Source organism: Streptomyces sp. NPDC001832, from assembly GCF_040297265.1.
Classification (GTDB): Bacteria; Actinomycetota; Actinomycetes; order Streptomycetales; family Streptomycetaceae; genus Streptomyces.
On sequence record NZ_JBEOYU010000014.1, the window covers coordinates 1 to 114190 of the forward strand.

Annotated in this window: 97 protein-coding genes, 1 tRNA gene and 7 pseudogenes; 61 read left to right on the forward strand and 44 right to left on the reverse strand. The window is 69.1% G+C overall.

Features of this window, described 5'->3' with window-relative positions; genetic code table 11:
• Positions 1-925, forward strand: a 925-nt coding sequence (locus tag ABT115_RS13855; protein WP_351788238.1) for an IS200/IS605 family accessory protein TnpB-related protein, incomplete at its 5' end; no start/stop codon positions are given.
• Here ABT115_RS13855 and ABT115_RS13860 read toward each other — a convergent pair.
• The 3 genes from ABT115_RS13860 to ligD form a co-directional block, all read right to left on the reverse strand.
• Positions 922-1257, reverse strand: coding sequence for a zinc ribbon domain-containing protein (locus tag ABT115_RS13860; RefSeq protein WP_351788240.1), 336 nt, complete (start codon positions 1255-1257; stop codon positions 922-924). The genes ABT115_RS13855 and ABT115_RS13860 overlap by 4 nt on opposite strands.
• Complete coding sequence (locus ABT115_RS13865) at positions 1254-3428, reverse strand: HEAT repeat domain-containing protein (protein WP_351788243.1); 2175 nt, start codon at positions 3426-3428, stop codon at positions 1254-1256. Before ABT115_RS13865 ends, ABT115_RS13860 begins: the two co-directional genes overlap by 4 nt.
• A 233-nt stretch (positions 3429-3661) precedes the next feature.
• Positions 3662-4561 (reverse strand): non-homologous end-joining DNA ligase, encoded by a 900-nt coding sequence (gene ligD / locus ABT115_RS13870; protein WP_351788245.1) that lies wholly within the window; start codon positions 4559-4561, stop codon positions 3662-3664.
• Between the two features lie 61 nt (positions 4562-4622).
• On the opposite strand from ligD, the gene ku reads away from it, so the two are divergent.
• Positions 4623-5687: a non-homologous end joining protein Ku gene (ku, locus tag ABT115_RS13875; protein WP_351788248.1), complete on the forward strand. Its 1065-nt coding sequence runs from the start codon at positions 4623-4625 to the stop codon at positions 5685-5687.
• A 173-nt stretch (positions 5688-5860) separates the two neighbouring features.
• Here the strand turns inward: ku and ABT115_RS13880 are convergent, their stop codons facing one another.
• Positions 5861-6061: a superinfection immunity protein gene (locus ABT115_RS13880; RefSeq protein WP_351788250.1), complete on the reverse strand. Its 201-nt coding sequence runs from the start codon at positions 6059-6061 to the stop codon at positions 5861-5863.
• Between the two features lie 192 nt (positions 6062-6253).
• Here ABT115_RS13880 and ABT115_RS13885 point away from each other — a divergent pair, with 192 nt between their 5' ends.
• A complete protein-coding gene (locus tag ABT115_RS13885) occupies positions 6254-6631 on the forward strand; it encodes a hypothetical protein (RefSeq protein ID WP_351788253.1) in 378 nt (125 codons plus the stop codon).
• Between the two features lie 16 nt (positions 6632-6647).
• Here the strand turns inward: ABT115_RS13885 and ABT115_RS13890 are convergent, their stop codons facing one another.
• Positions 6648-7103, reverse strand: coding sequence for a MarR family winged helix-turn-helix transcriptional regulator (locus ABT115_RS13890; protein ID WP_351788255.1), 456 nt, complete (start codon positions 7101-7103; stop codon positions 6648-6650).
• 159 nt (positions 7104-7262) lie between these two features.
• Here ABT115_RS13890 and ABT115_RS13895 point away from each other — a divergent pair, with 159 nt between their 5' ends.
• Positions 7263-8711, forward strand: coding sequence for an MFS transporter (locus tag ABT115_RS13895; RefSeq protein WP_351788258.1), 1449 nt, complete (start codon positions 7263-7265; stop codon positions 8709-8711).
• Between the two features lie 186 nt (positions 8712-8897).
• Here the strand turns inward: ABT115_RS13895 and ABT115_RS13900 are convergent, their stop codons facing one another.
• The 4 genes from ABT115_RS13900 to ABT115_RS13915 form a co-directional block, all read right to left on the reverse strand.
• A complete protein-coding gene (locus ABT115_RS13900) occupies positions 8898-9689 on the reverse strand; it encodes an ABC transporter permease (RefSeq protein WP_351788261.1) in 792 nt (263 codons plus the stop codon).
• Complete coding sequence (locus ABT115_RS13905; protein ID WP_351788263.1) at positions 9686-10735, reverse strand: ATP-binding cassette domain-containing protein; 1050 nt, start codon at positions 10733-10735, stop codon at positions 9686-9688. The genes ABT115_RS13900 and ABT115_RS13905 overlap by 4 nt, the downstream gene beginning before the upstream one ends.
• A gap of 60 nt (positions 10736-10795) precedes the next feature.
• Positions 10796-11638, reverse strand: a complete 843-nt coding sequence (locus tag ABT115_RS13910) for a DUF4097 family beta strand repeat-containing protein (protein ID WP_351788265.1) — start codon at positions 11636-11638, stop codon at positions 10796-10798.
• Positions 11639-11741: 103 nt separating this feature from the next.
• Positions 11742-12260: a toxin-antitoxin system HicB family antitoxin gene (locus tag ABT115_RS13915; protein WP_351788267.1), complete on the reverse strand. Its 519-nt coding sequence runs from the start codon at positions 12258-12260 to the stop codon at positions 11742-11744.
• 386 nt (positions 12261-12646) lie between these two features.
• On the opposite strand from ABT115_RS13915, the gene ABT115_RS13920 reads away from it, so the two are divergent.
• From ABT115_RS13920 to ABT115_RS13930, 3 genes are all read left to right on the forward strand, one after another.
• The gene (locus tag ABT115_RS13920; RefSeq protein ID WP_351788270.1) at positions 12647-13324 is read left to right on the forward strand and encodes a DUF429 domain-containing protein; all 678 of its coding nucleotides are present in this window, start codon (positions 12647-12649) and stop codon (positions 13322-13324) included.
• Positions 13325-13511: 187 nt separating this feature from the next.
• Complete coding sequence (locus ABT115_RS13925; protein WP_351788273.1) at positions 13512-13889, forward strand: plasmid mobilization protein; 378 nt, start codon at positions 13512-13514, stop codon at positions 13887-13889.
• Positions 13837-14322, forward strand: coding sequence for a PIN domain-containing protein (locus ABT115_RS13930; protein WP_351788276.1), 486 nt, complete (start codon positions 13837-13839; stop codon positions 14320-14322). Before ABT115_RS13925 ends, ABT115_RS13930 begins: the two co-directional genes overlap by 53 nt.
• 162 nt (positions 14323-14484) lie before the next feature.
• Here the strand turns inward: ABT115_RS13930 and ABT115_RS13935 are convergent, their stop codons facing one another.
• The 5 genes and pseudogenes from ABT115_RS13935 to ABT115_RS13955 all read right to left on the reverse strand — a co-directional run bounded on the left by ABT115_RS13935 (position 14485) and on the right by ABT115_RS13955 (position 18128).
• Positions 14485-14955 carry a GNAT family N-acetyltransferase gene (locus ABT115_RS13935; RefSeq protein WP_351788279.1) on the reverse strand — a complete coding sequence of 157 codons (471 nt, stop codon included), beginning with the start codon at positions 14953-14955 and terminating at the stop codon, positions 14485-14487.
• 533 nt (positions 14956-15488) lie between these two features.
• A pseudogene (locus ABT115_RS13940) lies at positions 15489-16010 on the reverse strand (IS701 family transposase); the annotation flags it as partial.
• Between the two features lie 208 nt (positions 16011-16218).
• On the reverse strand, positions 16219-17349 hold the full coding sequence (locus ABT115_RS13945; RefSeq protein WP_351788282.1) for a hypothetical protein: 1131 nt from the start codon (positions 17347-17349) through the stop codon (positions 16219-16221).
• Between the two features lie 105 nt (positions 17350-17454).
• The gene (locus ABT115_RS13950; protein ID WP_351788284.1) at positions 17455-17868 is read right to left on the reverse strand and encodes a PIN domain-containing protein; all 414 of its coding nucleotides are present in this window, start codon (positions 17866-17868) and stop codon (positions 17455-17457) included.
• A complete protein-coding gene (locus ABT115_RS13955) occupies positions 17865-18128 on the reverse strand; it encodes a CopG family transcriptional regulator (RefSeq protein ID WP_351788286.1) in 264 nt (87 codons plus the stop codon). The genes ABT115_RS13950 and ABT115_RS13955 overlap by 4 nt, the downstream gene beginning before the upstream one ends.
• Before the next feature lie 194 nt (positions 18129-18322).
• Here ABT115_RS13955 and ABT115_RS13960 point away from each other — a divergent pair, with 194 nt between their 5' ends.
• The 5 genes from ABT115_RS13960 to ABT115_RS13980 all read left to right on the forward strand — a co-directional run bounded on the left by ABT115_RS13960 (position 18323) and on the right by ABT115_RS13980 (position 28293).
• Positions 18323-19663, forward strand: coding sequence for a DUF2254 domain-containing protein (locus ABT115_RS13960; RefSeq protein ID WP_351788289.1), 1341 nt, complete (start codon positions 18323-18325; stop codon positions 19661-19663).
• A 264-nt stretch (positions 19664-19927) separates the two neighbouring features.
• On the forward strand, positions 19928-21451 hold the full coding sequence (locus ABT115_RS13965) for a TIGR02677 family protein (RefSeq protein WP_351788292.1): 1524 nt from the start codon (positions 19928-19930) through the stop codon (positions 21449-21451).
• On the forward strand, positions 21448-22914 hold the full coding sequence (locus tag ABT115_RS13970) for a TIGR02678 family protein (RefSeq protein ID WP_351788295.1): 1467 nt from the start codon (positions 21448-21450) through the stop codon (positions 22912-22914). Before ABT115_RS13965 ends, ABT115_RS13970 begins: the two co-directional genes overlap by 4 nt.
• Entirely contained in the window at positions 22911-27062 is a 4152-nt protein-coding gene (locus ABT115_RS13975) for a TIGR02680 family protein (RefSeq protein WP_351788297.1), read from the forward strand. The genes ABT115_RS13970 and ABT115_RS13975 overlap by 4 nt, the downstream gene beginning before the upstream one ends.
• On the forward strand, positions 27052-28293 hold the full coding sequence (locus ABT115_RS13980; protein WP_351788300.1) for a TIGR02679 family protein: 1242 nt from the start codon (positions 27052-27054) through the stop codon (positions 28291-28293). The genes ABT115_RS13975 and ABT115_RS13980 overlap by 11 nt, the downstream gene beginning before the upstream one ends.
• 92 nt (positions 28294-28385) lie before the next feature.
• On the opposite strand, the gene ABT115_RS13985 is transcribed toward ABT115_RS13980, so the two are convergent.
• The 3 genes and pseudogenes from ABT115_RS13985 to ABT115_RS13995 form a co-directional block, all read right to left on the reverse strand.
• Complete coding sequence (locus ABT115_RS13985) at positions 28386-29516, reverse strand: hypothetical protein (RefSeq protein WP_351788303.1); 1131 nt, start codon at positions 29514-29516, stop codon at positions 28386-28388.
• Positions 29517-30114: 598 nt separating this feature from the next.
• On the reverse strand, positions 30115-30339 hold the full coding sequence (locus ABT115_RS13990) for a DUF397 domain-containing protein (protein WP_351788306.1): 225 nt from the start codon (positions 30337-30339) through the stop codon (positions 30115-30117).
• 4 nt (positions 30340-30343) lie between these two features.
• Positions 30344-30604, reverse strand: a pseudogene (locus ABT115_RS13995) (Scr1 family TA system antitoxin-like transcriptional regulator); the annotation flags it as partial.
• A gap of 1052 nt (positions 30605-31656) precedes the next feature.
• On the opposite strand from ABT115_RS13995, the gene ABT115_RS14000 reads away from it, so the two are divergent.
• From ABT115_RS14000 to ABT115_RS14020, 5 genes are all read left to right on the forward strand, one after another.
• Positions 31657-31881 carry a hypothetical protein gene (locus ABT115_RS14000; RefSeq protein ID WP_351788309.1) on the forward strand — a complete coding sequence of 75 codons (225 nt, stop codon included), beginning with the start codon at positions 31657-31659 and terminating at the stop codon, positions 31879-31881.
• Between the two features lie 17 nt (positions 31882-31898).
• On the forward strand, positions 31899-32039 hold the full coding sequence (locus tag ABT115_RS14005; protein ID WP_351788311.1) for a hypothetical protein: 141 nt from the start codon (positions 31899-31901) through the stop codon (positions 32037-32039).
• Between the two features lie 167 nt (positions 32040-32206).
• Positions 32207-32674, forward strand: coding sequence for a hypothetical protein (locus ABT115_RS14010; RefSeq protein ID WP_351788560.1), 468 nt, complete (start codon positions 32207-32209; stop codon positions 32672-32674).
• An 8-nt stretch (positions 32675-32682) separates the two neighbouring features.
• Complete coding sequence (locus tag ABT115_RS14015; RefSeq protein ID WP_351788314.1) at positions 32683-34191, forward strand: hypothetical protein; 1509 nt, start codon at positions 32683-32685, stop codon at positions 34189-34191.
• Entirely contained in the window at positions 34188-34916 is a 729-nt protein-coding gene (locus ABT115_RS14020) for a hypothetical protein (RefSeq protein ID WP_351788317.1), read from the forward strand. The genes ABT115_RS14015 and ABT115_RS14020 overlap by 4 nt, the downstream gene beginning before the upstream one ends.
• A 436-nt stretch (positions 34917-35352) precedes the next feature.
• On the opposite strand, the pseudogene ABT115_RS14025 reads toward ABT115_RS14020, so the two are convergent.
• Positions 35353-35451: pseudogene (locus tag ABT115_RS14025) on the reverse strand (transposase); the annotation flags it as partial.
• A gap of 151 nt (positions 35452-35602) precedes the next feature.
• On the opposite strand from ABT115_RS14025, the gene ABT115_RS14030 reads away from it, so the two are divergent.
• Positions 35603-37774, forward strand: coding sequence for an AIPR family protein (locus ABT115_RS14030; RefSeq protein WP_351788319.1), 2172 nt, complete (start codon positions 35603-35605; stop codon positions 37772-37774).
• Between the two features lie 26 nt (positions 37775-37800).
• Here ABT115_RS14030 and ABT115_RS14035 read toward each other — a convergent pair whose 3' ends face one another.
• Entirely contained in the window at positions 37801-38253 is a 453-nt protein-coding gene (locus ABT115_RS14035; RefSeq protein ID WP_351788322.1) for an ATP-binding protein, read from the reverse strand.
• A gap of 169 nt (positions 38254-38422) precedes the next feature.
• On the opposite strand from ABT115_RS14035, the gene ABT115_RS14040 reads away from it, so the two are divergent.
• Entirely contained in the window at positions 38423-39310 is an 888-nt protein-coding gene (locus tag ABT115_RS14040; protein ID WP_351788325.1) for a helix-turn-helix domain-containing protein, read from the forward strand.
• Entirely contained in the window at positions 39300-39494 is a 195-nt protein-coding gene (locus ABT115_RS14045; protein WP_266748565.1) for a DUF397 domain-containing protein, read from the forward strand. Before ABT115_RS14040 ends, ABT115_RS14045 begins: the two co-directional genes overlap by 11 nt.
• A gap of 86 nt (positions 39495-39580) precedes the next feature.
• On the opposite strand, the gene ABT115_RS14050 is transcribed toward ABT115_RS14045, so the two are convergent.
• The 5 genes from ABT115_RS14050 to ABT115_RS14070 all read right to left on the reverse strand — a co-directional run bounded on the left by ABT115_RS14050 (position 39581) and on the right by ABT115_RS14070 (position 48457).
• Positions 39581-41086: an HsdM family class I SAM-dependent methyltransferase gene (locus tag ABT115_RS14050; RefSeq protein ID WP_351788329.1), complete on the reverse strand. Its 1506-nt coding sequence runs from the start codon at positions 41084-41086 to the stop codon at positions 39581-39583.
• A gap of 161 nt (positions 41087-41247) precedes the next feature.
• Complete coding sequence (locus ABT115_RS14055) at positions 41248-42858, reverse strand: class I SAM-dependent DNA methyltransferase (protein WP_351788332.1); 1611 nt, start codon at positions 42856-42858, stop codon at positions 41248-41250.
• Positions 42855-44372 (reverse strand): restriction endonuclease subunit S, encoded by a 1518-nt coding sequence (locus tag ABT115_RS14060; protein WP_351788335.1) that lies wholly within the window; start codon positions 44370-44372, stop codon positions 42855-42857. Before ABT115_RS14060 ends, ABT115_RS14055 begins: the two co-directional genes overlap by 4 nt.
• Positions 44369-48049: a DEAD/DEAH box helicase family protein gene (locus ABT115_RS14065; protein WP_351788338.1), complete on the reverse strand. Its 3681-nt coding sequence runs from the start codon at positions 48047-48049 to the stop codon at positions 44369-44371. The genes ABT115_RS14060 and ABT115_RS14065 overlap by 4 nt, the downstream gene beginning before the upstream one ends.
• A gap of 336 nt (positions 48050-48385) precedes the next feature.
• Positions 48386-48457: transfer RNA gene (locus ABT115_RS14070), tRNA-Arg, on the reverse strand.
• A gap of 239 nt (positions 48458-48696) precedes the next feature.
• Between ABT115_RS14070 and ABT115_RS14075 the strand changes: the two genes are divergently transcribed.
• From ABT115_RS14075 to ABT115_RS14195, 25 genes are all read left to right on the forward strand, one after another.
• Positions 48697-49110, forward strand: a complete 414-nt coding sequence (locus ABT115_RS14075) for a response regulator (RefSeq protein WP_351788341.1) — start codon at positions 48697-48699, stop codon at positions 49108-49110.
• A gap of 55 nt (positions 49111-49165) precedes the next feature.
• The gene (gene nrtL, locus ABT115_RS14080) at positions 49166-50161 is read left to right on the forward strand and encodes an ArgS-related anticodon-binding protein NrtL (RefSeq protein ID WP_351788344.1); all 996 of its coding nucleotides are present in this window, start codon (positions 49166-49168) and stop codon (positions 50159-50161) included.
• A 26-nt stretch (positions 50162-50187) separates the two neighbouring features.
• On the forward strand, positions 50188-51579 hold the full coding sequence (gene lysA / locus ABT115_RS14085; RefSeq protein ID WP_351788347.1) for a diaminopimelate decarboxylase: 1392 nt from the start codon (positions 50188-50190) through the stop codon (positions 51577-51579).
• Positions 51580-51674: 95 nt separating this feature from the next.
• On the forward strand, positions 51675-53030 hold the full coding sequence (locus ABT115_RS14090; RefSeq protein ID WP_351788350.1) for a homoserine dehydrogenase: 1356 nt from the start codon (positions 51675-51677) through the stop codon (positions 53028-53030).
• Positions 53031-53036: 6 nt separating this feature from the next.
• On the forward strand, positions 53037-54107 hold the full coding sequence (gene thrC, locus ABT115_RS14095; RefSeq protein ID WP_351788353.1) for a threonine synthase: 1071 nt from the start codon (positions 53037-53039) through the stop codon (positions 54105-54107).
• 278 nt (positions 54108-54385) lie between these two features.
• Positions 54386-55303, forward strand: coding sequence for a homoserine kinase (gene thrB / locus ABT115_RS14100; RefSeq protein WP_351788356.1), 918 nt, complete (start codon positions 54386-54388; stop codon positions 55301-55303).
• Between the two features lie 382 nt (positions 55304-55685).
• Positions 55686-57692 (forward strand): transcription termination factor Rho, encoded by a 2007-nt coding sequence (gene rho / locus ABT115_RS14105; protein WP_351788359.1) that lies wholly within the window; start codon positions 55686-55688, stop codon positions 57690-57692.
• Between the two features lie 388 nt (positions 57693-58080).
• Positions 58081-59205: an LCP family protein gene (locus ABT115_RS14110; protein WP_351788362.1), complete on the forward strand. Its 1125-nt coding sequence runs from the start codon at positions 58081-58083 to the stop codon at positions 59203-59205.
• A gap of 142 nt (positions 59206-59347) precedes the next feature.
• Positions 59348-59572, forward strand: a complete 225-nt coding sequence (gene rpmE / locus ABT115_RS14115; protein WP_019764351.1) for a 50S ribosomal protein L31 — start codon at positions 59348-59350, stop codon at positions 59570-59572.
• 208 nt (positions 59573-59780) lie between these two features.
• On the forward strand, positions 59781-60857 hold the full coding sequence (prfA, locus tag ABT115_RS14120; RefSeq protein WP_351788365.1) for a peptide chain release factor 1: 1077 nt from the start codon (positions 59781-59783) through the stop codon (positions 60855-60857).
• Between the two features lie 43 nt (positions 60858-60900).
• On the forward strand, positions 60901-61746 hold the full coding sequence (gene prmC, locus ABT115_RS14125) for a peptide chain release factor N(5)-glutamine methyltransferase (protein WP_351788368.1): 846 nt from the start codon (positions 60901-60903) through the stop codon (positions 61744-61746).
• A gap of 64 nt (positions 61747-61810) precedes the next feature.
• Entirely contained in the window at positions 61811-62458 is a 648-nt protein-coding gene (locus ABT115_RS14130) for an L-threonylcarbamoyladenylate synthase (RefSeq protein WP_351788370.1), read from the forward strand.
• The gene (locus ABT115_RS14135; protein ID WP_351788373.1) at positions 62455-63096 is read left to right on the forward strand and encodes an arsenate reductase/protein-tyrosine-phosphatase family protein; all 642 of its coding nucleotides are present in this window, start codon (positions 62455-62457) and stop codon (positions 63094-63096) included. The genes ABT115_RS14130 and ABT115_RS14135 overlap by 4 nt, the downstream gene beginning before the upstream one ends.
• 157 nt (positions 63097-63253) lie before the next feature.
• A complete protein-coding gene (glyA, locus tag ABT115_RS14140) occupies positions 63254-64519 on the forward strand; it encodes a serine hydroxymethyltransferase (protein ID WP_351788376.1) in 1266 nt (421 codons plus the stop codon).
• A 90-nt stretch (positions 64520-64609) separates the two neighbouring features.
• Positions 64610-65995 carry an MraY family glycosyltransferase gene (locus ABT115_RS14145; RefSeq protein WP_351788379.1) on the forward strand — a complete coding sequence of 462 codons (1386 nt, stop codon included), beginning with the start codon at positions 64610-64612 and terminating at the stop codon, positions 65993-65995.
• A 260-nt stretch (positions 65996-66255) separates the two neighbouring features.
• Positions 66256-66693 carry a Cg1360 family ATP-synthase-associated protein gene (locus ABT115_RS14150; RefSeq protein ID WP_351788382.1) on the forward strand — a complete coding sequence of 146 codons (438 nt, stop codon included), beginning with the start codon at positions 66256-66258 and terminating at the stop codon, positions 66691-66693.
• 210 nt (positions 66694-66903) lie between these two features.
• Positions 66904-67740: a F0F1 ATP synthase subunit A gene (gene atpB, locus ABT115_RS14155; RefSeq protein ID WP_351788563.1), complete on the forward strand. Its 837-nt coding sequence runs from the start codon at positions 66904-66906 to the stop codon at positions 67738-67740.
• Between the two features lie 68 nt (positions 67741-67808).
• Positions 67809-68060: an ATP synthase subunit C-like protein gene (locus ABT115_RS14160; RefSeq protein WP_037689279.1), complete on the forward strand. Its 252-nt coding sequence runs from the start codon at positions 67809-67811 to the stop codon at positions 68058-68060.
• A gap of 37 nt (positions 68061-68097) precedes the next feature.
• Positions 68098-68643, forward strand: coding sequence for a F0F1 ATP synthase subunit B (locus ABT115_RS14165; protein WP_351788384.1), 546 nt, complete (start codon positions 68098-68100; stop codon positions 68641-68643).
• A complete protein-coding gene (locus tag ABT115_RS14170) occupies positions 68640-69455 on the forward strand; it encodes a F0F1 ATP synthase subunit delta (RefSeq protein ID WP_351788387.1) in 816 nt (271 codons plus the stop codon). Before ABT115_RS14165 ends, ABT115_RS14170 begins: the two co-directional genes overlap by 4 nt.
• Before the next feature lie 133 nt (positions 69456-69588).
• Positions 69589-71160 carry a F0F1 ATP synthase subunit alpha gene (gene atpA, locus ABT115_RS14175; protein WP_351788390.1) on the forward strand — a complete coding sequence of 524 codons (1572 nt, stop codon included), beginning with the start codon at positions 69589-69591 and terminating at the stop codon, positions 71158-71160.
• A gap of 3 nt (positions 71161-71163) precedes the next feature.
• A complete protein-coding gene (locus ABT115_RS14180) occupies positions 71164-72078 on the forward strand; it encodes a F0F1 ATP synthase subunit gamma (RefSeq protein WP_351788392.1) in 915 nt (304 codons plus the stop codon).
• Entirely contained in the window at positions 72078-73520 is a 1443-nt protein-coding gene (gene atpD / locus ABT115_RS14185) for a F0F1 ATP synthase subunit beta (RefSeq protein ID WP_351788395.1), read from the forward strand. Before ABT115_RS14180 ends, atpD begins: the two co-directional genes overlap by 1 nt.
• Before the next feature lie 110 nt (positions 73521-73630).
• Entirely contained in the window at positions 73631-74005 is a 375-nt protein-coding gene (locus ABT115_RS14190; protein WP_351788398.1) for a F0F1 ATP synthase subunit epsilon, read from the forward strand.
• A 135-nt stretch (positions 74006-74140) separates the two neighbouring features.
• Complete coding sequence (locus ABT115_RS14195) at positions 74141-74587, forward strand: DUF2550 domain-containing protein (RefSeq protein WP_351788565.1); 447 nt, start codon at positions 74141-74143, stop codon at positions 74585-74587.
• 116 nt (positions 74588-74703) lie between these two features.
• Here the strand turns inward: ABT115_RS14195 and ABT115_RS14200 are convergent, their stop codons facing one another.
• The 3 genes from ABT115_RS14200 to ABT115_RS14210 all read right to left on the reverse strand — a co-directional run bounded on the left by ABT115_RS14200 (position 74704) and on the right by ABT115_RS14210 (position 78636).
• Complete coding sequence (locus ABT115_RS14200) at positions 74704-76578, reverse strand: glycosyl hydrolase family 18 protein (protein ID WP_351788402.1); 1875 nt, start codon at positions 76576-76578, stop codon at positions 74704-74706.
• Positions 76579-76792: 214 nt separating this feature from the next.
• Positions 76793-77443: a response regulator gene (locus ABT115_RS14205; protein ID WP_351788405.1), complete on the reverse strand. Its 651-nt coding sequence runs from the start codon at positions 77441-77443 to the stop codon at positions 76793-76795.
• Complete coding sequence (locus tag ABT115_RS14210) at positions 77440-78636, reverse strand: sensor histidine kinase (RefSeq protein ID WP_351788568.1); 1197 nt, start codon at positions 78634-78636, stop codon at positions 77440-77442. Before ABT115_RS14210 ends, ABT115_RS14205 begins: the two co-directional genes overlap by 4 nt.
• Before the next feature lie 151 nt (positions 78637-78787).
• Between ABT115_RS14210 and ABT115_RS14215 the strand changes: the two genes are divergently transcribed.
• Complete coding sequence (locus tag ABT115_RS14215) at positions 78788-79330, forward strand: hypothetical protein (RefSeq protein ID WP_351788408.1); 543 nt, start codon at positions 78788-78790, stop codon at positions 79328-79330.
• A 60-nt stretch (positions 79331-79390) separates the two neighbouring features.
• Here the strand turns inward: ABT115_RS14215 and ABT115_RS14220 are convergent, their stop codons facing one another.
• Complete coding sequence (locus tag ABT115_RS14220; protein ID WP_351788411.1) at positions 79391-79963, reverse strand: cob(I)yrinic acid a,c-diamide adenosyltransferase; 573 nt, start codon at positions 79961-79963, stop codon at positions 79391-79393.
• A 260-nt stretch (positions 79964-80223) separates the two neighbouring features.
• A complete protein-coding gene (locus ABT115_RS14225; RefSeq protein WP_351788414.1) occupies positions 80224-82164 on the reverse strand; it encodes an AfsR/SARP family transcriptional regulator in 1941 nt (646 codons plus the stop codon).
• 112 nt (positions 82165-82276) lie between these two features.
• Here ABT115_RS14225 and ABT115_RS14230 point away from each other — a divergent pair, with 112 nt between their 5' ends.
• Positions 82277-83155, forward strand: coding sequence for an alpha/beta fold hydrolase (locus ABT115_RS14230; protein WP_351788417.1), 879 nt, complete (start codon positions 82277-82279; stop codon positions 83153-83155).
• Between the two features lie 11 nt (positions 83156-83166).
• Here ABT115_RS14230 and ABT115_RS14235 read toward each other — a convergent pair.
• Positions 83167-83262 (reverse strand): annotated as a pseudogene (locus ABT115_RS14235) (IS5/IS1182 family transposase); the annotation flags it as partial.
• A 290-nt stretch (positions 83263-83552) separates the two neighbouring features.
• On the opposite strand from ABT115_RS14235, the pseudogene ABT115_RS14240 reads away from it, so the two are divergent.
• The 7 genes and pseudogenes from ABT115_RS14240 to ABT115_RS14270 form a co-directional block, all read left to right on the forward strand.
• Positions 83553-83693: pseudogene (locus ABT115_RS14240) on the forward strand (ATP-binding cassette domain-containing protein); the annotation flags it as partial.
• Positions 83694-83695: 2 nt separating this feature from the next.
• Positions 83696-84051: pseudogene (locus tag ABT115_RS14245) on the forward strand (ABC transporter permease); the annotation flags it as partial.
• A 4-nt stretch (positions 84052-84055) separates the two neighbouring features.
• The gene (locus ABT115_RS14250) at positions 84056-86815 is read left to right on the forward strand and encodes an alkaline phosphatase family protein (RefSeq protein WP_351788420.1); all 2760 of its coding nucleotides are present in this window, start codon (positions 84056-84058) and stop codon (positions 86813-86815) included.
• Between the two features lie 321 nt (positions 86816-87136).
• A pseudogene (locus tag ABT115_RS14255) lies at positions 87137-87780 on the forward strand (IS5 family transposase); the annotation flags it as partial.
• A gap of 249 nt (positions 87781-88029) precedes the next feature.
• Positions 88030-88878 carry a 3-hydroxyacyl-CoA dehydrogenase family protein gene (locus tag ABT115_RS14260; protein WP_351788423.1) on the forward strand — a complete coding sequence of 283 codons (849 nt, stop codon included), beginning with the start codon at positions 88030-88032 and terminating at the stop codon, positions 88876-88878.
• A 301-nt stretch (positions 88879-89179) separates the two neighbouring features.
• A complete protein-coding gene (locus tag ABT115_RS14265) occupies positions 89180-89503 on the forward strand; it encodes an STAS domain-containing protein (RefSeq protein WP_351788426.1) in 324 nt (107 codons plus the stop codon).
• A gap of 252 nt (positions 89504-89755) precedes the next feature.
• Positions 89756-92251, forward strand: coding sequence for an ATP-binding protein (locus ABT115_RS14270; RefSeq protein WP_351788429.1), 2496 nt, complete (start codon positions 89756-89758; stop codon positions 92249-92251).
• A gap of 159 nt (positions 92252-92410) precedes the next feature.
• On the opposite strand, the gene nucS is transcribed toward ABT115_RS14270, so the two are convergent.
• Positions 92411-93082, reverse strand: a complete 672-nt coding sequence (nucS, locus tag ABT115_RS14275) for an endonuclease NucS (RefSeq protein WP_351788432.1) — start codon at positions 93080-93082, stop codon at positions 92411-92413.
• Between the two features lie 261 nt (positions 93083-93343).
• Between nucS and ABT115_RS14280 the strand changes: the two genes are divergently transcribed.
• Positions 93344-93736 carry an SCO5389 family protein gene (locus tag ABT115_RS14280; protein WP_030971516.1) on the forward strand — a complete coding sequence of 131 codons (393 nt, stop codon included), beginning with the start codon at positions 93344-93346 and terminating at the stop codon, positions 93734-93736.
• A 66-nt stretch (positions 93737-93802) separates the two neighbouring features.
• Here ABT115_RS14280 and ABT115_RS14285 read toward each other — a convergent pair whose 3' ends face one another.
• A complete protein-coding gene (locus ABT115_RS14285; protein ID WP_351788437.1) occupies positions 93803-94846 on the reverse strand; it encodes an LLM class flavin-dependent oxidoreductase in 1044 nt (347 codons plus the stop codon).
• Positions 94847-95054: 208 nt separating this feature from the next.
• Between ABT115_RS14285 and ABT115_RS14290 the strand changes: the two genes are divergently transcribed.
• Positions 95055-95384 (forward strand): Rv1322 family protein, encoded by a 330-nt coding sequence (locus tag ABT115_RS14290; protein ID WP_351788440.1) that lies wholly within the window; start codon positions 95055-95057, stop codon positions 95382-95384.
• A gap of 48 nt (positions 95385-95432) precedes the next feature.
• On the opposite strand, the gene ABT115_RS14295 is transcribed toward ABT115_RS14290, so the two are convergent.
• The 7 genes from ABT115_RS14295 to mce all read right to left on the reverse strand — a co-directional run bounded on the left by ABT115_RS14295 (position 95433) and on the right by mce (position 105173).
• Positions 95433-96287 (reverse strand): ABC transporter permease, encoded by an 855-nt coding sequence (locus ABT115_RS14295; RefSeq protein WP_351788443.1) that lies wholly within the window; start codon positions 96285-96287, stop codon positions 95433-95435.
• Entirely contained in the window at positions 96284-97447 is a 1164-nt protein-coding gene (locus ABT115_RS14300) for an ABC transporter ATP-binding protein (protein WP_351788446.1), read from the reverse strand. The genes ABT115_RS14295 and ABT115_RS14300 overlap by 4 nt, the downstream gene beginning before the upstream one ends.
• A gap of 240 nt (positions 97448-97687) precedes the next feature.
• On the reverse strand, positions 97688-98467 hold the full coding sequence (locus ABT115_RS14305) for an ABC transporter permease (RefSeq protein WP_351788448.1): 780 nt from the start codon (positions 98465-98467) through the stop codon (positions 97688-97690).
• Between the two features lie 5 nt (positions 98468-98472).
• Entirely contained in the window at positions 98473-99468 is a 996-nt protein-coding gene (locus tag ABT115_RS14310; RefSeq protein WP_351788451.1) for an ABC transporter ATP-binding protein, read from the reverse strand.
• A gap of 86 nt (positions 99469-99554) precedes the next feature.
• Positions 99555-100493, reverse strand: a complete 939-nt coding sequence (locus tag ABT115_RS14315; protein WP_351788454.1) for a coiled-coil domain-containing protein — start codon at positions 100491-100493, stop codon at positions 99555-99557.
• 184 nt (positions 100494-100677) lie between these two features.
• A complete protein-coding gene (gene scy / locus ABT115_RS14320; RefSeq protein ID WP_351788457.1) occupies positions 100678-104541 on the reverse strand; it encodes a polarized growth protein Scy in 3864 nt (1287 codons plus the stop codon).
• 203 nt (positions 104542-104744) lie between these two features.
• Positions 104745-105173, reverse strand: coding sequence for a methylmalonyl-CoA epimerase (mce, locus tag ABT115_RS14325; protein ID WP_351788459.1), 429 nt, complete (start codon positions 105171-105173; stop codon positions 104745-104747).
• Between the two features lie 297 nt (positions 105174-105470).
• On the opposite strand from mce, the gene ABT115_RS14330 reads away from it, so the two are divergent.
• Entirely contained in the window at positions 105471-106670 is a 1200-nt protein-coding gene (locus ABT115_RS14330) for an acetyl-CoA C-acetyltransferase (protein WP_351788461.1), read from the forward strand.
• A 77-nt stretch (positions 106671-106747) separates the two neighbouring features.
• The gene (gene meaB / locus ABT115_RS14335; protein WP_351788463.1) at positions 106748-107704 is read left to right on the forward strand and encodes a methylmalonyl Co-A mutase-associated GTPase MeaB; all 957 of its coding nucleotides are present in this window, start codon (positions 106748-106750) and stop codon (positions 107702-107704) included.
• Between the two features lie 139 nt (positions 107705-107843).
• On the opposite strand, the gene ABT115_RS14340 is transcribed toward meaB, so the two are convergent.
• On the reverse strand, positions 107844-108434 hold the full coding sequence (locus tag ABT115_RS14340; protein ID WP_351788466.1) for a PepSY domain-containing protein: 591 nt from the start codon (positions 108432-108434) through the stop codon (positions 107844-107846).
• Positions 108435-108556: 122 nt separating this feature from the next.
• On the opposite strand from ABT115_RS14340, the gene ABT115_RS14345 reads away from it, so the two are divergent.
• A complete protein-coding gene (locus tag ABT115_RS14345; RefSeq protein ID WP_351788468.1) occupies positions 108557-109219 on the forward strand; it encodes a response regulator transcription factor in 663 nt (220 codons plus the stop codon).
• On the forward strand, positions 109216-110673 hold the full coding sequence (locus ABT115_RS14350; RefSeq protein ID WP_351788470.1) for a sensor histidine kinase: 1458 nt from the start codon (positions 109216-109218) through the stop codon (positions 110671-110673). The genes ABT115_RS14345 and ABT115_RS14350 overlap by 4 nt, the downstream gene beginning before the upstream one ends.
• Before the next feature lie 82 nt (positions 110674-110755).
• Here ABT115_RS14350 and ABT115_RS14355 read toward each other — a convergent pair whose 3' ends face one another.
• The 4 genes from ABT115_RS14355 to ABT115_RS14370 all read right to left on the reverse strand — a co-directional run bounded on the left by ABT115_RS14355 (position 110756) and on the right by ABT115_RS14370 (position 113400).
• Positions 110756-111232, reverse strand: coding sequence for a MarR family winged helix-turn-helix transcriptional regulator (locus ABT115_RS14355; protein ID WP_351788473.1), 477 nt, complete (start codon positions 111230-111232; stop codon positions 110756-110758).
• A 124-nt stretch (positions 111233-111356) separates the two neighbouring features.
• Positions 111357-112121: an AIM24 family protein gene (locus ABT115_RS14360; protein ID WP_351788476.1), complete on the reverse strand. Its 765-nt coding sequence runs from the start codon at positions 112119-112121 to the stop codon at positions 111357-111359.
• Positions 112118-112768, reverse strand: coding sequence for an AIM24 family protein (locus ABT115_RS14365; RefSeq protein WP_351788479.1), 651 nt, complete (start codon positions 112766-112768; stop codon positions 112118-112120). Before ABT115_RS14365 ends, ABT115_RS14360 begins: the two co-directional genes overlap by 4 nt.
• A complete protein-coding gene (locus ABT115_RS14370; RefSeq protein ID WP_351788571.1) occupies positions 112768-113400 on the reverse strand; it encodes an AIM24 family protein in 633 nt (210 codons plus the stop codon). Before ABT115_RS14370 ends, ABT115_RS14365 begins: the two co-directional genes overlap by 1 nt.
• 281 nt (positions 113401-113681) lie before the next feature.
• Between ABT115_RS14370 and ABT115_RS14375 the strand changes: the two genes are divergently transcribed.
• Complete coding sequence (locus ABT115_RS14375; RefSeq protein WP_351788481.1) at positions 113682-114032, forward strand: DUF3817 domain-containing protein; 351 nt, start codon at positions 113682-113684, stop codon at positions 114030-114032.
• Positions 114033-114190 lie beyond the last annotated feature (158 nt).

A 114190-nucleotide genomic window follows, 5' to 3' on the forward strand; every position in this document is an offset into this window, starting at 1 on the left:
CCTGGCCAACAGCAAACACGGCCGGTACGTTCTCGCCTCCAAGGTCGCCTTCGCGCACCGCGGGGACGAGTGGCGCGACCGCACCGAGGCCAACCGTGCTGTCGCCTACCGCATCCACTATCACGTCGAGCGGGGCCGCTGGTACCTCACCGCTTCGTGGATCAGGCCCGTCGTCCAGACGATGCCGCTGGCCACCGCCTGCGCCCAGGGCATGGTCGGCGTCGACACGAACGCCGACCACTTCGCCGCCTACCGGCTCGACCGGCACGGCAACCCGGTCGGCGACCCGCGCCGCTTCCCCTACGACCTGTCCGGCACCGCCGACCACCGCGACGCCCAGATCCGGCACGCCCTCACCCGCCTGCTGCACTGGACCAAGCAGACCGGCGCACAGCCGATCGGCATCGAGAACCTGGACTTCTCCGCCGAGAAGACCCGTGAGAAGCACGGCCGCAAGAAGCGTTTCCGGCAACTCATCTCCGGTATGCCCACCGGCAAGCTCAAGGCCCGCATCGTCTCCATGGCCGCCGAACACGGCATCGCCGTCGTCGCCGTCGACCCGGCATACACCTCGATGTGGGGCGACCAGCACTGGCGCAAGCCCCTGAACAGCAAGACTCGCACCATGACTCGCCATGACGCCGCCTCGGTGGCCATCGGCAGGCGCGCCCTCGGGCACCCGATCCGGCGAAGGACGGCACCGCCCCGGCATCACCAGAGTGATGGTGCCGGGCATCGGACCGTCCAGGCCGATCATGGTGACCGAGGGCGTGAGGAATCCCGCCGCCCCGTCGCGGAGCGTGCACACGATGCGCGTTGCCGGACAGGGACAACGAGAACGCGGGGGACCAGCGCACCCAAAACCGTTCGGGATGCGCGCAGTTCCGGGACGTGGACACAAGACTCACTCCTGGACACTGTTTAGGAACGGTTCTGGCCCGGTCCGCCCGGTGCGTAACCCGGCTGTCCCTGCCCCTGCCACTGTCCCTGCGCCTGCCCGAACGGATTTCCGTCCTGCGAGGCGGCGTGCTGCGCCAGCAGCTGTTCGGCCTGCTCCTTGGGGATCTGCTGCTCCCCGCCGCAGAACGTGCACTGCGTCGCGAACTTCGTCGAGAACGGGAACAGCGGCACGAAGAACAGCGTGAACTTGGTGACCCGCTTGCGCAGCGTGTGCGCGGCCGGATTGCCGCACCAGCCGCAGACCATCGTCAGGATGGCCAGTTGGTACAGATAACCCCGCGTACCGAAAATGATCATGTTGTGGGTTCCTTCCCCGTATTGCCCAAAAGCGCCTGCCGGCAGAGCGCCAGCAGCTTTTCGTCCTCGTACGTGTCGTGGCTGCCGTATCCACCGTCCACCGCGTTGTGACGGCGTACGGAGGCGAGTTCGGCGCGCAGCACATGTGCCGCGTCCGACCCTGCACCAGCCACACCCATCCGCGCCAGACATTCCGCCACCCGGACCCGGGCATGGCGGTTCTTCTCCCAGGCAGCCAGGAGCACCGGCACGGACTCCTCGGCCCGTCCGGACACGTCGAACAGCGCGATCGCCGCATCCACCCGCAGCCACAGCTCCTCGTGCCCGAGCAGTGCGCGCAGCCGGGGCGCGGTCACCGCCGCCCGCGTCCCGAGCCTGCCCAGCGCGTTGACCGCCAAGCGCAGCTCGTGGACACGCTCCGCCTGCAGGCCCTCGATCAGCACCGGCAGCACGGCGTCGGCATCCCCGTCGACCGCCCACAGAGCCTGGGCGGCCTCCGTTGCCGAGGTGTTCCCCGGGCGGCGCAGCAGCGCACGCAGCTCCGGTACGGCACTGTGCGCCGCGGGCCCGAACGAACCGAGCGCCCGCAGCGCCGCCGTACGCAGCCATTCGCCCCGGTACTCCGGCGCACCGCGCAGCACGCGCAGCACCTCCGGTATCGCCTCGTGTGCCCGCAGCGCGGTCAGCCCCGTGAGCAGCGGGCTCGCCCGGTCGTACGCCCCCTCGTCGAGCCGGACCTCACCCAGCCCGCGGCGCAGCGCAGCGGTCAGCGGGGCCGCTGCCGCCCCCAGACAGCCGATGGCGAACCCCACATCGTGCGGCACCTCGGGCCGCTCCAGCGCGGCGGCCAGCGCGGGCACGGCACGGGCATCGCCCAGCCTGGCCAGCGCCTTCACCGCACTGCCGAGAGCCGGAGGCCCGCTCGGCCAGTCCTGAACCCATGCGCCGGGGTCCGCCGCCACCCGCGCCGCCAGCGCATCGGCGGCGGGCGCGGCGAGGCCGAAAAGATCCTCCAGGACATGCGCTGCGGCCCCGGCCAGCCGTGGCTCAGGGGTGGCGAGCTGCTCTCCCACCAGCCGGACCAGCTCCTCGTACGAGCCGCGCCAGGCCTGGATCAGCCCGCTGCTCATCCGGAGCGCATCGATCCGCTGCTGGTGGTCGGGACTGCGCAGCTGATCCGTCAGCAGCGCCGTCCGCTCGGCGACCCGGTCGTCGAGCCCGACATGCAGCGTCCTCAGCAGGTCCGCCGTCCACGGGGCGGAACGCCCCGAAGTCTCCTGGTCGGACAGCGCCCGCAACTGCCCGACCAGGGTCACAGGCGCGGCCCGCTCCTCGACGGAAGGCTCCCCGGCCGCCTCCGAATGCGCGTCGACAGCCGCGACCGCCTCGACCGGACCGGCCTGCGCATCGACCGCGGGAGCCGTCTGGGCCCGACGCACGGGCACCGAGCGCAGCTGCCGCAGCAGCCCCGTCACCACCCGCACGACATCGCCCGGCAGGGCATCCGGTGCGCACCGCGCCAGCTGTGCCAGCGCGGCCAGTCGCAGCCCCGGCGGAAACCCCTCACCTGTCAGCCGGGTCAGCCAGGCGGCCGCCTGCCCGGCCAGCTCACGATGGCGCAGAGCCACCCGCCCGGCGGCCTCGACCAGGGCGAGCCGTACCTCCTCGGCCGGCTCCACCGGCAACCGCTCCCGCAACAGCGCGAGAACCCGCACCGGGTGGCTGTGGAGCGTGGCCAGTGCCAGGGGCGCGGAGAGCCGCACGCCCGGGTCCTCATCCGCCATCAGCTCGCAGAACGCCCCGGCGCCCGCGGTGACGGCGGTCGCCGCCATCGCGTAGTTCGCCGCGCCCTCGATCTCCTCCTCGTCGAGCTCGTCCTCGTCGTCCCCGTCCAGATCGATGCCGCCGATGCTGGTGAGCAGCTCGACGATGCTGCCCCGGTCCTGAATTCCCGGATCCACGACCAGCTCGAAGAGAAAGGGAATGCAAGCCAACGTGCAGGCGTACACATCGCCCTGGTGGTGGACGGCCCCGTACATGCCGTCCAGCGCCGCCTCGCGCTCCGCCGGATCGGCGGACGCGAGACCGCGCAGCATCACCGGCACATCATCGGCAGGCCCGTAGGCATGCTCCATCGAGGCCCAGTCGACCTCGTCGATCCCTGCGAACATGCCGTCGCCTCCCCACACGATTCCACGAAGCAGTGTCTGCGAGGAGTGTGCACCACGGCTCGGACGCTCCGCCCTCCGCATGCGGTCTTTTCCCTACGGACATGACAAGATCATCCGTCATGCGCCATGCGCTTCGGGGGCGAATTTCGGACGCGTCAACCAACCATTGGAATCAGCCCGTCCGGCGATCGAGGACAGCACGGCAGCCACCCCCACCCGGACCCCTGCCCGCCCTACCGCCCAGCAGTCGGCAACCGCCGAGCCCGGTCCGGATCGACGAGCGGCCCCAGCAGGTCTCCGTACCGCTCCAGCCGCGCCCCCATGTCACCGGCCAGGAAGACCAGCTTCCCCGGCGCCCCGCACTCCTCGATCTCCGCCCAGGTGACGGGCGCCGAGACGGTCGGTTCGGGCCGGGCGCGCAGCGTATAGGGCGTGGCGGTCGTCTTCGCCGCCGCATTCTGGCTGAAGTCGACGAACACCTTCCCCGGCCGCAGCGCCCGCGTCATCCGGTGCACGACCAGCTCCGGAAGGTCCTGCTCCGCCTCGACCGCGAGTCCTTTGGCGTACGCCGACACCCGATCGGCGGGGGTCGGCTCAATTGGTACGAGCAGATGCAGCCCCTTCGACCCCGAGGTCTTCCCGTACGCGAGCAACTCGTCCGCCGCCAGCCGTTCGCGCAGCCACAGCGCCACCGTGCAGCACTCCACCACGGTCGCGGGCGCGCCGGGATCCAGGTCGAACACCATCCGGTCGGCGATTCCGGGCGCGTCCGCCTGCCATTGCGGGGTGTGGAATTCCACCACCAGATTGGCCGCCCACATCAGCGAGGCGAGGTCCTGTACGACCACCTGTCTGGCCTGTTCGCCCTTATGGTGCGGCACGGCGGCGGTGCGTACCCAGGACGGCGTACCCGGCGGCGGATTCTTGGTGAAGAAGCGCTGCCCGCCCGGCCCGTCCGGATAGCGCAGGAAGGAGACGGGCCGGTTGCGTAGATGCGTGAGCAGGGCCCCCGCCGCGGTGGCCGCGTAGTAGTGGAGCACCTCGCCCTTGGTGGTTCCGGTGGCCGGATACAGCACCTTGTCGAGATTGCTGAGCGCCAGCCGCCGCCCCTCCACCTCTGTGATAGGCGTCATACGATAACAATCACACGCTTTCTGTATGTATAGGCCTCTATACGGACGCAAGGGGTGAACAGTGCGGTCCATTTGGAACGGCGCCATCTCCTTCGGGCTGGTCAGCATCCCGATCAAGCTGGTCAACGCCACCGAGAACCATTCGGTCTCCTTCCGCCAGATCCACCTTGCCGACGGCGGACGGATCCGCTACCGGAAGGTCTGCGAGATCGACGAGCAGGAGGTCACCGCGACCGACATCGGCAAGGCGTACGAGGACGCCGACGGCTCGGTGATCCCGATCACCGACGAGGACCTCAGCTCCCTCCCGATCCCCACCGCCAAGACCATCGAGATCGTCGCCTTCGTGCCGGCCGACTCCATCGACCCGCTCCAGATGGACGCGGCGTACTACCTCTGTGCCAACGGGGTCCCGGCGGCCAAGCCGTACACCCTGCTGCGTGAGGCGCTGAAGCGGAGCAAGAAGGTCGCCGTGGCGAAATACGCGCTGCGCGGGCGCGAACGGCTCGGCATGCTGCGGGTGGTCGACGATGTGATCGCCATGCACGGTCTGCTCTGGCCGGACGAGATCCGCAGCCCCGAGGGTGTCGCCCCGGAGATCGAGGTCACGGTCCGCGACGCCGAACTCGACCTGGCCGACGCGCTGATGGCCACCCTCGGCGAGGTCGACATGGACTCGCTCCACGACGACTACCGCGAGGCGGTCGAGGAACTCATCGCGGCGAAGGCGGAGGGCCGGACCCTGGAGCCGGCGGGGGCGGACGTCTCGGGCGCCGGCAAGGTCATCGACCTGATCGCAGCGTTGGAGAACAGCGTCCGGGCCGCGAAGGAGGCCCGCGGCGAGGAGCCGGAGACCGCCGAGGAATCGGCAAACGCCTCCGTCGCCAAGGTTTCCTCGCTCACCGACCGCAAGAAGTCGGGCGGAACCGGAGCGAAGAAGAAGGCCACCGCGTCCGCCAACAAGACGGCCGCGAAGAAGTCGACGCCGAGCAGGACACCCGCCAAGAAGACCGCCGCACGGTCGACGGCGAAGTCGTCCGCCAAGACGACGGCGAAGAAGACCACCGCGAAGTCGGACACGAAGCCGAAGAAGGAGGCTGCTCGTCGCAAGCGCGCCTCGGCCTGAAATACGGATGATGGGGTGCACCCCCCGCCGACACCGTGCACGAGCCCGGGCCGCCGCACGGACACGCCGGCCCCCGGCCGAAGGTGCAGCGACCGGGGAAGCTGGACAAAGGCGGGCGCGGGCTCCTGCTCGTCGAGACCCTGACTCACCGTTGGGACGTGGACGAACAGACGTCACGCCGCAGCGGGCACCTTGGGCTTACGCAGAGTCAGATAGAGGGCCAGAGCCCAGCCCACAAGCGTCGCGCCGAATACAACGTTGATGACGAGGATCAACCACCGGTCCTTGTTGCTCCGGTTGAAGGCGATCAGCGACGGCAGAAGGTACAACGCCGCGCCGATCACTACGACGATCACGGTCAACACCGTTCCCATAACGGTCCTTTGCTCGAAGAATCGGGACCGGTAACTCTATATGGCCGGGGAGCTGAGGCTGCTGCGGCCGCGTCCCCTGTGCGGGCACAGGCTCGGCCTCCTCGTCCTGGTCTGAACCGGACCGGCAAAGACGCGACGGCGCGAAGGACCGAGCGCCCACAGGTTGCACGGTTACGCGCCTATGCTCACGGGATGGAGCAGAGCGAAGTGGTGAAGCGTGTCGTGGGAATCCTCACGGAGGCGGGCGAGATCCGCCGGCTCCTCGAAGAGAACGCGGACCGCGACTATGTGGAAACCGATCCGAGCGTGGTGACCGCGCTCCTGAACGAGACGATGCCCCGGATCTCGATCCCCGAGGACGCCTCGATCGAAGAGGTCGCGGCCCTGGTCGGCCGGGAGGTCGGCGGCGCGGTGGAGCAGCTGGTCGGCGCGTTCACCCTGGCCTTCGCCATGCTGGCCCAGGTGCACGACTCCGGGCAGACGGACGTGTCCTCCGCCGACGTGCTGCAGGACCTGGCGCTGCGAGCAGAGCAGATCGGCTCGGGCGGCCCGGAGGATGAGGACTCGTAGCCCCACACGCAGGCTGTCACCCGCGCGGCCACTGACGCCCGTCGACGCTCTCGATATCGCGGTTGAAGCGGCTGAGATGGGCGGCGAAATCGGCAACTTCCTCCGGCGTCCAGTCGGCCATCACCTTCAGCAGGCCGTTGACGTTCCGGGCCCGGTCGGCCTCCAGGCGGCGCTCGCCCTCGTGTGTGATGGCGAACTTGCGCGCGATGCCGCCTTCGGGGTCGGGTACGCGCTCGACCACCCCGGCACGCAGCATGGCGGCCGTCTGCCGATTGAGGGTCGAGGCATCGAGGCCGAAGGCGGCGCTGAGCTCGCCGATGGTCATCGGCCCCTGCGTCTGGATGCGGCTCAGCAGAAGATAGGCGCTGCGGTCGAGCCGATCGGTGCACCCTCGTGCGCGTGGCGTCAGCAGATGCATGTACCGCCCGAGCAGCATGGTCTCGAATTCGATCAAATCAACGGGCTTGTCCATGCGACTTCCTTCGACTCCCGGGCGGCCTCCCATTCCGCGAAGCCGCCTTGCAGCAGGTATACCACGTGCAATATGTGTCATACATACAAGATGTACGATGCACATCGCGTGTATCGCGCAACTCGGCCTGCGTGCCGGGACCACCAAGAGGGAGTGCCTGTGGACCGTTCCAAAGCCGAAACCCGCAGCGGCGGTGTTGTCGGCATCCTCGCCCTGGCGGGCATCGTGGCCGCGATCACGCAGACTCTCGTGGTGCCGCTGATCGGCGACCTGCCGAAGATCCTCGGCACCACCGCCTCGAACGCCTCGTGGGTCATCACGGCCACGCTGCTGGCGGCGGCCGTCGCGACCCCCGTGGCCGGACGCCTCGGCGACATGTACGGCAAGCGCCGCATGCTGCTGGTCTCCACGGTTCCGCTGATCGCGGGCTCCGTGATCTGCGCACTCTCGTCCTCCGTCGCCCCGATGATCATCGGGCGCGGCCTGCAGGGCGCGGGCATGGGCATGGTCCCCCTGGGGATCAGCCTGCTGCGCGACGTCGTGCCGCCGGAGCGGCTCGGATCCTCCATCGCGATCATGAGCGCGTCCATGGGTGTGGGAGGCGCACTCGGCCTGCCGTTCTCCGCCGCGATTGCCGAGAACGCGAGCTGGCGCGTGTTGTTCTGGGTCGTTGCCGCGCTGAGCCTGCTGATCTGCATCCTCATCTGGCGCCTGGTGCCCGCGGACCGTGTCACTGCCGACGCGGGCGGCTTCGATCTGCTCGGTGCGGTCGGTCTCGGCGCCGCGCTGGTCTCCCTGCTCCTTGCGGTCTCCAAGGGTGCCGACTGGGGCTGGTCGAGCGGCACCACGCTCGGCCTGTTCGCCGCGACGGTCGTGATACTGCTCGCCTGGGGCTGGTGGGAGTTGCGCAGCAGCGAGCCGCTGGTCGACCTGCGCGTGACCGCCCGCCCTCAGATCCTGATGACGAACGCGGCCTCGATCCTGGTCGGATTCGCCATGTACGCACAGTCCCTGGTGGTGCCTCAGCTGCTGCAGCTGCCCGAGGCCACCGGGTACGGTCTGGGACAGTCGATGCTGGCCATGGGCCTGTGGATGGCCCCGGCAGGGCTGATGATGATGGTGGTGTCGCCCATCGGCGCCAAGCTCTCCGCCGCCTACGGCCCCAAGGTCACCCTGGCGGTGGGCAGCCTCGTCATCGCCGTCGGCTACGGCATCTCCCTGCCGCTCCTTGGTTCCACCTGGGGGCTGTTGGTCGTGACCATCGTGGGCAGCTCGGGCATCGGCTTCGCGTACGGGGCGATGCCCGCCCTGATCATGGGCGCGGTGCCCCAGTCGGAGACCGCGTCGGCCAACAGCTTCAACACGCTGATGCGTTCGATCGGCAGCTCGGTGTCGGCCGCCGTGATCGGTGTGGTCCTGGCCCAGATGACCACGGAGTTCGGTGGTTACGTCCTGCCCTCCGAGAACGGTTTCCGTGCCGCCATGCTGATCGGCTGCGGGGTGGGTGTTGCGGCCGCGATCGTCGCGTTCCTCATCCCGGTCCGGCCGGCTTCCGCGCTAGACGCCGTCCCCGACTCGGCCCAGGCGCCGACGGAGGCCAAGGTCTGACCCACGGCCCCACGCGGCCACGCGGAGCCGAGGTCGCCTTGCGTCCTGCGAGCCCGCGGGCCGCGCCCGCGTCGGCGTCGGCGGCGCGGACCTGGCGGGCGGTGGAGAACGCCGGCGGGCGGCGTACGCCGACGCGGTGTCGGGGTACGCCGCCACGGAGTGGGACGAGTTGGGGGGCGCGGTCCCCTACTTCGGGTCGCGGTTGAACAGCGACTTGGACCAGACGTAGCCGAGCACGGCCAGCCCCAGGCACCAGGCCACGGCCAGCCACCCGTTGTTGCCGATCTCGCTGCCGAGCAGCAGGCCGCGCAGCGTCTCGATGGCCGGGGTGAACGGCTGGTACTCGGCGATCGGCTGGAACCAGCCCGGCATCGCGTCGACCGGCACGAAGGCGCTGGAGAGGAGCGGCAGGACCATCAGCGGCATCGCGCTGTTGCTGGCCGCCTCGGCGTTCGGGCTGGACAGGCCTATCCCGAACGCGATCCAGGTGAGCGCCAGGGAGACGAGCGCCAGCAGTCCGACCGCCAGGATCCACTCCAGGACGGTGGCATCCTTGGCCCGGAACCCGATGGCCGCGGCGACGGCCCCGACGAGCACCACGCTCATCACGCACTGGAGCACGCTGCCGACGACGTGCCCGATGAGCACCGAGCCGCGGTGGATCGCCATCGTGCGGAAGCGGGCGATGATGCCCTCGGTCATATCCGTGGCGACGGATACCGCGCTGCCGATCGTGGTGCCGCCGATGGTCAGCAGCAGGATGCCCGGGACGAGATAAGCGATGTACTCGGACCGGTCGGCATCGCCGTCCCCGATGCCGGCGCTCATCGCATCGCCGAAGATGTAGACGAACAGCAACAGCAGCATGACCGGCGTTAACAGCAGGTTCAGCGTCATGGACGGGTAGCGGCGCGCATGCAGCAGGTTGCGGCGCAGCATCGTGGACGAGTCGCGCACGGCAAGAGTGAGGGAGCTCATCGGACAGCCTCCTTGGGCTGCTTCGGCTGGTTCGGCTGGTTGGTGCTGCCGGTCAGGGCGAAGAACACGTCGTCGAGGTCGGGGGTGTGCACGGTCAGCTCGTCCGCCTGGATGCCGGCCGAGTCCAGCCAGTCGAGGATGGAGCGCAGCTCGCGCTGGCTGCCGTCGCTGGGGATCTGCAGTGCCAGCGCCTCGTCGATGGGGGTACCCCCTGCTCGAGCGAAGCCGAGAGCTTGGGGGAGGGTGACGTCGCGCAGAGCGGAGGCGGCGCTCTGGTACGCGGCCGGGTCGGAGAAGCGCAGCCGCACGTGTCCGCCGGGGATGAGCCGCTTCAGCTCTTCGGCGGTGCCCTCGGCGGCGATCTTGCCGTCGTTGAGCACGGCGATGCGGTCGGCGAGCTCGTCGGCCTCCTCCAGGTACTGGGTGGTGAGGAAGACGGTGACGCCGCCCGTGACGAGCTCGCGGATGATCTGCCACATGTTGTGGCGGGAGCGCGGGTCGAGGCCGGTGGTCGGCTCGTCGAGGAAAATGATCCGCGGGTTGCCGACGAGGGTCATGGCGATGTCGAGGCGGCGCTTCATGCCGCCGGAGTAGCTCTGGGCGGGCTTCTTTGCGGCCTCGGTGAGGTCGAACCGCTCCAGCAGCTCGGCGGCGACGCGCCGTCCCTCGCGCTTGGACAGGTGGTGCAGGTCCGCCATGAGGAGCATGTTCTCCTCGCCGGTGATCAGCCCGTCGACGGCGGAGAACTGCCCGGTGACGCCGATCGCTGCACGCACCCCGTCCGGTGACGTGGCGACGTCGTGGCCCGCGACCAGGGCCTGCCCGCCGTCGGCGGTGATGAGCGTGGACAGGATCTTCACGGCGGTGGTCTTGCCGGCGCCGTTGGGTCCGAGCAGTGCGAACACGGACCCGGCCGGGATATGCAGATCGATGCCGTCGAGGACGGTCTTGTCGCCGTACGACTTGCGCAGACCGGCGGTGGAGACGGCGGCCGACGTCGGGTGACCGTCGACACGCCTGGAGGTGGGCATGACAGAAGAAGGCATGGAGCCCTCCAATCGAAGGCTGAAGTGCGTGGGAGAGGGGGCCGGTTGAGGATGCGGCGCTCAGGCCTTGGCGCGACGGATGTCGATGTTGCCGTACCGGGTGCGGGCGCGGACCTTGACGGTGTCCTCGGTCTTCTCCGGGATCTCGGACGCGGTGAGGGTGTTGCGCACCTGGCCGGAGCCCGAGCTGACGTCGAGCCAGGCGGCCGTGCCCTCACGGACGCCGACCTCGATGGCGCCGTAGGAGGTCTCCAACTGGACGGTGCCGCCGGCCACTTCGCCCACGCGCAGGGCGCCGCGGGCGGTGGTGGCGGTGACCGAGTCCTCGGCGCGCCGGATCTCGATGTCGCCGTTGGCGCCGCTCACCCGCAGCTCGCCGGTTGCGGCGCCGACGGTCGTGGTGCCGTGCGAGTTCTTCAGGACGGCGGGGCCGTCGACGAGGCCGACGCGCAGGCTGCCGGAGCTGGTGGTGATCTCGGCCATGCCCTCGACCCGGTCCACGGTGATCGAGCCGTGCGACGCCTTCAGCTGGAGGGGGCCGGTGGTGTCGAGGCGGACGTCACCGGACGAGGTCTTCACGTGGACCTCGCCGAGTCGGCCCTCGCCGAGCACCTGGGTCCAGGCGCCGGTCATGTCGATGCGCGAGCCCGTGGGCAGTTCGACCGTCACGTCGACGGTGCCGGTGCGGCCGAACATATTGGACTTGGGCGTCCTGACGGTCAGTACGCCGCTCGCGTACGTGACCTCGGTCTGGTCGGCCGCCCGCACGTCCAGGTCCCGCTTCGGGTCGCGGGGCCGCACCTCGACGACGGTGTCGAGGCGGTCGCCCGCGGTGAACTGGATGGAACCGGCCTCCACGCGCGCGGTGACCGAGATCGGTTCGGGAGTGTCGAAAGAAGGCATGGCTGTCCCGTCCTCTTGGGTCTTCAGGACGTCCCTGCTGGTGGGACGTGGTGTGGGTGAAGTGGTGCGGGTGAAGGGTGAAGTGGTGCCGGCGGGGGCGCGGTCAGCGCACCCAGCCCGTGAAGCTCTGTCCGATGGTGCGGGTCTTCTCCGGCGTATGCGGCCGGGTACCGCCGTCGACCGCGGCCGACACGGCGCGCACCAGCCACGCGTTGACCGACAGGCCCTCGCGGTTCGCGGCCTCCTCGGCGCGGGCCTTGAGGCGGGCCGGCAGACGCAGGTTGACGCGGGCGGTGCCGCCCTCGTCGCCGTCGGCCGGGGCCGGGGTCCTGAACGGTTCGACAGTCGCGGCCGGCTCCGCGGGAGCTCCGCCGTCGGTGGGCGGCGGGGTCACCACGAAGTCGGGGTCGAGCCCGCGCAGCCGTACGTCGACCGAGCCGGGGGCGAGTTCGCGGGTGATCTCGTCCATCGCGGCGGAGAGCACGTTGAGCATGGTCAGCCGGGTCGCCGACTCCAGGGGAGCGGTAAGCCTCTCGGCCAGCTCGCGGGCTTCGTCGCCGCCGGCTTCGGCGGCCACCGCGAGTTCGCGGCGGAGGGTGTCGACATACGGGGTGAGGTCCATGGCGCCATCATGGCGCCATGGGTGTGCCACATGCAAGCCTAGGTGGCACCTTGCGTGGGCCGGGCTCCTGGGTGGTCGCTCTACCTGCGGAAATGTGAAGAGGGAGCCCCGAGTCATTGTGGCGCCATGCGTGCTCACGTGCTTTTGGGGGCTTGGAATGGCGCCGGATGGTGCCGGGGTGGTGCCAAGTGAGTTCGCCCGCGAAACGTGCGACCAACTGACGGTTGGTTGTGGTGGCGTAGTCGGCGACGGCGACGGCGACGGCGACGGCGACGGCGGCGTCGTGGTCGGGGAACTCGTCGACGACGTCCTGCGAGAACGGCAGTTTCTGGGATCGTGGGTGCCGCTACGTTGCGGCTCGACTTGTGCGCGAGGAGTTGGGCGGTATGGACGTCCTTGGGGTTGACGCCTGCGGTAAGCAGGGGTGGGTCGGGATCAGACTCACGGACGGCGCGTACGCGGGCAGCCTGGTGGATCCCCGGCTCGAGAGGCTGATCGAGCGCGCCGCCGAGGTGGATACGATCGCCGTGGACATGCCGTTGGGTCTGGTCGAGAAGGGCTGGCGCGCCGCAGATCTCGCGGCCAGGGCGCTGCTCGGGGTGCGGCGCAGCAGCGTTTTCCCCGTGGCGCCAAGAATGGCGTGGCAGGAGCAGGACTACAGGGCGGCCGCCGACCGGTGCCAGGAGCTCACCGGTAATCGGCTGAGCCGGCAGGCGTGGGCGCTGAGACCGAAGCTGCTTGAGGCGCGGGCGTGTTGGCTCGCCGATGAGCGGATCCACGAGGTGCACCCCGAGGTGTCCTTCTACGCCTTGGCCCACGGAGTGCCGCTGGCTTACGCCAAGAAGACCTGGCGCGGCCAGAACCTGCGCCGCTCCCTGCTGGCCGAGGCCGGCCTCGTGCTCCCGGACGAGCTTGGCGAGGCGGACCGCATTCCCGTGGACGACGTGCTCGACGCCGCTGTCGCGGCCTGGTCGGCGCACCGGATCGCGCTCGGGACAGCGAACCGGGTTCCCGAGACGCCCGAGTTGGATGCAGAAGGGCGCCTCGTCGAGATTCGATACTGATGCGTACGCTCCGGCGACGACCCCGATCCGCCCGGCCGCACCCGTCGCGTCCGCGCGCCCGCCCCGGCTCCCTGCGGCCCTCCTGCCTCCGCCGCCGTCCACCTCGGCCCCCGAGGAACTGCTCGCGGGCGCGGACCGGTTGCTCGGCCCACTCGCACTGTCGTCATACGCGTATTACGGTGCCTCCGTGGCAAAGGCGCGCATCACTATCAGCTTGGAGCAGGACCAGGCTGAACGCATTAGGCAGCACGCGGAACGGGCGGGCATGGACGTCTCGGCATACCTGGTGCATGCCGCAACGCGCCAGATGGCTGAGAGCGATGTCATAGAGGAACAGTTCGCCGAGGTGGACGCACTCATCGCCCGGGCGGAGCGGGCAGCGGACGGGCTGCCCGCCGAACCCGCCCCGGAACCGGCCGCGGAACTGACGGAGCAGGAACGCCGCGAGGTCGAGGAAGCCCTGGGTCTCGTCCAGGGCCGGGACCGGCAAGGCCATCGTCCGGGACAGCCGCGTGAGCGCACGGGTGCCGGTCTACGACACCGGCATGCTCATCGCACTCGCTGACCGCAAGGCGAAGGCGGTGGCTCTCCACGAGGGACCGCGTACGGTCCCGCACCGGGCGCTGGTGCTCGGACCGGTCCTCGCCCAGGTGTGGCGCCCCCAGCCGGCGCTGGTGCACGCCCTGTCCGGCGTCCTGAAGGATTGCACGGTCCCTCAGACCCGTACGTCCGAGCCACCCAGGCGTGAGACGAAGGCGGGCCGTTCGGAGTGTCTGGCCTGTGCGACGGGCCCGGACCTCGCGGACTGGCGGCGCATCGGCACCGCGCTGGGGCAGGCGGCCCTGCCGGCGAAGAAGCGGCCGGATGCTGTGGACGCCTGGGTGGCTCTGGCAGCGGCCCGGCACGGCAGCGCGGTGATCTTCACCACCGACCCCGGGGACATCCACGCCTACCTGACGGTCCTCGCGCCGACGGACGTGCACGTGGTTGCCATCTGACGAGCGACTGTCACGCGTGTTCGTCCGTCGTGCACGTCCGGACCGAGACCTCGCAGGCACACTCGGCCCAGACCGTCCTACCGCCGGGCGGGCACGGCTCGACGCCCCAGCGGTCGGGGGCACTGCGGAAGGCCGTCGAAGTACGTGACACGGGGTATGAGCTCACCGAGCGGGGAAGGTGAGCCGCAGAACGATCTCGCCGTCGTCGATCTCCCCGGTGGGCTCGAACCCGAACTTCTGGTAGAAGGGCCACGGTTCGCCGTCGCCGGGCTCGTAGCTGGTCAGCAGCTCGGTGGCGTCGTCCGCGCGAACCAGGGCTTCGATCTGCGTGAGCGCCTCTCGGCCGATCCCTCGCCCCTGGTGCCGCTTGTCGACGAGGAAGCGCCAGATGAAGTGCCGCCCTTTGTAAGGACCAGCCGGCGGCTTCCACGACAGCATCACGAAGCCGACCGGCTCGTCGCCGCGGTACATGGCGCGGTACCAGGGATTGGCCTCCGGTTTCTTTGTCGCCTCCTTGAGCGACTTGGAGACGGAGGCGACGAACTGCTTCTGGTCACGTCGGACGCGGAGGGCACAAACGGCATCCCGGTTGTCGTCGGTGATCTCCCGCAGGTGCACGCCTGGGGACGTCATGCCACACCCCTTCCTGCATCCGGCAGCTGCGCCATCCGGGCCGACATGAAGAGCCGCTGCCGTGCGCAGTCCGCCGTGTGTACGCAATATCAAGGACGCCAGGTTGGACGTCTTCGCAGCGTATTCGACGCAGCGGAACTGGAGCGGGACTGGCACGCCGGGCTGTGTCCGCGTCCGAGGTAGCTGCTTTGACCTGGGCAGACGCTCCAAGACCCTGTCCAGACGGCGTCATAGGGTCGCTCAGGGCGGCACACGCCTGCACATACGCGATGACCTCGTCCTCAGCGTTCTCGCTGGTGGCGGGGCCTTTGGGTACCTTCTTCGAGGTTCCCCCGGCGGGGGAGGACCTAGTCGATCCGACAGTCCCTTCGAGGCTGGCTGGAGAGTGAGTGGCAGCGTTGGCGGAAAGCCTGAGTGTGTAAGTGAATCGGCTGGGCGGCAATGTCAACAACACCAAAGAACCCGGCAGCGCCGGACTTCACAAGGAAATCGTCGCATCTGCAAGCTAATACTCCAGCTGTAGATCGTGATCTTCATGTCTGGGATGCGGCTTGTCGTCGGTAATGGCTGGTGCGGGAGCGGGCTTGGTGGCGGCGTCGCCAGTCGGACCAGCCGAGCCGGTGGGCTGCGTGGTGGACCGGCTGGACGACGAGCGTGATGAACAGGCGCTGGATTTCGTTGCAGGACAGCGCAACCAGGTCGGCAGGTCCGGGACGGCGGGTGTGTTCGTCGGCACGGACGACGGCGAGGAAGGCATGGGCGAGCATGGCGAGGGTGCCCCAGCGGGTCCAGGAGGGGTAGCTGCGGACCTGGTGCTCATCGAGCCCGGTCAGCCCCTTCTCACTCTGGAAGGTTTCCTCCACCCGCCATCTGGATCCGGCGACCCGCACCAGTTCGGCCGGCGGCACCGGCCGGGGTGAGAAGCAGCGGTAGTAGGCGAGTTCGCCGGTGGTGCGGTTGCGGCGGATCAGCAGCTGGTGGTGGCCCGGTGCCGCTTCGGCGAGGTCGATGACCGCCCAGTCGTAGAAGCGGTGCCCCTTCGCGCCGCGTTCAGCCCCCTCCCGGTGGCTCCTTCGTCGTCACCGGACTGAGAGAAGCCCCGCTGGGCCGCCGGTGTCCCGGGCGGCTGCTCCTGCGGGACTGGTCGTGCGCACGGCGCTGGCCTGCACATGCGGGGCGATCATGCGTGGTGTGGGGTCGCTCTGGAGCTCAGCCGCGCGGGTGGTCTCGGGGCGGAAGCCTGCGGACGGGGGAGTGGCGTTGTTACCGGAGGCCGTGGTGGTCAAGGCGGTGAATGAGGCCGGGGCGGCGCTGGTAGTCCTCGCGCAGGTTGGTGAGGCGCTCTCGGAAGTCCGTGCTCCGTCCGGTGTGGTCGTACGCGTCGCGTAGTTCCGCGAGGAGGGTGACGGCCTGGTCGTAGGCGTTGGTCTTCTTGGTGGCGATGTGCGCCTCGACCTGCTGCCAGATGTGTTCGGCCTCGCCTGCGAGGGCGGTCAGGTGCTGGTTGCGGGCTGCGGCTCGCTCGCGTTCGGCGCGCTGCCGGCGTTCGGTGCGCCGTGTGTGGGCGGCGTCCAGGAGGTGGGCCGCTGATAGGCGCCCGGGGACCGTGGTGGGGGTTGTGGTGCCGCGCAGGCGGTGCAGGAGTTCGGTGCGCAACCCGGTTTCCGGGCCGAGGGCGAGCCGCAGCAGCAGAGCGTCCTTTTCCTTCTGCGGGAGGGCGGCGATCAGCGGGGCGAGTTCCTTCTTCGTGGGTTTGACCGGCTCCTTGGGTGCGGTGGGACTGGCCTGGGCCGCTACTGCCAGCATGTCGTCATCTACGCGCAGGAAGTCCGCGAGCGCGCGCTGCGGGGCGGTCAGTTCGCCGAGCCCGGCCGGGACGGGCGGCTCGGGGCAGGTCTGGTACTCCTCTTCTTCGTCGTCTTCGAGTTCCCAGGCGGTGAGCGCGGAGAGCCAGGCGAGGTAGAGAGGGCGCAGGTCGCCGGTGGCGAGTTCGTCGCGTACGCCGATGAGGGCGGCCAGGGAGTCGTCGGCGTCCTCGACCCAGTCGCCGCCCTCGTCCGCGCTGGTGAGGTCGAGTAGGAGGTGGGTGCGGGTGGTCCAGGCGTCGACGTGGTGGTCGAGGCAGTACGGCTTCACCGTGGGCAAGGTCAGGGCTTCCTTGGGCAGGCGCAGCATCAGCTGGTGGGTGCCCCAGTTCGTGACGTACAGGTGGGCGTCGAAGTAGCGCTCGACCATGCGGCGTGGACTGCCGCTCAAGTCGCCCCAGTTGTAGGTGTTGGTGAAGCTGGTGGACGTGATCCGGGCACGCGTGGAGAGGGCCCGCAGCTGCTCCTGCTCCTCGCGGCTCAGCGGTCGATCGAGGGCCTGGAACTCGTAGTACTGGTACTCGCTCACGGGGTGGACCCTATCGCCGCCGCGGGTGGGTGCGGACGCGGAGCCGAAGGGACGCCGTACCCAGACGCCGTAGCTGAAAGAGGCCGTCGCCGACGAGGGCCTGGGTCAGATCTTGATCACGGTGGCCTGGCCGCTGCACAGGGCGGTCAGGTCCTCGGGGTCCGAGGTGAGGATCGTGACGGGGCCGGGGGCGGCGAGGGCGGTGGCGCTGAGCATGGCGTCGATGGCGTACTTGTGGCCGTGCAGGCCGGTGCCGGCAAGGAGGGCGGCGGCGTGCCGGGCGATCGGCTCGGTGACCGGCTCCACGATGAGGCGGGAGAGGGTCCACTCCAGGGCGGGGCGATTGATCCGGGGATGGACCACCTCGACCAGGGTGGCCGCGGACGTGATCACCCTCAGGTCGTCGGCGCGGGCCAGGGCGAACCAGCCGGTGACCGTACGGTCGCGCAGCACGGCCTTGGACAGCCCCTCGCTGTCGAGGACCAAGGTTCCGCCGGGTACGGCGGGAGAGCGGGTCACGCCGCGTCCGCCCTGCCGCGGGTCTGCTCGAGGCGGGCCTGGTGGAGCTGGTCGCGCAGCGCCTGGATCTCCTCGTCGGTGACGGGGCCGTGCTCGGCCTCGGCGACCTGGATGAGTTCGTTGAGGTTGTCGCGTTCGATCTGCCGGGCGACGGCTGCGGCCACGTAGGCGGACAGGCCGGAGGGGCCACTGCGGGCCTTGGCGGCCTCTGCGATGTCGCGCGGCATGGTGATCGAGTACTTGCCGGTAGGCTCGCTCATGCCCTTTATCCTACCGCCAGCCATCCTTGGTGGGTGTCCATCCATCTGCCCGCTATGGGGTGACCCCGTTGCGCAGGATTGACCGAGGACGCGGACTGTCGGAACGCCGTGATCTCAGTGATCACTTGGAGTGTCGACGCGCACGTCGGATACTGGCCATACCCGGCCAAGCATCGATGTGCTGGGGGTTACGCATGATCCGACGTGATGCGCTGGCGGAGTACGTTCGCGGGTCGCTGTGGGTGCTTCCCACTCTGTCCGTGGTGGCCGCACTGGTCACCGGGTCGCTGCTGTCCCTCGTCAAGACCGGCTCGGGCTCGCCGCTGGCGTTTCAGGGGACCGTCGACGATGCCCGGACGCTGCTGATCGGGATCTCCGGGACGATGGTGACGGTCATCGCCGTGCTGCTGGGCCTGGCCGTGGTCGCGCTGCAACTGTCGTCCACCCAGTTCTCGCCGCGGCTGCTGCGCAACTTTCTCCGCGACCGGCCCAATCAGATCGTGCTCAGCGTCTTCGTGGCCACCTTCGCCTACAGCGCGGCCGGTCTCTACACGGTCGGTGTTTCGGGAGGGGGCCGCTCCGAGAACTTTCCCCGGTTTGCGGTGAGCGGCGCGCTCGTCCTGCTGTTCGTCAGCCTCGGCCTGCTGGTGTTCTTCGCCGACCATCTGGTGCACTCCATCCAGGTCGACGCGATCATGCGCGTGGTGGAGCGCAACACCGTCCGGGTGATCCGCGATGGGGTGTTCGCGGGTGGCGAGGATGTCGTCAACGTGCCGGAGTGGGCCGTGGCCATTGCCTCCCACCGGTCCGGGTACGTACAGGTGGTGCGCCCGCACCTGCTGCTGCGGACCGCGGCCGAGCACGGTGTCTGTCTGCGGCTACGGCCCCGGGTGGGCGAACACGTCGTCGCGGGAACGACACTGGCGTGGATCTGGCGGGCTTCACCGCATGACCCCGCTCCGGCCCCTCAGGAGTTCTCGCAGGTGATGGACGCCAGTGTCCGTATCGGATTCGAGCGCACCCTGGAACAGGACGCTGCGCTCGGAATCCGGCAACTGGTCGACGTCGCCTGCAAGGCGCTGTCTCCGGCGGTCAACGATCCGTACACGGCGGTGCAGGCCATCGACCACCTGTCCGTGATCTTCTGTGTGCTCGCCCGGCGCCCCCTGGGCAACCACGTCGTCCGCGACGCCGGCGGGGCCGCCGTGATCATTCCCGGGCGGCGGTTTCCGGAATACCTCGCCGTGATGTGCGGGCTCATCCGACGCTACGGGGCCCGTGAACCGACCGTCGCCCATGCTCTGCTCCGCCTGCTGTACAACTGCGCCGCCGTGGTCGCCGACGATGCCGAGCGGTTGGCGGCGATCGAGGAACAGGCCCGCATCGTCATCGCCGACGCCGAGCGAGAGGTGGCGCAGCCGACCGACCTCGCCCTCGCCCACGCGGAGGCGGTAGCCGTGCGCCGGCAAGTGGCCAGGAATCGTTCGACCGTTCACACCCCCGACAACCGACCAGACGGGCCACCAACTCCCTGACCACGTCGGCAGGCAATGCCGGCAGTCCTGCAGCGCCACGGCTTGAGCACTCGCCCGCCGCTTCTGTGAGCGCCTCCAGCTTCCGGTGCCACGACCTGTCCGCTGCGAGGGCGGAGATCCGTCAGGGGGTAATGGGCGGTACGGGGTGGCGCACGGTAGCACAGGAAGCACAGCGCGAGGAGCGCGTTGATGGAGATGGTGGCCCGTGCGGCAGACTGGGTGTCGCTCATGCCATCCCCGACCGAACGAGAGAGTTCCGCACCTGTGACCGACGAGTCCGCGGCCCCGGAATCCGCCGACGAGGACGCCTTCGGTATCGACGCGTTCACCCTGGACGACCGGCTGCGGCTGTTCCATTTCGCCGCCGCTGAGAAACGCCACGAATATCTGTGGCTGTTGCGTGCTTTCGACCGGGGGCGGGCCAACTACCAGGTGCTGCTGCACGCCTCGGACGCGGCGGAGCTCCTGAATCGGCTCGCCGCCGACCACCCTGGCGTGGCGGCCGTCGGGGCCGTGCAGCCGCTGCTCGACGCGCTCGCTGACTGGCAGGTCCTCGACCGGTCGTACGACGGGACGCGCGCCGCGAATCTCGCCGAGTACCGCAACCGCCACTACGTCTACCAGTTCACCCAGGCGGGCTACCGGGCGTACCGGGCCGTGGAAGACGTACTCGGCGCGCGGCTGGAGGACGCCCAGCTCTCCCGGCTCGTCTTCCCCGACATCCTCACCGACCTTCACGCGCTGGCCGACGCCAACGCCGCCGGCGACGCCGAGGAGGTGTACCGCAAGCTCAGCCGCCTGGACTCCGTACTGGGCGAGATGGCGCAGCGCGCCGCCCGGTTCTACCTGATGCTCGGCGACCTGGCACGGACCAACGACACCCGGCCCGAGGTGTTCCTCGCCCACAAGGACGCCCTGCTCACGCACATGCGGGAGTTCACCGCCGAACTCGGCCGCTACGCCCCGCTGCTCGCCGAGGCCGTCGAGAAGAACGCCGCCATCGGCGTCGACCGGATGATCGAGCACGCCGCCGAGGCCGACGAACGGCTCTTCCGCAGCCCCGCCGAACGCCTCGAGGACTGGCGGCAGCGGTGGCAGGGCATTGTCCACTGGTTCGCGGAGCGCGAGCACAGCGAGGCCGAGCGGCTGCAGGACGCCACCGTCACCGCCATCCGCTCCGTCCTTGCCCTGCTGCGCCGGGTCACCGAGGCCCGCCGCGGCGGGGTGAGCCGGGAGAGCCAACTGCGGCACCTCGCCCAGTGGTTCACCTCCTGCGAGAGCGACGAGGACGCGCACGCCCTCTTCCAGGCCGCCTTCGGGCTCGGCGCGCCCCGCCACATCGCCGTCCCGTACGCCGACCCCGAGCTGATCCCGGGACGTACGTCCTGGTGGGAGGCCGAACCGGTCGAGCTGGCGCGCACCCTGGTCCAGTCCGGCCGCAACCCCGGCCTGCACGGACCCGGCCGCATCGAACGCAACGACGCCCAGCGGGAACGGCTACGTGCCGAGCAGCTGAAGCAGCAGGCCGAGCGCCGCACGGCCGCCGCCTCGCTCGCTGCGGACGGAGCGCACGGCAGGGTGTTGGACGAGGCCGAGACGCGGGTCCTGCTGGCGCTGATGGACGTGGCGCTCGCCGCTCGCCTCCCGGCCAGCCGCAGCGTCTGCGCCGCCTCCGGCTCCGCCCACGGCGTACGCCTCACCGTCACCCCCGTCGAGGGTTCCACCACCGTGCACACCGTCCTCGGCAACCTGCACCTGGACGGACTGCGACTGGAGGTCACGGCATGAGCGCAGCACCAAGCACCTCCGCCCCGGGCGGCGGTGGGCGACGGGCGGGGGAGCGTGTCGCCGAGCACGTTTCACCTCTCGAACTCGCCGACTACCAGAAGGCCGTACGGCTGGTCCTGCGGCATCCGCTGATCACATCCTCGTACCCGGACCGGGCGGCCCTGCCGACCGTGCGCCGCTGGGCCGAGCAGCTGCGCATCGACCTCATGGAGGTCCTCGGCCACCGCCTCGTCACCACGGCCGACACCGCCCGGCTGCTGCGCGTGCAGGACCACCTGGACGCGACGCGGCCCGCCCTCACCCGCGCCGGCCGCCCCTTCGACCGGCGCCGCTATGCCTTCCTCGTCCTCACCCTCGCCGCCCTCGGCCGCCACGGTGCGCAGGTCGCCCTCGGCGAACTCGCCGACGCGGTCTCCGCCGACGCCGCGCGCATCGACGGCCTCGGCCTGGACACCACGCGCAAGACCGACCGGGACGCCTTCGTCGACGCCGTCACCTGGCTCACCGAGCGCGGCGCCCTCGCCCTCACCGACGGGTCCGCCACCGCCTGGGCCGGCGACCCCGAGCGTGCGGAGGCCCTGTACGACATCGACCGCGAGATTCTCACCGCCGTCCACCAGCCCACCCGAGTCCTGCAGCACCTCACCTCGGTGACCGCGCTCCTCGATTCCGGCAGCGCGCTGGGCCTGGCCACGGGCCGCCACGCGCAGCGCCGCGATCAGGCCCGCCGTGCTCGCCGTCTCGTCCTGGAGAACCCGGTCGCGTACTACGCCGACGCCGAGGCCGAGTTGCTCGGCCAGCTGCGTGCCCCCTCACTCGCCGAGGATCTGGAGCGTCTGACCGGCCTTGCTGTGGAGCGCCGTGCCGAGGGCGTCGCGCTCGTCGACACCTCCGGCAAGCTGTCCGACATCCGTTTCCCCGGCGGCGGCACGGTCGCCCAGGCCGCGCTGCTCCTCGGCGCCCGCATCAGCGAGGCCGCCCGGCGCACCGGGCGGCACGCCCCCGACCTGCTGCCCGCCCCGACGGCCGCCGAACGCCTCGCCGCCCGGGCCCGCCGCATCGACGCGGCCCTCCCGGCGCGCGGACTGCTCTCGGAGCTCTCCGCACCCGAGGAGTCGCTGTACGAGGCCGTTGACGAGGAGGGCGACGAGCGGGAGGAGACCCGCTACCCCTTCGTCACCGACTCCTGGCTGCGCGGCAGACTGAAGGAGATCATCGGCGAGTACGGCAAGGGCTTCGCCGCCGACCTGCGCGAGGACCCGGACCGGCTGCTCGCCCAGGTCCTGGACCTGCTGGCCGCCCTGTCGCTGGTCGCCCGCGTCGACGGCGGAGTGCTCGTGCTTCCGCTCCTTGCCCGCTACCGCGGCGTCAGCGTCCGCGTGAAGTCCCGCGTGCCCGCCCCGCGGCCCGCCGCCCAGACCACCCTGTCCGCCGACGACACTGTGAAGGAACCGACGCCGTGAGCATCCCGGCTCCCGCCCCGGCCAGCACCCTCGCTCCGACCCCGGCCACCCGTTACGTCCCCACTCGCGCCGGGATCGTCAACCTCTGGGACTACCGGGACGAGGAGTTCTCCTTCGCCGGCGGCTGGCTGGTGCTGCGCGGACCCAACGGCTCCGGCAAGACCAAGGCCCTCGAAGTGCTCTTCCCGTTCGTCCTCGACGGCCGTATCGATCCCAAGCGGCTCAACCCGTTCGCGGCCGAGGACCGCACGATGAAGTCCAACCTGCTCTTCCGCGGGCAGGACAGCGCACTCGGCTACGTCTGGATCGAGTTCACCCACCGCACCAGTGGCGAGGCCGTCACCTGCGGCATCGGCCTGCACGCCCAGCGCCACCGCGACACCCCGGCCCGCTGGCACTTCGTCACCGACGGCCGCGTCGGCGAGGACTTCTCCCTCCTCACCGACGACGACCGGCCGATGACGAAGAAGCAGCTCGCCGCCGAGCTCGGCCACGAGCTGATCGCTTCCCCGACCGACTACCGCGCTGCCGTCGACCAGCGACTCTTCGGCCTCGGCCGGGAGCGGTACGAGCAACTGCTCACCCTCATCCTCACGCTGCGCCGCCCGCAGCTCGCCAAGAACCTCGACCCGGCCAAGCTCTCCGACACCCTCACCGAGGGCCTGCGCCCGCTGGACGACGACCTCATCGCCGAAGCCGCGCGCTCCTTCGACGACATGGAGTCCGTGCAACGCACCCTGGAGGGACTGACCGCCGCCGACGACGCCACCCGGGCCTTCCTCGCCGGCTACTCCACCTACCTGCGGGTCCACGCCCGCGTGGCCGCCGACCGACTCACCGCCCGCCGCACCGAGACCGCTGCCCGCACCGCCGCCCTGGACAACGCCGTGGCGGAGCTGGCGGCAGCCCGCGAGCAGCAGGCCGCTACCGAAACCCGCGCTGAGACCGCTGACGCCGCGCTCACCGCCCTGCGCGCCCGCCTCGACCAGCTGCGCTCCTCCGCCGCGTACCAGGCCATCGAGCAGCTCGCCGACCTGGAACGTCTGGTGCGTACCTGCGAGCACACCGCCCGGCAGGCCACCGCCGAACGCGAACGCCGCACCGCCGCCACCGGCCGCGCCCGCGCCGAAGCCGAACACGCGGCCCAGCTCGCCGCCGAGCTCGAGGGCGCCGCCTCCCGTGACGCCGCCGCCGTCGCCGACCACGCCCGCACTGCGGGCCTTGCCTGGACCCCGGTTGACGCCGAGCCCGCCCGGCTCGCCGAGCGGTCCGCCGCGCTCGCCACCGCTCGCCACGACGGCGTGCGGGCCCTGCGCGCCGCCCAGCAGGACTGCCGCAGCGCCGAGCAGACCCGCGACCTCGCCCGCAGCGCCCTCGACCGCGCCCGGGACGCGGTCAGTGGCGCCGAAACCGCCGGAACCGAAGCCGAGCGGGCGGTCGAGGCCGCCCGCACCACGGCGCGGGAGGCACTCGCCCAGTGGACGCGGGACCATGGCCCGCTCCTCCCCGAGGGCGCCGCCGACCGCCTCGCCGAAGCCCTCGACCTCACCGGCGAGAACGTCACCGGCGAAGGGGAAACAGCCACCCTCGCCGACACCTACGCCGAGGCCGCCGCCCCCGCCGTGCAGGAGCTGCGCGACGCCCTGGCCGCCCTGCGCGGCCGGCGCACCGACCTCGAACGCCGCCGCGCCGAGACCAAGGCCGAGCGCGACCGCATCGCCGCCGAGCACGACGACGCTCCTCCCGCCGCCCGCGGCCGCACCGCCGACCGCACCCGGGACGGGGGCACCTCCCAGGCCCTCAAGGCACTGGGGGAGGGCGTACCGCTGTGGCAACTCGTCGACTTCGCCGAGCATCTGACTCAGGAGCAACAGGCCGGTCTGGAAGCAGCCCTGGAGGCCTCCGGCCTCCTCGACGCCCTCGTCACCGCCGAGGACACCCCCGTGCCAGCCGGGCACAGCGACGGCTACCTGCACGCCCGCACACCCGTCGACGGCCCCAGCCTGGCCGACCTGCTGCGCCCGGAGGACGGCACGCCGATCCCCGCCGCGCGCGTCACCGCCGTCCTGCGCTCCGTGGCCGTCACCTCCGACCCCGGCTCCGGCACCGCGCAGATCACCCCGGACGGCCGGTACGTCGCCGGCGTCCTCGTCGGCGCGCACATCAAGGAGCACGCCGAGTACGTCGGCGCCACCGCCCGCGAGCGCCGCCGCGCCGCCCGCATCGCGGCCTGTGAGGCCCTGCTCGCCGAACTCGCCGCCGAACTCGATGAGCTGGCACGTTCCCAGGCTCGTACCGACGCACGGCTGGAGGCGTATGCCGCCGCCCGTGCCGCCCTGCCCCGCACCACCGGCATCACCGCCGCGCTGCGCGAACTCGACAAGGCAGCGGCGCGGCTGCGTGCCACCCGCGAGGCCGCCGACGCCGCCCAGGTCTCGTACGACGAGGCCGTGGCAGCCTCTTCAGTCGCCGAGCGCGCCCTGCGCCGCACCGCCGCCGAGCACGGCATCGCCCCTGATCGTGTCGACGCCGTCGAGACCGCCACCCGCGCCTTCGAGACGGCGGTACGCGAACTCGCCGCCCGCCGCCGCGAACACACTCGGCAGGCACAGGCCGCCGAAGACGCCGCCGACCGGCTGAACGCGGCAGCCGAGGACGAGGAAGCCGCCCTGGACGCCGAGCGCGCCGCGCGCCGCCGCCACGCCGAGGAGGCGGCGGGGCTCGACGCCCTCCAGGAGGCCGTCGGCGCGGAGGCGCAGGACGTGATGTGCCAGGTGCATCAGGCCGAAGACGCCCTCGACGGGGCGGTCCGGGAGGCCGAGACGGCCACCGCCGCCCTGCATTCCGCCATCGCCGCCACCGCCTCCGCCGAGGCCCGGCGTACCGCGGCGGCCGAGGCCCGCTCCGTCGCCACCGCCGAGGAGAAGGAAACCGCCCGGGGCCTCGCCCCGTACGCGGCCCGTGAACTGCTCGACATCCTGCGCTGCCCGCCCGGCCTCAACTGGCCCGCCCAGGAGGCCGACTGGGCAGGCCAGGAGCTGCCCGCCGCAGCGGTAGCGGTCCACGAGGCGATCCAGGCCGCCACCCGCGACCTCGCCCCCACCGAGAACAGCGTCAAGCAGTCCGTCACCCGCCTGACCAAGGCCCTGGACGACCTGCAGGCCCAGCTCGCCGCCGCCGGACAGGACTACCGGCCCGAATGGGACGGCTCCGACGGCGTCATCGTCGTCCGCGTCGCCGACGAGGAAGGCCCGCTGCCCGTCGCCTCCTTCGCCGAAAAGATCGCCGAGCACCGCCGCGACCAGGCCGAGCTGCTCAGCGACTCCGAGCAGCGCATCCTCGAGGACGCCCTGCTCACCCGGCTCGCCCAGCAGATCCACGACCGCACGGTCGACGCCCGCGACCTCATCAGGCGCATGAACACCGACATGCGCGAACGCAGGATGTCCTCCGGCACCACGGTCGGTGTGAGCTGGCTGCTCGCCGACGGCCTCGACGACGAGCAGCGCGCCGTCTGCGCCCTCCTCGACGCGGACGCCGCGCGGCTCGGCCCCGACGGGCTCGCCCGGATCCGCGCCCACTTCGCCGCGCAGATCAAGAACGCCCGCGCCCGCCAGCGCGACCTGCCCTACCGCGAACTGCTCGCCCAGGTGCTGGACTACCGCCGCTGGCGGCAGTTCGCCTTCCAGTTGGTACGCCCTGACCGAAGCGAGGAGCGGCTCACCCGCGCCCGGCACAGTCGCCTCTCCGGCGGCGAGCAGTCCGTCTCGCTGCACCTGCCGCTGTTCGCCGCCGCGCACGCCATGCTCAACTCCGCACATCCGGGCGCCCCGCGGCTGCTCGCCCTGGACGAGGCGTTCGCCGGCGTCGACGACACCGGCCGCGGCGAACTGATGTCGCTGGCCGCGCAGTTCGACCTCGACCTGTTCATGACCGGCTACGACCTGTGGGCCGCACACGCCTCCGTTCCCGCCGCCGCCCACTACGACCTCGCGCACTCGGCGATCGACCACACCGTCTCCGCGCTGCTGCTCCTCTGGGACGGCGAGAAGCTGCTCGCCGACGACATCGACGACCTCACCGCCGCCCTCGGCTCACCCGGCACCCGCCGCGTACCCGGGCCGAAGGAGGCCGTCGTTGCCGACTGAACAGCACGGCTACGAGGAACTGCGCGGTGAGGGCTGGACCCGGCTGCTGGCCGCCGCCCGCCGCAAACTGGAACGTACCTCGGGCGCGCTCGACGGTGAGATCGGCCTCTCCACCCCCAGCGAGGCCGAGCGCCGTACCGTCATCGGCGTCACCGGCCGCTACCGTCCCGACACCGTCAAACGCCTCGCCGTCCCTCTCACCGCCCTCGACACCTACCTGTACGACCGCTACGGCACCGGCCTGCTCCAGACCCTCGGCCACCTGAACGGCCCCCTGCGCGACCGGCCCGCCGAACGCGCCGACGAGGAAACCCGCCGCGAACAGGTCCTGGCCTCGGCCCACTCCAGCCGCCTCGCCACCGAGACCTGGTTCGCGGCCTGGCTGGACCGCCTCGCCGCCGACGGCACCCTGACCCGCCTGCTGCGACGCGGGGACGCACCCCTGATCGACGCGGCGGTGCGCGTCCTGGAAAAACTCCCCGAGGACCCCTCCCGCATCCTGCCGCTTCCGGTCCTCGCCGAATGGGCCACCGGCGATACCAAAGCCCTCGTCCCCGGCACCCCGCTCGAACAGCTCATCCTGCGCGCCCTCGCCCAGCGCACAGGCGACGACGTCCCGCGCGAGAGGGCCGGACGCCGTGCCCTGTGGGAGAGCGCGGGCGCCATCGCCGACGACCTCGCCAGCCAGGTCCTCGTCCTGGGCATCCGCCCCGAGGGCGACACGGTGGTCTGCGACTGGCTGCGCGACGCCGCCGACTTCGGCATCCCGTTCCGGCTCACCCTCCACCAGCTCGCATCCGACCCCGTCATCCCCGCCGCCGGTGACATCTTCGTGTGCGAGAACCCGGCCGTCCTGCGCGCGGCCGCCGCCGAACTCGAAGCCGAAAGCGCGGCCCTGGTGTGCACCGAGGGCGTACCGTCCGCGGCCTGTCACAAACTGCTCGCCGACGCGGTACGCGCCGGAGCCCGGCTGCACTGGCGGGCCGACTTCGACTGGGTGGGCCTGCGCATCACCGCTACCGCCGTGGAACGCCACGGGGCCCGCCCCTGGCGCATGACCACAGCCGACTACCGGGAAGCCCTCGCCCAGGGCCAGACCACACCTCTCGCCGGCCCACCCACGACAAGCCCCTGGGACCCCCAACTGGCGCGGGCCATGGGGGAGTCGGGCCAAGCCGTCATGGAGGAGCGCCTGCTGCCCACGCTCCTGGCCGACCTCACCCGCACCTGACACCGATGACCGCCAGACCGGCTCGGATGATCAGGGGGCTGGCACACGCGGATGGTCTCGGGGCGGAGCCTGCGGACGGGGGAGTGGCGTTGTTACCGGAGGCCGTGGTGGTCGAGGCGGTGGATGAGGCCGGGGCGGCGCTGGTAGTCCTCGCGCAGGTTGGTGAGGCGCTCTCGGAAGTCCGTGCTCCGTCCGGTGTGTACGTACGCGTCGCGTAGTTCCGCGAGGAGGGCGACGGCCTGGTCGTAGGCGTTGGTCTTCTTGGTGGCGATGTGCGTTTCGACCTGCTGCCAGATGTGTTCGGCCTCGCCTGCGAGGGCGGTCAGGCGCTGGTTGCGGGCTGCGGCTCGTTCGCGTTCGGCGCGCTGTCGGCGTTCGGTGCGCCGTGTGTGGGCGGCGTCCAGGAGGTGGGCCGCTGACCGGCGCCCGGGGACCGCGGTGGGGGCTGTGGTGCCGCGCAGGCGGTGGAGGAGTTCGGTGCGCAACCCGGTTTCCGGGCCGAGGGCGAGCCGCAGCAGCAGAGCATCTTTTTCCTTCTGGGACAGGGCTGCGATCAGCGGGGCGAGTTCTTTCTTCGTGGGTTTGACCGGTTCCTTGGGCGCGGTGGGACTGGCCTGGGCCGCTACTGTCAGCAGGTCGTCATCTACGCGCAGGAAGTCCGCGAGCGCGCGCTGCGGGGCGGTCAGTTCGCCGAGCCCGGCCGGGACGGGCGGCTCGGGGCGGGTCCGGTACTCCACTTCTTCGTCGTCTTCGAGTTCCCAGGCGGCGAGTGCGGAGAGCCAGGCGAGGTAGAGAGGGCGCAGGTCGCCGGTGGCGAGTTCGTCGCGTACGCCGATGAGGGCGGCCAGGGAGTCGTCGGCGTCCTCGACCCAGTCGCCGCCCTCGTCCTCGCTGGTGAGGTCGAGTAGGAGGTGGGTGCGGGTGGTCCAGGCGTCGACGTGGTGGTCGAGGCAGTACGGCTTCACCGTGGGCAAGGTCAGGGCTTCCTTGGGCAGGCGCAGCATCAGCTGGTGGGTGCCCCAGTTTGTGACGTACAGGTGGGCGTCGAAGTAGCGCTCGACCATGCGGCGTGGACTGCCGCTCAAGTCGCCCCAGTTGTAGGTGTTGGTGAAGCTGGTGGACGTGATCCGGGCACGCGTGGAGAGGGCCCGCAGCTGCTCCTGCTCCTCGCGGCTCAGCGGTCGATCGAGGGTCTGGAACTCGTAGTACTGGTACTCGCTCACGGGGCGGAGCCTATCGCCGCCACGGGTGGGTGCGGACGCGAAGCCGGCCGAACGCCGTACCCAGGCGCCGTAGGTTGGGGTGCCTCTATGTCTTTCGTCAAGCAAGGCGACGGGTTCGGTGTTCGTAGAAGGTGCCGTCGCGGAGCGGAACTCGCGGCGGTGCCGCAACTGGCCGCCGCGGGCAGGCTGCGGTGCAGCGACAAGACGGAGCGCCCTTCGCGGCCACGGTCCACGCGCAGGGTGAGTCCTTACTGGTGGTGACCTCTACGAGGACGAGCCGGTCAGAGCCTCCGCCTGGCCGCTGCTGCTTCTCACGAACTGGCCATCCATCGACAGGAGTTGACCGCGTGGGACCGCAAGGCGCTGACCGAACCCAACGAGACGATCCGACACCTGTGGCTGCGAGCCGCACCGGGCTGTTGCGCTGCCACCGGGTGCTGCCCCGCCGGCCGGCGGCAGGGCGGTGCGGTAGAGGCGGATGTTGCTGTGGCGGCCGTTGGAGTATTCGCACGTAGGTGCCGGCGACGCCGACGCTGCTCCAGTCGCTGGTGGCGAGGGTGCCGTTGCAGGTGTTCGCGTGCGAGCTGGGCGCGAGGTGTCAGCCTCGGAACCAGGTGAAGTCCGTCACCGTGGAGTAGGTGTTGCCCTTCAGGGCCTCGATGAAGGTGGTGAAGGCTCCAGCCGGGACGGAGAGGGCGGCCCTGGCCGGGACCTTCGAGTCGCGGATGAATATGCGGGTGTGGCGATGTGCAACCTCCACGCAGGCGTCGCCCTGGCCACCGCCGGAGTAGGACGACTTTTGCCAGGCATTGGGGGACATCATGGACTCACAGCTCCTTCGTCCACCGGAGGATGAGGTCACGCGAACGCTTGGGTTTGAGCGATGCTGCTTCTACCCTACGGAAGAGCGTTCGGTAGCGGTCGAGTCGGGCTTCGGCGTCGATGAACGCAGGGCCATTGGGTCCGTCACGCACGACGGTGTCCAGTTTGGGGACCGGACCACCTGCATACACCATGGCGCTTCCTGCTCTGGCGAAGCCGTCCAGATCGAAGGGGACGACGCGTACGGTGACGTGATCGGCTTCGGACCCAGCCACGGCCTTGGCGCCGTAGGCGGCCGCGAGGACGTGCTGGGGGGTGTCGTCGTTGTGACGGCCGGAGGCCCAGACCTGGGCTCTGGAGTAGTAGAGCTGGAATCCGTTGGCGGCGCCACCGGCAGGATTCGAACCTGCGCACACGGCTCCGGAGGCCGTCGGTGTCTCCGCTGTTCCAGCAGGTTGCCTGGGATTGGCAGTGGCACGGTTCACCTCACAATCGGGGGTGATCAGCCGCAAGAAACGCACTGCGCTACGTCGTGCCCTCCACGACGCAAGACAGTCTGGGCCGACACGCTGACCGTGATCGATCTGGAAGGTGCCCTGGGAATGATGTTGTGGCCCGATCAAGTGCAGTGGCGCATCCCTGCCCCTGGCGAGGCCCCCGAGGGCTACAACGATGAGGCGGAGGGCCGCCCGCCGAAGGCTCGAGCACACCGGACAGCGCGGGGTAAGCGACGTCGCTAGGCCTCTGCTGGCGGCTGGGTGGGGCGGGAACGCCTTGTGGGAGCCCCACTGAGAGTGCCCGCCTGGCGAACTCAAGGCGAGCTATCGGACCTGCGTCCACGGCAGCTCACATCACGCCAGTGTTGTCTGGCACTCCTCGCATCGCCGTACCGCCTGCCGCGCGGTGTTTCCCTCTGTCGCGGTCGCCGGATAGCTGCTACTCAACCGGTCCCAGAGTCCGGCCGGAGGTGTGGGGATCCAGCCCCAGCGTGGTGCAGTTACCAGATTCTCGGTCAGGTGGGTACAGGCTCCGGGGAGGTGTGCGTACTGAGTCGGGGAGATCAGAATCGTGTCTGGAGAGAACTGTTGCCAATCCTGCCGGGGCGAGGCTGCGGGACGCACCTTTGGCGCGGATCCGTCGGGTGGGCACGCACAGCCCATTCCGATGACGAAGTCACACCGATCGCAACGTACTTCTGCCACAGCTCCGCCCCACCCTCACGTCGTATCAGTATCCATAAGATAGACAATCTTCCCGTCGAATTCCGCGAACCCAACGGGGTGCGATCCTGCGGCGTGAGCGGCTGTACCACTCGCACGTGATCGAGTGGCGCCAGGCCCGCGAGGCCGGCGCCCTGGACGCGCTGACCGACCGGCGGACCTCGGCGGTGCGGCCGAAGAAGGCGGCCGAGCAGGCCGAGCTGGAGCAGCTGCGCAAGAAGGTCGCCCGGCTGGAGAAGGACCTGGCTCGCCGGGACGCGGCCCTGGAGGTCATGGGAAAGGCCAACGCGCTCTTGGAACTGCTCTCCGAGAGCGCGGACTGAAGCATGCCGCCGCGCCCGTGATCGATGAGGCGTTCACGGGTGTCCAGGGGCAGTTGGGGACCGCTGCGGCCTGTCGGCTGACCGGGCGCGCCAAGAGCAATGAGATCACCGCGTTCCGGCCGCTGCTGGGCCCGCTGGACCTGACCAATCGGGTGTGACCTTCGATGCGCCGCTGACCCAGACCGACCAGGCGAGTTCCTGGCCGAGGAGAAGGACGCACACTGCATTGCCGTGCTCCGTCGGGGAGTTGTTAGGGTCCCGAGAGCGGTGGACGGAGCGGATCGCCATGTCCACCGCACGCGACGACGGGGAAGGACGGGGGCGTATGGCCTGGGAAGAGTGGGAGCGGGCCAAGGCGGCGGTGCAGGAGCGCCACGAAGCCCGGATGCGGCTGAATCAGGCCGCGCCTGGAAGCGGCGGCGGTGACGGGGATCTCGTCGTGCACCAGGACGACTTGGGGGCCGTGGGCCACGAGGCGTTCATCCTCCACGGCGAGCTGAAGAAGAGGGCCGATATAGCCGGGGCAGGTGCCGACAAGAGTGGAGCAGGGTCCACCATGCAGGCCGCCGCCGCGCTCAGGAGTCACAACCTGGGACTCGGCACGGAACTGGCGTCGACGGTCGAGGTCTGGAGCTCGCAGGTGAAGCACGTCCTGCAGGCGTGCGCGCACATCTCGAACCACCTCGACTACAGCAAGAAGCTGCACGCGCAGGAGGACGCGAGGATCGCCGCCGAGCTCCGCGGCCGGACAGGCCCCATGCCCGTCTCGGCGCTGAACGACTACTTCAAGTAGGAGGGTCCGTGCAAGACTTCTCGTACTCGAATCTCATGGCCCTGGACCTCACCAAGCTGGGTACCGCGGCGGCCGACTGGAAGACGATGGCCGGCGAACTGGCTAAGCTCGCGACCGACGTCCGGGACGGATTGACCAAGAAGTCGGACACGGCTCGCTGGCAGGGTGTCAATGCCACTGTGACCAGAGAGTTCGTCGGCAAGACGGCCAAGGAGTTCGCCGACCTCCAGACGGAGGCCGAGAGCATAGCGAGCGTCCTGGTGGACGCCCACACCGAGCTGACGCGGTACCAGAAGCAGGCGCAGACCCTCACCGAATCGGCCGGCAAGGGGGACCCGTCCCACCAGCCGCCGGACCCCGGTCTCCTGGTCTTCGACGGTCCGAACGGCACGGTGGGCGTCTCCGAGGCGATGTGCACCCCAGAGGGTACCGACCAGCGAACCAAGGACCGCATCCGGTGGTACGCGGACACCCTCACCGGCATCGTCCGGCACGCCGCCGAGGTCGACGCGGCAGCCGTACGCGCGCTTCGTAAGAGCCACGGCAACGACCCGGGCAACGCGGGCCACGCCCGGTACACCTCCCTCGACGAGGAACAACTGCCGCGCGCCAACGAACTCGCCGGTCTCGGCGAGGACGCGAATCCGCAGCAGCGGGCGGAACTGCGGCGCCTGTGGGAGTCCCTGAGCCCGGCGGCACGGGCCCAGCTCTGGCTGGCGCAGAAGGATGACCTGATGGCGGCGGGCATTCTCGGTCCGACCATGCCGCAGATCGCGGCGGACGCCGGGGCCGGGAAGCACGACTCCGAGTCGCCGGGCTTGGAGGAGTGGGCCACTGAGCAGAAGATGAAGCTGCTGGCGGAGGGCGCCGACTGGAAGGGCATGACGGACGCGTCCCGCCACATGGCGCACTATCTGGGCAACAGCGGCAGTCCCATGAACCTGCCGGTGGACAAGATGATGACGGACGTGCCCGGCTTCAAGTCGTACGTCGACGACATCGTCCGGATGAACCAGGACGACTGGCGCAAGCAGGCCCTGGAGGAGTTCCGGAAGAATGGTGGAAAGCCGGTCGCTTTCCCGGTCGAGGCGAAGGCGCCCGAGGGCTTCTACTTCTCCAAGGAGAATGAGAACTGGTTCTACGCCGTGGGCGGAGCCAACTCCAATGTCACCGGTGTGGTGACGGCGTTCCCGGACGCGAACGGCAACCCCAAGATCGGCATCGATTACCAGGCCAACGTCTGGGACCGCTACAACTGGGACGAGGGCAAGGGCGTCGAGATCGGTCCGATGGAGATTCCCGACGGACAGATGGCCAAGCTGCACCGGGTGGGACTCGCCCAGGAATTCGACATGTCCGGCAGCAGTGGTGTCCAGCACTACGACCTGGGCTCTGCGGAGCCCAACAACGACCCGCTCCCGGGTCCCGAAGAGAGCAGGGACGGACGGATGAATCCCGGTCGTGAGCAACAGCAGGACCGTACGACCGGGGTTCCGGGGAGAGGAAGCGGCCGATGAGGGAGTCCCCCACGGACAGCACCCGAACCGCCCGCGCCCGCCAGAGCGTCCGCACCGGCCACTTCGCGAGTCGTGGGCGGCTCATCGCATGGGCCGCAGCGGGAGTGATGGCCGTCTCGCTCGGAGTGGCGGGGTGCGGCGATCAAGGCAGTGGCGGAGGCGGCGGACGCACCACCCACGGCGGCGACCGCGAGGCGGAACAGGCGGCGGGCTCCACATGGGCCGCGGGCGTCACGCCGGAGTGGATGAGCGAGCAGATGGGCCTCACGGTGCCGACCACGGCGCAGTCGCCCAAGGCCGCGTACGAGATCACCTCCCGCTTCGACACGGGCCTGCTCACCTTCACGCTGACCAGGTCCGAGGCCGAGACGTACCTGAAGGAGAACCCTCCGGAGGGCAAGTGGCTGGAGCCCACGGCGGCCGCGACCGACGTCGAACCCCACGATTTCGCCCACTTCGGCCTCCCGGAGCCGGAGACGTTCAAGGACGGTGTGCGCTACAGCTACGTCTGCCCGAGCATCGGCGCCCCCCAGGCCACCGGGGCCCCTTCCGGCGCTTCCGAGGACCCGTTCGGCTCGTCCGACGCGTACGACATGTCCGATGAGCGCTGCGTCCGCCTGTACGCACACGAGTACTCCCCGGACCGCACCCGCATCTACCTCCGCGCCCACTACGAACCCGGGATCAGCCCCCTCCCGGCGGCTCCATCGTCGTCACCGGACTGAGAGAAGCCCCGCGGGGCCGCCGGTGTCCCGGGCGGCTGCTCCCGCGGGACTGTCCCGAGGCTTCGGCGTAGTCGCTCGACGTCCGGTTCATGAGGGCGTGGATCGAAGTCGTGACACAGCAGCACTTTGGGTTCCCCGCGGCATCGGCGAGCAACTCCTCGCAGAAGAGGGGAGGATGAAGGCGGTTGACCTGCTCTACGCAGCCGAGGACTGGGCCGCACCGACTTTCACTCTTCTTGCTGCCTGGCGACCAGAGAGCTCCGCAGTCGTGGCTTGAGGGCAGACCTGCACCTTCTCGATGCCCGTGGTCCAGAAAAACACACGATACGGGGACGTCGAAAGGCGGTGCCCCGGCGGGGACGCGGTGCATGGAAAAGGGAACAACCGGCGGGCCGGGGCGGCTGCTGGTGATCCAGACCTTCGTCCGGCTGAACCGGTCCGCAGCGGTGACCATCACCCCGAGCAGCAGGCCGAGGGTGTCCACCACGACGTGCCGCTTGCGGCCGTTGACCAGCTTGCCGCCGTCGAAGCCCTGGCTGTCCGATCCGTGCCTTCACCTGACTCGAGCAGGGCTGACCAGCGTCCGGGCCAGTTGGATCAGCGTTCTCCTGCCGTACGTCCCGGCCGCTCGCGGAACAGCTGGGATATTCTGAACAGTTCTGTCAGCAAAGGTTGTTGGGAGCGAAATGGGTAGCGGCGTGCAGGGGATGCCTCTTGAGGTGCAGCACATCAGGAAGGCGTTGCTCAGGGAGTTCCAAGGCCTGATCTCCATGGATGACTTTGAGAAGAAGGATCCCAAAGAGCGTGAGACGGCCCTGCTATCGAGGGCTGTGTCTGCCAAGGCGGCCCGGATTCTTGCCGACTGCACTTCGGAGGAGGCGGCGGCCGGGGTCATCGATGGCCGTGACGACTTCGGCATCGACTGTGTTGCGTTCTCTGCGTCGGGCTCCGAGATCTGGCTGATCCAGGCGAAGTGGAGAGACAAGGGGACGGCTGGCTTCGACACGGAGGCTGCCCTCAAACTGGTGCACGGGCTGAAGAAGCTCGACAACCGCGACCTCGACCACTTCAACGAGAGGCTGCAACTTCTCTCCGACCGTGTCCATGGCGTCCTTCAGCTGCCCACCTGCAAGGTGAACCTGGTCATCGCGCTCATGGGAGACGGCCGTCTGTCTCAGGAGACCCGCGACATACTCGACGAGGCGGCGCGCGAGTTCGGCGGGCTCGGGCGGACCGTTGCATATCGGGTGGTAAATCAGGCCAACTTCCACAGGGCGATCCGGGAGGATCTGGAGCCCCAGCCGATCACACTCAAGGCAACTATGAACCGGGAGTGGTATACGCGCGACACCCCCTTCAAAGCCGTGATCGGCGAGGTCAGCGCCGACCAACTGGCGCGCTGGTACGGGGGCAAGGGGGAGGGCGAGGGGCATGGCGAGCGCCTCTACGACCGCAACGTGCGTCGCTCGCTCGGGCTGACAGGGGTCAACCAGACCATGGTCGACTCGATGCTGGAGGACCCAGAGGGCTTTCTCTACCGCCACAACGGCATCACCGTGCAGTGCGACGAGATTGCGCAGGAATATCCCTTCAAGAGAGCGGTGGGGCAGCCAACCGTCCTCACCCTGACCAACGCCAGCGTTGTCAATGGCGCGCAGACGGTCACCTCCGCATTCCGGGCGTATGAGAAGAACGCCGATCTTGTCGCAGAGGCATACGTCATCGTGCGGATCATCTCCTTGGACGGAACGCCGGAGGGGTTCGGCCGGTCCATCACCAAGGCCACCAACACCCAGAACCACATGGAGCGCCGGGACTTCATCGCCATCGACCCCGTCCAGAGCGAGATCCAGAAGGACTTCCGACTGTCCCTCGACAAGGAGTACGTGTTCCGGCGGGGCGAGCTGGACCCCGCACCCGAGTCGGGCTGCTCGGTCACGGAGGCTGCGACGGCTCTTGCCTGCCTGCACCGGGACTCGTCGCTCGCCGTCCGGGTGAAAGGCTCCACCAATGCTCTGTGGAGCGAAGGGCATGGCGGCGCCTACACCCGCCTCTTCGGACAACAACCGAGCGCCCAGCAAGTCTGGCGTGCCGTCCAGGTGTTTCGGCTGGTACGTGACGAACTGACGACAACGCGGGCGAAGCTCAGCGGGCGTCCAGCCGCGGTGGCGGACAGCGGTGCGCTCCTCGTCGCCCACCTGGTCTTCCAGCGTATTGGCCGGGAACGGTTCGACGAGTCCGAGAGCGAATGGGAGAACACCCTAGCTGGGACTCCGGACCAGGTGCGGGCCGTGCTGGCCTGTCTCATCAGCATGGTTGACACCCTCTTCACCAACAAGAGTTTCATCACCAGCACCTTCGCGAATGAGGAACGCTGTGCGCGGCTGGTCGTGGCCGTGCTCGGGACGCTCGATCGGGGGGTCGGACCTGACTCCCCGATGAACCTCAAGGCCCTGATGGAGACGTCCGGCCGGAAGCGTCAGCGACGTCCTCAGACGGTGCGCCTGCTGGTTGACCACGATGCCATCGAGGAGGGCACACGCTTGGAATACGCCCCCAGCGCGGTGGAGGAGCTCGCCATCGGCGCATGGCTCGACGCCGATCCGCGCCGCCGTCGCGCAAGCTGGGTGAACGACCGCAAGTCACCGCTTATCTGGGAGGCCGACGGCCGACACTACTCGCCCACCGGACTGGTTTCCCAGATGTGGAATGCCGCTGACTGGAAGGAACAGTGGAGCGCGGTTCAGGGCCCCAAGCAGTGGCAGGTTCCGGGAGAAGGCACGCTGGTGGAAATTGCCGAGCGGCTCTGGCAGCGGATTTCCGATGGGGAGGAGCTGCTGGAGGAGTACGTGCCGTAGCCGAGCAGGAGCCTGTGCTTGGTCGATCACGTGCTGCCCATGGACGGGCCGGGCAGTTCAGCCCAGACGGTTTTTCCGGACGGAAAGCGAGGCTCGACGCCCCATCGGGAGGCGAGCACACCCACGAGGAGCAGCCCCCGTCCTTGCTCACTGTCCGGGCACGGCTCCGGCACCGGGGCGGGTAAGCGCTCGTCTCGGCAGTCGGCCACCTCGATCCGAAGGGTGCCAGGTGCGCCCTCCGGGCGAGTAGTCAGTGTCATCGCGAGCAGGAAGTCCCGCCCTCGTACGTGGCCGTGAGTGACGGCGTTCGAAGCGAGCTCGGCAACGACGTGTGCGGCAGCCGCCATCGGGTCGCCGTACCTGCCCCACCCCCACCCCACCAGTTGCTCGACCGCGAGCAGGCGGGCAAGGCGAGCCCCGCGCCGTGTCGCGCTGAACTGCTGGCGGAAGTGCGCTGGGTGAGGTGCAAGGGGAGACATAAGAGGAGTGCTACGGATTTCGTCTTTCACGTGACAGAGCGTGTCCGGTTGGTCGTACGCTGACCAGAGGAACCATCGGTACGGCACGGCCCTGTACCGCTGCTGAGGGTTGCGTGTCCGTGTTGACGGAAGTAACCGGGCGGTGCGCGGGCGGGTTGGGGGATGAGTGATGACATCAGGGTCCCGCCAGGGCGACAGCGAAGGCCGCCCCGATGCGTCGGCGGAGGAAACAGACGGTCTCGTCGACTTGAACCGAGCTGTGGGCAAGCAGGTCAAGTTGCTGCGGGAGCGGGCCGGCCTCACCCAGAAGGAATTGGGTGACCGCCTCGGGTATGGCGAGGACCTCGTCTCGTCCCTTGAGCGGGGCCGCAGGACGCCGCAGCCGGAGTTCTTGGACGCAGCGGACGATCTGCTCGGTGGCGGAGGGCTGCTGAAGGCGACCAAGGACGACGTAGCGCGGGCAAAGGCCAAGGCGAGGGTGCGGCATCCGGCGTGGTTCCGGGACTACGCGCGGCTGGAGGCGGAGGCGGTCGAGGCCAACTTCTATAACAACCACGACATTCCGGGGCTCTTTCAGACCGAACGGCGCACTCGCGCGTTATATGAGATGCGCAAACCGCTACTTGACGAAGAGACGATCGACCGGCGAGTGGCGTCAAGAATGGACCGCCAGCAGATTCTGACGCGTTGGCCTCGGCCCATCGTGACCGCCGTGGTGGAAGAAGTGGTACTGCGGCGGCCTGTCGGAGGGCTGGAGGCACACAAGGAGCAGTTGGAGCGACTGCTTGGGCTTGGTGAGCTGCGCACCGTCGAGTTGCAAGTGATGCCCACGAACCGAATCGAACATGCTGGCATGGGAGGCCCGTTCACCTTGCTCACACCCAAGGGGAAGCCGCAAGTGGGGTACACGGAAGTGCAGAACGTTGCACGACTGGCTGCAGACGTTGACGAGGTTCGTATCCTGGCCGCACGCTACGGCAGCATCAGGGCTCAGGCTCTCACCCCGAGCGAGTCCATGACCCTGATCGAGAGGATTCATACAAACGATGAGTACTGAGAGCTCCCGACGGCTTGTCTGGCGCAAGAGCAGCTACAGCGGCAACGAGGGGGGCGAGTGCATCGAAGTAGCCGTCACTCCGGCCGGCGTGTACGTACGCGATTCTAAGGACACACGCCGGCCACATCTCTCTGTACGGTCTGCTGGCTGGGCTTCGTTCGTGCAATTCGCGGCTGAAGGCTGAGAAGCCGCGGCTGACCACGGTGCACGCGGGGAGGTGTCGTTAGGTTCACGCTCGAACCCAACGACACCTCCCCGCGAACGTCGCGGCTACGGCAAGGCCTCCGCCACCTTGCGGAAGTGCGCGGCGGCCTTGTCGAGCTGGGCGGCGACTTCGATGGCGATGTCCTTCGGGGAGCCGAAGTCCTCAAGGTCCGGGGCGAGGTACGCCGGCAGGTCGAGGTTCGTCTTCGGGCGGTCCAGCAGGTCGTTCACCGGATAGCGGCGGAAACGTTTCGACTCGGTCCGTGCGGCGAAGCCGTCCGCGGGCAGACAGGCGGCGATGAAGTCGTCGAAGTCTTCTTCGGTCACCGGGTTGCCCGTGTCCGTGTAATGGTTTCCGGTGCGGGCGTCGTACACCCACAAGTCGCGCGTGACGGCCTTCTGATCCGGCCGGGGGGTGGACACGGTGAAGAAGAGAATGTTCGACTTCACGCCCTTGCGGTGGAACAGCCCGGTGGGCAGGCGAAGAAGCGTGTGCACATCGCAGTTCTTCAGCAGGGCCCGGCGGACGGTGGCCGCGGCGCCACTGCCGAACAGGACCCCGTCGGGTACGAACACAGCAGCTCGCGTGTCCTTGGGCAGGGTGACCATCAGGTGCTGGAGGAAGTTCGTGGGGAAGTCCCCGTAGGCCAGGAAATCGTCCCGCATGGTTGCGTCCGGCACCACGCCGTTGCTCTTGAACGGTGGGTTGCAGATCGCCACGGTGGGGACGACGCCGGACTCGGCCCGTACGATCGGAAACTTTCGCGTGAGCGTGTCCGCGAGCCGCACCGGGGCCGGGTCGGAGAAGGGGCGCACCGTGTTCAGCAGGATGTTCATCGTGGCGAGTCGGCACATCTGGGGGTCCAGATCGGCACCGGCGATCGCGGAGCGGTCATGGGACTGCATCGCCTTGTATGCCGCTATGAGCGTCGTGCCGGTGCCGCATGCCGGGTCGATGACGATGTCGTCCGGGCCCACGCCGAGCACCTTGTTGACAGCGTTCAGGACCGGGACGGGGGTCAGCGTCTGACCGGTATCGATCTTGCAGTCGATGTCCTCAGCGCAGTCACGCAGCATCGAGGAGAAGGCCTGGCCCAGTTCGGCTTGGGGGACGGTCCGCCACTGGTAGGGGTCAATCTCGTCGGTGATCAGCTGGGCGAGCTCCGCCATACGGTCAAGGGGCCAGGGCTGCGCGTCGCGGAAGACCATGCTTGCGGTCTGCCGGCCGGGGTGGTTGACCAGGTTCTGGTCGCCTAGATTTTTCATGAGGGAGGAGAGCCCGGTGTGCAGGGCCTCACCGCTGAGCAGCACCAGGTCCAGCCAGGCGTCGACAGGTGCTACTGGCTTCCGGGCGAACCTGCTGGAACGGTTGGCACGTTCGTGGTCCAGCTTGAGGAAGAGCAGATAGCCGATGTGCTCCACGAACTGGAGCTGGGTGATGGCGCGGGTGCTGGTCTTCTCGCGGTAGAACTTCCAGAGCCGTGCGGTGATACTCGCCTCTGTCCAGGAGCTCTCCGGCGGAATACCCGTTCCCGCTGCCGAACCGTTACTTTGGCCGAACCTGTTGACCATGTGTCACCCAGTCCCTGTGTCAGTACCGGTGAGCCTTCTGGGGCCGTACGGAGGTACGGCCCCAGAAGGCTCACAATCCCGGTCTCCGGAGCGGACTCCGGCACGGCCCCTTGGCCATGAGCCCGGTGTCAGGCATCCATGGGCGAGGGACTGGAGCCGGGCTACCGCTCTTGGTCTGCTTCTTCGGTGGTGCTGGAAGCGCTGCTCGGGTCCTTGTCCGCGGCCGGGGCGGTCGCAGCTTCGGTTGTCACACGGACGGTCTTCTTGAGGGCCTGTGCGACAGCGGTGAACTCGGCCAAGGCGGTCTCCAGTTCGTCCACAATCTCCTGGGCGATCACATCCGGCGGTGCAAGTGCAACGGAGGCGGAAGCTGGCTGAAGAACCGTCAGGTCAAGATTAACCTTGTCGCGAGCAACCAACTCATCGTACTCATACGACCGGAAGCGATCGCTGGGTTTCCGGGCGGAGTAGTCCGTGCCCCCCGAGTGGAAGGCGGCGACGAAGTCGTCCAGGTGTTTGCGGTGCAGGGCACGCTGCTTCAGCGTGAAACGCTGATCGGTGCGGAAGTCGTACACCCACAGCTGCTTGGTGGCGGGCTTGCCGCCTGGGCGAGGGGGAACCTTGTCGAAGAACAGCACATTGGCCTTGACCCCGTTGGCATAGAAGATGCCGGTGGGCAGCCGCAGCAGGGTGTGGACGTTGGTGAGGTCCAGCAGTCGGCGACGGATCTCCGCGCCGGCACCGCCCTCGAAGAGGACGTTGTCGGGCAGGACGAGCGCGGCCCGGCCGTTCGTCTTGAGCAGGGTGTAGATGTGCTGGACGAAGTTCAGCTGCTTGTTGGTGGTCTGGGTCCAGAAGTCCTTGCGCGCGCTGTATGCCTCGCCGGTGACCGATCCCACGCCGAAGGGCGGGTTGGCCAGGACGATGTCGTAGAACTTGTGTGGCGACTTGGCCAGAGAGTCCTGGAGCGTGATCAAAGGGCGGCCCTCGGACGTGCCGATGCCGTGCAGCAGCATGTTCATGAGGGCGAGCCGGGCGGTCTCCCGGACCAGCTCGTAGCCGGTGATGGCGCCGGTCTGGAGTTTGCGTGCCTGATCGCCGTACAGCTGGTCCTCGTAGTGCTCGGCGATGTGGGCGTGCGCCGCGATCAGGAAGCCGCCGGTGCCGCAGGCAGGGTCGGTGATCGACTCGCCGGGCCGGGGCTGCACACAGTCGACCATGGCGTCGATGAGCGGGCGGGGCGTGAAGTACTGGCCCGCGCCGGTCTTGCGGTCCTCGGCGCCACGCTGGAGGAGGCCTTCGTAGGCGTCGCCCTTGAGGTCCTGGTTCTCACGGGTCCAGGTGTAGGGGTCAATCAGATCCTTGACGAGCCGCTCCAGAACGGCAGGCTCATGGATCTTGTTCTGCGCCTTGGTGAAGACTTCGCCGAGCATGGTGCCGCCCTTGCGGCCCAGTTCCCGCAGGACGTGCTCGTAGTGCTCCAGCAGATCCTCGGCCGACCGGCTGGTGAGGCTTGGCCAGTCCAACCCTTCCGGGACGAGCGGCTCGTCCGGCATGTTCTTGCGGAACTTCGCCGGGCGGTTGGCGCGCTCGTGGGCCATCTTCAGGAAGAGGAGATAGGTCAACTGCTCGACGTAGTCGAGGGTGGAGACGCCTGAGTGCCGCAACAGCTCGCAGTACGACCAGAGGCGGTTGACGAGTGTCGAGGTCGTCTCCCCGGCAGACCGGGTGGGAGCGGTGGCGCTGTTCACTAGGGCGGGGGGGGTGCTCATGAGGGCAGTTCTTCCTGACCGGGCGGTGAGGGGCGGGGCTTGCGGGCCGCGCGCTTATGAGGGGCCTTCTTGGCCCGAGTCCCTTGCTCGGCGCGGACGCGGTCGAGCAGAGCCGATGCCGGTTCGTCGGCGGGGTCCTGGGGGACGAGGGCTCCGGTGAAGGCTGCGTGCAGGAGTGCGGCGCGGAGGTCTCGGGCACGGCTCAACGCACTCTCAGCTGTTGTCCGGGTGGCGGCCACGTGTTCCAGGTGCAACTCGATCGTCTTCACCAGCTGCTCCTGAACTTCGCGCGGAGGGATCGGCACGGGGAGAAGCTTAATCTTGCGGAGACTGATAGACGCCAGATTGACGGACTGGGTGCCGTTCCGATCGCACCACGTCTTGCCGAAACCATTGGCGTGCCAGGCCAGCAGCTTCGGATGAATTTCGTCCCAGGCTACCCGTGCACGGAACACGTGGTTTTGGTGGATGCATTTTTCTATTTGCCCTTCCCACACCCAGCCTCGTCCGAGCTTATCTCGGTCGCCGCCTTCGTTGAGGAGCACGTCACCGTGCTTCAGGTAAAGAGAGTCGGCCTTGGCAGGAGGAACGCGGATTGTAGTGACCTTGTCCAGTACCAGCTGTCCGCGTTGAACATTAGCGACGCGCAGGTAGGGGACTTCGATGTAGTCGGGGTCGTCTTGGCGTTTGCTGTCCTTGGTGACGCCGCCGACTACGGACGCGATCTCGCCGAGCCGGGCCCATCTCCAGCCAGCGGGGAGATCGGGAACCGGGCCATCGTCGATGTCCGCCTTCGGCAAGGTTCCCTGATAGAGCTCGACCTCTTCCAAGCAGCCGCGAGAGCCCTGGGTGGCGATTTGCTCTGCCAAGGTGGTGGCGTTTGCCAGCGCGGCGCGTGCCGCCGTCTCACCCGCCTCTATACGAGCGATCTGTTGCTCGATCGCGGCAATGATGCGACGCTGCTCCGGGATCGGTGGAACAGGGACCTCAAGAGATTCCAGGTAAGGGCGAGGGACGCGGCGCTGCCCCACTGCCCCAGACATATGGTGCTCGGCAGTGACTCGTACTGTGCGCTGCAGCAGATAGTGCATCAAGTATTCAGGGATGATTGCCCCGCGGGTGCGCAGTACGTGGAACTCGGTGCTTCCCAAAGCGTGGCCGCCAGCTAGTCCCAGAGCTTTCGCGATTTTCCCGTTTTCCATGCATGGCGTGATCTTCGCGAAAAGAACGTCGTTCTCCTGGAAGCGGGTCAGAGACTTCTTCTTGAGGTCTCCATACCGTGCACGCGTCGAAGCGTCCATACGCCCAGTTTCAGCTTCAACTGCGGCCATGGGAACCTGTGAAATGAAGTCGTCATCTTCAGGTTCCTCATCGAAGCCACGAGGATTCACATCGCACAGCTCAGCGATGGTCGCCCGAGCCCACCCCGCCGGAAGCTCCTCCGTGGATCCCCCAATAGGCCCGGCAGGCCCTCCAGCTCCGCCCCCTGCAGCCACATCCAGCTCCAGCGTCACGCGCCCAGCTCCCTGTCCAGTTCGTCGAGGATCTCTTCCGCCCTCGCCTCGCCGAACTCCGCGAGCAAGCCGTCCGTGCCGTTCCTCATAGTGAACGGGGCGTAATCGAGGTCGGCGGTGTCGAAGCGTACACGCTCGACCGTGGCACCGGCGATGTGGTCCAGCCACCACCGCTCGGCCTTGGTGAAGGTCACACCGGCCTGTTCCTGCTTGGCGAGCCAGGCCGCGTACCGCTCCCGTACCACCTCCGCGTGCGGGCGAGGTGGCTCGGTGCCCTGCTTCGCTCCCCCCGCCAGCTCGTACCGCAGCAGGGCGAGCAGATCGGCTGCTGTCCGGGCTGCGGAACGGTCCGCGGCCACGGCCTCGCCCACCTGCTCATAGGCGCGCCAGAGCCGGTCGGCCGTCCAAGCACGTGGTGGGCGGGAGATGGACCGGGCCAGGTCCTTGAGGCGCTTGAGGGCATCGCGAGGCGGGACCTGTGAATCGGCTGCGAAGGCGATGGAGAGCGCCGCGATCTCGTCTCGGTGCTCCTCTATGTAGGCACGCCAGTCCTGCACGGTGTCGTGCGCCGCCGACTCGTCCTCCGGAACGGCGCCGGCTGACACCAGAGCATCCCGGCTGTTCTCGTCGTACAGGATGTCCTTCGCCCGGCGCATCTCCAGCAGGCGGTTGCGCAGCTCGGGGTTGGACGCCAACGGCTTCAGGGCGCGCTCGACCGCGTCCCGGATGGCCCGCTCCGGATCGAGGCCCAGGCGTTCCGCGGCTTCGCGGGTCTTGGCCTGTCCGTCGACGGCGACGGCCTCGACCATGTTGTGCACGATGGTCTTCAGCGGCACGCCGCCGGTGAGACTCTCCGTCTCGGCCCGTTCCTCGTCCGTCATCTGGAGATCGAGCTTGGCGAGACGGGCGGCCAGGGTGGAGACATGCTCGTCCTCCGCGATGCCACGGGCGGTGAGGCGGAGGAGTTTCTCCAGGTTAAGGTCCTTCTCCGTGTGCCGCTCCAGTGGACCCGCATCCACCTTGTCCTTCCGGGTGACCCCCACCGCGTCGACGATCACGAAGCGCGTCTTGGGGCCGACGCCCGGAGTGACCCGCTCGAACTCGGTCAGCGACAGGGTCCGTGCACCCCGGCCCTTCATCTGCTCGAAGTACGCCCAGCTGTTGACGTCCCGCAGGAAGAGAAGGCACTCCAGCGGCTTGACGTCCGTGCCGGTCGCGATCATGTCCACGGTGACCGCGATACGCAGCTGAGGCAGGTTACGGAAGTCGGAGAGGCGTTCGGCGGGCCTCTTCGCGGCGTGCGTGATCTTCGCGCAGAAGTCGTCGCCCTTACCGAAGATGTCGCGGACGACTTCGACGATCTCCTCGGCGTGGTTGTCGTTCTTCGCGAAGATGAGCGTCTTCGGGACGTACATCTCGTCCCACAGCAGCTCGCCGGTCTGCTCATCGCGTTTGGCGCGCTCGGGGAAGATCTCGGTGAACAGTCGCTCGCGGAAGGTACGGATGACGGTCCGCAGCTGGTCCTTGCTGATCACGCCGACACCGACTTGCCCGGCGCTGTATGTGATGTCCTCGTCGAAGTCTTCGTAGCGCTGTCGGCGGGTGCGCCGGTCGCGGACTGGGATGGTGCCCTGGGCGATGACGCCGCCCTCACCCGTTATCCGGGTCAGGATTTCGTACACCTGGAAGTCGACGTTGACGCCGTCGGCGACGGCCTCCGGGTAGGTGTACTCGCTGACCAGGTTGCCGTTGAAGTAGCCGAAGGTCTGCGCGACGGGTGTCGCGGTCAGGCCGACGATCGGCGCGTCGAAGTACTCCAGGACGGAGCGCCACTTGCCGTAGATGGAGCGGTGGCATTCGTCGACGACGATCAGGTCGAAGGACTCGGGAGGGATGCCCTGGTTGTATCCGACGGTGATGTCGCCGGGCACTTCGTAGGAGTACTCCTCCTCGCCGTCCGCGCCGGTCCTTGTGGGCAGGCTTATACCCGTCAGCTCCATGTACAGGCGCTGCACCGTGGAGACGACGACTTTCGCGGACGCGTTCATGCCCTCGGCGCCAAGCCGCTGCACGTTGAACAGATCGGCAAAGACGCGGTTGGTATCCGGCGTGACGAAGTTCTCGAACTCGGTCTGCGCCTGGGCGCCCAGGTTGTTGCGGTCCACCAGGAACAGGACGCGCTCTGCCTGGGCATGCTTGAGCATCCGGTAGGCGAACGTAACGGCCGTGTACGTCTTACCTGCGCCGGTCGCCATCTGTACGAGGGAACGGGACTGGCCCGTTCCCTGCTGGCCCTTGCCCAGCGCGACGGACTCCTCGACCCCTTGCACCGCTTTGATCTGGGCGGGACGGAGCGGGCGTTCGTCGAGCTCGGGCATCCGGGTCCGCAGCCGCGCCCGGTACGAGGGCGCCTGCGGGTCCTGCTCCGCCTGGCGAATCCACCGGGCCAGAGTGCGCGGCTGATGGAAGGAGAAGATCCGCCGGGTGCGCGAGTCCGGGTCGAGGGTGTTGCGGAACCGCGTCTCGCCGCCGTCCGAGACATAGCGGAACGGAAGCGGAGTGCGCCAGGCGATGAGGCGCTGTTGTGCGTCGGTGGGGTGATCCGCGTACCGGTCGGCCTGCTCCTGGGCAGCGGTCAGATCTGCGCCCTCACGCTTGGCCTCGATCACCCCAACAAGCTTGTGCTCCACGTACAGGGCGTAGTCCGCGCGGCCCGTCGCGGTGGTCGTCTCACGGACCGCGACACCACTGCCACGCCGGTCGCCCTGTACGTACAGGTTGAGGTCGGCCCCGGCGTCCTGGACGCTCCAGCCGGCCTCGATGAGCATCTCGTCCAGGCGCGTGCGCACCTGGGCCTCCGTGAGGGGCTCGCGGGCGGCCTGCTCGGCGTTGTCCAGCAGACGGGCGCGTTCCGCCACCGCCTTGGAGGCGGCAGTGCGGTCGACGGCCTGCGCACGAAGCACCCGGGCGTCGCCCTCGGACTGCGCCTGCTGGAGCGCCGCGAGCCGGTCGCGCATGGCTTCGACTTGGCGGGCCAGATCCTCACGCTCGGCGGTGGCGGCGGCCAGCTCCCGTTCGGCGGCGGCGCGTGCGGCTTGCTCGGCCTGCGCCTGCGAAGCCTGCCCCTCGTAACTGAGGCGGGCCTCTTCCAGAGCACGACGGGCCTCCGCCACCTGTGTGCGCAGGGCCCGGTTCTCTCCGGCCGGGGTGCGCGCCGGGTCCGGCGGCACGAAGGTCTGCTGGTCGCGGGAGGCGGTGAGGAGGCGGTAGTACCAGACGCCCAGCCGGTGGCAGGTCCGCAGCGCCCGGAAGGCGTCGCCGGGGTTGTCGTAGCCATCATGATTGGCCTTGTTGCCCAGGACGCGGACCTCGTGGAAGGCGTCTTTCACGTTGCCGTGCAGATAGCCCTCGCGGTCCAGGGCCGCCAGGCGCTCGATCTGCTTGCTGCCGGAGTACTGGACGCGGCCCCGGAGAACGAGATCGGAGGCGAGGGCTTCGCCGAACTGGCGGGACTTGAGCAGGGAGGTGTTGGGATCGGTGAAGACATGGGCCTCGGCGGCGGCGCCGTAGGCGACGAGCAGCGGCAGATGGGCGTACAGAAAGCCGAAGTTGCGTGAAGTCCGGGCAAGTTGAGCAAGATTGGAGTCCGGCGTTGGTGACGCGCCACCTGCGCTCATCAGATGCGTACGCTCTCTCTGGGCTAGCTGTGGGCACCCAGGTAGCGTCGGGCTGTTCGGGTGCAGTGAGGATCTTTGAGCCTAGCGTCGCGGGTATGGCGGGGCCACGGCTTTCAGCCTTGAGATGGGCGGGGCGACGATGCGGAGCATGGAGCTGTTCCAGGTCGTCGATGTCTCGGCAGCCGCTGACCGCGAGTGGCGTGGATTTGCTTGGGTACTCGACGATGCCGTGGGTCCGCACGCGGCGTCTCTCGTGAGTGGCGGGGGAGGGCATGAAAAAGGCCTCCTGTCCAACGTTGCTGCTGGTCAGGAGGCCCCTAGGCACTTCGCATGAAGTGCCCCCGGCAGGATTCGAACCTGCGCACACGGCTCCGGAGGCCGATGCTCTATCCCCTGAGCTACGGGGGCGTATCGCCGTGTTGCTCGGCGACGGGAGAAACACTACCAGCTCCCGCCGGGTGTCCGTGAACAGCTATTTCCGCGTAGTCGGAGGCGGCGGCGCGGGCCGCGCAGAGGGCCCGTCGGGGTGGTCCCATGTACATCCGGCCACCCTCCGCGCCACGCGTCCGGCGTCGGAAATGGGCAAAACCCGGACGCAGCCCCTACGTCCCACCTACTCTCGGAGTGTGTCAGGCGCGTGTGGCCGCGTGCTTGTTGTCGACGACAACAAGGTCATCCGGCAGTTGATCAGGGTCAACCTTGAGCTTGAGGGCTTCGAGGTCGTGACCGCGGCCGATGGTGTCGAGTGTCTGGATCTGGTGCATCAGGTCTGCCCCGATGTGATCACGCTCGATGTCGTCATGCCCCGGCTGGACGGTCTGCAGACCGCCACCAGACTGCGCTCCGATCCGCGGACCAGTCATCTGCCCGTGGCGATCATCAGTGCCTGCACGCCTTACGAGGTGGGCAGCGGGGTCGCCGCAGGCGTCGATGCGTTCCTGGCGAAGCCCTTCGAACCGCGCGAGTTGGTGCGGCTCGTACGGCAGTTGATGGACAAGGAGGGCCCGCCGTCGCTCGACGACAGGCATGGCGCCGGGCGGGCGGAGAGCGCCGCAGGGTGACCGCATGGCGAAACCGGGTCGCGGGGTACTCCCCTTCCTCCCATACGCTTGTCCTGTGACCCCCGCTGATCTCTCCAGAACCGTGCTGCACGCCGTGCGCCGCGCGGTCGACGAGGACGCCCTGCGCGCGCCCGTGCCCACGCGCGTGCGGGTGGAGCGGACACGGCCCGGCGGGTGTGGTGACTACGCCTGTGCCGTCGCCCTCCAGCTGGCCGGGCCCGCCGCGCTGCCGGCCAGGGAAGTGGCCGAGATTCTTCGGGAGCGGGTGCAGGGCGCGCCGGGGATCGGTGGTGTCGAGGTCACCGGGCCCGGGTTCTTGAACTTCACCCTGGATGGTGACGACGGGCTGGCCGCCCTGGTCAGGGCCGTCGACGCCCGCGGTACGGAGTACGGGCACGGGAATGCCCTCGCCGGCGTATCCGCCTCGTTCGCACCCGTCGACGAGCTGCGCGCCCGTGTCGTCACCGAGACAGTCGAGCGGCTGCTGCGGACTCAGGGGGCGCAGGTCGGGGCGCGGGCGGCCGGCGGGGAGGCGCTGCATGTCGTGCCCGTGCCTGCCGCGGACCGTGATCTCTTCGCGAGGCTCGGGAGCGACGCCGCACGCTGGGCGCTGCTGAGGGCCGCCCCGCACGACCGGGCCCGGTGCACGGGGAGCGACGAGCTCCTCGTGCAGCGGGAGAGCAATCCGCTGTTCCGGGTGCGGTACGCGTACTCCCGGACCCGCGCCCTGAGCCGGAACGCCGAGCAGCTCGGGTTCCGCAGCGGGTACGAGGAGAGCGTGGACGCGCCGGTGCTCGGTGCACTCCTCGCCGATCATCCCGGGGTGCTCGCCGCTGCCGCCCGCCACCGTGAGCCCGACCGGCTCGCTCGGCAGCTGGAAGCGGTCGCGCAGGCCTTCTTCGACTTCCACGACAGCGCCGCCCCGCTCCCCGTCGGTGACGAGAAACCCTCGGCCGCCCACCGTTCCCGGCTCGCCCTCGCCGAAGCCGCCGGGACGGTGCTGGCAGGCGGCCTGTCCCTGCTCGGTATCAGCGCACCCGAATTCTTCTGAGAGCCCCGAGAGAGCAGAGCAACACGATGAGCCGATCCGCACACCCCGCCGGGCCCCGTCACGCCGATGTCGTGACGGAGGGGCACTACACGGCCCCGCCCGCCGATCTCAACGTCCTGGACGAGAAGGTCTGGGCCCGTACCGTCGCCCGCAACGAGGACGGTGCGGTCACCGTCGGCGGGATCGAAGTGACGCGGCTGGCCGAGGAGTTCGGCACCCCCGCCTACTTCCTCGACGAGAGCGACTTCCGGGCCCGCTGCCGGGCCTGGGCCGACGCCTTCGGGCGGGACGCCGATGTGTTCTACGCCGGGAAGGCGTTCCTGTCGCGGGCGATCGTGCGCTGGCTCAAGGAAGAGGGGCTCAACCTCGACGTCTGCTCCGGGGGAGAGCTGACCTGTGCACTGGACGCCGGGATGCCCGCCGAACGCATCGCCTTCCACGGCAACAACAAGACCGTCGCGGAGATCGAGCGGGCGGTCACCGTCGGCGTCGGGCGGATCGTGCTCGACTCCTTCCAGGAGATCGTCCGGGTCGCGCACATCGCGCAGGAGCTCGGCAAGCGGCAGCGCGTACAGATCCGGGTGACCGTCGGTGTCGAGGCGCACACCCACGAGTTCATCGCCACCGCGCACGAGGACCAGAAGTTCGGGATCGCGCTGGCCGGGGGACAGGCCGCGGAGGCGGTACGCCGGGCGCTCGCCCTCGACGGGCTCGAACTCATCGGCATCCACTCGCACATCGGCTCTCAGATCTTCGACATGGCCGGCTTCGAGGTCTCCGCCCGGCGCGTGGTGCAGCTGCTCGCCGAGGTGCGCGACGAGCACGGCATCGAGCTGCCCGAGATCGACCTGGGCGGCGGGCTGGGCATCGCCTACACCTCCGAGGACGACCCGCGCGAGCCGCACCAGATCGCCAAGGCGCTCGGCGACATCGTCACCCGTGAGTGCGAGGCGGCCGGGCTCGCCACCCCGCGGATCTCAGTCGAGCCGGGACGCGCCATCGTCGGCCCCACCGCGTTCACGCTCTACGAGGTCGGCACCGTCAAGCCCCTGGAGGGGCTGCGTACATACGTCAGCGTCGACGGCGGCATGTCGGACAACATCCGCACCGCGCTGTACGACGCCGAGTACAGCGTCGCGCTCGTCTCGCGCACCTCCGACGCCGAGCCGATGCTCGTGCGCGTCGTCGGCAAGCACTGCGAGAGCGGTGACATCGTGGTCAAGGACGCGTTCCTGCCGTCCGACCTGGCGCCCGGCGATCTGATCGCGGTGCCGGCCACCGGTGCGTACTGCCGCTCCATGGCGAGCAACTACAACCATGCATTGCGTCCGCCCGTCGTCGCTGTGTGCGACGGGGAGGCGCGAGTGATCGTCAGGCGCGAGACGGAGGAAGATCTCCTGCGTCTCGATGTCGGTTGATGAAATAGATGTCTCAGGATCCGGACGGGTGACAGAAACTCCCGTCCGGTGAGTGAGACTGGTCCACACGTCAGAGGTAAAGGAAACGAGGTCGGATGATGCGTACGCGTCCGCTGAAGGTGGCGCTGCTGGGCTGTGGAGTGGTCGGCTCAGAGGTGGCGCGCATCATGACGACGCACGCCGACGACCTCGCCGCACGCATCGGCGCGCCGGTCGAGCTCGCCGGTGTCGCCGTGCGCCGGCCCTCCAAGGTGCGGGAGGGCGTCGACCCCGCACTGATCACCACCGATGCGACAGCCCTGGTCAAACGGGGCGACATCGACGTCGTCATCGAGGTCATCGGCGGCATCGAGCCCGCCCGTACCCTCATCACCACCGCCTTCGAGCACGGCGCGAGCATCGTCTCCGCGAACAAGGCGCTGCTTGCCGAGGACGGCGCCGCTCTGCACGCCGCCGCCGAGCAGCACGGCCGGGATCTCTACTACGAGGCCGCCGTGGCCGGCGCCATCCCGCTCGTACGGCCGCTGCGCGAATCCCTCGCCGGTGACAAGGTCAACCGGGTCCTCGGCATCGTGAACGGCACCACCAATTTCATCCTCGACCGGATGGACACGAGCGGAGCCGGATACTCCGAGGCGCTCGACGAGGCCACCGCGCTCGGATACGCCGAGGCCGACCCGACCGCCGACGTCGAGGGCTTCGACGCCGCCGCCAAGGCCGCGATCCTCGCCGGCATCGCCTTCCACACCCGGGTCAGGATCGGTGATGTGTACCGCGAGGGCATCACCGAGGTCACCGCCGCCGACATCGCCTCCGCCCGGCGCATGGGCTGCACCGTCAAACTCCTCGCCATCTGTGAGCGCGCCGCCGACGGGCAGTCCGTCACCGCGCGTGTGCACCCCGCGATGATTCCGCTGAGCCACCCGCTCGCCTCCGTTCGAGAGGCGTACAACGCGGTCTTCGTCGAGGCCGAGGCGGCCGGACAGCTCATGTTCTACGGCCCCGGCGCCGGCGGCTCGCCGACCGCCTCCGCGGTCCTCGGCGACCTGGTCGCGGTCTGCCGCAACAAACTCAACGAGGCCACCGGCCCCGGCGAGTCCGCGTACACGCGCCTGCCGGTCAGTCCCATGGGCGACGTCGTCACGCGCTACCACATCAGCCTCGACGTGGCCGACAAGCCTGGCGTACTCGCTCAGGTGGCAACGGTCTTCGCCGAACAGGGCGTATCGATTGATACCGTCCGTCAGCAAGGCAGAAATTCAGGCAGCGGCGACGAAGTCGCCATCGAGCAGGGTGGCAGCGGGCGACGGGCGGGCGGAAGCGGCGACGCCTCTCTCGTCGTCGTCACCCACCGCGCGCTCGACGCCGCCCTCTCGGCGACCGTCGAAGCGCTGCGCAAGCTCGACACCGTGCGCGGTGTCGCCAGCATCATGCGTGTTGAAGGGGAGTAAGGACCCATGACCAGCAAGGGCACCCACCAGTGGCGCGGCATCATCGAGGAGTACCGGGACCGACTTCCGGTCACGAGCACGACGCCGGTCGTCACGCTTCGTGAGGGCGGTACGCCGCTCGTCCCCGCTCAGGTCCTCTCCGAGCGCACGGGCTGCGAGGTGCACCTCAAGGTCGAGGGCGCCAACCCCACCGGGTCCTTCAAGGACCGCGGTATGACGATGGCGATCACCCGGGCCAAGGAGGAGGGCGCACGGGCCGTCATCTGTGCCTCCACCGGCAATACCTCCGCCTCCGCCGCCGCGTACGCGGTGCGGGCCGGTATGGTCTGCGCCGTCCTCGTGCCGCAGGGCAAGATCGCGCTTGGCAAGATGGGCCAGGCGCTCGTGCACGGCGCCAAGATCCTTCAGGTCGACGGAAATTTCGACAACTGTCTGACGCTTGCCCGCTCGCTCTCGGACAACTATCCGGTGGCGTTGGTCAATTCGGTCAACCCGTCCCGCATCGAGGGCCAGAAGACCGCCGCGTTCGAGATCGTCGACGCGCTCGGGGACGCCCCGGACATCCATGTCCTCCCGGTCGGCAACGCGGGCAACATCACCGCGTACTGGAAGGGTTACAAGGAGTACGCGGGCGACAGCATGTCCACGCACACTCCGCGCATGTGGGGCTTCCAGGCCTCCGGCTCCGCACCCATCGTCCGCGGTGAGATCGTCAAGGATCCGTCGACCATCGCCACCGCGATCCGGATCGGCAACCCGGCCTCCTGGCAGTACGCGCTGGCGGCCCGGGATGAATCGGGCGGTCTCATCGACGAGGTGACGGATCGTCAGATCCTGGCTGCCTACCGGCTGTTGGCCTCCCAGGAGGGTGTCTTCGTCGAGCCCGCGTCGGCCGCGTCCGTCGCCGGTCTGCTGAAGGCCGCCGAAGAGGGCAAGGTCGACCCGGGTCAGAAGATCGTCTGCACGGTCACCGGCAACGGGCTCAAGGACCCCGACTGGGCCGTAGCGGGCGCACCGCAGCCGGTCACGGTCCCGGTCGACGCGGCCGCCGCCGCCGAGAAGCTGGGCCTCGCGTAACGGCCTCAGAAGTCGTAGGGGCTGACCATCCCTCTCCTGGGTGGAGAGCGCATAGGAGGCGGGCGACACGCATCGTGCGCCTCCTGTGCGCCCTATGTCGCCGCAGAACTTTCCTTCGATAAGCTGTACTCAACCCGCCCCGCCGCATCTGCCGCGGTGCAAGGGCCGTTGCGGCCATCGGGTTCCCCGGAATTCCACTCCCCGCTGCCACGGCCTTCCGCCAGTATCGAGAATCGCTTCACCGCCCCCGCAGTCCTACGAGGAGAGTCGTCCAACCGATGGCCGGTCCCGCCTTCCGAGCCGCCGCCGTCCGGGTGCGCGTCCCTGCGACCAGCGCCAACCTGGGCCCGGGTTTCGACGCCTTCGGCCTGTCGCTGGGGCTGTACGACGACGTCGTCGTCCGCGTGGCCGACTCCGGACTGCACATCGACATCGCGGGTGAGGGTGCGGACACCCTGCCCCGTGACGAGAGCCACCTCCTGGTACGTTCCCTGCGCACGGCCTTCGACCTGCTCGGCGGACAGCCCCGCGGCCTGGAGATCGTCTGCGCCAACCGCGTCCCGCACGGGCGCGGCCTCGGCTCCTCCTCCGCCGCCATCTGTGCCGGCATCGTCGCCGCCCGCGCCGTGACGACCGGCGGTGACGCCCGGCTCGACGACGCGGCGCTGCTGGAACTCGCCACCGAGATCGAGGGCCACCCCGACAATGTCGCGGCCTGCCTGCTCGGAGGGTTCACACTTGCCTGGATGGACGGCGGATCGGCCCGCGCGATCAGGATGGATCCCGCAGATTCCATCGTTCCGGTGGTTTTCGTCCCCAGCAAGCCGGTCCTGACCGAGACCGCCCGCGGGCTGCTGCCGCGCACGGTCCCGCATGTCGACGCCGCCTTCAACGCCGGCCGTTCCGCGCTTCTCGTCGAGGCCCTGACCAGACGCCCCGAGCTGCTGCTCACCGCCACCGAGGACAGGCTGCACCAGGAATACCGCGCCCCGGCGATGCCGCAGAGCGTGGAGCTCGTGAACCGACTGCGCGCCGACGGCGTCCCCGCAGTCATCTCCGGTGCCGGGCCGACGGTGCTCGCACTGGCCGAGGACGGTGCGGCCGACAAGGCCGCACGGCTGGCGGGCGAGGGATGGGCGGCCAATCGGCTCACTCTCGACGCCGCGGGCGCGAGTGTGCTGCCGCTCGCCCCGTAGCCGAGTGATTGCCGGTGAGTGAGAGGGGGAATGTTTGTTGGAGCCGGTAGTGTTAACCTCAAGTCAGCAATCGACGTCTATGCGGCGCGTTGCTTCGTGTCCCTTTCCGGGACCACCAACTCTTCCGGGAGCCTCCCCAACTGCCTGAGCAGCCTGCCTGAGCAGTTTCGTGCACGCTCCGGAACCGGCACGACACCCCTCGCTTGTCCAGGAGTGGGCCGAGCAGGGGGATGCTCGCGCCGGACCCTTGCACACCTTCATCTCTCCGCCGTACCCGGCGGACCACCGCCCCGGCACGGTCCGCAAAAGAAAGACCGCAGTCGGACAGCACAACCGGTCGCCGAGCCAGAAGGCCGACGTCCGCTCCAGGGAAGGACCCTTCGTGAGCGACACCACCGATCTGATGGGCGTGACTGCCGACAAGACCGTCGACAGCGCCGCGCCCGCCGAAGGTGCTGCCACTGGCACCACCGTACGGCGCCGCCGCTCCGGCACCGGCCTTGACGGCATGGTCCTGGCCGAGCTGCAGCAGGTCGCGTCCGGCCTCGGTATCAAGGGCACTGCGCGGATGCGCAAGGGCCAGCTGATCGAGGTCATCAAGGAGGCGCAGGCCGGTAGCTCCGCCGCGCCCAAGGCCGCCGCGCCCGCCGCGGATGCCGAGACCAAGCCGAAGCGCCGTGCCACCTCCAAGGCGCGCACCGGGGACGGGTCCGCGGCCGCCGCGCCCGCCGAGAAGACCGCCGCGCAGCAGCAGATCGACATCCCCGGCCAGCCGGCCAGCGACGACCAGCCCGCGGGCGAGCGTCGTCGGCGCCGTGCGACCGCTCAGGCGGGCAGCCCGGAGAGCAAGGCCGAGAGCAAGCCGGCCGCCGAGGCCAAGGCTCAGACGCAGGCCGAGCCGAAGAGCGACGACCGGGCCGACGCCAAGGCCGAAGCCGCCGCCGACACGGCCGAGGGCCGCCGGGGCGACCGCCAGGACCGCGGTCAGCGCGGCGACCGCCAGGAGCGCGGGGAGCGCCGCGACCGTCAGCGTGACCGCCGCGGCAAGGGCGACGAGCATGGTGGTGGCCAGGGCCAGCAGGGCGGCCAGCGCCAGCAGCGCCAGGGCCAGCAGGGCAGCGGCCCGCAGGACGACGGTTACGACGACGAGGCAGGCGGTCGTCGCGGTCGTCGCGGCCGCTACCGCGACCGCCGTGGCCGCCGTGGGCGCGACGACTTCGCCAGCGAGGTTCCGGTCTCCGACGACGACGTCCTGATCCCCGTCGCGGGCATCCTGGACATCCTCGACAACTACGCGTTCATCCGGACCTCCGGCTACCTGCCGGGCCCGAACGACGTGTACGTCTCGCTCGCCCAGGTCCGCAAGAACGGACTGCGCAAGGGTGACCACGTCACCGGTGCGGTGCGCCAGCCCAGGGACGGCGAGCGTCGCGAGAAGTTCAACGCGCTGGTCCGCCTCGACTCGGTCAACGGCATGGCGCCCGAGACCGGCCGAGGCCGCCCGGAGTTCCAGAAGCTGACCCCGCTCTACCCGCAGGACCGGCTCCGCCTGGAGACCGACTCCAACGTCCTGACGACGCGGATCATCGACCTGGTCGCGCCGATCGGCAAGGGCCAGCGAGGCCTGATCGTGGCCCCGCCGAAGACCGGCAAGACCATGATCCTGCAGGCGATCGCCAACGCGATCACGGTCAACAGCCCCGAGTGCCACCTGATGGTCGTCCTCGTCGACGAGCGTCCGGAAGAGGTCACCGACATGCAGCGGTCGGTGAAGGGCGAGGTCATCTCCTCGACCTTCGACCGTCCCGCCGAGGACCACACCACCGTCGCCGAGCTGGCCATCGAGCGCGCCAAGCGTCTCGTCGAGCTGGGTCACGACGTGGTCGTCCTGCTGGACTCCATCACCCGCCTCGGCCGTGCGTACAACCTCGCGGCCCCCGCCTCCGGCCGCATCCTGTCCGGTGGTGTCGACTCGACCGCGCTGTACCCGCCGAAGCGCTTCTTCGGTGCCGCGCGCAACATCGAGGACGGCGGTTCGCTGACCATCCTGGCCACCGCGCTCGTCGAGACCGGCTCGCGCATGGACGAGGTGATCTTCGAGGAGTTCAAGGGCACCGGCAACATGGAGCTCAAGCTCGACCGGAAGCTCTCGGACAAGCGCATCTTCCCGGCGGTGGACGTCGACGCGTCCAGCACCCGTAAGGAAGAAATCCTGCTCGGCAGTGATGAGTTGGCCATTGTCTGGAAGCTGCGCCGGGTGCTGCACGCGCTCGACCAGCAGCAGGCGATCGAGCTCCTCCTGGACCGGATGAAGAAGACCCAGTCCAACGCGGAGTTCCTGCTCCAGATCCAGAAGACGACGCCGGCTCCGGGCAACGGCAACGACTGACGTCGTACCCGGATCGGCTGAAACGCAGGGCCGCCCTCGTCACTCCGGTGACGGGGGCGGCCCTGCGTCGTAGGGCCCGCGAATGTGACGCAGTCGATTCGGGCTTTTCGGTCGATCCGAGACCTTCGCCACACAAGCGTCGCGACAACAGAGGCCGCCACGATGTCTGTACCTCGTAAGAAACCGCAGGTGAGCGCGGAATCACTAGCTGTTCGCCAAAGCCGCGTGTCCCTTTTGTCTTCACGTGGACGTGACAGGTCACTGTGCGACCCTGCTTCGTGCTGCGACGTCGTACGAAGTGGCAGCAAGTCGCCGAAGTCGGCAAAAACCAGTGCCCGAACACCGCTGCAGGGGGTAGCCGGGAGACGCTGACGACCGAAGGAGAAAGATGTCCGAGCAGCGAGGGAGCGGCGGCCGAATACGCCCGACCGGCAAACGCCGGAAGCCGACCGGCAAACGCCGGAAGAAGCCTTCCCGTCGCCGCAGAGTGACGGTGATCGCCGCCTGGACCCTGGCAGGGGTCGTGGCCGTCGGCGGCGTCGGGCTCGGATACGCCTACTTCAGGCTCAACGGCAATCTCCAGGCCGTCGACATCAACGCGGCGCTCGGCAAGAACCGCCCCGACGACGTCGACAACGGCTCCGAGGACATCCTCGTACTCGGCTCGGACTCCCGCTCCGGCGAGAACTCCGAGTACGGCCCCGACGAAGGAACGGCCCGTTCCGATACGGCGATGGTCGTGCACATCAACGAGGGTCACAAGAGCGCCTCCGTCGTCTCCATCCCGCGCGACACCCTGATCGCCCGCCCCGAATGCACCAGCGACACCACGGGGCAGACCATCCCCGGCGAGCAGCGCGCGATGTTCAACACGGCGTACGAGGTCGGCGGACCGGCCTGTGCGGTCAAGACCGTCGAATCCATGTCCGGCATCCGCATGGACCACTACATCGAAGTCGACTTCACCGGCTTCAAGGAGCTCATCGACGAGCTGGGCGGCGTGGAGATCACCACCACCCAGGCGATCAACGACCCCAAGAGCCATCTGAATCTCGAACCCGGTACCCACACGCTCGACGGCGAGCAGTCGCTGGCTCTCGTCCGCACCCGCACGAGCGTCGGCGACGGCAGCGACCTCGGCCGCATCCAGATCCAGCAGGAGTTCATGAAGGCGCTGATGGACCAGGCCAAGAGCGTCGGAGTGTTCACGAACCCGAAGACCCTCTTCGACCTCGCGGACACGGCGACCAAGGCCATCACCACCGACTCCGACCTCGGTTCGGTCGAGGAGCTCACCAGCTTCGCGAACGGCCTCAAGGGGCTCGACTCCGAGAACATCCAGATGATCACGCTGCCCGTGCAGTACGACCCGGCCGACCCGAACCGCGTCGTACCGCTGGAGAAGCCCGCCCAGCAGGTGTGGACGGCACTCAAGCACGACAAGGCCATCCCCGCCTCCGCCACCGAGAAGTCGGCGGGGGACAAGGGCGACGCGGGCAGCGTCGTGAAGTGACCGGGCGGGCCGGGAATAGTTGCGGCCCGCCCCCGGTTTTGGGAGATACGGCCGATCCTGGCAGACTGGTACGTCGGCCCCGGTTCACGGACGCGCAATCCGCGCGTACGACCCGGCGCCCTCCCGAACCTAGGAGAAACCCTTGAAGCGCGACATCCACCCCGAGTACGTCGAGACGCAGGTCAGCTGCACCTGTGGCGCGTCGTTCACGACCCGGAGCACCATCGACGGCGGCACCATCCGCGCCGACGTCTGCTCCGAGTGCCACCCGTTCTACACGGGCAAGCAGAAGATCCTCGACACCGGTGGCCGTGTGGCCCGCTTCGAGGCCCGCTTCGGCAAGGCTGCCGGCTCCGCCAGCAAGTAGCGAGCCACTGCGCCGGTTCCCGGCGCCCTCTTCCCGGGGGCGTCGGGACCGGCGTTTTTTGTCCGGCCCGGGACGGGCCGCCCCCGTACCCGGTCCGGGACGGGCCGCCCCCGTACCCGGCCCGGGACGGGCCGCCCCCGTACCCGGCCCGGACAGCGTCCACGCCGTCCAGCAGGCACGATCGAGTGAAGAAACCAGGAGTCCGGAGATGTTCGAGGCGGTCGAGGAACTGATCGGTGAACAGGCCGATCTCGAGAAGCAGCTCGCGGACCCGGCGGTCCACGCCGACCAGGCCAACGCGCGCAGGCTCAACAAGCGCTACGCCGAGCTCACCCCGATCGTCGCCGCATACCGCACCTGGAAGCAGGCCGGGGACGACATCGAGACGGCACGCGAGCTCGCCGCCGACGACCCCGACTTCGCCGCCGAGGTCAAGGAGCTGGAGACGCAGCGCGAAGAGCTCACCGAGAAGCTCCGCCTCCTCCTGGTCCCGCGCGACCCAAGCGACGACAAGGACGTGCTCCTGGAGATCAAGGCGGGCGCCGGCGGCGACGAGTCCGCCCTGTTCGCCGGCGATCTGCTGCGGATGTATCTGCGCTACGCCGAGCGCGTCGGCTGGAAGACCGAGATCATCGACTCCACCGAGTCCGAGCTCGGGGGCTACAAGGACGTCCAGGTCGCCGTGAAGACCAAGGGCGGCAACGGCGCCACCGAGCCCGGCCAGGGCGTGTGGGCCCGGCTGAAGTACGAGGGCGGAGTGCACCGCGTGCAGCGGGTGCCGTCCACCGAGTCTCAGGGCCGTATCCACACCTCCGCCGCCGGTGTGCTCGTCACGCCCGAGGCCGAGGAGGTCGACGTCGAGATCCACGCCAATGATCTCCGTATCGACGTCTACCGTTCCTCGGGCCCCGGCGGCCAGTCCGTCAACACCACGGACTCGGCGGTCCGCATCACGCATCTGCCGACCGGTGTCGTCGCCTCCTGCCAGAACGAGAAGAGCCAGCTCCAGAACAAGGAGCAGGCCATGCGTATCCTGCGTTCGCGACTGCTCGCGGCCGCCCAGGAAGCCGCCGAGCAGGAAGCCTCGGACGTACGGCGCAGTCAGGTGCGTACGGTCGACCGTTCCGAGAAGATCCGTACGTACAACTTCCCGGAAAACCGGATCTCGGACCACCGCGTCGGCTTCAAGGCGTACAACTTGGACCAGGTACTCGACGGCGACCTGGATTCCGTGATCCAGGCCTGTGCCGACGCCGACTCCGCCGCCAAGCTCGCCGCCGCATAAGCCCCAAGCCCGCCCCGCCCGTGACCCCGTACGGAGAACCGCGATGAACCTGCTGCTCGCCGAGGTGGCCCAGGCCACCCAGCGGCTGGCCGACGCCGGTGTCCCTTCACCACGATTCGACGCGGAGGAGCTCGCCGCGTTCGTACACGGCGTCAAGCGGGGCGAGCTGCACCATGTGCCGGACGCGGACTTCGACGCCCGCTACTGGGAGGCGATCGCCCGCCGCGAAGCCCGTGAACCGCTGCAGCACATCACCGGACGCTCCTTCTTCCGCTACCTGGAGCTCCAGGTAGGACCCGGTGTCTTCGTCCCCCGTCCGGAGACCGAATCGGTCGTCGGCTGGGCGATAGACGCCGTCCGCGCGATGGATGTCGTCGAGCCGCTCATCGTCGACCTCTGCAGCGGATCCGGCGCCATCGCCCTGGCCATGGCCCAGGAGGTTCCCCGCTCACGCGTGCACGCCGTCGAGCTCTCCGACGACGCCCTGAAGTGGACCAGGAAGAACGCCGAGGGGTCACGGGTCACCGTCCACCACCAAGACGCGCTCACGGCCCTTCCCGAGCTCGACGGCCAGGTCGACCTGGTCATCTCCAACCCGCCGTACATCCCGCTCACCGAATGGGAGTACGTGGCACCCGAGGCCCGTGACCACGACCCGGAGATGGCTCTCTTCTCCGGCGAGGACGGCCTCGACACCATCCGCGGCATCGAACGCACCGCACACCGCCTGCTGCGCCCCGGCGGCCTCGTCGTCATCGAGCACGCCGACACCCAGGGCGGCCAGGTGCCGTGGATCTTCACCGAGGAACGCGGCTGGGCCGATGCGGCCGACCATCCCGACCTGAACAACCGGCCGCGGTTCGCCACGGCCCGCAAGGCCACGCCGTGACCGGCGGCCACCACCCGCACGACCCGTACCCGTCATACCCGTACATGCTTGAGGAGGCCGGCTGATGGCACGGCGATACGACTGCAACGACGCGACCGACCGTACGACGGGTCTGCGCGAAGCCGCGTCCGCCGTCCGCCGCGGCGAACTGGTCGTGCTGCCCACCGACACCGTGTACGGGATCGGTGCGGACGCCTTCAGCCGCGAGGGCGTCGCCGACCTGCTGGCCGCCAAGGGCCGCGGCCGCAACATGCCGACACCCGTCCTGATCGGCTCCCCGAACACCCTGCACGGACTGGTCACCGACTTCTCCGAGCAGGCCTGGGAGCTCGTCGACGCCTTCTGGCCCGGGGCCCTCACGCTCGTCGCCAAGCACCAGCCGTCGCTCCAGTGGGACCTCGGGGACACCCGTGGCACCGTCGCCATCCGGATGCCGCTGCACCCGGTCGCCATCGAACTGCTCACCGAGGTCGGCCCGATGGCCGTCTCCAGCGCCAACCTCACCGGACACCCGGCCCCTGAGGACTGCGACGCCGCCCAGGAGATGCTCGGCGACTCCGTCTCCGTCTACCTCGACGGCGGCCCGACCCTCGGCATCGTGCCGTCCTCCATCGTCGACGTCACCGGAAAGGTTCCGGTAGTGCTGCGCACCGGTGCGCTTTCCGTCGAGGAACTCCGCAAGGTGGTACCCGACCTCGAGGTGGCGAATTGACCGCCCCTGAGGGGCGTGGCATAGCGGGGCAGGCCGACACTTTCCGCATCCTCCACGTCAGCACCGGCAACGTCTGCCGCTCACCGATCACCGAGCGGCTGACCCGGCACGCCCTGGTGGACCGCCTCGGAGATCCACGTCAAGGCGGACTGATCGTGGAGAGCGCGGGCACCTGGGGCCACGAAGGCGCCCCCATGGAGGACAACGCCGAGATCGTCCTCGCCGACTTCGGCGCCGACACCACCGGCTTCGTCGGCCGGGAGCTGCTCGACGAGCATGTGATCCGCGCCGACCTGGTGCTCACCGCCACCCGCGACCACCGGGCACAAGTGATCTCGATGGGTCACTCGGCCGGCCTACGGACCTTCACCCTCAAGGAATTCACCCGGCTGGTCCGGGCGATAGACCCCGCCACCCTGCCCGACCCGCGCGACGAGGGCGTCGTCGAGCGTGCCCGCGCACTGGTCCGCGCCGCGGCCGCGCTGCGCGGCTGGCTGCTGGCCCCCACCGTCGAGGCCGACGAGGTGTACGACCCGTACGGCGCGCCGATCACGTTCTTCCGGTCCATCGGCGACGAGATCAACCAGGCCCTCGACCCGGTGGTCACCGCGCTGACCGGCGTACCCGCCCCGCACTGACGGTCGCGCCTGCGCCACTGTGACGGCCGTACGCACGGGGCCGGCACCCTGGGGGCCGGGCGGGTGTACGGCGTCGCCGCAGAGCGGGCAGGAGGCCCGTCACGGGCCTACATTGGAGCTGACGTCAGCGCACCCTCCCCAGGCCCGGAGCCGTCAGATGCCGGTCACCACTCCTGCCGCACCCAACCTCGCCGCCGGGACCGCCCTGCCGCAGGACTTCGGCGCACTGCTCCGGGAGGACCCGGAGATCGCCGCCGTGCTGCTGGAGGAGCTGCACCGGCAGTCGAGCACCGTCCAGCTGATCGCCGCCGAGAACTTCACCTCGCCGGCGGTCCTCGCCGCCCTCGGCTCACCGCTCGCCAACAAGTACGCCGAGGGCTACCCCGGCGCCCGCCACCACGGCGGCTGCGAGCAGGCCGACGCCGCCGAACGCATCGCCTGCCGACGGGCCACCTCGCTCTTCGGCGCCGAACACGCCAACGTCCAGGCGCACTCCGGCTCCTCCGCCGTCCTCGCCGCATACGCGGCCCTGCTGTGCCCCGGCGACACGGTGCTCGCGATGGGACTTCCGTACGGCGGGCATCTCACCCATGGCTCGCCCGCCAACTTCTCCGGCCGCTGGTTCGAGTTCATCGGCTACGGGGTGGACTCCGAGAGCGGCCTGATCGACTACGAGCAGGTGCGCGCCCTGGCCCGTGCGCACCGCCCCAAGGCGATCGTCAGCGGCTCGATCTCGTACCCCCGCCATCCCGACTACGAACTGTTCCGGGAGATCGCCGACGAGGTGGGCGCGTATTTCATCGCCGACGCCGCGCACCCGATGGGGCTGATCGCCGGGGGAGCGGCGCCGAGCCCCGTCCCGTACGCCGATGTGGTCTGCGCGACGACGCACAAGGTGCTGCGCGGTCCGCGCGGCGGGATGATCCTGTGCGGTGCGGAGCTGGCCGAGCGGATCGACCGGGCGGTCTTCCCGTTCACCCAGGGCGGCGCGCAGATGCACACGGTCGCCGCGAAGGCCGTCGCGTTCCAAGAAGCGGCCACCCCGGCGTTCACGGCGTACGCCCACCGAGTGGTGGCCCATGCCCGGGTGCTGGCCGCGGGTCTGGAGGACGAGGGCTTCGAAGTCACCACGGGCGGCACGGACACCCACCTGATCGTCGCGGACCCGGCCCCGCTGGGCGTCGACGGGCCCACCGCCCGCGCCCGGCTGGCAGCGGCGGGCCTGGTGCTCGACACCTGCGCGCTTCCGTACGGGGATGCCCGCGGCATCAGACTCGGCACCGCGGCCGTCACCACCCAGGGCATGGGCGACGCCGACATGGCACGTCTGGCCGCGCTCTTCGGAGCGGCGGTACGTGAGGAAGACGGCATCCGCGCGCAGGTCCAGGAACTGGCCCGGAAATATCCACCCTATCCGGGCTAGACGTGGTACATGCAACCATCGGCCCGGCCTCTGTGTCCTCGACCATGGGCCCGACGTAGTTAAAGTGTGGGCTGAGATCCGGCGAAATCTATGGGGCAGCCCGTGCGTGATTATTTGCTGACGCTCTGTGTCACGGCTGCGGTCACTTATCTGCTGACCGGCCCGGTGCGCAAGTTCGCCATCGTGGTCGGGGCGATGCCCGCGATCCGTGCGCGTGACGTCCACCGAGAACCGACACCGAGGCTCGGTGGCATCGCCATGTTCGGCGGACTGTGCGCCGGACTGATCGTCGCGTCCCAGCTCGAGAACCTCGACTGGGTCTTCCAGCTCTCCAACGAGCCGCGGGCGCTGCTCTCCGGGGCCGCACTGATCTGGCTGATCGGTGTTCTGGACGACAAGTTCGAGATCGACGCACTGATCAAGCTCGGCGGGCAGATGATCGCCGCCGCGGTCATGGTGCTCCAGGGCCTGACGATTCTGTGGCTGCCGATCCCCGGCGTCGGCACCGTCGCGCTCACCCAGTGGCAGGGCACGCTGCTCACGGTCGCCGTGGTCGTCATCACCATCAACGCGGTCAACTTCGTCGACGGTCTGGACGGTCTGGCGGCGGGCGTGGTCTGCATCGCCGCCGCGGCGTTCTTCCTGTACACGTACCGGCTCTGGTACGGGCACATGATCGAGGCGGCGGCCCCCGCGACGCTCTTCACGGCGATCCTGATGGGCATGTGCCTGGGCTTTCTGCCGCACAACATGCATCCGGCCCGGATCTTCATGGGCGACTCGGGTTCGATGCTGATCGGCCTGGTACTGGCGGCCGGTGCGATCTCGGTCACCGGGCAGGTCGACCCGGACACGATGCAGCTCTTCGCCGGCAGTGAGCGCGAGGCCACCTACGCGATGCTGCCGGTCTTCATCCCGCTGCTGCTGCCGCTGACCATCATCGCGATCCCGGCCGCCGACCTGGTGCTGGCGATCGTGCGGCGTACGTGGAACGGCCAGTCGCCGTTCGCGGCAGACCGCGGCCATCTGCACCACCGGCTGCTGGAAATCGGCCATTCGCACAGCAGGGCCGTGCTGATCATGTACTTCTGGTCGGCCCTGATCGCCTTCGGCACGGTCGGATACTCCGTGCACTCGACGTCCCTGTGGATCGTGCTGGTGATCATGGGGTTCAGCGCGCTGGGCCTCGTGCTGCTGCTGATGCCCCGCTTCACCCCGCGGGCGCCGTTCTGGGCGGAACGCTTCGTACCGCCGCGCTACCGCCGCTATCGCGGGATGGGCAAGGCGCCCGAGGCGGAACCCTCATCCGTAGACGAGGCCCAACAGGGGCCGCTGGAAGCGCAGATGGGGCAGGAGGGTCACGATCTCCAGGAGCGGGCCCCGGTCGTCGTAGGGGTCTCCGGCGTCAACGGGGCGACTGCCATCGGCCCCCGTTCGCGTTTTTCGGACAGAGATAAGGCTGATTCCGCACGCTGAGAATTCGGGCATCACGGGGCATACCAGACGAAACGTGGAGTTGCCTTTCTCACACCTGCGGATTCACTCTCACGCGTGAGAGCAAGCACACTTTCTTGGTAAAGACCTCATCAAATAGTTTGTGATACCGTTCACTAGGCCCGGTGACAGAGCCGGAGGACCTGATATCGCGGTCCATTGGCCCGAGGCGTCGCCTCGGACCGGGCCTACGCTCGTCCATGACGACACATTGCCCACCCCCTGCAAGCGGAGCTGCCGCCATGCCGTCCAATGACGCCCGGACTCTCCTCCAAACCGCTGTACCCACCGCTGTCGCCGGTGCTGTTGCCGTCGCGATCAGTGGTGGCGTGGCCGGCGGCAAGGGAGCCCTGGGTGCGGTCGTCGGTACGGTCGTGGTGATTCTCTTCATGGGGGTCGGACTAGTGGTCCTGCAGCGGACCGCCAGGTCCCTCCCTCAGCTGTTCCAGGCGATGGGGCTGATGCTCTACACGGTGCAGCTCCTGCTCTTGTTCGTCTTCGTCGCGGCCTTCCAGGACACCACGGTGTTCAATCCGAAGGCCTTTGCAATCACGTTGGTCGCGACCACGCTCGTGTGGATCGCCGCACAGGCGCGCGCACACATGAAGGCCAAGATCCTTTACGTCGAGCCCGAGTCCGACAAGGCTGAAAAGCCCAAGAACGCGGGGTTGAAATCGTGAAGGGTAGGGGCGGGATAAGTGCGGGTCCACGACCCTGCTATCGTCCGGTTCCAACTGCGGCACTGCGGGCGCGGGCATGTGAGCTGACGCCTGCTCGATCGCGAGGCTCAATGCCTGACTGCCGCTCACACATCCGTTACACCAGTCCAGTGCCGAACCGCGGCTGCGCGCCGCGCCGACACAACGAGGTTGCCGTACCTATGCGCCACGCTGAAGGAGCCCGCGGTGAGTGCTGACCCGACACAGGTGCTCGCCTTCGAGACCGATTGCCACATCTTCTCCGGTTGTGGTTTCCCGGCACCCGGCTTGCATTCGTTCCTGTTCGAGCCCCTCTGGGGCGATGCGGACAGCAACCTGTACTTCAACAAGACGATGCTGCTCGCGCTGCTCGGCTCGGTCATCGTCGTCGGCTTCTTCTGGGCGGCTTTCGCCAAGCCGAAGATCGTTCCGGGCAAGCTGCAGATGGTGGCCGAGGCCGGCTACGACTTCGTACGCCGAGGCGTTGTCTACGAGACGATCGGCAAGCGCGAGGGCGAGAAGTACGTCCCGCTTGTGGTCTCCCTGTTCTTCTTCGTCTGGATGATGAACCTCTGGTCCATCATTCCGGTCGCCCAGTTCCCCGTGACGGCGATCATCGCGTACCCGGCCGCGCTCGCCCTGATCGTGTACGTCCTGTGGGTCAGCCTGACCTTCAAGCGGCACGGTTTCGTCGGAGCCTTCAAGAACTTCACGGGCTACGACAAGTCGCTCGGTCCGGTTCTGCCGCTCTCGATGACCATCGAGCTCTTCTCGAACCTGCTCGTCAGGCCGTTCACGCACGCCGTCCGGCTCTTTGCCAACATGTTCGCGGGTCACACCCTGCTGCTGCTCTTCACGATCGCCAGCTGGTACCTGCTCAACGGCATCGGCATCGCCTACGCGGGTGTCTCGTTCGTGATGGTCATCGTGATGACCGTCTTCGAGCTCTTCATCCAGGCTGTCCAGGCCTATGTGTTCGTCCTGCTGACCTGCAGCTACATCCAGGGCGCTCTCGCCAAGGGCCACTGAGCACCCCACCTCCTGAAGCACCCGGTGGCCAACCCCCACCGGACCAAGAAAGAGAAGGAAGATCCGGCATGTCTGCTCTCCAGACCCTCGCCGCCACCAGCGTCGAAATCAAGGGCAACCTCGGCTCCATCGGTTACGGCCTCGCCGCGATCGGCCCCGGCGTCGGCGTCGGCATTATCTTCGGTAACGGCACGCAGGCGCTCGCCCGTCAGCCCGAGGCTGCCGGTCTCATCCGCGCCAACCAGATTCTCGGCTTCGCCTTCTGTGAGGCGCTCGCCCTGATCGGTCTGGTCATGCCGTTCGTGTACCCGACCTCCTGACCGGTCGCGAACAGCCCACTCGACGGAAGGCACTGACGTGAACCCTCTGGTTCAGCTCGCGGCGGAGGAAGCGGAAAACCCGCTCGTCCCGCCGATCCCTGAGCTCGTCATTGGCTTCATCGCCTTTGCCATCGTCTTCGGCTTCCTCGCCAAGAAGCTCCTCCCGAACATCAACAAGGTTCTGGAAGAGCGTCGCGAGGCCATCGAAGGCGGTATGGAGAAGGCCGATGCGGCCCAGACCGAGGCCCAGAGCGTGCTTGAGCAGTACAAGGCTCAGCTCGCCGAGGCCCGCCACGAAGCCGCGCGCCTGCGCCAGGAGGCACAGGAGCAGGGTGCCGTGATCCTGCAGGAGATGCGGGCGGAAGGCCAGCGGCAGCGCGAGGAGATCATCGCTGCCGGCCACGCCCAGATCGAGGCCGATCGCAAGGCCGCGGCTGCCGCGCTGCGTCAGGACGTGGGCAAGCTCGCCACCGACCTGGCCGGCAAGCTCGTCGGCGAGTCCCTCGAGGACCACGCCCGGCAGAGCGGCACTGTCGACCGTTTCCTGGACGAGCTCGAGGCGAAGGCCGAGGCTGTCCGATGAACGGCGCGAGCCGCGAGGCACTGGCTGCCGCACGTGAGCGTCTCGACGCGCTGACCGACAACACGTCGGTCGACGCGGCGAAGCTCGCCGAGGAGCTGGCTGCCGTCACGGCGATGCTCCAGCGCGAGGTCTCACTGCGACGGGTCCTGACCGACCCGTCGCAGGCCGGCGAGGCCAAGGCCGAGCTGGCCGGACGACTGCTGCGCGGTCAGGTGAGCGGCGAGACCGTCGACCTGATCTCCGGCATGGTCCGCTCCCGCTGGTCGCAGTCGCGCGACCTGGTCGACGCGGTCGAGGAACTGGCGAACATCGCAGACCTCACCGCCGCCCAGCGCAGCGGAGACCTCGACGACGTCGAGGACGAGCTGTTCCGGTTCGGCCGGATCGTCGCCTCCGACAAGGAGCTGCGTGCCGCGCTCACCAGCCGGTCCGCGTCCGCTGCCGCCAAGAGCCAGCTGCTGCGCAGCCTGCTCGGCAGCAAGGCACGGCCCACCACCGAGCGCGTCGTCGTGCGGCTTGTCACCCAGCCGCGTGGACGTAGCCTGGAAGCGGGACTCGAGTCCCTCTCCAAGCTTGCCGCGGAGCGCCGCGACCGCATGGTCGCCGTGGTCACGTCAGCAGTGCCGCTGAGCGATCGGCAGAAGCAGCGCCTCGGTGCCGCACTGGCGAAGATCTACGGTCGGTCGATGCACCTGAATCTCGATGTGGACCCCACGGTCCTCGGCGGGATCGCGGTGCGGGTCGGTGACGAGGTCATCAACGGAACCATCGCGGAGCGCCTCGAAGAGGCGACCCGTCGTATGGCCGACTGACGAGCGCAGCAACAGAACAGAGCAAGACCAGCGGCCCGGTTGGGCCGTGCAGAAATTGCAGAAGATTCCTGGGGGTCGGCCCCCAGACCCCCTTAAGAAACTTCGGGCCCAACAAGGAGAGCAGGGAACCCAGATGGCGGAGCTCACGATCCGGCCGGAGGAGATCCGGGACGCGCTGGAGAACTTTGTCCAGTCGTACAAGCCGGACGCGGCCTCGCGCGAGGAGGTCGGTACGGTCAGCGTTGCCGGCGACGGCATCGCGAAGGTCGAGGGTCTTCCCTCGGCCATGGCGAACGAGCTGCTGAAGTTCGAGGACGGCACCCTCGGTCTCGCCCTCAACCTTGAGGAGCGCGAGATCGGTGCCATCGTCCTCGGCGAGTTCAGCGGCATCGAAGAGGGCCAGCCGGTGCAGCGCACCGGTGAGGTGCTCTCCGTCGGCGTCGGCGAGGGTTACCTCGGCCGCGTCGTCGACCCGCTCGGCAACCCGATCGACGGTCTCGGCGAGATCGCGACCGAAGGCCGCCGCGCCCTCGAGCTGCAGGCCCCTGGCGTCATGGTCCGTAAGTCGGTGCACGAGCCGATGCAGACCGGCTACAAGGCCGTCGACGCCATGGTGCCGATCGGCCGCGGCCAGCGTCAGCTGATCATTGGTGACCGTCAGACGGGTAAGACCGCTCTGGCCGTCGACACGATCATCAACCAGCGCGACAACTGGCGCTCGGGCGACGTGAACAAGCAGGTGCGCTGCATCTACGTCGCCATCGGTCAGAAGGGTTCCACCATCGCCTCCGTGCGCGGTGCCCTGGAAGAGGCCGGCGCGCTCGAGTACACGACCATCGTCGCCGCCCCGGCGTCCGACCCGGCCGGCTTCAAGTACCTGGCGCCGTACACCGGTTCGGCCATCGGTCAGCACTGGATGTACCAGGGCAAGCACGTCCTGATCATCTTCGACGACCTCTCGAAGCAGGCCGACGCCTACCGCGCCGTGTCGCTTCTGCTGCGCCGTCCGCCGGGCCGTGAGGCCTACCCGGGCGACGTCTTCTACCTGCACTCGCGTCTGCTGGAGCGCTGCGCGAAGCTCTCCGACGAGATGGGCGCCGGCTCGATGACGGGCCTCCCGATCGTCGAGACCAAGGCGAACGACGTGTCGGCGTTCATCCCGACCAACGTCATCTCCATCACCGACGGTCAGTGCTTCCTGGAGTCCGACCTGTTCAACGCCGGCCAGCGTCCGGCTCTGAACGTCGGTATCTCGGTCTCCCGCGTCGGTGGCTCCGCCCAGCACAAGGCCATGCGCCAGGTCTCCGGCCGACTCCGTGTCGACCTCGCCCAGTACCGCGAGCTGGAGGCGTTCGCCGCCTTCGGTTCCGACCTGGACGCGGCTTCGAAGGCGTCGCTGGAGCGCGGTAAGCGCATGGTCGAGCTGCTGAAGCAGCCGCAGTACAGCCCGTACCCGGTCGAGGAGCAGGTCATCTCCATCTGGGCCGGCACCAACGGCAAGATGGACGACGTCCCGGTCGAGGACATCCGCCGCTTCGAGAGCGAGCTGCTGGAGTACCTGCGCCGCGAGCGCAAGGACCTCCTGACCGGCATCGCCGAGGGCGCCAAGATGTCCGACGACACGCTGCAGGCGATCGCCGACGCGGTCGCCACCTTCAAGCAGCAGTTCGAGACCTCGGACGGCAAGCTGCTGGGCGAGGGCTGATCGATGGGCGCTCAGCTTCGCGTTTACAAGCGCCGCATCCGCTCCGTCACCGCCACCAAGAAGATCACCAAGGCGATGGAGATGATCGCCGCTTCGCGCATCGTCAAGGCGCAGCGCAAGGTGGCGGCGTCGACGCCGTACGCGACCGAGCTCACCCGTGCGGTGACCGCGGTGGCAACCGGCTCCACCACCAAGCACCCGCTCACCACCGAGGCCGACGCTCCGGCGCGGGCCGCGGTCCTGCTCATCACGAGCGACCGTGGTCTGGCCGGCGGTTACTCCTCCAACGCCATCAAGGCCGCGGAGCGACTGACCGAGCGGCTGCGCGGTGAGGGCAAGGAGGTCGTCACTTATGTGATCGGCCGCAAGGGTGTCGCCTACTACGGATTCCGCGAGCGCAAGATCGAGGAGTCGTGGACGGGCTTCACCGACAGCCCCACGTACGCGGATGCCAAGCGGGCCGCGGCTCCGCTGATCGAGTCGGTCAGCAAGGAGACCGCTGAGGGCGGCGTGGACGAGCTCCACATCGTCTTCACGGAGTTCGTGTCGATGATGACGCAGAACCCGGTGGACGACCGGATGCTGCCGCTCAGCCTCGGTGCTGCGAAGGACGAGGACGGCAAGGGCGAGATCCTGCCTCTGTTCGACTTCGAGCCGTCGGCGGAGGACGTCCTCGACGCCCTGCTTCCGCGGTACGTCGAGAGCCGGATCTACAACGCGCTGCTTCAGTCGGCTGCTTCCGAGCACGCCGCCCGCCGCCGCGCGATGAAGTCGGCCACCGACAACGCCGGTGAGCTCATCAAGAGCCTCTCCCGGCTTGCCAACGCGGCCCGCCAGGCCGAAATCACCCAGGAAATCAGCGAGATCGTCGGTGGTGCAAGTGCGCTGGCCGACGCGACCGCGGGGAGTGACAAGTAATGACGACGACAGTTGAGACGGCCGTTGCCACGGGCCGCGTCGCCCGGGTCATCGGCCCGGTCGTCGACGTGGAGTTCCCCGTCGACGCGATGCCGGAGATCTACAACGCGCTGACCGTCGAGGTCGCCGACCCGGCCGAGGAGGGCAAGCTCAAGAAGCTGACCCTCGAGGTCGCGCAGCACCTCGGCGAGGGCCTGGTCCGGGCGATCTCGATGCAGCCCACCGACGGTCTGGTCCGCCAGGCCCCGGTGACCGACACGGGTACCGGCATCACGGTGCCGGTCGGCGAGATCACCAAGGGAAAGGTGTTCAACACCCTCGGTGAGATCCTGAACAAGCCCGAGGCCGAGGCCGAGGTCACCGAGCGCTGGCCGATCCACCGCAAGGCGCCCAACTTCGACCAGCTCGAGTCCAAGACCGAGATGTTCGAGACCGGCGTCAAGGTCATCGACCTTCTCACCCCGTACGTCAAGGGTGGAAAGATCGGTCTGTTCGGTGGTGCCGGTGTCGGCAAGACCGTTCTGATCCAGGAAATGATCTACCGCGTGGCCAACAACCACGACGGTGTGTCGGTGTTCGCGGGCGTCGGTGAGCGTACCCGTGAGGGCAACGACCTCATCGAGGAAATGGCCGACTCGGGCGTCATCGACAAGACGGCGCTTGTCTTCGGCCAGATGGACGAGCCGCCGGGCACGCGCCTTCGTGTCGCGCTGGCCGGTCTGACCATGGCGGAGTACTTCCGCGATGTGCAGAAGCAGGACGTGCTCTTCTTCATCGACAACATCTTCCGGTACACCCAGGCCGGCTCCGAGGTTTCCACGCTGCTCGGCCGTATGCCGTCCGCAGTGGGTTACCAGCCGAACCTGGCCGACGAGATGGGTCTGCTGCAGGAGCGCATCACGTCGACCCGTGGTCACTCGATCACCTCGATGCAGGCGATCTACGTCCCCGCGGACGACCTGACCGACCCGGCCCCGGCCACCACCTTCGCCCACCTCGACGCGACGACGGTTCTCTCCCGTCCGATCTCCGAGAAGGGCATCTACCCGGCCGTGGACCCGCTGGACTCCACGTCCCGGATCCTGGACCCGCGCTACATCGCGCAGGACCACTACGCGGCGGCCATGCGTGTCAAGGGGATCCTCCAGAAGTACAAGGACCTCCAGGACATCATCGCGATCCTCGGTATCGACGAGCTGGGCGAGGAGGACAAGCTCGTTGTCCACCGTGCCCGTCGTGTCGAGCGCTTCCTGTCCCAGAACACCCACGTCGCCAAGCAGTTCACCGGCGTGGACGGTTCGGACGTTCCGCTCGACGAGTCGATCGCCGCGTTCAACGCGATCTGCGACGGTGAGTACGACCACTTCCCCGAGCAGGCGTTCTTCATGTGCGGTGGCATCGAGGACCTCAAGGCCAACGCCAAGGAGCTCGGCGTCTCCTGAGCCCATGGCTCACCGAGGGGGACGGGTGCGTCCCGTCCCCCTCACCACGCCCCGTAGAATTGACCCAACACCCGGCTCGAACGGCCGGGTGGTGACCCGAGGAGCCACCCTTGGCTGCTGAGCTGCACGTCGAGCTGGTCGCCGCGGACCGCAGTGTCTGGTCCGGCGAGGCCACCCTGGTCGTCGCGCGCACCACGTCCGGCGACATCGGCGTCATGCCCGGTCACCAGCCGCTTCTGGGTGTGCTGGAATCGGGCCCGGTGACGATCCGTACGAGTGGCGGCGGGACCGTGGTCGCCGCTGTGCACGGCGGTTTCATCTCGTTCGCGGACGACAAGCTCTCGATGCTCGCGGAGATGGCGGAGCTGGCGGACGAGATCGATGTCCAGCGCGCCGAGCGTGCGCTGGAGCGTGCGAAGTCGGACACGGACGCCGCCTCCGAGCGGCGCGCCGAAGTGCGACTGCGTGCGGTGGCGGTGCGCTAGCGTCCCGCGACAACGTAGCTTTACCCTCAGCCGCGGCCCGAGCTGGAGACCACTCCAGACCGTGCCGCGGCTGAGGCGATGCAGGTGCGGTTCTGGCGGTATCCGTTACTCGACGACGCGAGGAGGTCGGTGGAGATGTTCCTCGCGCTGCGGGTGGGCGGGCTGGTCGTCGCACTGGTCGTGGTTGGTCTCTTCGTCTTCGGTCTGCGCCGGCGGCTGATTCAGCGCTCCGGAGGGACCTTCGACTGCAGCCTGCGATGGAACGTGCCGGAGGAGCCCGACCTCTCCGGCAAGGGCTGGGTGTACGGGGTCGCCCGGTACAGCGGCGACCGGATCGACTGGTTTCGAGTCTTCTCGTACGCTCCCCGCCCGCGCCGGGGCCTGGAGCGTTCCGCGATCGAGGTGGTCGCCCGTCGGCTGCCCGAGGGCGAGGAGGAGCTGGCGCTCCTGTCCGACGCCGTGGTGCTCGGCTGTGTCCATCGTGGGACCCGCCTGGAGCTGGCCATGAGCGAGGACGCGCTGACCGGGTTCCTCGCCTGGCTGGAGGCGGCTCCGCCAGGCCAGAGGGTGAACGTGGCCTGAGAGGCTGCACGACGCGGCCTCAGTCCCGTGGAGCAGCGAACGAAGAACCGGGAAGACAGGGGACGGACCTGTCTCCCCGGCTGCTTTTCGAGGTTGCGCGCGGTACCGGGTAGCTCTTACTTCAGACCGTTGTTGATCGCGCTGACGAGTTCACCGTTGGTGGTGTCACCGCTGAATTCCCAGAAGAACGCGCCTTTGAGGCCCTGGCCCTTCGCCCAGGTCATCTTGGACCCGATGGTGGCCGGGGTGTCGTAGCTCCACCAGTTGGTGCCGCAGCGCGCGTACGCCGTACCGGCGACGGTGCCGGTCGCGGGGCAGCTGGTCTTCAGGACCTTGTAGTCCTCGATGCCCGCCTCGTAGGTGCCGGGGGCCGCTCCGGTGGCGGTGCCGCCGGGCGCGTCCTGGGTGACACCCGTCCAGCCACGGCCGTAGAAGCCGATGCCGAGCAGCAGCTTTGAGGCGGGGACGCCCTGGGCCTTCAGTTTGGCGATGGCGTCGGCGGAGTTGAAGCCGGCTTGCGGGATGCCGCTGTAGGAGGTGAGCGGGGAGTGCGGGGCGGTCGGCCCCTTCGCCTCCCAGGCGCCGAAGAAGTCGTACGTCATCACGTTGTACCAGTCCAGGGACTGGGCGGCGCCGGCGTAGTCGGTGGCGTCGATCTTGCCGCCGGGGGAGGCGTCGGCGGTGATGGCGGCCGTCACCAGGTTGTTGCTGCCGAACTTCGTGCGCAGCGCGGAGGTGATGCCCTTCAGGGCGGCCGGTCCGCTGGTGTCACAGGTCAGACCGCAGGCGTTGGGGTACTCCCAGTCGATGTCGATGCCGTCGAAGACATCGGCCCAGCGGGGGTCCTCGACCAGGTTGTAGCAGGACTGGGCGAACGCGGCCGGGTTCTTCGCAGCCTCACCGAAGCCGCCGGACCAGGTCCAGCCGCCGAAGGACCACAGGACCTTGATGCCCGGGTACTTCGCCTTGAGCTTGCGCAGCTGGTTGAAGCTGCCGCGCAGCGGCTGGTCCCAGGTGTCGGCGACGCCATCGACGGACTTGTCGGCGGTGTACGCCATGTCGTAGTCGGCGTAGGCGTCACCGATCGCGCACTTGCCGCCGGTCACATTGCCGAAGGCGTAGTTGATGTGCGTGATCTTCGCGGCCGAACCCGAGGTGTCCAGGTTCTTGACGTGGTAATTCCGGCCGTAGACGCCCCAGTCGGTGAAGTAGCCGAGGTTGACCTTGCCTCCGGTGCCCGGGTCGGGGTTGCCGCCACCGGTGGTGTGGACCTTGACCGCGCCGCTGACCGGACCGGTCTGGTCAGCGGTGTCACGGGCCTGCACGGTGTACGAGTAGTCGGTGCCCGCGGTGAGACCGGTGTTGGTGTACGTCGTACCGGTGACCGTGGCGACGACGGCGCCGTCGCGCAGGACGTCGTAGTTCTTGATGCCGTGGTCGTCGGTCGCCGCGGTCCAGCTCAGCTTGGCGGAGGTGTCGGTGATGGAGCTCGCGGTGGGCGTGCCCGGCGCCGAGGGGGCGTTGTCGCCGGGCACGCTGCCGCCGTCGCAGGAGGCGCCGTTCAGCTTGCAGCCGGTGGGGGCGCCGGGGCCGGCGCCGTTGAAGCCGAAGCTGACGCTGGCGCCGGGGGCGACCGAACCGTTCCAGCCGGCGTTCTTGGCGGTCCAGTGGGTTCCGGAGCTGGTGACGGTGGCGTCCCACGCGGACGTGACCGACGTGCCGGAGGGGAAGTCCCACTCGATGGTCCAGGAGGAGAGGGCGGTGGTGCCGGTGTTCTTCACCGTCCACTGGCCCTCGAAGCCGGTGCCCCAGTCGGACTTCTTGAGATACGTGGCGGTTGCCGAGGTGGCGGCTTCGGCGGGGGAGGCCAGGCCGACCATCGCGGCGAGCGGAAGGAGCAGTGCGGTCAGGCCCGCGACCGCTCTGGATCTGGTGGCTCTTCCGGTCCCGAGTCTGAATCGGGCCCGGCGTAGGGGGGTTTCAGCGCTCAACGGTGCTCCTCGGGTGAGGTCCGGACAAACGGGGTGGTCCGTGGACTGCAAACCCTGCGCCGCCCTGAGCACGCCCTGACACGGCGCACTCACCGCAGTGCTCGGTGAGACTAGGAAGGTCTGGACCAATCGTCAAGAGGTTCAGGCCAAGGTTCGGAGCTGAGACCGTTCCCCCATATGCCGGTCGGCCTGCATATGCCGGTCGGCCTGAACCTCAGATGCTCAACTCCTGTGCCAGAACCGCCGCCTGGACGCGGCTGCGCAGCTCCAGTTTGCCCAGCAGCCTGCTGACATGCGTCTTCACTGTCGCCTCGGCCATCGAGAGCCGGACCGCGATCTCGGCATTCGACAGCCCGGCGCCGAGACAGCTCAGCACCTCTCGCTCGCGCCGGGTGAGCGCGTCGAGCACTGCCGGATCGGGCGTGTTCGCCCGCCGAACGGCGGAGGCACCGGCGAACTCCGCGATCAGGCGGCGCGTCACGGCCGGGGCGATCATCCCCTCGCCGCGCGCCACCGTACGCACCGCTTCGAGCAGGTCGTGCGCATCGGTGTTCTTCAGCAGGAAGCCCGCAGCCCCCGCCCGCAGAGCTCCGAAGACGTACTCGTCCAGATCGAACGTCGTCAGCACCAGCACATCCGCGAGCTTCTCGGCCACCACTTGACGGGTCGCCGACACCCCGTCCAGGCACGGCATCTGAATGTCCATCAGCACAAGGTCCGGCCGCAGTTCGCGGGCCAGGCGTACCGCCTCCTCGCCGTCCCCGGCCTCGCCGACGACCTCGATGTCCGGCGCGCTGCGCAGAATGAGCACCAGCCCCGCACGGACGGCCGACTGGTCCTCTGCGACCACAACCCGGATGGTCACGCCCTCACGGTCCCTTCCTCCACGGGCAGTTCGGCCCGCACCCGCCAGATCTTCGTTCCGTTGCCGGCGCTCACCGGACCCGCCTCGATCTCTCCGCCCAGCAGCGCCACTCTCTCCCGCATCCCCACCAGGCCGGCCCCCGACCCGGGTGCGCGCGGACCGGGACGGTCGCCGAACACACTGCTGACCTCCACCGTGAGCAGCTGCCCGGCCCGCCCGAGCCGCACCACGACCGGGCCGGGCACGGCGTGCTTGAGCGCGTTCGTCAGGGACTCCTGGACGATCCGGTAGGTGGCCAGCTCGACCGGCGCCGGAAGTGGGCCCTGCTCGCTGCGGGCGTCCTCGAAGGTGCAGGTCAGTCCGCTCGAGGCGGCGTTCGTACGGGTCTGCTCGACCAGTGCGTCCAGCGAGGCGAGCGTCGGCGAGGCGCTCGGCTCCGGGTCGGCGCCGCCGGTGCGCAGCAGCCCGATCAGCCGGCGCATCTCGGCGAGGGCGTCGACGCTGTTCTCCCGGATCACCCCCAGCGCATCGTGCGAGGTGTCGGGGTCGTCGATGGAGAGGGCGGCGGTGGAGTGGATGGCGATCGCGGAGAGATGGTTCGCCACCATGTCGTGCAGCTCGCGGGCCATCCGGGTGCGCTCGGCGGTCACCGCCTGGGCACGGTCCATCCCGGCCAGCAGCGCGATCTGATCGGCGCGCAGCCTGGCGGTCTCGGCGGCGTCGCGGTGGTTGCGGACACTGACCCCGGTGATGGCGGGCAGGAACGAGACCATTGCGGTGACGACGCCGATGAGCAGCGCCTGCGGAGTGCGGAACCACGCCAGGAACCCGATCGTGACCGCCACCGTGATCAGGAACGTGGTCACCGGGATACGGCGGGCGGCGGCCGGTGTCCCGTACAACACGGCTGCGTACATGAGATCGGTGAACATCAGGAACGTCGCCAGATTGCCGACCGTGAACTGGTCCGCGACCAGTGCGAGAGTGCCGAGGATCAGCGCCGTCTGCGGGGCGGTCCTGCGTACCAGCTCGAGCGCCGAGACGACGGCGAGCGGCAACAGGCAGATCCAGGGGGCGACGAAGGTCCGGTTGTCCTGCATGTGCAGCCCGAGCATCCACAGGAACAGACCGCCGAAGAGACCGCTGGCAGCGATGAGCAGGTCGTGGCGGTGAGGGCGGGCGTAGGGGAGCACCCTCCTATCCAACACGGCGGCTTCCCTCCAAACCTCCGTACTGGCGGCGAGGTACGAGTACATCGAAGTATGCAGGCACGGTTCGTCACTGCCGACGACGATTCCGGCTACCTCGGCCGGAAGACTGGAGCGGACGGAAAGGGGAAGTGCCGTGATCGTCACGCTGATCGTGCTCTGCGAAGTCGCCTTCTGGGTACTGCTGGCTGCGGGGCTCGCGCTGCGGTACCCGGCGAAGAAGCCGCGGCTGGGTGCGGCAGTGCTGCTGTGCGAGCCGCTGCTGGAGGTCGTGCTGCTGGTGGTGACGGCCATCGACCTGAAGAACGGGGCCGAGCCCGACTGGAAGCACGGTCTCGCCGCGGTCTATATCGGCTTCACAGTGGGGCTCGGCCACTCCACGATCCGCTGGGTCGACGCCCGGGTCGCCCACCGCTTCGCGGGCGGCCCACCGCCGGTGAAGCCGCCGAAGTACGGCATGGAGCGCGCGGCGCACGAATGGCGGGTCGCGGCGCGGTGGACGGTCGCGGCCGTGACAGCGCTGGCGCTGCTGCAGGCGGCGATCTGGTACGTGGGCAAGGACGGGGACGTGACGTCGCTGCAGTCGTGGCAGCAGAAGATGCTGTTCGTGATCGGGATCAACGTGGTCATCGCGGGGAGCTACACGGTGTTCCCGAAACGGTCACCGGGGGCGTCCTAGTGCCCGCAATCGCCGCACGGGCCTGAAACCCAAGCCCGTGCGGCGATAGGGGCTCAGTCGCTACCGTTCGCCGCCCGGTACCCACAGCACGTCGCCGACCTCCTTGTTCGCCGTCCTCGCGAGGATGAACAGCAGGTCGGAGAGACGGTTGAGATACGTCGCCGTCAGCGCGTTCATCACCTCGCCGTGCACCTCCAGCGCCGCCCACGTGGACCGCTCCGCACGCCGGACCACCGTGCACGCCTGGTGCAGCAGCGCCGCCCCCGGCGTGCCGCCCGGCAGGATGAAGCTGCGCAGCTTCTCCAGCTGCTCAAGGAAGTGGTCGCAGTCAGCCTCCAGCTTGTCGATGTAACTCTGCTCGACGCGCAGCGGCGGATACTTCGGATCCTCGACGACCGGGGTCGACAGATCCGCACCCACGTCGAACAGGTCGTTCTGCACGCGGGCAAGGACCTTGACGACATCCTCGGAGAGCTGCCCGAGCGCGATCGCCGTACCGATGACGGCATTTGCCTCATTGGTGTCGGCGTACGCGGAGATCCGCAGGTCAGTCTTGGCGGTCCGGCTCATATCGCCGAGGGAGGTGGTGCCCTGATCGCCGGTGCGGGTGTAGATACGTGTCAGATTGACCATGTGACCAGCCTAAGGGCTGTCCCGTAGGGCGTGTTCGGGTGTGAGTAGTTGGGGTACAGGAAATCCCGGTGAGAAGGATCATGGTCCGGCCATGTCAGATGTTGCGCTCCAGGACCGGCCGCGGTCGACGGCCCGGCGGGGGGTGGACGGTAGCCGGGCGGTGAGGCGAGGTGCTCGCAGAATCCGCCGTAGGCGGGGAACGCGACGCCCGTCTCCTTCTCCAGTGCTGGGAAGAAGCGCTTGGCGCGGATTGCGGTCGCTTACCCCGCTCCGGCGCATGCCTCCGCCTCTGCCAGGTACCGCGCCACCGGGCCCAGGGTCAGCATTCCGCTAGCGGCGCCGGCGTGTTCTGCACAGGCATCACGCAGGGCACCCGCAGCGTGCGCGGCGATTCCGCGCTCGCCGAGGCGTACGGCGGCGCGGGCGATCAGGCACCACATGGCCTCCTGCATGTGGTCACGCGGTGGTTCGTGCACCGCAGCGAGGGCGGTACGGGCCTCCTCGCCCCGGTCCTGCGCGAGCAGCACGAGGGGGCGCGTCCAGGGCCGGTACGGGCCCCAGTCGAGGTGCGGGTCGGTGGGCGCTGGCCGGTCGTGCATCAGGCGCAGTCCCAGTAGGGCGAGCGGGAACAGGCCGCGGTGCAGCCCCGGCATCCCGGCCGTCCGGAGGGCGTTCTCGGCGGCGCGGTAGTGCGCTGCTGCCGTGGCGGCGGTCGGTCCGCCGGGTTCGGCGCTGCGGGCGGCCGTGGCCCGGGCCCTGAACCACCCAGTGAGGACGGAGACGAGGGGTGCCTCGGTGGTGGCGGCGAGTTGGTCGGCTGCATTGGCGTGCGAGGTCGCGGCGTCGAGGTCGCCGAGGGCCGAGGCGGATTGCAGGCGGACGAGTCGGCCGAGTACGGCGAAGTTCGGCAGCTCGTGCCGGGTGGCCAGGTCGAGGATCTCGGCGCCGATCTGGTCCCGTGCCGCCGCGAGCCCGGGGCGGGTGAAGGACTGCAGGAACACCCCGTTGAGGGCGAAGGCCAGCAGGGCGGGATCGGCCAGCTCCCGTGCCAGTGCCTCGGCCTGACGCGCCGCCTGCTGCGCGTGCTTCAGCTCGTTCCCGGACAGATCGGCGCTGCGGCTCTCGACGGCGACCGTGGCCAGAAGGCGGGCGAGAAGGTCGGCGGGGCCGTCTGGGCCTAGCCCGGTGAGCGTGCGCTCGGCAGCCGCGACGACGGCGCGGGACTGCTCGGGGTCGTCGGCCCGGCTCCAGATGGCGGGCACGTCGTAGGCGCCGATGATCCGGGCGGTCAGGGAGAGGTCTCCCGTGCGTTCCGCCGCCTGGACGGCGGCGAGGCGGTCGCGCCGAGAGTGGACGAGGGCGTCGCCACCCGCCAGTGCGAGGGTGCGGGCCAGATCCACGGTGGTGCGCGGGCCGAGCCGGACACCATGGCCAGTCCACGCGGTACGCGCGCCTTCGAGGGGCGCGGACCCGTTGAGGATGTCCATCTCCAGGCGCTGAAAGTCGGCACCGGGGTCGAGTCCGAGTTGGTCAACGAGCATCGCGCGGGCGCGGCGGAGGGTGGCCAGCGCGTCGACCTGGCGGCCCGCGCGGTACAGCGCGCGGGCAAGCAGCCCCCAGGCCGGCTCACGCCACGGGTGTTCGGCGACATGGGCACCCAGTTCGGCGACGAGATCGGCCCCTCCCCCGGAGCCGAGGAGGATGCGGGCGCGCAGTTCCACCCCCTCCAACCTCAATTCCTCCAGCCGGGACCGCTCGCGCTGCGCCCATGCGGAGCCGGTCACATCGGCGTAGGCGGATCCGCGCCAGGTCGCGAGTGCCGCGCCGAGGTCGGTCACCGCGTCGGGGTTGCGGCGGGTTCGGGCCAGGATGTCCTGGAACCGATGGACGTCCACGTCCTCGCGCGGCAGGCGCAGCGCGTAGCCGGGACCTTCGGTGACGATGACGCGCGGCGGATTGCGGGGTGGCCGGTCGGGTTCAAGGGCGCGGCGCAGCGCGGCGACGAACGTACGCAAAGCACCCACGGCGCGGGCAGGCGGATCGGTCCACAGGTCATCGACAAGGGTGTCGGTGGTGACCATCCGTCCCTCAGCGGCGACGAGCCGGGCGAGTACCTCACGATGGCGGGGTCCGCCCAGGTCAACCGGGCTGCCGTCGTCGCGGAGGAGGGCCCGCACCACACCGAGCACGTCGATTCGCATGCCCTCATCCTCCGTGCCAGGGGCCGGCTGCGCCCAACCGTACTGATCGGCTGCTGATCGCCGTCGCCCAAGCTGATCCGGTCAAGTCCCCGACCCGAAAGGGTGGTCCCTCATGACGCTCACCATTCCTGGCTTCGATCACGTCCGCCTGCCTGGTGCGGACGATGTGGAGCTGGCTGCCGCTGTCGGCGGCAGCGGCAGCCCGGTCGTGCTGTTGCACGGCTTTCCCCAGACCCACCTGATGTGGCGACACGTCGCCGAGCGGCTCGCCGACGAGCACACGGTGATCTGTCCTGACCTGCGGGGCTACGGCGCCAGCGACAAGCCGACGGCCACCGACCCCGATGTGTACGCCAAGCGCACCATGGCCGCCGACGTCGTGACCCTGGCGGCGGCGCTCGGCCACGAGCGCTTTGCCCTCGTCGGCCACGACCGAGGCGCCCTGGTCGCCTTCCGGGCGGGGTTGGACCACCCTGAGACCATCACGCACCTGGGCATCCTCGACATCGTGCCGACGCTCGACATGTGGAACGTCCTGCATGGCGCCTCGGCGGCGGTCGGCTACCACCTCTTCCTGATGGCGCAGCCGCCGGGCCTGCCGGAGGCGATGATCGCAGGCAGCGCGGACGCGTTCTTCGGCTCGTTCCTCGACGCCTGGGCCAACGACCCGACCGCCACGCCCGAGGATGTGCGTGCCGAATACCTGCGCGCGAGCGCCGCGGCGGTGACGTCGATCGTCGCGGACTACCGGGCCTCGGCGGACATCGACGTCATGCACGACCAGGCGGACCTGGACGCCGGGTCGCAACTGGCCATGCCCGTGACGGTCGTCCAGCAGGACTGGGGCGCGCAGCTCGGCTACGACGCTGCCGGGGTGTGGAAGGCGTGGGCGCCGGACCTGGACCACCGGCTGACCAGCGCCGGGCACTTCATGGCCGAAGAGGCACCCGACGAGATCGCGGCGGCGATCCAGGGCCTGCTGGCCCGTTGAGCCTCCTGCTGCCGGGCGAAAACGCCGAGTCGTATCCACTCGTCGCGGCGGTTTCGGATCGTGGTGGCCGAGCAGGCCGTGTCAGCGACGGCCTCGTAAGAGCAGCCGAGTACAGATGCGTCTGGTGTTGTCCAAGTCTGGCTCGGCGCTGGCTACTTCGTCCACACGGACTTGCCGACGCGTCGTCGTGATCAGGTTCCGGCGGCGCCGTTCGCGATCGCAAGTGTTCGATGGTCAGGTGGGCTCTGCGGCGATCCGGCCATCGAAAAGGTGCTGGTCGAGGTATCGGCGCGGCGGATGCCGGTCGTCGCCCGTTCCTCGAACGTTTAACCGGCTGTCGCTGCAAAACGTTGCGTGCCACATCTAAGTTTCCTGTGGCTATCGGAAGAAGGGACTCATGGACCCACACCTCGCAGTCCGGGCTCGCGGGATCACCAAGTGTTTCGGCGACGTCGTTGCACTCGACGGCATCGATCTGGATGTGGCGCAGGGGCAGATCCACGGCTTGGTCGGACCGAACGGTGCGGGCAAGACGACGCGTTCGCTCACCTCTACCGCTTGCAGACCCAGCAGCTCAACCGCCCCGCCGTCACCGAGGCGCACCTGCGGGTCACGGCGGCGTGCAACAAGAGCGGCGGCCAGGTCGCCCCGCATGGGGCGGGGCGGGCAACGACTGGCGTTGCGTCGTCACTTGGCATCTCCCCGGCTTCGAGGCCGCAGGGACGGCCATCTACCAGCTTGACGTCGCCTCAGACGGGCGGTTCGTGGCCGATGGCGACGGACCGAAGGAAGTGAACGGCTACTTCCCGGTGCGGACCCCGACCGGAGACGCACCGAACCCGCTTTGGCAGTTCGACGGCAATGTCGAACTGCTCGACACCACCCCGAAGGGATAATTCCATGCAGGTAACACGGCAGCGTCGGATTACCGAGAAGGCACAGATCAGCCTTTTCGGTAGGCGCGTCGGCCGCCGGACCACTCTGGTAACGGCGGGCATCGCTGTCGCCCTCGCCGTCACGGGCACCGCTGTTGCCCAGACGCACCAGTTCGGCACCCAGCAGGTCGGCCAGGTCACCGCTGACGGCCAGGTCGTCTCCGACAACCAGTACATCAACCCGTTCGGCGAGCGCCTCGTCATCAACGACGGCAAGATCATGTCGTCCTCGGTCAGCCCGGACGGCACCCACGTCGCGGCCTCGCTCGCCTCCAGTGGAATGGCGCTCGCCATCGTGGACCTGAAGAACTGGAAGGTGCAGCAGCGCGTCGGCAACAACGCGTCGGCGGATCTGCGCATCGGCAGCAACTCCGTGGGCCAGGAAGGCCCCACGTACTCGCCCGACGGTTCGCAGCTGTGGTTGGGCCAGACCGACGGCTACACCAAGTTCACCGTGAACCCGGACGGCACCCTCTCCAACCCGGTGACCATCAAGATCCCGGCGGACGGGTCCAAGCGTGCGCTGGTGGGTGAGCCGGTGTTCTCGGCCGACGGCTCCACCGTGTACTCCGCGGTCAACGGCCAGAACCGGGTGGTCGCCATCGACGCGGCGACCGGGGCCATCCAGCAGAGCTGGGCCGTGGGCATCGCTCCCCGTGGTATGGCCATGGTCGGCGACAATCTCTACGTCAGCAACGAGGGCGGGCGTCCAGCGAAGCCCGGCGAGACCACGATGAACTCCTACGGCACCCAGGTGCCGGCCAACCCTGACACCGGTGCCTCCACCACCGGCACGGTCAGCGTCATCAACCTGGCGGACCCGTCCGCCGCCGTCGGGAGCATCGATGTCGGTCTGCACCCGACCGCGGTGTACGCCAAGGACGGGGCGGTGTTCGTCACCAACACCGCCGACGACGACGTGTCGGTCATCGACACCGCCAGCGACCAGGTCGTGCAGACCATCGCTACCCAGCCGTGGCCGCAGGCGTCGGCGGGCTACGAGCCCAACGCGGTGACGCTCACCGACGACGGTCACCTGCTAGTGACGCTCGGCCGCGCCAACGCCGTCGCTGTCTACCGGTACACCTCCCCGCAGGAGCCGGTCAGCTACGTCGGCCTGCTCCCGACGGACTACTTCCCCGCGGAGATCACCACCGTCGGCAACGAGGTGGTGGTCTCCAACACTCGTGGTATCGACGCCCGTCGCCCCGGACGTCCGGGCGGGTACAGCACCTACGACCTGACGTCGAGCCTGACGCGGTTCACGCTGCCGGACGACGACGTCATCAAGTCCGAGACCGGCAAGGTTTTCAAGCAAAACGGCTGGAACGGCGGCGCGGTCACGCTGACCGAGGGCAAGGGCGACGCGAAGCCGGCGCCGGTCCCGCTGCGGCTCGGCGACCCCTCGACGATCAAGTACGTCTACCTGGTCATCAAGGAGAACCGGACCTACGACCAGGTCTTCGGTGACATGCCGCAGGGCAATGGCGACCCGTCGCTGGCGCAGTTCGGCGAGAACGTGACGCCGAACCAGCACGAGTTGGCTCGGCAGTTCGGGCTGTATGACAACACGTACGACATCGGCACGAACTCAGCCGAGGGTCACAGCTGGCTGATGCAGGCCGACACCCCGGAGTACACCGAGTCCCAGGCCGGTGACTACAAGCGCAGCTACGCTTCCGAGAACGACGTTCTCGGCCACCAGAAGTCCGGCTTCATCTGGACCGGTGCGCAGGCGGCTGGGCAGTCCGTCAAGGACTTCGGCGAGTTCCAGTCGTTCCAAAGCAAGCCGTCCGGCGCGTCCTGGCAGAACCTGTACTGCGACGCCAAGAAGATGGACGCGACCGGGCAGCCGAGCGCCTACTCCATTCGAGGGGGCTCGGCGATCCCGTCGCTCAACAAGGTGGCGGTGCCCGGCTACCCGAATGCGTCCGACATCAGCGTCCCGGACGTCTACAAGTACCAAGTCTGGAAGCAGGACTTCGAGAAGAACGGTCCGGCGAACCTGAACCTGATAGCGCTCCCGAACAACCACACTGGTGGTCCGTCGAGCGCGGCAGCCGCGGTCGCGGACAACGACCTCGCGGTCGGCAGGATGGTCGACACGATCTCGCACAGCGAGTACTGGAAGGAGTCGGCGATCTTCGTTGTCGAGGACGACGCGCAGGCCGGCCTCGACCACGTCGACGGCCACCGTGCCCCGATCCAGATCATCAGCCCCTGGGCCCAGCACGACAAGGTCGACAGCCACTACTACTCCCAGATCACGATGATCCGGACCATCGAGCAGATCCTCGGGATCCAGCCGATGAACCAGAAGGACAGCGCGGCCAGCCCGATGCGTGGGGCGTTCAAACAGAACCCGGACTTCACGCCGTTCAATGCGCTGCCCAATCGGGTCTCGCTGACCCAAGGCATGAAGCCTCTGCCCTCCTGCGGCGCGGACATCCCGGCGCCGCAGGACACCAAGGCGGCGCCCGCGCCCATGTCTGCAACGGTGCCGGCGGACAAGCAGGCGGTCGCGGCAGAGTGGGAGAAGTGGAAGTCGAAGCAGCGGCTGACCGGACCCAACGCCGTGCTCGACTACGCGAACCCCGCGCAGATGAACCACTTCACGTGGTACGAGACGCACGAGTGGAAGAAGCCGTACCCCGGCGAGGACAAGATCTTCGCGCCCGAGGACGTGCCGGGCGCCTACATCCCGTCGTCGGAGTCCGACGGCTGACGTCTGACGGCAGTCTGAGAGGCGGCTGCCGGTAAAACGGCCCGGGCCGTGGTCGGTCGGGTCACCCCCTCCCGAGATCCCGGACCATACCCGGGCCAACGTCTGCCCGTATCCCTTCACACGGCGCGTTTGTACTGGTCAGAGCCATGCAGACGGTGTACCACCAGCAGACGAAGAATCTTCTGGTGTCGTACTCCCCGAAGAAGCTCGGCTTCTTCCAAGGTCGCGCGGATAGGCGCAGTGGACGACCTCGGCTGCAGAACGAGCGCAGGCCCTTGGTGATCACGGAGTTGCGACGTTCTGTGATCACTGGGGAGACCTGTGCCCGCGCTGCCATCATGGCTGGCTGAACCGCTCTGGGACCAATTCGCGGCCCTGCTGCCCGAGCGGCCGGAGTTCCACCCGGACCATCCGCTCGGCTGCCACCGCCGGCACATCAGCGACCGGGTCATCTTCGACAAGCTCCTGCAACTGCTGCGCTTCTGCTGCTCTTACGAGGCGGTCGCTGACACGGCCTGCTCGGCCACCACGATCCGAAACCGCCGCGACGAGTGGATACGACTCGGCGTTTTCGCCCGGCTCAAGCAGATCGCGATGGAGTCCTACGACCGAATCGTCGGCCTCGTCCTCGACCAGATTGCCGTCGACGGTCCATCACCAAGGCTCCCGGAGGCGGCGAGGCCGCCGGACGCTCACCGGTCGACCGCGGCAAACAGGGCCTCAAACGCTCGGGCATGACGGACGGATACGGCATTCCCCTGGAACGCGTCCTGGCCGGTGCCAACCGCCACGACTCTCCGCTGCTGGCTCCGACCCTGGACCTGCTGGCGGACCTGGGGCCGCTGCCCGAGGACATCACCGTGCACCTGGACGCCGGCTATGACTCGGACAAGACCCGCGCCGAACTCGCCGCGCGCAGTCTGCACGGCCGCATCGCGCACAAGGGCGAGAAGGCGCCGATCCAACAACTACGCCCGGCGCGCTGCCGGATGACGTGTGCCGGTGTGATGTCCGTCATGTGAGACGTGACGCGCATCTCTTCACGGCCCCAAGCTCCCTCACGGGTACTAATCTCCGCCGGAGAACATGTGAACAACTGTTAGGGCTTGTCTGGGGTTGTGGTCCGGAGCCTGGATCACAACCCCGGACAGGCTCTAGGACCGGGCCGTGCAGGGACCAGCTGCAGAGGCGAACAGAAACCAAGGGGTGCACACATGGCCAGGAAGCTCGCCGTCATCGGAGCCGGACTCATGGGAGCCGGCATCGCGCAGGTCTCCGCCCAGGCGGGCTGGGACGTCGTGCTGCGTGATGTCACCGACGAGGCACTGATGCGCGGTCGTGACGGCATCAAGGCCTCGTACGACAAGTTCGTTTCCAAGGGGAAGCTGGAGGCGGCCGACGCCGGTGCCGCGCTCGACCGCATCACCACCACCACCGACCTCGACGCGGTCGCCGACGCGGATGTCGTCGTCGAGGCCGTCTTCGAGAAGCTCGAGGTCAAGCACGAGATCTTCCGGGCACTCGACAAGATCGTCCGAGACGACACCGTCCTCGCCTCCAACACCTCCGCAATCCCGATCACCAAGATCGCGGCCGTCACGGAGCGCCCCGAGCGCGTCGTCGGGGTGCACTTCTTCTCGCCGGTTCCGATGATGCAGCTCTGCGAACTCGTGCGCGGCTACAAGACCAGCGACGAAACCCTCGCCACCGCAAGGGAGTTCGCCGAGTCCGTCGGCAAGACCTGCATCGTCGTCAACCGTGACGTGGCCGGCTTCGTCACCACCCGGCTGATCTCGGCGCTCGTCGTCGAGGCCGCCAAGCTGTACGAGTCGGGTGTGGCCTCGGCCGAGGACATCGACATCGCCTGCAAGCTGGGCTTCGGTCACGCGATGGGCCCCCTGGCCACGGCGGACCTGACCGGGGTCGACATCCTGCTGCACGCCACGAGCAACATCTACACCGAGTCCCAGGACGAGAAGTTCGCCGCGCCGGAGCTGATGCGCCGGATGGTGGATGCAGGTGACATCGGCCGCAAGAGCGGGCAGGGCTTCTACACGTACTGATCTTTTTCGGTCCTTCGGTTGCCTGATCTGCCGTCGGTCAGGCCCGGAGGCCCGGAGGTCCGGGGGGCGTTTTCCGGAATCGGTGGATCCGCATGGGTCCTCGCCGGGCCTTACGACCTCACCCACGATTGGCACTGCGACGCCGCTGACCATCGTGGGCGAGGTCGTTAGTCACTCCACGGGGCGAATTCGGTATCGGTTCGCTTACAGACGGCAACTTCCCTGTCGCTGTCGCAGTCAGTTGTGGCAGAGACAGAACAGACAGACGAACCTTGCTATGGAGCAATTCCGGGGAGCGCATATGCACATCAGGGGCGACCACGCCGAGCTGGTCGTCGGGGGCCGCCTCGACGTCCGTAGCGCGGCGGACGCCCGTACGGCCCTGCACTCGGCCCTCGACGACGGAGTCGGCGACCTGGTGCTCGACCTGACCGAGCTGGATTCCTGGGACGCCACCGGGCTCGGTGTCATCATGGGCGCACACCGCCGGGCCGGACGGGCCGGACGGCGGCTGGTGCTCCGCGGCGTGCCGCCGCAGATGCAGCGCCTGTTGGTGGCGACCCGGCTGCACCGCATTCTGGCCATCGAGGGCGGGATCGCCGCAGACTTTCTGCCGCGCGTGTAGGGCCTGTCCGGCTTCGGCCCGGCAGACGGGCCGAAGCCGTGCGGCGGGGCCGAAGGCGTACAATCCGCACGAGAATGTGCGCTTCGGGCGGCGTAGGCCCCCGACTGTGCGCGGACGTTGTGCGACGGTCTAGGGTTCGGCGCGTCCGCCGATTGACGAACCCACCGGGCGGACACCGGGCCAGAAGCGACAGCGGGCGTGCGAGGCCGGGAGGGGCAGGCAACGTGCGCGACGCGTCTGGGGGCTTTGGCAATGGACCCGACACACCGGGATCCGGAAGAGTACGGTCGGGACAATGACAGCTCCGGTGCGGGAAGGGGAGGCCCCATCCCAAGCTCTCAGCTTCGTCCGAGCAGGGGAGGCCCCATCACTCCGGATTTCGGTAAGCAAACGCCGCAGGCGCGTGTCGTCCGGCTCATATCGGGTGACTACCTCCTCACCGTCAACCCGGTCGACGGCAGCGAGGTCGAGCTGTGCCCGCCGGGGGAGCAGCCCGATCCGCCGGTCCGGCGCTCCGCGGCCGACCGCGCCGACCACGAACGCGCCAGCGCACCGCCCGTGCCGCCGGGGCCGCCCGTCCCCCAGCCGCCCCTCCTGGAGCGTGCGGAAGAGCGCGAACGGCTGGCACGCCTGCTGGCCCGCGGCCGCTCGGTGCGGCTCACCGGACCGGCCGGATCCGGCCGTACAGCACTGCTGAACGCCGTCGCCGCCGACTGCGCGGACCTCGCACCGGACGGAGTCGTACGACTCTCCGGCTACAAGCGGACCGCCACCGACCTGCTGTACGGGCTCTTCGAGGCCGTCCATGACGCGCAGCTGCACCGGCCCGATCGCGCCGGTCTCCTCGAAAAGGTCCGGAGCATCGGCGCCGTCGTCGTACTCGACGACCTGGAATTCGGCGGGGCCGCCCTGGAGGAGCTGCTTGACGCCACTCCGGAGTGCGCCTTCCTGTTCGCGACGACTCCGGATGTCGCCGCGCCCACCCCGGACTCGTACCTCGAAGAGGTCTTCCTCGCGGGGCTCGGCCGCAGCTCGTCGATCGAACTGCTGGAGCAGGTCGTCGAGCGTCCGCTCACCGACGAGGAGGCGAACTGGGCGGGAGACCTCTGGTTCGAGTCCGAGGGGCTGCCGCTGCGCTTCGTCCAGGCGGGCGCCCTGCTGCGCCAGCGCGACATGCTGCGCACCGACCCCGACGCGTACGGCGGCCTCGGCGGCCGGCCCGCCGATTCACCCTTCGGGCACGACGAGGACATCGACGGTGTCTACATACCGCTGCCCAGCCTCGGCGAGGGCGCGGCGCCCGCCGCACTGCTTGCCTCACGGCTGAGCGGGCCCGCCCGCGACACCCTGCGCTTCGCGGTCGCACTCGGCGGCGAGGTGCCGCACCAGGCGCACCTGCCGGCGCTCGTGGGGGACACTCACGCCGACGCCGCGCTCGGTGAACTGGCCGGCTGCGGGCTGCTCTCACCGGCCGGTCCCCGCTACCGGCTGGCCGCCGGAGTCCTCGTCCAGTTGGAGGCCGCCGGATACGGCGAGGACAGAACCGACCGGGCCCGGACAGCGGCCCAGCACTACGCCTGGTGGGCCGGGCACCCCTCGGTCACCTCCGTACGGGCGACAGTCGAGGCCGACGCCATCATCGCGGCGATGGCACAGCTTGTCCCCGGCGACGGGGCGGGGCAGGCCGGCGTGGCCGTGCTACTGGCCCGCAGCGCCTCCCCGGCCTTCGCGGCAGGACTGCACTGGGGCGCCTGGGAGAGGGCCCTACGGATCGGCCAGGAGGCGGCCAGGATCGCCGGAGAGTTCGCCGAAGAGGCTTACTTCCACCACGAGTTGGGCGTCCTCGCGCTCTGCACCGGCAATCCGGACCGGGCCAGGGCAGAGCTGGAGACCGCGATCAGCATGCGCGGGGCGCTCGCCGACAAGTCGGGCGCGGTGGCCGGGCGACGCGCGCTCGCCCTGGTGGAGGACTGCTCCGGTGGTCCGCTGCCCAGCGGGCCTGTCCCGGTGGGCGATGACGTGCCGGGCCCACGGTTCGAGGAGACGGTGCCCTCGCCCGTCGTCCCGACGACAGCCGTGACGCAGACGCTGCCCGGGTCATACGAGGACGCCACCGCGGTGATGTCCCGGCAGAGCGCCCCCACAGCCGCCTCAGGCGCGCGCAGAGGCCGTTTCGGAGTACTGGGCGGGGCCCGGCGGAATCTGGTCGCGGCGGGCGCGGGCGTCCTCCTGGCCGGTGTGCTCGGCACGGTGGTGGCGCTGGGGATGACGTCCGGCAATGGCGATGCCCAGGGGAATCCCGGTGTCACGACCCAGGAGTCGGCGAGTCAGGACGACAGCGGGGAGGGAGTCCCGGCCGACGGACCGACGGACGGTCCGACCCCCGGAGACACGGCATCCGGCGGCAGCGCGGTGACGTCGGACCCATCGAGCAGTCAGGGCACGCCTGGCGTGAGCGGTACGCCGTCCACGGACTCGACGGGGCCGAGCGGCACCCCGTCGTCGGACGCGCCGTCCAGCGGCACCCCGTCTTCGGGCAATCCGACCGACTCGTCCAGCCCGACGAAGTCGCCCACGCCGACGGAGTCGAGCAGCCCGAGCCCCGCTCCGACGGAGACCGACCCCCCGGAGCCGACGGAATCGGCAACCGAGACCCCTCCGGCGTCGCCGAACACCTCCGACTCTGCGAGCGGGCCTTCTTCGTCGTCAGCGGCGGCCAGTGCGGACAGCGGTCCGACGGTGGCCTGAGAGCCTGTCGGAGGTCACCCGACAGGCTCTGAAAGGGTGTCGGGTGGCCTCCGGCCGCGTGTGTGCCATGGCGTGGCCGCCCGGTCGGAGTCACCCGACACCCTCTGAGCAGGTCGCCGAACGCCGGACGGGCCCTGCACGTCCGGCGTTCGCAGCAGGTCAGAACAGGCGCAGTTTGTCGTCCTCGATGCCGCGCAGCGCGTCGTAGTCGAGCACGACACAGCCGATCCCGCGGTCCGTCGCCAGCACCCGCGCCTGCGGCTTGATCTCCTGCGCCGCGAAGATGCCCTTCACGGGGGCGAGGTGCGGGTCGCGGTTGAGCAGCTCCAGATAGCGGGTCAGCTGCTCCACGCCGTCGATGTCGCCGCGCCGCTTCAACTCCACGGCAACGGTCTGGCCGTCGGCGTCCCGGCACAGGATGTCGACCGGTCCGATGGCGGTGAAGTACTCACGGCGGATCAGGGTGTAGCCCTCGCCGAGGGTCTCGATCCGGTCAGCGAGGAGCTCCTGCAGATGTGCTTCGACGCCGTCCTTGATGAGGCCCGGGTCGACACCCAGCTCATGGGACGAGTCATGGAGGACTTCCTCCATCGTGATGATCAGTTTCTCGCCCGCCTTGTTGACCACGGTCCAGACGCCCGCAGTGTCGTCGGCGCCCTCCTTGAGGGTGCAGGGCGGTGACATCCAGTTGAGAGGTTTGTACGCCCTGTCGTCTGCGTGGATCGACACGCTCCCGTCCGCCTTCACCAGGATCAGACGGGGAGCGGAGGGCAGGTGGGCGGTGAGCCGGCCGGCGTAGTCCACGGAGCAGCGGGCGATGACGAGACGCATGGTCGGCAACGCTACTCGACGACGGGTGCTCCACGCGATTCTCCCTTGTCCGTCCCCCCCGTCCCGGACCCGGGCCCCAGAGGCTTGCCCCTCTTTGCTCCTCTTCGTTATTGGCCGGTTGTGTTCCCAATCTCCTGGTGCGGCCAGGACTGCGCCCTTACCGTGGAAGCAGGAGGTCGCCGTCTGTGCACGCTACGTCGCCGCCCTCCTTCCATGCCCGTAAGGCCCCGGCCCGGCGTCGGGGTCGCGAGAGGAGTACCCATGTCGCTCGACGTCTCACCGGCGCTGTTGGAACAGGCCGAGCGAGGCGAGGTCGACGAAGCCGACTTCGTCGACTGCGTCCGGACCTCCCTGCCCTATGCATGGGAGATGATCAGCTCTCTGGTGGCTCAGCTGAAGGTCGACGGCGGAGAGTTCGCCGACAACCAGACGCCCCCGCCGGACGAGCAGGCACGTGGTCAGCTGCTGCGCGCGCTCGCGAGTGATGCGATACGCGGCGCTCTGCAGCGGCACTTCGGGGTGCGTCTGGCATTCCAGAACTGCCACCGCGTCGCGGTGTTCCCGCTGGACGCCTCGGTCGACGAGCGTCTGGCCCGCTTCACCTCGGTGAGGGGCCAGTTGCTCAATCAGTCGCCCGAACTACGGGACTGCTAAGCGTTCTGCTGCCGTTTCGGGGCGCGGGAGGCGCACCTGGTTCCGGGGCGGCAGCCCCCGTACCTCTCATGCGAGCAGCGGCAGTACTTCGGTGCCCAGCCGCGCTACGTTCGCCTCCGTGGCCGCCAGATCTCCCGAACCCTCCACGAGGAGTGCGAAGCGGGTGATGCCTGTCCGCTCGGCGGTAGCGGCGAGCCGGTCGGCCGCGAGCCGCGGCGGTCCCACTGCATGAAGGCCGCACAGCAGCTCCGTATAGGCGACCGGGTCGCGCATCACCCGGCGCCGGCCGTCGACCGTCACATGGGCGTCCAGGCCCTGCCGCAGCCAGCCGGGCATCGCCTTCACGAGCGTCTCCACGGCGTCCTCGGCACGGTCGGCGATCTGGGCCACCCCTGCGGACACATGTCCGGTCTCCTGGACGCTCTCGGGCGAGCGGCCCGCGGCGAGGGCGGTGGAGCGCCACAGGGCGACCATCTCGGCCTTCTCCTCGTCCCCGCAGTGCATGCCGAGCAGCATCGGCAGGCCGTTCTCCGCGGCGAGCTTCACCGTTTTCGGCGAGGTGCACGCGACGATCACCTCAAGGCCGCCGGGGCTCTCGCCGCCGTCCACGTCGAGCAGTTCGTCGGCCCGGGGGACGACCGACACCTCGCGGAAGCCGTACCGCTCCCCGCTGCCCGCCACCCGTGGCTTGGCCAGCCAGTCGAGCAACAGCCCCAAGGACTCCGGGAAGCCCTTCTCGTACGCCTCCAGGCCCCCTCCGAACACCTCCAGATCCACCCAGGGGCCGCCCCGGCCGACGCCGAGCGTGAACCTGCCGCCGCTGGTGAGATGGAGCAGCGCGGCCTGTTCGCCCAGCGCGACCGGATGCTGGGTCGGCAGCACGCTCACCGCCGTACCCACTTGGATTCTCCGGGTGCGGCCGAGCAGCAGCGCGGCCAGGGTGACGGCGGACGGGCAGACCCCGTACGGCACGAAATGATGTTCTGCCAGCCAGACCGAGTCGAGCCCGGATTCCTCCGCGACCTCGGCGGACCGGATCGCGCGATGCAGCGCTTCCCCCGGCCCCTGTCCCGGAAACTGGGCTGCCAGTACGAACGTTCCCACACGCATCGCCAATTGCCTCCTTGCGGCCGACGCGGCTTCCGTACTGGCAACAACGTCCGACACGTGCCAAAGGCACGGTCCAGCGGCGGGTTGTTGCGATTTTCCGGTAACTCACCCCGTCCCGGGTGCCGTCCCGTGCGGTGTGGGGCGCCCGGCTCGGCCAAATGGCCCTACGCTGGACGGGACCTGTCCAGCCTGCCCCGTGAGGTGTTACGTGTCCCCGCGCCGCAACCGCCCCCGAGGCGGCGAAAGTCCCCACGAGAGCGCAGCGGTGCCAGGGGCCCGGTACGGCGGCGGCGGACGCACCGAACAGTGGCGGGGCGAGGAGTGGTCGGTCCGCCCGGTGAGCGGCGCGAGCGCGGCCGGCAAGCGGTATCGCTGCCCCGGCTGCGACCAGGAGATTCCGTCCGGCGTTCCGCACCTGGTGGCCTGGTCGGAGTACGGCGGGGTCGACGACCGCAGGCACTGGCACAAGGCCTGCTGGAACGCGAAGGACCGCCGCACCACGCAGGTGCAGCGGTCCAGGAACGCGCCTCGCTACTGACCCCCGGAGAACGGCGACGGCCAGAGGTCACCCGACAGCTTCCCAGCCTCAGACGTCGCGCTTCTCCAGCGACAGGTACGCACCGATCAGGGCCACGCCCGCGACGCCGAGCATGATCCACAGCGGTTCCCAGCCGGACGGCCCCGACCCGGTGACCGAGGTGTCGTAGAACGCACTGAGCTGGCTGGGGATCGAGTACGCGAAGAGCGCCTGCTGCAGGTCGCCGAGCGACTCCGAGAACATGAACATGGCTGCCACCAGTGGCAGCAGCACCACCCCGATCATGATCGTGATGGCACCCGCGGAGTGCCGGATGAGAGCGCCGACCGCGAGTGAGAGCAGCCCCAGGGCCGCGATGTAGAGGCCGACGCCGACCGTGGCGCGCAGCCACTCGTCACCGGTGGGCGTCACACCGCCGAGGATGGCCGTCTGCAACGCGCCGACCAGCGCGGTCGTCACGGTCGTGATGACGAACGTGAGCAGGAAGAAGACGATCGCCTTCGCGGTCAGCACGCGCGCACGGCTGGGGCAGGCCGTCAGCGTCGTACGGATCAGGCCGGTGCCGTACTCGGAGGCGATGGTCATCACGCCGAGCGTGATCACACAGATCGAACCGAGGAGCACCCCGAAGAAGCCGAAGCTGAGCACCGGGACGTCGCCGATGTCGGTATCGGTCGCGTTCGTGGTCGTGGCCACCAGCAGCCCGAGGCCGAGCAGCAGCACGATCATGACGCCGAGCGTCCACATCGTGGAGCGCACCGAGCGGATCTTGGTCCACTCGGAGGCGAGCGCATCGCCGAGGGTGGCGCGCCGCAGCGGGATCGGTGAGGCGTACAGCGCGGCCGATGCGGCCTGCCAGTCCTGCTGCTGGTACGGCGCCTGCGGGGTCGGCGGTGTGGTCATCGGGCGTCCTCGCTGGTCTCACGCTTGGTCAGGTCTGCAGGGGCTGTGTCGGCCGCCGCCGGAGCTGCAGGGGCAGGGCCGGCTGGTGCCGCCGGGGCTTCCGCGTACGGGTTCTGTCCGGGCGGTGGCGGGGCGTACCAGCCCTGCTGCGGCATCTGAGGGACCGGCGGCTGCGGCACCCCGTAACCGGGCTGCTGTCCGTACCCACCGTGCACCGGCTGCTGCAGCCCGGCCTTCTGGTCCGTCGTGGAGCGGTAGTCCACGGCGCCCTGCGTCATCCGCATGTACGCCTCCTCGAGCGAGGCCTGGTGCGGCGAGAGCTCCCACAGCCGGACGTCCGACTCGTGAGCCAGATCGCTGATCTGCGGCAGCTGCAGACCGGTGATGCGCAGGGCCCCGTCCGGCTCCGACATGACCTGGCCGCCCGCCTCGGTGAGCGAGGCGGTCAGTTTCTCCCGCTGCTCCTGCACACCGTCCGCGACCCGCACCCGGGCGAAGCCGGCCGAATTGACGGCGATGAAGTCCTTGACGCTCATGTCGGCGAGCAGCTGCCCACGGCCGATCACGATCAGATGGTCGGCGGTGAGTGCCATTTCGCTCATCAGATGCGAGGAGACGAAGACCGTACGGCCCTCCGACGCCAGCATCTTCATCAGATTGCGGACCCAGAGGATGCCCTCGGGGTCGAGACCGTTGACGGGCTCGTCGAAGAGCAGCACCTGCGGGTCTCCGAGCAGCGCCGCCGCGATGCCGAGCCGCTGGCCCATACCGAGCGAGAAGCCCTTGGAGCGCTTCCGCGCGACGTCGTGGAGACCGACGACACCGAGCACCTCGTCGACCCGGGCGGCCGGGATGCCGGCGAGCTGGGCGAGCGAGAGGAGGTGGTTACGGGCGCTGCGCCCGCCGTGCACCGCCTTCGCGTCCAGCAGCGCACCCACCTGCCGCGGAGCGTTCGGCAGGCTGCGGAAGGGATGGCCGCCGATCGTGACATGGCCGGAAGTCGGCCGGTCCAGGCCCAGCATCATGCGCATGGTGGTGGACTTGCCCGACCCGTTGGGACCGAGGAATCCAGTGACAGTACCCGGCCGCACCTGGAAGGAAAGGTTGTATACGGCTGTCTTCGCGCCGTAGCGCTTGGTCAGGCCGACTGCCTCGATCATGCTCCAGCCCCATCGACTTTGTCTGTCGTCGGGGCCGGGCCGTCCGGCCACACGCCCCCCGTAAGAGTTAGGAGGATATCCAGGCCTTGACGGTTCCGGCCAAGTCGCTACGAGAGTTCATCGTCTCCCCGACAGAGCGGACGGAGTACTTCCGGGCCCGTCAGGTCATGCGCCGGCCCGTCGCCGTGCGTCCGTCCGTCAGTCGTGCATCCGTCCAACGGCCCTGCGCCCGCCCGCCGCTCATGCGTCCCGCTTCTTCAGGACGAGATAGCCGCCGGCCAGCGCGGCCGCCACCCATGCGACCAGAATGCCGAGCCCGCCCCACGGCCCGTACGGAGCAGAGTTGCTGTTCATGGCGTCCGGAACCACCTGCATGATCTCGGATCCGGCCTGGTCGGGGAAGTAACGGGCGACCTTCTTCGTGCCCGGGACCATCGACAGGATCCGGGAGACCAGGAAGAAGAACGGCATCAGGATGCCGAGCGACAGCATGGAGCTGCGCAGCATCGTCGCCACTCCCATGGAGAAGATCCCGATCAGACCCATGTAGAGGCCGCCGCCGACGACCGCGCGCAGAACATTGTCCGCACCGATGTACGTGCGGTGGTCGCCGAGGAGGGACTGCCCGAGGAAGAACGAGACGAAGCTGGTGGCGATGCCGACCACCAGGGCCAGCACACCGGCCACCGCGACCTTGCTGAAGAGGAACGAACTGCGCTGGGGCACGGCCGCCAGCGAGGTGCGGATCATGCCCGAGCTGTACTCCGTACCGACGACCAGCACACCGAAGACGACCATGGCCAGCTGGCCGAGGACCATGCCGGAGAAGCTGATGAGGGTCGGGTCGAAAGTGACCCTCTCCATCACGGGAAGGTCGTCGAACTGGGCGTTCATCAAGGCACAGAGTGCCGCACTCATTGCGACGGTGACGACGAACGCGGAGATCAGGGTCCACACGGTCGACGAGACCGTACGGATCTTGGTCCACTCGGAGGCAAGGACCGCGGGTACCGATGCCATCGTCGTCACATCCTCTTGCTGCCGGTGCCGGAGGCGGTCTGCTGGTTCCACTGATCGCCCCAGTGCGGGCCCACGGGCGGCGCCGCCTCACCGAGCTCCGCGTGTGCGTGGTACTCCACGGAGTCCGCCGTCATCTGCATGAACGCCTCCTCCAGGGAGGCCCGCTGGGAACTCAGCTCGTGCAGCACGATCTGATGCCGGGCGGCGAGCTCGCCCAGCGCCTCGGTGGCGGCACCGTCGATCTCCAGCGTGCCGCTGCCCGCCTCGACCACGATCAGGCCCTCCTCGTGCAGCACATCGCGCAGCCGCTCCTGCTGCGGGGAGCGCAGCCGTACATAACTGCGAGAGTTCCGGTGGATGAAGTCCGCCATCGAGGTGTCGGCGAGCAGCCGGCCCTGGCCGATCACGATCAAATGGTCCGCGGTGAGTGCCATTTCGCTCATCAGATGCGAGGAGACGAAGATCGTCCGGCCTTCCGCGGCGAGCGCCTTCATCAGGGTGCGGATCCAGTGAATTCCCTCGGGGTCCAGACCGTTGACGGGCTCGTCGAAGAGCAGCACCTGCGGGTCTCCGAGCAGCGCCGCCGCGATGCCGAGCCGCTGGCTCATGCCGAGGGAGAACCTCTTCGACTTCTTCCTCGCCACCGCGCTCAGACCGACGGTGTCCAGCACCTCCGCGACCCGGCTCTCCGGGATGCGATTGCTCTGCGCGAGGCAGAGCAGATTGTTGTACGCGCTGCGCCCGCCGTGCATCGACTTCGCGTCCAGCAGCGCCCCGATGCACTTGAGGGGTTCTTCCAGGTCGCGGTAGTGCCTGCCGTCGATGCGCACCGAACCGCTGGTCGGGTTGTCGAGATCGAGCATCATCCGCATCGTCGTGGATTTGCCCGCACCGTTGGGGCCCAGAAAGCCCGTCACCATTCCCGGCCTGACGCGGCATGAAAGCCGGTCGACGGCAACCTTGTTGCCAAAGCGCTTGGTGAGGCCTTCGAGCTCGATCATGCGGTCACGCTAAAACGGCAGCGCGCCCGGCGCCACCACAGGGGCGGAACCGGGCGCGCAAGAGGTACAACCGCGGTACTGCGGGGTCAGCGGCTCTGCTGAGCAGGGACGCCGCGGGTGACCGGCTCGTCGTCGGCGGGGGAGCCGGCGGCGGCCACTGCGGCACCGGTCAGCGTCGCCAGCATCTCCCGGACGTTGGTCAGCTGAGCGTTGATCGAGTCGCGGCGGTTGGTGAGCGCCGCCAGCTCGCGCTCCGACTCGCTGCGGATCCGGTCGGCCTTCGCGTTCGCGTCGGCCACGATGTCCTCGGACTGGCGCTGCGCGGTCTCCACCGTCTGACGGGCCCGGCGCTCGGCGTCCGTACGGAGCTTCTCGGCCTCCAGGCGGAGCTGCTCGGCGCGGTGCTCGATCTCGGCGAGGCGCTTCTCGGCCTTGGCCTGACGGGACGCGAGGTCGCGCTCCGACTGGTCGCGGCGCTTGGCCAGGTTGGTCTCGAAGTCCGCGGCGGCCTGGGCGGCCTTGGCGCGGGTTTCCTCGAAGAGGGCGTCCGCCTCCTCGCGCTTCTGCGAGGCGTCCTTCTGGGCCTCCGCACGCAGCGACCCGGCCTCACCCTTGGCCTTCTCGACAATACGGACGCCTTCGTCCTCGGCCTTCGCCTTGCGCTCGGCGGCGAACGACTCGGCGTCGTTGCGCACCTGCTGGGCGGCCGACTCGGCGAGCTCACGGTGCTGCTCGGCGGCGCGACGGGCCTCCTCGCGCAGGTCCTTCGCCTCCTCCTCGGCCAGGCGGAGGATCTTCTCCACGCGCGCACCGAGACCTGCGTACGACGGCTCTGCGTCGTCCACCTGGGCCTGGGCGTTCTGCGTCTCGAGGTGGAGCTCCTCGATGCGCTTTTCCAGGGACGTGATGCGGGCGAGAGCACTATCACGGTCGGCGACGAGCTTGGTGATGCGGTCATCCACCTGACCGCGGTCGTATCCACGTCGCACGAGTTCGAAGCCGAAGGGGGAGGAAGGGTCGCTCATTGGGTTCCTGTCGAATAAGACCGGTGAGGTGTTAGGGGGAATCCTAGGGGCCGGGGCGGCGTGTCATCGAGCGGATGTCCGTTTGATCTGGAGAATGACACCCCTTTTGAGTGGCCGACCCCTGCAACTCTTGCCACTCGGAGGGTTGAGCGTCCCTGACGAAGCACGGGAGATGGCAAGACGACTAGCCCTCGGACGACTTACCACTCGATCGAGTGCTCGCTGAGGCCCCGGCTTTGACGCCACCGTTGGAGCCGCCACCCGCGCCCTTGCCGCCACCCGTCGGCGTCTCGAACGACTCCAACGCCTCCAGCACGTCCTGGACACGGGAGATCTCGGTGTTGATGTCCTCGCGCCGACGCACCAGCAGATCGAGTTCGCGCTGGCCCTCGTCCACCGTACGTTTCGCCTCGGCCTCGGCGTCGGCCCGCAGCTTCTCGGCCTCGCGGACCAGCGTGGCCTTCTTCTGCTCGGCCTCCTTCAGCAGCGCCTCGGCCCGCTTCACCGCCGCGATCCGGACCTTGCTCGCCTCCGAATTGGCGTCCGCCAGCAGCTCCTTGGCCTTGGCCGCCGCCTCGTCGCGCTGTGCGGTCGCCGCCTTCATCAGGTTGTCGACTCGCTCGCCCGCCGCCTTCATCTGCTCGGTGGTCTCCCGCCGGGCCCGGTCGTGCAGCTCCTCGATCTCGCTCTCGATCCGGGCCCTGAGCTCCTCGGTACGCTCCCGGATGGCCGTGGCGTCCCGGCGCGCGCCGACCAGCAGCTCGTCCGCGTCCGTACGGGCGCGCTCCACCAGGGAGTTGCCCTCGACGGTCGCCTCCGAGGTGATCCGCACAGCCTCCTTGCGGGCCACGCCGACCATCGTGTCGGCCTGCTCCTCGGCCTCGGTGGCGGCGCGCAGCGCCTCCTCCTGGGCCTTGTTGATGAGCTGGTCCGCCTGCTCGGCGGCATCGGCACGGCGCTTCGCCGCGGCTTCCCGCGCCTCGTCGAGCAGCCGGTCGGCCTCCTGACGGACCTCAGCACGCATCTGCTCGGCCGCCGCTTCCGCGTCGGCGCGTACCCGCTCCGACTCCTCGCGGGTGTGCAACGCGTGCTCCTGCGCGGAGGCGAGGGTGGCCGCCGCCTCCGCACGCAGCTGCTCGGCCTCGCTCATCGCCTCGCCCGTCACCCGGGCTGCCTGCTGCTTCGCCTCGTCGACCAGCCGGATCGCCTGCTGCGTCGCCTCGTCGACGAGCTGAGTGGCCTGCTGCGCCGACTCCGTACGGATCCGCTCGGCCTCGCTCGTCGCCTCGCCCACCAGCCGGTCGGCCTGGGCCGCGGCATCGGAACGCATCCGGTTGGCGTCCTCGCGGGCCTCGGCCCGGCTGCGCGCCGCGTCCTGCTCGGCGGAGGCCAGCGCGTCGGAGGCCTCGGTACGCATCCGCTGGCTGTACTCAGCGGTGTCCGCGCGCAGCCGCTCCGACTCGGTGATCGCATCGGAGACGGTCCGCTCGGCCATCGCCTTCGCGGCCTCGGCCTCCTCCTGCGCCTCCTGGCGGATCCGGCTCGCGTCCTCGCCGGCCCGATCCCGCTCCGCGTACGCGTCGGAGCGGACCCGGTCCGCCTCCTCCTGCGCCTCGGACTTCGTCCGCTCCGCGACATGCTCGGCGGCGGAGCGCAGCCCGGCGATCTCCTCCTCGGCCTGCTCCTGCAGCCCGCTGACCGAATCCCGTACCTGCTGGGCTGTCTGCTCGGCCGCGGAGACCAGCTCGGTCGCCCGGCTTTCCGCCTCCTCGGCCAGACGCTGCGCCTCGGCCTGCGCCTGCTCGACCCGCTTACGGGCGGAGCCGAGGAGATCCTCGCTCTGCTCGCGGGCCCGCTCACGCTCCTGGTTCGCCTCGGTGCGCGCCGCGTCGAGGGTCTCCTCGGCCTCACGCCGGCGCCGGTTCGCCTCCTCCTGAGCGGCGGCCAGCGCCTCGGCGGCCTCCGTGCCCACCCGCTCCGCGGCGGCAGCGGCCTCGGAACGCACCCGGCCGGCGCTCTCCTGCGCCTCGGACTTGAGCCGCTCCGCCTCGGCGGCTGCCTCGCTGCGCAGCCGTACGGCGGCGGACTCTCCCTCCGCACGCGACTGCGAAGCATCCGCCGCGGCCTCGTCGCGCAGCCGCTCCGCCTCGGTCTCCGCCTGCTCCTGCAACGCCCGCAGCCGCTCGGCGGCCTCCGCGCGCAGCCGCTCGGACTCCTCGTTCGTCTCGCGCCGGATGCGCTCCGCCTCGGCGCGCGCGTCCGTGAGCGCCTGCTCGGCGGTGGTGACCTTGGTCTCGGCCTCGGTGTGCAGCTGGGCCAGCTCGTCGGCCGCCTGCGCCTGCCGGGCCGCGACCGCACGCTCGGTCTCCTCGTGCAGCTCCGCCGCCGCCTGCTCGGCCGCGGCGGTGGTGGACCGGGCCTGCTCCTCGGACTCGGTACGCAGCTGCTCGGCCTCGGCACGGGCGCGCTCCAGGGCCTCCTCGGCCTGCTTGCGCAGCGCGGTGGCGCGCTCGGCCGCTTCGGTACGGACCCGCTCGCTCTCCGCGCCCGCGGTGCCGCGCAGCTCCTCCGCGTCAGCCTTCGCCTTGGACAGCAACTCCTCGGCGGTCTTCGCGCCTTCCTCGATCTGCTGGACGGCCTCGCGGCGGGCCTCGCCACGGATCCGCTCGCCCTCGGCGACCGCCTCGGAGCGCAGCTGCTCGGCCTCGCCGCGCAGCCTGCGCGCCTCCTCCTGCAGCTCGACCGTCTTGGCCCGGTACTCCTTGGTGTCGTCCTTGGCCGCGCCCTTGAGCTGATCGGCCTGCTCCGCGGCCTCGCCGCGCAGCCGGTCCGCCTCGGCCTCCGCCTCGCGGCGGATCCGGTCGGCCTCCTCGCCGGCCGCCCTGGTGGTGGACTTCGCGTCGTCGGACGCCTTGGTCAGCACCTCCTCGGCGGCCCTGGCGGCCTTGGCGAGCTGCGCGGCGGCGTCCTCGGCGGCCGCCGTGCGGGCCTTCTCGGACGCCTCGGACTTCAGCCGGTCCGCCTCGGCCCGGGCATCGGCGAGCGCCTGCTCGGCCTCCGCCTTGAGGGACTCGGCGTCCTTGGTGGCCTCGCCGACCAGCCGGGCGATCTCCGACTTGGCCGTACGGGTGCGCTGCTCGTTCTGCGACTCGGCGGCGGCCAGCCGCTTGACGGCGGCCTCCTTCGCCTCCGCGGTGACCTTCTCGGCCGCCAGACGGGCCTCGCGCAGCTGGGTCTCGGCCTCCTGCATGCGCTGCTCGGCGGCCCGGTTCAGCTCGGCGGTCTGCCGGCGGGTCTGTTCGGCCTCGGCCGTCGTCGACGCACGCAGCTGCTCGGCGTGGCTGGTGGCCTCCTGCGCCTGGCTGGAGGCGGCGTTCAACAGCCGCTCGGCGTCCTTGCGGGCGCGCAGCAGGATCGCCTCGGCCTCGGCACGGGCCGCCCCCGCCTCGGAGCCGAGCCGCTGCCGGGTCTCGTCCGCCAGCCGACCCGCCTCGGCGCGCGCGGCCGCCAGGGACTGCTCGGCCTCGGCCCTGGACTCCTCCAGCAGCCGGCGCGCCTGGGACTCCGTCCTGGCCCTGAGCTGCTCGGCCCAGGCGACGTTCTCGTTGACATGGGACTCGACGGTCTGGCGGCGCTCGGCCAGCTCCTGGTCGAGCTGCTGGCGCCGCTGCACGGCCTCGTTGTGCAGCTCGGCCTGGAGCCGTGCCTGGTGCTCGGCGTGCTCCTGCAGGATCCGCTGCGTCTGCGCACGGGCGTCACGGAGTTCCCGCTCGGCGTCGGTCCGCAGCTGTTCGGCCTGGATCTGGGCATTACGGAGCATCTGCTCGGCCTGGTAACCGACGTCCGCGCTGTCGTAGGCGGGACGGGTCGCGAGATTGCGCCGAGCCTCGTGCAGCTTGGCGCGCAAGACCTCGACCTGGTAACCGAGGTCCTCGGCGTGCTGGACGGCCTTCTCCCGGTCGGTCTTCAGCCGGTCCATCTCGGCTTCGAACCGTGAGAGATGGTCGTCTTCAGCTCGGTGGCTCTCCTGGCGTTCGTAGCCCCGCACTGCGCGGTCCCATCCTTCCCCGAGCTCTCAACTTCGTTCGAGCAGGGGAGACCCCAACCCTGGTCACAACTCTCCAACGAGTACCGTTCGCCGGTGAACGGTCCCCCGGGGAATGGTGGCAGATCATCGGCTGGGGACGCGGCGCGGCCCCGACCCGGCCCCGGCCCGGAAGAGCCCACTCTACCGGGCCGGGTATCCGGAGGTCAGTGCTCCGCTGCGGACGTGACCAGTTCGGTGAGCACACCGTGGCAGTCCTTGGGGTGCAGGAAGGTGATCCGGGACCCCATGGACCCGGTCCTGGGCTCGTCGTACAGCACCCTGACCCCTTTCTCCCGGATGTCCGCCGCGTCGGCGTCGACGTCCGCGGTGCCGAAGGCGATGTGGTGGACACCCTCCCCGTTCTTGGCCAGCCACTTGCCCACGGCCGAGTCCTCCCTGGTCGGCTCCAGCAGCTGGAGGTAGGAAGCACCGCCGTCGGACGTATCGTTGATCTTGAGCATGGCTTCCCGCACGCCCTGCTCCTCGTTGATCTCGGAGTGGAACACTTCGAACCCGTAGGTCGAGCGGTAGAACTCGATGGTCCTGTCGAGGTCGAAACAGGCGATCCCGATGTGGTCGATTCGCGTCAGCATGCAACCAGTGCAGCGCTACACGGATGGTTACGCAACGTGCGCGCGATCACACTCGCTGCCGGATGACGGGTGAGGTACCGCTCAGTACATTCATGTAACGACCTCCCCCACAACAGGGAGCGGATCAGCGAACGGCATCATGCGGCTTCGATTGCAAGGCGGAGGAAGGAATCGACGCGGAGCGTCGTTGACTGAGGACAACGCCGCAAGCGGAGTCGCGGGGCGTCGGGAACCGCTCCCTGTTGTGGGGGAGGTCGTAAACCCTCGTTCACTCCTCATCCCAAGGGGCTGCGCCTCATGTCAGGAACGACCGGTACCACCTCAGTCATCGTCGCGGGCGCGCGTACGCCCATGGGCCGGCTCCTCGGCTCGCTGAAGAGTTTCTCCGCGGCCGATCTCGGCGGCTTCGCCATCAAGGCCGCGCTCGACCGGGCCGGCATCGGCGGCGACCAGGTCGAGTACGTGATCATGGGCCAGGTGCTGCAGGCCGGTGCGGGCCAGATGCCGGCACGCCAGGCCGCGGTCAAGGCGGGCATCCCGATGAACGTCCCCGCGCTCACCGTCAACAAGGTGTGTCTGTCCGGACTCGACGCGATCGCGCTCGCCGACCAGCTGATCCGCGCGGGTGAGTTCGACGTCGTCGTCGCCGGTGGACAGGAGTCCATGACGAATGCCCCGCACCTTCTCCCGAAGTCCCGTGAGGGATACAAGTACGGTGCGATCGAGATGCTCGACTCCATGGCGTACGACGGTCTGACCGACGCCTACGAGAACATCCCAATGGGCGAGTCCACCGAGAAGCACAACACCCGTCTGGGCCTGAACCGCGCCGAACAGGACGAGATCGGCGCCCTCTCCCACCAGCGCGCCGCCGCCGCCCAGAAGAACGCCGTCTTCGAGGCCGAGATCACCCCGGTCGAGATCCCGCAGCGCAAGGGCGACCCGGTCCTCTTCTCCAAGGACGAGGGCATCCGCCCGGAGACGACCGCCCAGTCCCTCGGCAAGCTGCGCCCGGCCTTCACCAAGGACGGCACGATCACCGCGGGCACCTCCTCGCAGATCTCCGACGGCGCCGCCGCGGTCGTCGTCATGAGCAGGACCAAGGCCGAGGAGCTGGGCCTGGACTGGATCGCCGAGATCGGCGCCCACGGCAACGTGGCGGGCCCGGACAACTCGCTCCACTCGCAGCCGTCCAACGCCATCAAGCACGCCTTGAAGAAGGACGGCCTGGAGGTCGCGGACCTCGACCTCATCGAGATCAACGAGGCGTTCGCGGCGGTCGCCGCCCAGTCGATGAAGGACCTCGGCGTCACCCCGGACAAGGTGAATGTCAACGGCGGCGCCATCGCGCTGGGGCACCCGATCGGCATGTCCGGCGCCCGTCTGGTCCTGCACCTGGCACTGGAGCTGAAGCGGCGCGGCGGCGGCACCGGTGCGGCGGCACTGTGCGGCGGCGGCGGCCAGGGCGACGCACTGATCATCCGCGTCCCCAAGTAGCGGCCTCGCCGCAGGAACGGTCAGGGCAAGCAGCACGTAGTACACGTAGAGCACGCAGGCGAGTGAACGGAGCGGTGATGGTGGACGTCCCCACCCTGGTCGAGCAGGCCCGTGCGGGCCGGCCAAGGGCCGTGGCCCGGCTCATCTCCCTGGTGGAGGGGGCGTCGCCGCAGCTGCGCGAGGTGATGGCGGCCCTGGCGCCGCTGACGGGCAACGCGTACGTCGTCGGCCTGACCGGCTCACCCGGTGTCGGCAAGTCGACATCGACGTCGGCGCTGGTCTCGGCGTACCGGCGGGCCGGCAAGCGGGTCGGCGTCCTGGCCGTCGACCCGTCCTCGCCCTTCTCCGGCGGGGCGCTCCTCGGCGACCGGGTACGGATGTCGGAGCACGCCTCCGACCCGGGCGTCTACATCCGTTCCATGGCCACTCGCGGGCATCTGGGTGGCCTCGCCTGGTCGGCACCGCAGGCGATACGGGTGCTGGACGCCGCGGGCTGCGAGGTGATCCTGGTGGAGACGGTCGGCGTCGGCCAGTCGGAGGTGGAGATCGCGTCCCAGGCCGACACCTCCGTCGTCCTGCTGGCACCCGGCATGGGCGACGGCATCCAGGCGGCGAAGGCCGGAATCCTGGAGATCGGCGATGTGTACGTCGTCAACAAGGCCGACCGGGACGGCGCGGACGCCACCGCGCGCGAGCTCAACCACATGCTGGGCCTCGGCGAGTCCCGCAGCCCCGGCGACTGGCGGCCGCCGATCGTGAAGACGGTCGCCGCCCGGGGCGAGGGCATCGACGAGGTCGTCGAGGCGCTGGAGAAGCACCGGGCGTGGATGGAGGAACACGGAGTGCTCGCCGAGCGGCGCATGGCCCGCGCCGCCCATGAGGTCGAGACGATCGCCGTCACACGGCTGCGTGAGCGCATCGGCGATCTGCACGGCGACCGCCACATCGGCGCGCTCGCCGAACGCATCGTGGCGGGTCGGCTCGACCCGTACGCGGCGGCGGACGAACTGGTGGCGGGGCTCACCGAGGCCTGACACCCGACCCGACCGGACGTGGACGTCGTACGACGGCGGCGAGGACATGGAGACAGCGGACGGGACGGCCCTGTCCGGTTTCGCGCCCTGACCGATGACAGGGAGCGCCGACCCCTCGAGGACCGGGAGGGCCGACCCGTCAGCTGTCGTCCCCGTGGTCGTCGTCCGACCGGTCCGCCGTGACCTTCGCGGTCTTCCCGTCGACGTTCAGCTCGTGCTGGCCGCCGTCCTTGCCCTGGACGTCGACGTCCCAGTGTGGCGCCCCGCTGCTCTGGCCATCGTGGTCGTCGTCCAGCTCGATCGACGTCACTGTCCCAGGCGTCTCCCGGAGTGCGGCGTCGACGGCCGCGTTCAGCGAGACGGGGGCCGACTGGGGGGCGCTCCCTTCATGGTCGTCGTTGTCGTCGGAGACGTGCTTGCCGAGCACCTTGCCGTTGCCCGCGTCCACCGTCACGTCGTGCCAGACCTTGTCGGAGCCGTACACGTCGAGCTCCCAGACCAGCCCGCCGTCCTCGTCCTCCAGCTCGGCCTCGGTGACCGTCCCCGGGACGGCCCCGACGGCGGACGCGACCGCGTCGCCGACGGTGACGCGGGCGGTGCTGCCGCTCGCCGCGCTGCTCCTGGTGTCGTTCTCGTGGCTGTCGTCGTCCGAGAGGGCGACAGCCGTGGCGGCTCCGCCGCCGACCAGCACGGCCGCGGTGACTGCGGCGATGACGATCTTTCGCTTCATGAGGGTTCCTCCTCGGTCGGGTGGCCGGTCTTTTCGACATGGACCACCTTGCCGGAGGGATGCTGAACGCAGCCTGAAGCCGCCTGAAGCCGTTTTCAGGTCCGGTTTGGGACCCTGGGCCTATGCGCCTGTTGATCGTGGAGGACGAGAAGCGGCTGGCGATGTCCCTGGCCGGGGGGCTCACCGCCGAGGGTTTCGCCGTGGATGTCGTGCACGATGGTCTCGAAGGGCTGCACCGGGCCGCCGAGGGGGCGTACGACCTTCTCGTCCTCGACATCATGCTGCCCGGGATGAACGGCTACCGGGTCTGCGCCGCCCTGCGTGCCGCCGGGCATGAGGTGCCCATCCTGATGCTGACGGCGAAGGACGGGGAGTACGACGTGGCGGAGGGCCTGGACACCGGGGCCGACGACTACCTGACCAAGCCCTTCTCGTACGTGGTGCTGGTGGCCAGGATCAGGGCGCTGCTGCGTCGCCGGGGCGGCGGCTCCGGCTCGCCGGTGGTCACCGTCGGCTCCCTGCGCATGGACACCGCCGCCCGCCGGGTGCGCCTCGGTCCGGCCGAAATCACCCTCACCACCAAGGAGTTCGCCGTACTGGAACACCTTGCGCTGCGGCCCGACCAGGTGGTGAGCAAGGCGGACATCCTGGAACACGTCTGGGACTTCGCCTACGACGGCGACCCGAACATCGTCGAGGTGTACGTCAGCGCGCTGCGGCGCAAGCTCGGCGCGGCCGCCATCCGTACGGTGCGTGGCGCCGGATACCGGCTGGAGGCGCTGTGAGGTCGGTACGGGCCAGGGCCGCGCTCGGAGCCACGGTGGTGGTCGCCGTGGCACTGATCGGCGCCGGGCTCGCCGTACTTCTTGTCCTGCGCGCCAACCTCACCGACCAGGCGGGGCTGCAGGCCGAGGTGGTGGCCCGTGAGGTGGCCGGGCAGCTGGCCCTCGACGTGCCGTACGACCAGTTGGAGACGCACGACGAGGAGGACCATCCGGTCCAGGTGACCGACGAGGACGGGCGCGTGGTGGCCGTCTCCAAGGACCTTCAGGCGATCTCGGGCACCGGTACGGATCAGGTCACCCCGGCCCCGTCACCGCCCGCTGGGAAGTCTGGCGGCGACGGCGACGGCGACGGCAGCGATGACGACGCGAGCGACGACTACGGCGCTCACAGCGCCCCCGGCCGCGGTGAAGTCGACTCCGGTGACACGGACTTCGACAACGGCACCGCCACCGTCGATGGTGACACGGCCGACTACCGCTTCGCGTCCGTGCAGGCGACCACCTCCGCCGGGGTGACCCTGACCATCAACGCGGGCGCCCCGCTGGCCGCCGAGCAGGAGGCCGTGAGCACTGTGCTCGGGGCGATGCTGATCGGGCTGCCGGTGCTGCTGCTCGTCGTGGCCGGGGTGACCTGGCTGGTGACCCGGCGGGCGCTGCGCCCGGTCGAGGGCATCCGGCGCGAGATGGCCGCGATCACTGCGTCCGAGGACCTGAGCCGGCGGGTGCCGGAGCCCGGTTCGCGCGACGAGATCGCCCGGCTGGCCCGTACCACCAACGAGACCCTGACGGCCCTCGAGGCATCGGTGGACCGGCAGCGGCGCTTCGTGGCGGACGCCTCGCACGAACTTCGCAGCCCGATCGCCTCCCTGCGTACCCAGTTGGAGGTGGGTGCCGCGCATCCGGAGCTGCTGGACGTGCCGGGCGCGGTCGCTGACACGGTACGACTGCAGGTGCTGGCGGCCGATCTGCTGCTGCTGGCCCGGCTGGACGCGGGGGAGCGGCCGGGCCGTACGACGCTGGACCTGGGCGCGCTGGTCCATGAGGAGGTTTCGCAGCGCGCTGGCGACCGGATTCCGGTGGCCGTGTCCGTGCCGGACTCCGGCGTGTTCGAAGTGGCCGGTTCGCGTGGGCAGTTGGCGCGGGTGATCGGCAATCTGCTGGACAACGCCGAGCGCCATGCGCGCAGCGCTGTGACGGTCTCGGTGCGTGGGGAGCGGGGTGGCGTGACCGTCGTGGTCACCGACGACGGGGCGGGGGTGCCACCGGACGAGCGCGAGCGGATCTTTGAACGTTTCGTACGCCTCGACGACGCCCGTACGCGCGACGATGGCGGCGCCGGTCTCGGCCTGGCCATCGCCCGTGACGTCGCAGTCAGGCACGGCGGCCGGCTGACGGCGGACGCCGCACCGGAGGGCGGGGCGCGGTTCGAGCTATGGCTGCCGGGCACCGGCTGAACGCCACCCCGTGGCGCGCCCGCACCTTGCCGCGGCGCCCCTCGCGCAGCTCACACCTTGCCGCGCCACTCCGCCCCGCAGCTCACACCTTGCCGCGTCGCCCCCGCAGATGGTCCGCGACTGGGGCCAGCGCCGCGTGCAAATCCGCCAGTGCCTCCGGCGTCAACAGGTCCATGAAGTGCTTGCGCACTGACGCCACGTGGTGCGGTGCCACCTTCCGCATCGTCTCCGCGCCGTCCTCGGTGAGGACCGCGTACAGTCCGCGCCGGTCCGACTCGCAGTGCTCCCTGCGGACCAGTCCCGCGTTCTCCATGCGGGTGATCTGGTGCGAGAGCCTGCTCTTGGACTGCAGCGTCGCGGCGGCGAGGTCGCTCATCCGCATGCGCTGGTCGTCCGACTCCGAGAGGTTGACCAGGATCTCGTAGTCGTTGTTTGTCAGGCCGAACGGCTGGAGGTCCTTCTCCAGTTGGTGCATCAGCAGCCTGCTGACGTCCAGGTGGGTGCGCCAAACGCACTGCTCCGCGTCGTTCAGCCAGCGAGTGGCTGTCTCGGTCTCCATATGTGGATTCTACCTAAGAAGTTGAAAGCCGGACGAAGTGGGGATGTGTGACGCCCGGCAGCCGCTCGGAGACGGGCCCGGGTGCGGGCGCAGACGTTCGACGTCACACTCCGCAGACTACCGTTCACAAACCGAAGCGGCGCTGGAGGTCCCCGAGCTGACCGGGCAGGCGGGTTGCGGAGCCAGATTGACCCGAACCGCCCGGCACCCCGGCCTGCGCCGGCGTTTCCCCTGTCGGCTGCTCAGGCATCAGGACCTCGGTCGACTGGAGCAGCACCGTACCCGCCCCGACGAACTCGAACTGGTGCTCCTCGCCCGAGGTGCCGCCGAGACCCGTCATCGACCGCAGTCCGCCCAGCACCCCCGTCATATAGCCGTAGTCGTAGTGGTGGCACGGCGAGGGACAGTCCGCCCAGCCGACCAGGGCCTGCGGATCGACGCGCAGCGGCGGCTCCATGAAGACCACCGGACCGTTGGACGCGGCCACGAACTTCCCCGTACCGATCAGCGTCAAAAAGCCCGGCACGATGGACTGCTTGAGTGCCAGGGTCGGCTGGTAGGCGAGGAGGTTGCCGGACCGGATCGTCAGATTCCCGTCTTCCAGGTCGTACGAGTTCACATCGAAGGCCCGGTCGGCGAGGAGCATCTTGCCGCTGCCCTCGGCCACCACCCAGTCGCCCGCGTGCAGTGGCGAGTGGAAGCTCGTACGGAGCAGCCGCTCGAAGCGGCCGTGGCCGATGCCGTTGAACTCGATCCGCCCGTAATAGGCGATCATCTTGCCCTTCTGCAGGAACCACTGGCTCCCCTTGAGCTCCACGCAGAAGGTGTACGAGTTGACGTTGTCGTCCGACGGCAGCGTCATCGGGTCGAAGACCACGGGCGTGCTCACAGCTTCTCCTCCGAGGCCTGGACATACACCGTGCCACTGCCGCTCAGCTCCAGCTGGAACGCTTCGCCGGAGCCGCGCCCCACCATGTCCCGCCAGCCGAGCGCGGTGGAGAGCTTGTTGCGTACGTCGCCGTGGTGGGCGACATACGCCTGCGGGTCCACATGAACCGCGCGGCCCGGCGTGATCGGCAGCTCGATCACGCCGCCGTGCGCCATCACCGCGACCGCGCCATGACCCTTGAGGGTGGTGGTGAACAGCCCCTGCCCGGTCACCTGACCGCGCACCATGCCCATCACTCCGCCCTGCGAACCCATGAACATCGTGCCCTGTTGCAGCGTCCCGTCGAAGGCGAGCAGCCGGTCGGCCTCCACATACAGGGTGTCGCCGGACAGGTTGATCACCTGGATGTGATGGCCGCCGTGGCCGAACATCACCGTTCCGCTGCCGTCAACCGTCATCAGCGGGGTCGCCTCATTGGCCACCCGGCGGCCGATCATCGACATCACGCCGCCCTGGCCACCCTGGATGTTCGGCGTGAAGGACACCTCGCCGCGGTACGCGAGCATCGCGCCGCGCTGGCTGTACATCTTCTGGCCGGGGAGAATCGTCGCCTCGACCATCTTCGAGTTGATCTCACGGAACGGCATCAGACATCGCCCCCGATGGTGTTCCGCTCGCTCGGCTGCACGTAGACGAGTCCCTCGCCCTCGAACCGGATCTGGAAGGACTCGCCCGAGCCCTCACCCATCAGCACCCGGTGGTTCACCCCGGACTGGAAGTGCTGCCGGAGACTGCCCTGATGTGCGACGTAGGCGCCGGGGTCGACGAACAGCGGGTACTGGGCCGACACCCGCAGCGCCACGGCCGGGCCGTCCGAAGTGATCGCCACCTGGCCGGTGCCCTCGACGGTGGTGGTGAACAGGCCGTTGCCCGTCGCCCCGCCGCGCAGACCTGTGAAGCTGGTTCCGGTGCGCAGCCCGGCATCGGTGCAGAGCAGATTGCTCGCCTCGACATAGAGCGTGTCGCCGTGCAGCGAGACGAGAGTGATCTCGCTCGCGCGGTCGGCGAAGTAGCAGGTGCCCTGCCCCTTCACCTCCATCACGGTCATCTGCTCGCCGGTCAGCCGGCGGGTCACCATGCCGCGCAGGCCGTCGCCGCCGCCGGTCATCTTCTTGAACGTCATCCGGCCGTCGTACGCGACCATCGAGCCGTTCTTCGCCTTGACGGCGTCGCCGGTCAGGTCGACGGCGAGCGTTCTGCTGCCTTGGAGTCGGAACATTGCCACGGAGTGACGGTAGCGGCAGGGCCCCTGCCGGAACAGCCTCTCGGGGCGGAACCGGCACCCGGAGCCGCCCCTGATACGCATCCGGTACCGGACCCGTACGCAATCGGGATGTATGCCGTACGGCGCGACGACGGAACGGAACGGGGCCGAAGGTGGCACGTGACCGGAGGCATACGGCCCCCGGCGCCGAGCGCCGCCCGTGCCGATGCCACAATGGGCTGGGCTTGTGCCTACATTCACAAGCTGTCACGATCCTCCCACCGAAGGTGCCCCTCGTGGACGTCAAGACCGCTACCGCCCTGCACCGGCTGCGCCTCATCTCGATTCCCGAGGCGCTCTCCTTCCCGGCACTGATCATCTTTGGCTCGATCCTCAGCCGGGTCTCCGACATCGACTTCCTGATGATGCCGCTCGGCATCATCCACGGCGTGCTCTTCGTGATCTACGCCGTCCTGCTGCTCGACGTCTGGTCCAAGACCAAGTGGCCGCTGAAGCGTGTCGCGTTCTTCTTCCTGCTCGCGCTGGTGCCGTTCGGCGGGCTCTACGGTGACAAGGTGCTCAAGCGCTACGAGGCCGACGGTGTCATCGCCGCCCGCGCCCGCAGGGAAGGCGTGGTCAGCGCGTGATCGTCGCGTTCTCGGTCAGTCCGCTGGGGGCCGGTGAGGACGTCGGCGAGTTAGGCCATGTTCACCTCCACTGAGGGTGGCCGCGCGTACCTTGAGTACATGACCTCAGTAGCGATCTACCTACGGTTGTCCCGTGAGGCCGACGACAGCGTCCGCGA

What these genes read in the sequence shown, in the direction of transcription:
- ABT115_RS14170 (WP_351788387.1), top strand. Translation starts at nt 68,640, where the DNA reads ATGAACGGCGCGAGCCGCGAGGCACTGGCTGCCGCACGTGAGCGTCTC.
- ABT115_RS14160 (WP_037689279.1), top strand. Translation starts at nt 67,809, where the DNA reads ATGTCTGCTCTCCAGACCCTCGCCGCCACCAGCGTCGAAATCAAGGGC.
- ABT115_RS13905 (WP_351788263.1), bottom strand. Translation starts at nt 10,735, where the DNA reads ATGCCTTCTTCTGTCATGCCCACCTCCAGGCGTGTCGACGGTCACCCG.
- ABT115_RS14230 (WP_351788417.1), top strand. Translation starts at nt 82,277, where the DNA reads ATGACGCTCACCATTCCTGGCTTCGATCACGTCCGCCTGCCTGGTGCG.
- ABT115_RS13910 (WP_351788265.1), bottom strand. Translation starts at nt 11,638, where the DNA reads ATGCCTTCTTTCGACACTCCCGAACCGATCTCGGTCACCGCGCGCGTG.
- ABT115_RS13920 (WP_351788270.1), top strand. Translation starts at nt 12,647, where the DNA reads ATGGACGTCCTTGGGGTTGACGCCTGCGGTAAGCAGGGGTGGGTCGGG.
- ABT115_RS14035 (WP_351788322.1), bottom strand. Translation starts at nt 38,253, where the DNA reads ATGTCTCCCCTTGCACCTCACCCAGCGCACTTCCGCCAGCAGTTCAGC.
- ABT115_RS14045 (WP_266748565.1), top strand. Translation starts at nt 39,300, where the DNA reads ATGAGTACTGAGAGCTCCCGACGGCTTGTCTGGCGCAAGAGCAGCTAC.
- ABT115_RS13900 (WP_351788261.1), bottom strand. Translation starts at nt 9,689, where the DNA reads ATGAGCTCCCTCACTCTTGCCGTGCGCGACTCGTCCACGATGCTGCGC.
- lysA (WP_351788347.1), top strand. Translation starts at nt 50,188, where the DNA reads ATGAGCCGATCCGCACACCCCGCCGGGCCCCGTCACGCCGATGTCGTG.
- meaB (WP_351788463.1), top strand. Translation starts at nt 106,748, where the DNA reads ATGGTGGACGTCCCCACCCTGGTCGAGCAGGCCCGTGCGGGCCGGCCA.
- ABT115_RS14265 (WP_351788426.1), top strand. Translation starts at nt 89,180, where the DNA reads ATGCACATCAGGGGCGACCACGCCGAGCTGGTCGTCGGGGGCCGCCTC.
- glyA (WP_351788376.1), top strand. Translation starts at nt 63,254, where the DNA reads ATGCCGGTCACCACTCCTGCCGCACCCAACCTCGCCGCCGGGACCGCC.
- ABT115_RS13880 (WP_351788250.1), bottom strand. Translation starts at nt 6,061, where the DNA reads ATGGGAACGGTGTTGACCGTGATCGTCGTAGTGATCGGCGCGGCGTTG.
- ABT115_RS14340 (WP_351788466.1), bottom strand. Translation starts at nt 108,434, where the DNA reads ATGAAGCGAAAGATCGTCATCGCCGCAGTCACCGCGGCCGTGCTGGTC.
- ABT115_RS13865 (WP_351788243.1), bottom strand. Translation starts at nt 3,428, where the DNA reads ATGTTCGCAGGGATCGACGAGGTCGACTGGGCCTCGATGGAGCATGCC.
- ABT115_RS14330 (WP_351788461.1), top strand. Translation starts at nt 105,471, where the DNA reads ATGTCAGGAACGACCGGTACCACCTCAGTCATCGTCGCGGGCGCGCGT.
- ABT115_RS14280 (WP_030971516.1), top strand. Translation starts at nt 93,344, where the DNA reads ATGTCGCTCGACGTCTCACCGGCGCTGTTGGAACAGGCCGAGCGAGGC.
- prmC (WP_351788368.1), top strand. Translation starts at nt 60,901, where the DNA reads ATGAACCTGCTGCTCGCCGAGGTGGCCCAGGCCACCCAGCGGCTGGCC.
- ABT115_RS14295 (WP_351788443.1), bottom strand. Translation starts at nt 96,287, where the DNA reads ATGACCACACCGCCGACCCCGCAGGCGCCGTACCAGCAGCAGGACTGG.
- ABT115_RS14260 (WP_351788423.1), top strand. Translation starts at nt 88,030, where the DNA reads ATGGCCAGGAAGCTCGCCGTCATCGGAGCCGGACTCATGGGAGCCGGC.
- ABT115_RS14065 (WP_351788338.1), bottom strand. Translation starts at nt 48,049, where the DNA reads ATGAGCGCAGGTGGCGCGTCACCAACGCCGGACTCCAATCTTGCTCAA.
- ABT115_RS14270 (WP_351788429.1), top strand. Translation starts at nt 89,756, where the DNA reads ATGGACCCGACACACCGGGATCCGGAAGAGTACGGTCGGGACAATGAC.
- ABT115_RS14030 (WP_351788319.1), top strand. Translation starts at nt 35,603, where the DNA reads ATGGGTAGCGGCGTGCAGGGGATGCCTCTTGAGGTGCAGCACATCAGG.
- ABT115_RS14345 (WP_351788468.1), top strand. Translation starts at nt 108,557, where the DNA reads ATGCGCCTGTTGATCGTGGAGGACGAGAAGCGGCTGGCGATGTCCCTG.
- ABT115_RS14355 (WP_351788473.1), bottom strand. Translation starts at nt 111,232, where the DNA reads ATGGAGACCGAGACAGCCACTCGCTGGCTGAACGACGCGGAGCAGTGC.
- ABT115_RS13935 (WP_351788279.1), bottom strand. Translation starts at nt 14,955, where the DNA reads ATGACGTCCCCAGGCGTGCACCTGCGGGAGATCACCGACGACAACCGG.
- ABT115_RS14055 (WP_351788332.1), bottom strand. Translation starts at nt 42,858, where the DNA reads ATGAGCACCCCCCCCGCCCTAGTGAACAGCGCCACCGCTCCCACCCGG.
- ABT115_RS13915 (WP_351788267.1), bottom strand. Translation starts at nt 12,260, where the DNA reads ATGGACCTCACCCCGTATGTCGACACCCTCCGCCGCGAACTCGCGGTG.
- prfA (WP_351788365.1), top strand. Translation starts at nt 59,781, where the DNA reads ATGTTCGAGGCGGTCGAGGAACTGATCGGTGAACAGGCCGATCTCGAG.
- thrB (WP_351788356.1), top strand. Translation starts at nt 54,386, where the DNA reads ATGGCCGGTCCCGCCTTCCGAGCCGCCGCCGTCCGGGTGCGCGTCCCT.
- ABT115_RS14090 (WP_351788350.1), top strand. Translation starts at nt 51,675, where the DNA reads ATGATGCGTACGCGTCCGCTGAAGGTGGCGCTGCTGGGCTGTGGAGTG.
- ligD (WP_351788245.1), bottom strand. Translation starts at nt 4,561, where the DNA reads ATGACGCCTATCACAGAGGTGGAGGGGCGGCGGCTGGCGCTCAGCAAT.
- nucS (WP_351788432.1), bottom strand. Translation starts at nt 93,082, where the DNA reads ATGCGTCTCGTCATCGCCCGCTGCTCCGTGGACTACGCCGGCCGGCTC.
- ABT115_RS14370 (WP_351788571.1), bottom strand. Translation starts at nt 113,400, where the DNA reads ATGTTCCGACTCCAAGGCAGCAGAACGCTCGCCGTCGACCTGACCGGC.
- ABT115_RS14285 (WP_351788437.1), bottom strand. Translation starts at nt 94,846, where the DNA reads ATGCGTGTGGGAACGTTCGTACTGGCAGCCCAGTTTCCGGGACAGGGG.
- ABT115_RS13885 (WP_351788253.1), top strand. Translation starts at nt 6,254, where the DNA reads ATGGAGCAGAGCGAAGTGGTGAAGCGTGTCGTGGGAATCCTCACGGAG.
- ABT115_RS14180 (WP_351788392.1), top strand. Translation starts at nt 71,164, where the DNA reads ATGGGCGCTCAGCTTCGCGTTTACAAGCGCCGCATCCGCTCCGTCACC.
- thrC (WP_351788353.1), top strand. Translation starts at nt 53,037, where the DNA reads ATGACCAGCAAGGGCACCCACCAGTGGCGCGGCATCATCGAGGAGTAC.
- ABT115_RS14315 (WP_351788454.1), bottom strand. Translation starts at nt 100,493, where the DNA reads ATGAGCGACCCTTCCTCCCCCTTCGGCTTCGAACTCGTGCGACGTGGA.
- ABT115_RS14305 (WP_351788448.1), bottom strand. Translation starts at nt 98,467, where the DNA reads ATGGCATCGGTACCCGCGGTCCTTGCCTCCGAGTGGACCAAGATCCGT.
- ABT115_RS14250 (WP_351788420.1), top strand. Translation starts at nt 84,056, where the DNA reads ATGCAGGTAACACGGCAGCGTCGGATTACCGAGAAGGCACAGATCAGC.
- atpD (WP_351788395.1), top strand. Translation starts at nt 72,078, where the DNA reads ATGACGACGACAGTTGAGACGGCCGTTGCCACGGGCCGCGTCGCCCGG.
- ABT115_RS13970 (WP_351788295.1), top strand. Translation starts at nt 21,448, where the DNA reads ATGAGCGCAGCACCAAGCACCTCCGCCCCGGGCGGCGGTGGGCGACGG.
- ABT115_RS13990 (WP_351788306.1), bottom strand. Translation starts at nt 30,339, where the DNA reads ATGATGTCCCCCAATGCCTGGCAAAAGTCGTCCTACTCCGGCGGTGGC.
- ABT115_RS14020 (WP_351788317.1), top strand. Translation starts at nt 34,188, where the DNA reads ATGAGGGAGTCCCCCACGGACAGCACCCGAACCGCCCGCGCCCGCCAG.
- ABT115_RS13960 (WP_351788289.1), top strand. Translation starts at nt 18,323, where the DNA reads ATGATCCGACGTGATGCGCTGGCGGAGTACGTTCGCGGGTCGCTGTGG.
- mce (WP_351788459.1), bottom strand. Translation starts at nt 105,173, where the DNA reads ATGCTGACGCGAATCGACCACATCGGGATCGCCTGTTTCGACCTCGAC.
- ABT115_RS14300 (WP_351788446.1), bottom strand. Translation starts at nt 97,447, where the DNA reads ATGATCGAGGCAGTCGGCCTGACCAAGCGCTACGGCGCGAAGACAGCC.
- ABT115_RS14110 (WP_351788362.1), top strand. Translation starts at nt 58,081, where the DNA reads ATGTCCGAGCAGCGAGGGAGCGGCGGCCGAATACGCCCGACCGGCAAA.
- ABT115_RS14150 (WP_351788382.1), top strand. Translation starts at nt 66,256, where the DNA reads ATGCCGTCCAATGACGCCCGGACTCTCCTCCAAACCGCTGTACCCACC.
- ABT115_RS13860 (WP_351788240.1), bottom strand. Translation starts at nt 1,257, where the DNA reads ATGATCATTTTCGGTACGCGGGGTTATCTGTACCAACTGGCCATCCTG.
- ABT115_RS14365 (WP_351788479.1), bottom strand. Translation starts at nt 112,768, where the DNA reads ATGCCGTTCCGTGAGATCAACTCGAAGATGGTCGAGGCGACGATTCTC.
- ABT115_RS14195 (WP_351788565.1), top strand. Translation starts at nt 74,141, where the DNA reads ATGTTCCTCGCGCTGCGGGTGGGCGGGCTGGTCGTCGCACTGGTCGTG.
- ABT115_RS13955 (WP_351788286.1), bottom strand. Translation starts at nt 18,128, where the DNA reads ATGAGCGAGCCTACCGGCAAGTACTCGATCACCATGCCGCGCGACATC.
- atpA (WP_351788390.1), top strand. Translation starts at nt 69,589, where the DNA reads ATGGCGGAGCTCACGATCCGGCCGGAGGAGATCCGGGACGCGCTGGAG.
- ABT115_RS14040 (WP_351788325.1), top strand. Translation starts at nt 38,423, where the DNA reads ATGACATCAGGGTCCCGCCAGGGCGACAGCGAAGGCCGCCCCGATGCG.
- ABT115_RS14130 (WP_351788370.1), top strand. Translation starts at nt 61,811, where the DNA reads ATGGCACGGCGATACGACTGCAACGACGCGACCGACCGTACGACGGGT.
- ABT115_RS14145 (WP_351788379.1), top strand. Translation starts at nt 64,610, where the DNA reads ATGGGGCAGCCCGTGCGTGATTATTTGCTGACGCTCTGTGTCACGGCT.
- ABT115_RS14225 (WP_351788414.1), bottom strand. Translation starts at nt 82,164, where the DNA reads ATGCGAATCGACGTGCTCGGTGTGGTGCGGGCCCTCCTCCGCGACGAC.
- ABT115_RS13890 (WP_351788255.1), bottom strand. Translation starts at nt 7,103, where the DNA reads ATGGACAAGCCCGTTGATTTGATCGAATTCGAGACCATGCTGCTCGGG.
- ABT115_RS14220 (WP_351788411.1), bottom strand. Translation starts at nt 79,963, where the DNA reads ATGGTCAATCTGACACGTATCTACACCCGCACCGGCGATCAGGGCACC.
- ABT115_RS14010 (WP_351788560.1), top strand. Translation starts at nt 32,207, where the DNA reads ATGGCCTGGGAAGAGTGGGAGCGGGCCAAGGCGGCGGTGCAGGAGCGC.
- ABT115_RS14050 (WP_351788329.1), bottom strand. Translation starts at nt 41,086, where the DNA reads ATGGTCAACAGGTTCGGCCAAAGTAACGGTTCGGCAGCGGGAACGGGT.
- ABT115_RS14310 (WP_351788451.1), bottom strand. Translation starts at nt 99,468, where the DNA reads ATGATCGAGCTCGAAGGCCTCACCAAGCGCTTTGGCAACAAGGTTGCC.